The organism is bacterium (assembly GCA_041649255.1).
Classification (GTDB): Bacteria; Hydrothermota; UBA3073; order JACQXS01; family JAQTXJ01; genus JAQTXJ01.
The window spans coordinates 1-115343 of the sequence record JBAZNK010000009.1 but is presented as its reverse complement, the minus strand read 5'-3'; the positions used below and the strand labels follow the sequence as shown (position 1 = coordinate 115343).

General features: G+C 35.6%; 95 protein-coding genes and 2 tRNA genes. 64 read left to right on the top strand and 33 right to left on the bottom strand.

Annotated elements, in window-relative coordinates; translation table 11 throughout:
• Positions 1 to 24: 24 nt before the first annotated feature.
• Positions 25 to 294 (top strand): hypothetical protein, encoded by a 270-nt coding sequence (locus WC614_07660; protein MFA5032879.1) that lies wholly within the window; start codon positions 25 to 27, stop codon positions 292 to 294.
• Positions 295 to 377: 83 nt separating this feature from the next.
• Positions 378 to 800, top strand: coding sequence for a hypothetical protein (locus tag WC614_07655; GenBank protein MFA5032878.1), 423 nt, complete (start codon positions 378 to 380; stop codon positions 798 to 800).
• A 68-nt stretch (positions 801 to 868) separates the two neighbouring features.
• Here WC614_07655 and WC614_07650 read toward each other — a convergent pair whose 3' ends face one another.
• The 15 genes from WC614_07650 to WC614_07580 all read right to left on the bottom strand — a co-directional run bounded on the left by WC614_07650 (position 869) and on the right by WC614_07580 (position 11303).
• Entirely contained in the window at positions 869 to 1090 is a 222-nt protein-coding gene (locus WC614_07650; protein MFA5032877.1) for a hypothetical protein, read from the bottom strand.
• Positions 1091 to 1101: 11 nt separating this feature from the next.
• Entirely contained in the window at positions 1102 to 1608 is a 507-nt protein-coding gene (locus WC614_07645) for a hypothetical protein (GenBank protein MFA5032876.1), read from the bottom strand.
• Entirely contained in the window at positions 1532 to 1741 is a 210-nt protein-coding gene (locus WC614_07640; GenBank protein MFA5032875.1) for a hypothetical protein, read from the bottom strand. The genes WC614_07645 and WC614_07640 overlap by 77 nt, the downstream gene beginning before the upstream one ends.
• Complete coding sequence (locus tag WC614_07635) at positions 1734 to 3089, bottom strand: ATP-binding protein (GenBank protein ID MFA5032874.1); 1356 nt, start codon at positions 3087 to 3089, stop codon at positions 1734 to 1736. Before WC614_07635 ends, WC614_07640 begins: the two co-directional genes overlap by 8 nt.
• A gap of 1 nt (position 3090) precedes the next feature.
• Positions 3091 to 3528: a hypothetical protein gene (locus WC614_07630; protein ID MFA5032873.1), complete on the bottom strand. Its 438-nt coding sequence runs from the start codon at positions 3526 to 3528 to the stop codon at positions 3091 to 3093.
• Positions 3529 to 3532: 4 nt separating this feature from the next.
• A complete protein-coding gene (locus WC614_07625) occupies positions 3533 to 4141 on the bottom strand; it encodes a hypothetical protein (protein ID MFA5032872.1) in 609 nt (202 codons plus the stop codon).
• Positions 4142 to 4149: 8 nt separating this feature from the next.
• Positions 4150 to 4848, bottom strand: coding sequence for a hypothetical protein (locus tag WC614_07620; protein ID MFA5032871.1), 699 nt, complete (start codon positions 4846 to 4848; stop codon positions 4150 to 4152).
• Positions 4849 to 4868: 20 nt separating this feature from the next.
• A complete protein-coding gene (locus WC614_07615; GenBank protein MFA5032870.1) occupies positions 4869 to 5024 on the bottom strand; it encodes a hypothetical protein in 156 nt (51 codons plus the stop codon).
• The gene (locus WC614_07610; protein MFA5032869.1) at positions 5021 to 5374 is read right to left on the bottom strand and encodes a hypothetical protein; all 354 of its coding nucleotides are present in this window, start codon (positions 5372 to 5374) and stop codon (positions 5021 to 5023) included. The genes WC614_07615 and WC614_07610 overlap by 4 nt, the downstream gene beginning before the upstream one ends.
• Positions 5367 to 6296 carry a hypothetical protein gene (locus WC614_07605; GenBank protein ID MFA5032868.1) on the bottom strand — a complete coding sequence of 310 codons (930 nt, stop codon included), beginning with the start codon at positions 6294 to 6296 and terminating at the stop codon, positions 5367 to 5369. The genes WC614_07610 and WC614_07605 overlap by 8 nt, the downstream gene beginning before the upstream one ends.
• 197 nt (positions 6297 to 6493) lie before the next feature.
• Positions 6494 to 6952 (bottom strand): hypothetical protein, encoded by a 459-nt coding sequence (locus WC614_07600; protein ID MFA5032867.1) that lies wholly within the window; start codon positions 6950 to 6952, stop codon positions 6494 to 6496.
• 43 nt (positions 6953 to 6995) lie between these two features.
• Complete coding sequence (locus WC614_07595) at positions 6996 to 8309, bottom strand: fibrobacter succinogenes major paralogous domain-containing protein (protein MFA5032866.1); 1314 nt, start codon at positions 8307 to 8309, stop codon at positions 6996 to 6998.
• Positions 8310 to 8520: 211 nt separating this feature from the next.
• The gene (locus tag WC614_07590; protein ID MFA5032865.1) at positions 8521 to 8685 is read right to left on the bottom strand and encodes a hypothetical protein; all 165 of its coding nucleotides are present in this window, start codon (positions 8683 to 8685) and stop codon (positions 8521 to 8523) included.
• A 79-nt stretch (positions 8686 to 8764) separates the two neighbouring features.
• Positions 8765 to 10147 carry a T9SS type A sorting domain-containing protein gene (locus WC614_07585; GenBank protein ID MFA5032864.1) on the bottom strand — a complete coding sequence of 461 codons (1383 nt, stop codon included), beginning with the start codon at positions 10145 to 10147 and terminating at the stop codon, positions 8765 to 8767.
• Positions 10148 to 10664: 517 nt separating this feature from the next.
• Positions 10665 to 11303, bottom strand: a complete 639-nt coding sequence (locus tag WC614_07580; protein MFA5032863.1) for a hypothetical protein — start codon at positions 11301 to 11303, stop codon at positions 10665 to 10667.
• Positions 11304 to 11477: 174 nt separating this feature from the next.
• Here WC614_07580 and WC614_07575 point away from each other — a divergent pair, with 174 nt between their 5' ends.
• The 18 genes from WC614_07575 (at position 11478) to WC614_07490 (ending at position 27770) form a co-directional block, all read left to right on the top strand.
• Positions 11478 to 11690 (top strand): hypothetical protein, encoded by a 213-nt coding sequence (locus WC614_07575; GenBank protein MFA5032862.1) that lies wholly within the window; start codon positions 11478 to 11480, stop codon positions 11688 to 11690.
• Positions 11687 to 13864 carry a hypothetical protein gene (locus WC614_07570; protein MFA5032861.1) on the top strand — a complete coding sequence of 726 codons (2178 nt, stop codon included), beginning with the start codon at positions 11687 to 11689 and terminating at the stop codon, positions 13862 to 13864. The genes WC614_07575 and WC614_07570 overlap by 4 nt, the downstream gene beginning before the upstream one ends.
• 890 nt (positions 13865 to 14754) lie before the next feature.
• The gene (locus tag WC614_07565) at positions 14755 to 14931 is read left to right on the top strand and encodes a hypothetical protein (protein ID MFA5032860.1); all 177 of its coding nucleotides are present in this window, start codon (positions 14755 to 14757) and stop codon (positions 14929 to 14931) included.
• Positions 14932 to 15316: 385 nt separating this feature from the next.
• The gene (locus WC614_07560) at positions 15317 to 15625 is read left to right on the top strand and encodes a septation protein SpoVG family protein (protein ID MFA5032859.1); all 309 of its coding nucleotides are present in this window, start codon (positions 15317 to 15319) and stop codon (positions 15623 to 15625) included.
• The gene (locus tag WC614_07555; protein ID MFA5032858.1) at positions 15588 to 18167 is read left to right on the top strand and encodes a hypothetical protein; all 2580 of its coding nucleotides are present in this window, start codon (positions 15588 to 15590) and stop codon (positions 18165 to 18167) included. Before WC614_07560 ends, WC614_07555 begins: the two co-directional genes overlap by 38 nt.
• A gap of 526 nt (positions 18168 to 18693) precedes the next feature.
• Complete coding sequence (locus WC614_07550) at positions 18694 to 18846, top strand: hypothetical protein (protein MFA5032857.1); 153 nt, start codon at positions 18694 to 18696, stop codon at positions 18844 to 18846.
• A gap of 76 nt (positions 18847 to 18922) precedes the next feature.
• A complete protein-coding gene (locus WC614_07545) occupies positions 18923 to 19456 on the top strand; it encodes a hypothetical protein (protein MFA5032856.1) in 534 nt (177 codons plus the stop codon).
• Between the two features lie 149 nt (positions 19457 to 19605).
• The gene (locus WC614_07540; GenBank protein ID MFA5032855.1) at positions 19606 to 20895 is read left to right on the top strand and encodes a tyrosine-type recombinase/integrase; all 1290 of its coding nucleotides are present in this window, start codon (positions 19606 to 19608) and stop codon (positions 20893 to 20895) included.
• Positions 20896 to 21108: 213 nt separating this feature from the next.
• Positions 21109 to 21197 (top strand) — tRNA-Ser (locus WC614_07535).
• A gap of 79 nt (positions 21198 to 21276) precedes the next feature.
• Positions 21277 to 21528, top strand: coding sequence for a GIY-YIG nuclease family protein (locus tag WC614_07530; GenBank protein MFA5032854.1), 252 nt, complete (start codon positions 21277 to 21279; stop codon positions 21526 to 21528).
• A 93-nt stretch (positions 21529 to 21621) separates the two neighbouring features.
• A complete protein-coding gene (locus tag WC614_07525; protein MFA5032853.1) occupies positions 21622 to 21969 on the top strand; it encodes a DUF1801 domain-containing protein in 348 nt (115 codons plus the stop codon).
• 18 nt (positions 21970 to 21987) lie between these two features.
• Positions 21988 to 22470, top strand: coding sequence for a hydrolase (locus tag WC614_07520; GenBank protein MFA5032852.1), 483 nt, complete (start codon positions 21988 to 21990; stop codon positions 22468 to 22470).
• Between the two features lie 36 nt (positions 22471 to 22506).
• Entirely contained in the window at positions 22507 to 22971 is a 465-nt protein-coding gene (locus tag WC614_07515; GenBank protein ID MFA5032851.1) for a GIY-YIG nuclease family protein, read from the top strand.
• 64 nt (positions 22972 to 23035) lie between these two features.
• A complete protein-coding gene (locus tag WC614_07510; protein MFA5032850.1) occupies positions 23036 to 23905 on the top strand; it encodes a hypothetical protein in 870 nt (289 codons plus the stop codon).
• Positions 23906 to 23932: 27 nt separating this feature from the next.
• Positions 23933 to 24724 (top strand): class I SAM-dependent methyltransferase, encoded by a 792-nt coding sequence (locus WC614_07505; protein MFA5032849.1) that lies wholly within the window; start codon positions 23933 to 23935, stop codon positions 24722 to 24724.
• Positions 24725 to 25336: 612 nt separating this feature from the next.
• Positions 25337 to 26914 carry a molybdopterin dinucleotide binding domain-containing protein gene (locus tag WC614_07500; GenBank protein MFA5032848.1) on the top strand — a complete coding sequence of 526 codons (1578 nt, stop codon included), beginning with the start codon at positions 25337 to 25339 and terminating at the stop codon, positions 26912 to 26914.
• Positions 26899 to 27366 (top strand): 4Fe-4S dicluster domain-containing protein, encoded by a 468-nt coding sequence (locus WC614_07495; protein ID MFA5032847.1) that lies wholly within the window; start codon positions 26899 to 26901, stop codon positions 27364 to 27366. Before WC614_07500 ends, WC614_07495 begins: the two co-directional genes overlap by 16 nt.
• Positions 27363 to 27770 (top strand): NADH-quinone oxidoreductase subunit B family protein, encoded by a 408-nt coding sequence (locus WC614_07490; protein ID MFA5032846.1) that lies wholly within the window; start codon positions 27363 to 27365, stop codon positions 27768 to 27770. The genes WC614_07495 and WC614_07490 overlap by 4 nt, the downstream gene beginning before the upstream one ends.
• A gap of 374 nt (positions 27771 to 28144) precedes the next feature.
• Here WC614_07490 and WC614_07485 read toward each other — a convergent pair whose 3' ends face one another.
• The 4 genes from WC614_07485 to gatE form a co-directional block, all read right to left on the bottom strand.
• Complete coding sequence (locus tag WC614_07485; GenBank protein MFA5032845.1) at positions 28145 to 29623, bottom strand: glutamine synthetase family protein; 1479 nt, start codon at positions 29621 to 29623, stop codon at positions 28145 to 28147.
• A 169-nt stretch (positions 29624 to 29792) separates the two neighbouring features.
• Positions 29793 to 31331: a T9SS type A sorting domain-containing protein gene (locus WC614_07480; GenBank protein MFA5032844.1), complete on the bottom strand. Its 1539-nt coding sequence runs from the start codon at positions 31329 to 31331 to the stop codon at positions 29793 to 29795.
• Positions 31332 to 31531: 200 nt separating this feature from the next.
• Positions 31532 to 32914: a Glu-tRNA(Gln) amidotransferase subunit GatD gene (gene gatD / locus WC614_07475; protein MFA5032843.1), complete on the bottom strand. Its 1383-nt coding sequence runs from the start codon at positions 32912 to 32914 to the stop codon at positions 31532 to 31534.
• Positions 32915 to 32916: 2 nt separating this feature from the next.
• Positions 32917 to 34860, bottom strand: coding sequence for a Glu-tRNA(Gln) amidotransferase subunit GatE (gene gatE, locus WC614_07470; GenBank protein ID MFA5032842.1), 1944 nt, complete (start codon positions 34858 to 34860; stop codon positions 32917 to 32919).
• A gap of 305 nt (positions 34861 to 35165) precedes the next feature.
• Here gatE and WC614_07465 point away from each other — a divergent pair, with 305 nt between their 5' ends.
• From WC614_07465 to asnB, 14 genes are all read left to right on the top strand, one after another.
• Complete coding sequence (locus WC614_07465; protein MFA5032841.1) at positions 35166 to 36305, top strand: aminotransferase class V-fold PLP-dependent enzyme; 1140 nt, start codon at positions 35166 to 35168, stop codon at positions 36303 to 36305.
• A 102-nt stretch (positions 36306 to 36407) separates the two neighbouring features.
• Positions 36408 to 37190, top strand: a complete 783-nt coding sequence (locus tag WC614_07460) for a M23 family metallopeptidase (protein MFA5032840.1) — start codon at positions 36408 to 36410, stop codon at positions 37188 to 37190.
• Between the two features lie 168 nt (positions 37191 to 37358).
• Entirely contained in the window at positions 37359 to 38114 is a 756-nt protein-coding gene (locus tag WC614_07455; protein MFA5032839.1) for a hypothetical protein, read from the top strand.
• A 298-nt stretch (positions 38115 to 38412) separates the two neighbouring features.
• On the top strand, positions 38413 to 41085 hold the full coding sequence (gene ppdK, locus WC614_07450; GenBank protein ID MFA5032838.1) for a pyruvate, phosphate dikinase: 2673 nt from the start codon (positions 38413 to 38415) through the stop codon (positions 41083 to 41085).
• Complete coding sequence (locus WC614_07445; GenBank protein MFA5032837.1) at positions 41072 to 41887, top strand: hypothetical protein; 816 nt, start codon at positions 41072 to 41074, stop codon at positions 41885 to 41887. The genes ppdK and WC614_07445 overlap by 14 nt, the downstream gene beginning before the upstream one ends.
• Positions 41888 to 41910: 23 nt before the next feature.
• Positions 41911 to 42435 (top strand): SLBB domain-containing protein, encoded by a 525-nt coding sequence (locus tag WC614_07440; GenBank protein ID MFA5032836.1) that lies wholly within the window; start codon positions 41911 to 41913, stop codon positions 42433 to 42435.
• A gap of 40 nt (positions 42436 to 42475) precedes the next feature.
• Positions 42476 to 44608 (top strand): polysaccharide biosynthesis tyrosine autokinase, encoded by a 2133-nt coding sequence (locus tag WC614_07435; GenBank protein MFA5032835.1) that lies wholly within the window; start codon positions 42476 to 42478, stop codon positions 44606 to 44608.
• A 3-nt stretch (positions 44609 to 44611) separates the two neighbouring features.
• Complete coding sequence (locus WC614_07430) at positions 44612 to 45619, top strand: NAD-dependent epimerase/dehydratase family protein (protein MFA5032834.1); 1008 nt, start codon at positions 44612 to 44614, stop codon at positions 45617 to 45619.
• A 266-nt stretch (positions 45620 to 45885) separates the two neighbouring features.
• Positions 45886 to 46716, top strand: coding sequence for a methyltransferase domain-containing protein (locus tag WC614_07425; GenBank protein ID MFA5032833.1), 831 nt, complete (start codon positions 45886 to 45888; stop codon positions 46714 to 46716).
• A gap of 179 nt (positions 46717 to 46895) precedes the next feature.
• A complete protein-coding gene (locus WC614_07420) occupies positions 46896 to 47477 on the top strand; it encodes a class I SAM-dependent methyltransferase (protein ID MFA5032832.1) in 582 nt (193 codons plus the stop codon).
• A gap of 1 nt (position 47478) precedes the next feature.
• Positions 47479 to 48387, top strand: a complete 909-nt coding sequence (locus tag WC614_07415; protein MFA5032831.1) for a glycosyltransferase — start codon at positions 47479 to 47481, stop codon at positions 48385 to 48387.
• A 1-nt stretch (position 48388) separates the two neighbouring features.
• A complete protein-coding gene (locus WC614_07410; GenBank protein ID MFA5032830.1) occupies positions 48389 to 49663 on the top strand; it encodes an oligosaccharide flippase family protein in 1275 nt (424 codons plus the stop codon).
• 333 nt (positions 49664 to 49996) lie between these two features.
• Positions 49997 to 51109: a glycosyltransferase family 4 protein gene (locus WC614_07405; protein ID MFA5032829.1), complete on the top strand. Its 1113-nt coding sequence runs from the start codon at positions 49997 to 49999 to the stop codon at positions 51107 to 51109.
• A 5-nt stretch (positions 51110 to 51114) separates the two neighbouring features.
• Positions 51115 to 52950 carry an asparagine synthase (glutamine-hydrolyzing) gene (asnB, locus tag WC614_07400; protein ID MFA5032828.1) on the top strand — a complete coding sequence of 612 codons (1836 nt, stop codon included), beginning with the start codon at positions 51115 to 51117 and terminating at the stop codon, positions 52948 to 52950.
• Positions 52951 to 52960: 10 nt separating this feature from the next.
• On the opposite strand, the gene WC614_07395 is transcribed toward asnB, so the two are convergent.
• Positions 52961 to 54766 (bottom strand): glycosyltransferase family 39 protein, encoded by a 1806-nt coding sequence (locus WC614_07395; protein ID MFA5032827.1) that lies wholly within the window; start codon positions 54764 to 54766, stop codon positions 52961 to 52963.
• A 372-nt stretch (positions 54767 to 55138) separates the two neighbouring features.
• Here WC614_07395 and WC614_07390 point away from each other — a divergent pair, with 372 nt between their 5' ends.
• From WC614_07390 to WC614_07335, 12 genes are all read left to right on the top strand, one after another.
• Positions 55139 to 56152, top strand: coding sequence for a class I SAM-dependent methyltransferase (locus WC614_07390; protein MFA5032826.1), 1014 nt, complete (start codon positions 55139 to 55141; stop codon positions 56150 to 56152).
• On the top strand, positions 56149 to 57312 hold the full coding sequence (locus WC614_07385; protein ID MFA5032825.1) for a hypothetical protein: 1164 nt from the start codon (positions 56149 to 56151) through the stop codon (positions 57310 to 57312). The genes WC614_07390 and WC614_07385 overlap by 4 nt, the downstream gene beginning before the upstream one ends.
• Complete coding sequence (locus WC614_07380; GenBank protein MFA5032824.1) at positions 57309 to 58610, top strand: glycosyltransferase family 4 protein; 1302 nt, start codon at positions 57309 to 57311, stop codon at positions 58608 to 58610. Before WC614_07385 ends, WC614_07380 begins: the two co-directional genes overlap by 4 nt.
• Before the next feature lie 83 nt (positions 58611 to 58693).
• Entirely contained in the window at positions 58694 to 60277 is a 1584-nt protein-coding gene (locus WC614_07375) for a hypothetical protein (protein ID MFA5032823.1), read from the top strand.
• Positions 60246 to 61181 carry a glycosyltransferase family 2 protein gene (locus tag WC614_07370; GenBank protein MFA5032822.1) on the top strand — a complete coding sequence of 312 codons (936 nt, stop codon included), beginning with the start codon at positions 60246 to 60248 and terminating at the stop codon, positions 61179 to 61181. The genes WC614_07375 and WC614_07370 overlap by 32 nt, the downstream gene beginning before the upstream one ends.
• A gap of 39 nt (positions 61182 to 61220) precedes the next feature.
• On the top strand, positions 61221 to 62414 hold the full coding sequence (locus tag WC614_07365) for a glycosyltransferase (GenBank protein ID MFA5032821.1): 1194 nt from the start codon (positions 61221 to 61223) through the stop codon (positions 62412 to 62414).
• 68 nt (positions 62415 to 62482) lie between these two features.
• On the top strand, positions 62483 to 63577 hold the full coding sequence (hypD, locus tag WC614_07360) for a hydrogenase formation protein HypD (protein MFA5032820.1): 1095 nt from the start codon (positions 62483 to 62485) through the stop codon (positions 63575 to 63577).
• Between the two features lie 44 nt (positions 63578 to 63621).
• A complete protein-coding gene (gene hypE / locus WC614_07355; GenBank protein ID MFA5032819.1) occupies positions 63622 to 64611 on the top strand; it encodes a hydrogenase expression/formation protein HypE in 990 nt (329 codons plus the stop codon).
• A gap of 25 nt (positions 64612 to 64636) precedes the next feature.
• Positions 64637 to 65434, top strand: coding sequence for a class I SAM-dependent methyltransferase (locus tag WC614_07350; GenBank protein MFA5032818.1), 798 nt, complete (start codon positions 64637 to 64639; stop codon positions 65432 to 65434).
• Entirely contained in the window at positions 65431 to 66450 is a 1020-nt protein-coding gene (locus tag WC614_07345; GenBank protein MFA5032817.1) for a glycosyltransferase family 4 protein, read from the top strand. Before WC614_07350 ends, WC614_07345 begins: the two co-directional genes overlap by 4 nt.
• Positions 66441 to 68285 carry an asparagine synthase-related protein gene (locus tag WC614_07340; GenBank protein MFA5032816.1) on the top strand — a complete coding sequence of 615 codons (1845 nt, stop codon included), beginning with the start codon at positions 66441 to 66443 and terminating at the stop codon, positions 68283 to 68285. Before WC614_07345 ends, WC614_07340 begins: the two co-directional genes overlap by 10 nt.
• 28 nt (positions 68286 to 68313) lie before the next feature.
• On the top strand, positions 68314 to 69441 hold the full coding sequence (locus WC614_07335) for a glycosyltransferase (GenBank protein ID MFA5032815.1): 1128 nt from the start codon (positions 68314 to 68316) through the stop codon (positions 69439 to 69441).
• 7 nt (positions 69442 to 69448) lie between these two features.
• On the opposite strand, the gene WC614_07330 is transcribed toward WC614_07335, so the two are convergent.
• Positions 69449 to 71830, bottom strand: coding sequence for a S8 family serine peptidase (locus WC614_07330; GenBank protein ID MFA5032814.1), 2382 nt, complete (start codon positions 71828 to 71830; stop codon positions 69449 to 69451).
• Between the two features lie 86 nt (positions 71831 to 71916).
• Positions 71917 to 75885, bottom strand: coding sequence for a C25 family cysteine peptidase (locus tag WC614_07325; protein MFA5032813.1), 3969 nt, complete (start codon positions 75883 to 75885; stop codon positions 71917 to 71919).
• Positions 75886 to 76015: 130 nt separating this feature from the next.
• Here WC614_07325 and WC614_07320 point away from each other — a divergent pair, with 130 nt between their 5' ends.
• The 11 genes from WC614_07320 to WC614_07270 all read left to right on the top strand — a co-directional run bounded on the left by WC614_07320 (position 76016) and on the right by WC614_07270 (position 87196).
• Positions 76016 to 76639 (top strand): radical SAM protein, encoded by a 624-nt coding sequence (locus tag WC614_07320; protein ID MFA5032812.1) that lies wholly within the window; start codon positions 76016 to 76018, stop codon positions 76637 to 76639.
• On the top strand, positions 76636 to 77307 hold the full coding sequence (gene queC, locus WC614_07315) for a 7-cyano-7-deazaguanine synthase QueC (protein ID MFA5032811.1): 672 nt from the start codon (positions 76636 to 76638) through the stop codon (positions 77305 to 77307). Before WC614_07320 ends, queC begins: the two co-directional genes overlap by 4 nt.
• Positions 77308 to 77331: 24 nt before the next feature.
• Positions 77332 to 78117 carry a GTP cyclohydrolase FolE2 gene (folE2, locus tag WC614_07310; protein ID MFA5032810.1) on the top strand — a complete coding sequence of 262 codons (786 nt, stop codon included), beginning with the start codon at positions 77332 to 77334 and terminating at the stop codon, positions 78115 to 78117.
• 18 nt (positions 78118 to 78135) lie between these two features.
• A complete protein-coding gene (locus tag WC614_07305) occupies positions 78136 to 79266 on the top strand; it encodes an iron-containing alcohol dehydrogenase (GenBank protein MFA5032809.1) in 1131 nt (376 codons plus the stop codon).
• 48 nt (positions 79267 to 79314) lie between these two features.
• A tRNA-Ala gene (locus WC614_07300) sits at positions 79315 to 79386 on the top strand.
• Between the two features lie 19 nt (positions 79387 to 79405).
• Positions 79406 to 80710: a type II secretion system protein GspG gene (locus tag WC614_07295; protein MFA5032808.1), complete on the top strand. Its 1305-nt coding sequence runs from the start codon at positions 79406 to 79408 to the stop codon at positions 80708 to 80710.
• Positions 80711 to 81958 carry a tetratricopeptide repeat protein gene (locus WC614_07290; protein MFA5032807.1) on the top strand — a complete coding sequence of 416 codons (1248 nt, stop codon included), beginning with the start codon at positions 80711 to 80713 and terminating at the stop codon, positions 81956 to 81958. It abuts the gene before it with no gap.
• A gap of 189 nt (positions 81959 to 82147) precedes the next feature.
• On the top strand, positions 82148 to 82387 hold the full coding sequence (locus tag WC614_07285) for an acyl carrier protein (GenBank protein MFA5032806.1): 240 nt from the start codon (positions 82148 to 82150) through the stop codon (positions 82385 to 82387).
• Positions 82388 to 82399: 12 nt separating this feature from the next.
• Positions 82400 to 83626, top strand: a complete 1227-nt coding sequence (gene fabF / locus WC614_07280; protein MFA5032805.1) for a beta-ketoacyl-ACP synthase II — start codon at positions 82400 to 82402, stop codon at positions 83624 to 83626.
• A 108-nt stretch (positions 83627 to 83734) separates the two neighbouring features.
• Positions 83735 to 85162 carry a T9SS type A sorting domain-containing protein gene (locus tag WC614_07275; GenBank protein MFA5032804.1) on the top strand — a complete coding sequence of 476 codons (1428 nt, stop codon included), beginning with the start codon at positions 83735 to 83737 and terminating at the stop codon, positions 85160 to 85162.
• Positions 85163 to 85420: 258 nt separating this feature from the next.
• A complete protein-coding gene (locus WC614_07270; protein ID MFA5032803.1) occupies positions 85421 to 87196 on the top strand; it encodes a lamin tail domain-containing protein in 1776 nt (591 codons plus the stop codon).
• A gap of 125 nt (positions 87197 to 87321) precedes the next feature.
• Here the strand turns inward: WC614_07270 and WC614_07265 are convergent, their stop codons facing one another.
• Together WC614_07265 and WC614_07260 are read right to left on the bottom strand one after the other, a co-directional pair.
• Positions 87322 to 87783, bottom strand: a complete 462-nt coding sequence (locus WC614_07265; protein ID MFA5032802.1) for a hypothetical protein — start codon at positions 87781 to 87783, stop codon at positions 87322 to 87324.
• A 10-nt stretch (positions 87784 to 87793) separates the two neighbouring features.
• Complete coding sequence (locus WC614_07260) at positions 87794 to 88276, bottom strand: hypothetical protein (GenBank protein MFA5032801.1); 483 nt, start codon at positions 88274 to 88276, stop codon at positions 87794 to 87796.
• 345 nt (positions 88277 to 88621) lie between these two features.
• Between WC614_07260 and WC614_07255 the strand changes: the two genes are divergently transcribed.
• The 3 genes from WC614_07255 to WC614_07245 all read left to right on the top strand — a co-directional run bounded on the left by WC614_07255 (position 88622) and on the right by WC614_07245 (position 93630).
• Complete coding sequence (locus WC614_07255; protein MFA5032800.1) at positions 88622 to 89311, top strand: anaerobic ribonucleoside-triphosphate reductase activating protein; 690 nt, start codon at positions 88622 to 88624, stop codon at positions 89309 to 89311.
• 97 nt (positions 89312 to 89408) lie between these two features.
• Positions 89409 to 92759, top strand: a complete 3351-nt coding sequence (locus WC614_07250; protein ID MFA5032799.1) for a T9SS type A sorting domain-containing protein — start codon at positions 89409 to 89411, stop codon at positions 92757 to 92759.
• Between the two features lie 133 nt (positions 92760 to 92892).
• The gene (locus WC614_07245) at positions 92893 to 93630 is read left to right on the top strand and encodes a hypothetical protein (GenBank protein ID MFA5032798.1); all 738 of its coding nucleotides are present in this window, start codon (positions 92893 to 92895) and stop codon (positions 93628 to 93630) included.
• A 65-nt stretch (positions 93631 to 93695) separates the two neighbouring features.
• Here the strand turns inward: WC614_07245 and WC614_07240 are convergent, their stop codons facing one another.
• Entirely contained in the window at positions 93696 to 95009 is a 1314-nt protein-coding gene (locus tag WC614_07240) for a hypothetical protein (GenBank protein ID MFA5032797.1), read from the bottom strand.
• A gap of 496 nt (positions 95010 to 95505) precedes the next feature.
• Positions 95506 to 97023: a hypothetical protein gene (locus WC614_07235; GenBank protein ID MFA5032796.1), complete on the bottom strand. Its 1518-nt coding sequence runs from the start codon at positions 97021 to 97023 to the stop codon at positions 95506 to 95508.
• 362 nt (positions 97024 to 97385) lie between these two features.
• Between WC614_07235 and WC614_07230 the strand changes: the two genes are divergently transcribed.
• Positions 97386 to 98594 (top strand): hypothetical protein, encoded by a 1209-nt coding sequence (locus tag WC614_07230; GenBank protein ID MFA5032795.1) that lies wholly within the window; start codon positions 97386 to 97388, stop codon positions 98592 to 98594.
• Positions 98595 to 98630: 36 nt separating this feature from the next.
• Complete coding sequence (locus tag WC614_07225) at positions 98631 to 99308, top strand: tetratricopeptide repeat protein (protein ID MFA5032794.1); 678 nt, start codon at positions 98631 to 98633, stop codon at positions 99306 to 99308.
• Positions 99309 to 99360: 52 nt separating this feature from the next.
• Here WC614_07225 and WC614_07220 read toward each other — a convergent pair whose 3' ends face one another.
• From WC614_07220 to WC614_07210, 3 genes are all read right to left on the bottom strand, one after another.
• Complete coding sequence (locus tag WC614_07220; GenBank protein MFA5032793.1) at positions 99361 to 100191, bottom strand: hypothetical protein; 831 nt, start codon at positions 100189 to 100191, stop codon at positions 99361 to 99363.
• A 229-nt stretch (positions 100192 to 100420) separates the two neighbouring features.
• On the bottom strand, positions 100421 to 104122 hold the full coding sequence (locus WC614_07215) for a T9SS type A sorting domain-containing protein (GenBank protein MFA5032792.1): 3702 nt from the start codon (positions 104120 to 104122) through the stop codon (positions 100421 to 100423).
• Between the two features lie 269 nt (positions 104123 to 104391).
• Complete coding sequence (locus WC614_07210; protein ID MFA5032791.1) at positions 104392 to 108654, bottom strand: C25 family cysteine peptidase; 4263 nt, start codon at positions 108652 to 108654, stop codon at positions 104392 to 104394.
• Positions 108655 to 108831: 177 nt separating this feature from the next.
• Between WC614_07210 and WC614_07205 the strand changes: the two genes are divergently transcribed.
• Positions 108832 to 110019, top strand: coding sequence for a hypothetical protein (locus WC614_07205; GenBank protein ID MFA5032790.1), 1188 nt, complete (start codon positions 108832 to 108834; stop codon positions 110017 to 110019).
• Between the two features lie 387 nt (positions 110020 to 110406).
• On the opposite strand, the gene WC614_07200 is transcribed toward WC614_07205, so the two are convergent.
• Positions 110407 to 112059 (bottom strand): family 10 glycosylhydrolase, encoded by a 1653-nt coding sequence (locus WC614_07200; GenBank protein ID MFA5032789.1) that lies wholly within the window; start codon positions 112057 to 112059, stop codon positions 110407 to 110409.
• Between the two features lie 262 nt (positions 112060 to 112321).
• On the opposite strand from WC614_07200, the gene WC614_07195 reads away from it, so the two are divergent.
• Positions 112322 to 113593: a neutral/alkaline non-lysosomal ceramidase N-terminal domain-containing protein gene (locus WC614_07195; GenBank protein ID MFA5032788.1), complete on the top strand. Its 1272-nt coding sequence runs from the start codon at positions 112322 to 112324 to the stop codon at positions 113591 to 113593.
• 92 nt (positions 113594 to 113685) lie between these two features.
• On the opposite strand, the gene WC614_07190 is transcribed toward WC614_07195, so the two are convergent.
• The 3 genes from WC614_07190 to WC614_07180 all read right to left on the bottom strand — a co-directional run.
• Positions 113686 to 114078 (bottom strand): HI0074 family nucleotidyltransferase substrate-binding subunit, encoded by a 393-nt coding sequence (locus WC614_07190; GenBank protein MFA5032787.1) that lies wholly within the window; start codon positions 114076 to 114078, stop codon positions 113686 to 113688.
• Complete coding sequence (locus WC614_07185) at positions 114071 to 114376, bottom strand: nucleotidyltransferase domain-containing protein (GenBank protein MFA5032786.1); 306 nt, start codon at positions 114374 to 114376, stop codon at positions 114071 to 114073. Before WC614_07185 ends, WC614_07190 begins: the two co-directional genes overlap by 8 nt.
• Before the next feature lie 344 nt (positions 114377 to 114720).
• On the bottom strand, positions 114721 to 115343 hold a 623-nt coding region (locus WC614_07180; GenBank protein MFA5032785.1), incomplete at its 5' end, for an SDR family oxidoreductase.

The following is a 115343-nucleotide window of genomic DNA, read 5'->3' as shown; positions in this document are numbered from 1 at the left end:
TGTAAGGATGTAGGGGAGGAACCGATGGAAATAGAATTCTCTCAAAATAAGGCTATTTGGGAACTCATTATTAGACATCATAATGGGGCTCAAGAGATAGAACCATTTTTTGTGGATGAAATTATTAGTCTAAGGGGTTTTGCGGAAACAGGGGAGGAAGGATATACAGGTTTGTATAATTGGCTTAGAATACATCACAGTAAGTTTTTTCAAAAATATGTAATAGACAATGCCCAAAACGGGGTGGTAATTAAAATAGTTAAAGCGTTGAAAAAATATTTTGGAATTTTATAAAACAATGTAAACTTACTTGAATTATAAGGGAAAAATTGATTTTTAAAAAGAAATAATAATTTAATACTTATGGAGGATATATTATGGCATGGGTGTTGTGGTGGGATGGAGTAATTGAAACAATTAGCGGAATAACTAATGCTTGGCAACCAGAAAGATGTAAAACTGAGAAAGATTTTGAAAATTCTTTATTAAAAAAGCTACAAGAAGAGTTAAAAGACCAAAGAATTCAATCACAATATGGATCGGGAGCCCAACGTGTTGATATTGTTATTGATAAAAATATAGCTATTGAGATAAAAAAAGACTTAAAAAATACTTCCGTATTACAGCGACTTATTGGACAAATGGAATTATATATTAAAGATTGGGAATATTTATTTATTATCCTTTGTGGGAATATAAAACCTGATTTGTTAAAAGATTTAAAATCTTACATTGAGAATAAAAATTCTGAATTGGGTTGCATCTTTAATGATAGAGTTGTTTTGCTTATTAAAAATTAATTGTTTCCTCTTATTCTCAAATCCATTGCTTTTACTCCCAAAACTATTATTTTTTTATATTGGTTCATTTATCGGACTATTTGCAACCACTGTTTACCCCACTTTTTTATATTTTGGGGTGTTAATGGCAAAGCAAGGACATCACTATCTTTCTCCTTTAAAGTAAAATAACCGTCCCGCTTTTCCTTGACTGTCAATATAGTCCCGGGTAGCCAAATTTGTCTTATTCCTTTTTCTTCGTCTACCGCATGAATTTCCCCGAATGTTCTATATTTTTCTCCGATTTTCATTTTTCTCCTTTTTAAGACTTCCGAACAAAAACAATCTCACTACTCCTCTCTTTTTTGAAATAAACCCCTCTATTGTCAAAAAAAACATCTCTATAAAGAAATTTAAGCAATAGGTATAGTGTTATTTTCACAATCTCATCTTTTTGAGACATTTTTCCCATATCTTCCAATTCGGGTGGTAAAACTATAAACCGTTTTTGTAGCCAATTGTTATATTGCTTTACGTAAGGCATCTGCTGTTGATGTCGAATTGGCAAGTTTTCTTTGCATTCACCCAGCAGTTCTACAAAAAATTTTAACCTTCCCAATGCTCGCCTATATTCAATGTATTTTTCCTTAAACCTTGTTAAATTTCGGTTAAATATATCAAGCTCAAACTTATTAATCAGGAAAGCCATTATCTCTACGAAGAAGCAAAATCCCTCTAAGTATGCTTCAAAACTACTTTTTACTTCCTGTCCCAATGACATACTTGTCTTTCGTGAAGGTAAATTCTCCGAAAAATATTTGTTCTCCATCAACTTTTCCTCCCAATGTTTTTACAATATCCCCAAGGATAGAAAATAGTTTTTTCTTATAACTTTCCTCTATCCCCGCATATTCTTTTAATTGTTTGTCATACCGTTTTTCCCAGCTTGTTGATTTAAGCATAAAATCCTATCCTTTTTGTCGGTTCTTTATGTATTTTAGAATATTCTGCCTCCGAAGCACTCAATAAATCCTTCATATTAATTGTAATATCTTCTTTTGACCGTGATACTGCTTTTATGATTCCGCATAATACTGCATTCTTTATATATCCTCCCGAAAATGGGAATTTAGTCGCAAGAGCCGAGAAATTAACATCTGTAGCTATAGTTATATTTGTAGGAATCAGCATCCTCCATATCTTTTCTCGCTCATTAGCTCCCGGAGTATCAAAATTGATTTTGGAAGTAATCCGCCTATTTAATGCATCATCCAACATTACTTCTCTGTTTGTTGTCATAATTAATATACCTGTAAATTCCTCTATTTTCTGTAAAAAAAGCAATAGTTCCCTGTTATATGAACGGTCAATATGTCTTTCCCCGTCCACCCGCCGGGATAAAAGCGCATCCGCTTCATCTAAGAGCACTACGGGCTCTTCTTTTTCGGCAATCCGAAACATTTCTTCTATATGTTTTTCCGTGTTACCTACCCATTTTGATATCATTTTACTATAATTTACCACATATAATTTTTTATTTAACTCCTTGGCAATTCCTTCCGCAAGCAAGGTCTTCCCTGTGCCGGGAGTGCCACTGAACAATAGAATACAACCATACCCTTTCTCTATAGTTTTAGAAAGCTGTATCTTTTCGTTGATTGCTTTTCTATTTTTGATATAATTAATTAGCTCTTCTACTTGTTGTTTGTTTGATTGAGAGAGAACCACCGATGAAATGTCAGTTCTTGGGTTTCTTATGGTAAAAAGAGTTTGTGTATCTTCTTCGGATTTAGGTTTCTTGCTTTCAGTCGCCTGAATTCCAAGAATATAGTTTAGAATTTTGGGGTTAATTACAATATTCGTCTCTAAATAATTTTTATTTCCAAACATGAATTCACTGGCAAGAAAAATCTTATCTTTCATCAGTTTAGCGGAAGGTGCGAAGAATTTAGTTTTTTCAATAACTTCATTGGAGTTAGAGGCAAAGAATCGGAGAACTTTCCCAATTTCTATAAAATGGTCTCCACTCAAAGTCATAATTAAAGTAAGCATAAAAAATTCCTGCTCTTCTGTACACAGGGAATAATCTCTAATTACACTCAAAACAGGAAAGTCTTTGTTTCTCAGCATTGACAGTTTCATTTTTATCTGCATTCGTTTCCTCAGAGCCGTTGTTTGTTCAATATCAGTTTCCCCTCTCACAAACTGTAGCTTTTTAAGCATAGCAGTAAGTGTCTCCCATTCAGCGAATAACTCCTCTTGTGATTTATACTCCTTTATATCATTTGTAATTATTGTCTTTTCATCCATTTTAGTTTTTCCTGCCTTCCACAAATTGTTTCATTCGCAAATATACACTTTTATCTATTAAATGCTTTGATTTTAATAGAGTTTTCATAGTCAATAATTGTCCCTCCGGGTCAGCAATTAATACTTCTAACCTCGGACAGCCAAGGAGGAATCCGTTTGCTTGTTTCCAAGCATTAGCATTTTTGTTATCCAAATTAAACTGTACCTCAACATATTTGAATTGCTTCTGCGAAGCCGCCCACTGCCCTTTCTTACCCCTTATCCAGCCGGCAAATCGCATTAGTCCATGCCTGTTTCGGTCGATATTTTTTACTTTATATTTATCCAGAATTTCTAAATGGCTGGCGATCCAATCTTGATGCGTATCTGATACAACAAACTCTGTCCCATCAGGAGCTATCCAAAGTCTTGCTACCTTACCAAATTCTATTTTATTCATTTTATTATCTCCCCAACCGCATTGTCCCAACAGAACTTCCATCCGACCTAAATTTTACAAAATGTTTATTTATTATTTCCATTGATGGAACATAATGAATCTCATCTACTTTTCCGTCAGGCTCTATGTATAACCCAAGTAAACCGGGATAATTGATACAGCATCTATGGGAACCTTCAGTTTTCTGTATCAATTCAATGGCGTCCTTCTCGGAAGTACAGTCAGGTAATTCTACGGTTTGGTAGAATGCTGCCATTAGTCTGCGGATATAACAGGCAGGGAATCGAGGTAATTTAATTGCCTTTTGGTAGTTTTCATTGTCTAATTCCACTACATATTTTAATATTTCCATATCTACGCCTATTGCTTCCAAGTAACTGATTGGAATTTGTCTTTTTAGATAATGCCATTGTGCCCGATGAAATTCAAATTTTCTGAGATTAGCGTATCCTGTGGCAAGCATAAGTTCTGTATCATCCTTCCCGCAAGTCTCTAATTTCTGTTTTAAATAAGCTCTGATGTTCCGCCCATACTGATAGTCTTTTATCGTATTAATGGGCGGATTACTTAACCCCTGCACATTAAACGGAAACTTAGTTTTTTGTTGTTCCATTTTCCTCCTTATGCCCCCGCTGGACAAAGCCCGGCAGTTTTGTTTTTTATAAGACTATGCTTGCGTACATATATCCCAAGACTTAGCGAAAATTGATAGCACCCATCGGTTATAAGCATTACCTTATTATGTTTCTCTAATGCCGTATAACATATTTCTTTTATCTCCCGAACACCACCATTAGGAGTATTTTCACAACTTGAAGAACCCGTCAATCTCCCGCCACCATAATCAAACTCTACATTCGAGATGCAATCGATTGCACCCTGCCAATATTTTGATTCCACTGCGATTAAATGTTTGCTTTTTCTGACCTGCTCAAAAGTTAATTTATCAACAGCCTCTTTATTTAACCAATTGTTAGGGTTGTTCACTTCTCTTTCAAAATAGCACTTTAGGCACAATCTGTCCCCATCTACATCTACATAGTAGTTTTCCCATGTGTAATTTTCTGCCATAATTCTCTGACAGTCAGAACAAGTAAAATACCCCTCAGGTGTTTCATCCTGATGCTCCCCGCATAGGAAGATATGTCCTTTTGGAGTCTTGCTAAAAATGTCATAATAGTTTTTAAAGATAGTAGCTTTGTTGCCACATATTTCACATTCCTGTCCTTTTAAGATATCCTTCTTTTGTTTCCTTTTCTCTGCCCTCCACTGCTTTACTGCCTCATCGTTCATTTTATTTATATCTGGCAATGACCACATATTTTAATTACCTCCTTTTATTATTCAACCGTAGCTGTTATTTTATCTCCATGGTATTCACATTCTATTAGTTCTTTGGTAGCATTAATCTCTCCCTGCATATACCCATCGAAACTAATTCTTACCCGTTCTATCCCGCGTTGATTCTTAAAAACAATCCACTTGATATCTTTCATACTGCCCCCGCTTTTTGGTTTTTGTGCATTAGAACTAATTCGTCCGATGCTTCTTTTACTGGGATAAACCATTCAAGTATCCCCAGATTATCACAAGACCAGAATATTTCTTTACCTATATGACCCGTACCATTTACAGTATGGTCTGGGGTTATAACATTTTCGAAAGCCGCCTCTAAGGCTCTTCCCGTTGAGCTATTCTCACAGGGGACAGATTCAATAGTATGCGTCTCGCTGTCTTCTATAATCAGGAAGCCAAGACCGCTACACCAGCTCCCGCCGAAGCCCTGGATTTTGCCCTTATACACCGTGACATGGTAGCCTTTTACAGCCGAGCAATGCTTATTCACTTTTATCTCCTACAGGACTCCGGCGAGAGTGCCCGTTATCTCCTTCGTTCTTTTTATTATCCTGTTTCCCGATTTCTTTACCTATCACCATTTTCATATCTTTTACCTTGGCACCGAATATCTTTTCAATCATCTTTTGAATATTTGCACAGGCTTTGTAGCTTTCAGATTCAGGGTCTTTTTTGCTCAAACCATAATACTCCCCATCAAAACCTGCCATAATTTGGGATGCCCCGTATTCAGGATGATTCTGAAAGTCTTCGGGTTTAATTGTCCGGCAGAATTCGCTGACAGACCACAGGCATCTTGGCGGGTAATACTTGCTCTTATATTTTTGACTTATTTCATAGTACTCTTTGGCGGAAGATTCTACTTTAGCTAACAACTCCGTATCTGTATTATAAGCCGCGTCCCATTTCCGCGTTAACCACCACCCGATATCTTTTATAATCTTATCCTGATTTGGCATTGCATGTCCTTGTTCCATAATAATCGGACAGATTAAATACTCGCCCTCGTCTTTTAAATCGATAGAGCAACTGACTTTTTTGCTAACCTCAGCAAGCGCCCCCGTAATTATAGCCGCATTCAATTCATTCCCGCCCACTTTGCAGAACCCGGATAATTCCTGTTGCCATTCGGGGTTATGTAGAGATACCAATTTTTCTTTAACCAGTTGAAAATTAATATCTACAGGATGCATTCCTTTTTTCTGTAACTCATCATATCGGGCATTCACTTTATCCCAACTACTCTTGGTTTCCCAATTCGGATAAATTCCAACACTTAAATCGAAGCTCTCGCAAGTCCATTCACAAGCCTTATCAGCGGTTTTATCTATCTCGTACATAATCTTCAAATCCTGTATATCAAATAATTGTTTGCCTTTTGGTCGTATGTCCCAATGAAGCGTTCTTCCCATTTTTTTTGACCTCCCTCTAAAGTGTAGATCAAGAAAAAAGTGGGATTGGCCGGGACAAAATGAAAAAATAATGATTTTTATACAAATATGGGTTAATTTAGGGGTTTTTCGACCTATTTAGTAGCAATTTGAGGATAATCCGAGGATAAAAACAGTAAAAAACAATCTTTATCTAACAATTATTACTTTCTTCTTATTTAATTTTTTATTTCCTCAATATTCAATTTCCACTGACCTTTACGCTTAATAAAAAGGAATATTGCTGTTTCTTCTGAAAACCTGTTTTCATAATTAGATATACATTTTAAGGTCAACTCCTTAGCGTTTTCACCTATTTCTTTGTCATAAAGAACAACAAACTGCGTTCCCTTGAATAGATTCATTAATCTTTTTATAATCTCTTGCATTTCTGGAGTAGTCATTATTACTTCTATGAATCTTTTTTCTTCTATTTGCTTATTGCCTAACTTCCCGGAAGAATACATGGCTCTGAAATAATCTAAATCTATACCATTAAGAAATTTCCTCATATTCCCCTCTTGGGATGCTTTAGTTAATACTTCAAGTGTTTTCTGGGGAGTGCTAAACTCATTATATAACTTACAACCAATAAGAAAAATTACTATTGTAAATACATATTTACTTTTTGTCCCCATATCTTGCCTCCTACTTAAAATTATGTTTCAACAAGACAAATAATTAATCCCTGACGCACCGGACACTAAAACCAAAAGTCTCGTAGCAGCCATAAGAGTCAACATAAGCGTTAAAGTAGCGTATGTGAAGTGTCAATGCACCTACCCCGTAACTGTCCTCCGTAGTAGACCACCAGTAACCGCAGATCCCCATATCGCTGAACGCACCACCATCGTAGAACACACCTCTAAAGGTGCCGCGACCACCACCCGGAAGCGCCGAAAAACCACTTTCGTTAGTTGCCTCACCGTTAGGGCTTTTCCAATGTGTTGTGCCTGCTTCTTTCATTTCTCCTCCTGCCACATATCTTCCACGCAAACAGTCGGTAAGAATTGTCCATTCATTATGGGTAGGTATGTGCCAGCCTTCAGGGGCTAAACCACGTGGGTCGTTTACAGCGTACCAATTATATAACTTGCCATAAGTTTTCCCATTTTCCGCATTGTTTTCATAATAACACCATGCGCCAGTGTTTAAGTTTGTCCATTCCTCTGCGTCTTGCACTTGCGGTATGGGGTCACCATTGCGATAATAGCTTACGTTCAGGTTTTCTGCCATCCATTCCTGTTTACCTATCTTTACCGTTTTATAGGTATTTCCGTCTTTATCAGTCATTTGAGTTAAGGAAAAATATTTTACCGGACGACCCTTGACGCAACGAACGCTAAGACCAGACTTCTTGTTGAGATTACCACGGAACACACCATCGTCATCGCAGGACATGTAACGGGTACATCCATCCGTGGTATTGTACTCCATAGTAGACCACCAGTGACCAAGGATTCCCATAACGAGGAACTTACCTAAGCGACAACCATCCGGAAGCGCCGAAAAACCACTTTCGTTGGTTGCGTTGGCGTTAGTACGTAACCAATGACTTCTGCCTGATTCTTTCATTTTACCGCCTGCCACACTTTCTCCACCTAAACGGTCTGTAAGAATTGCCCATTCGCGATCGGTAGGTATATGCCAACCTTCGGGTGCTAACCCACGTGGGTCGTTTACTGCATACCAGTTATATAATTTGCCGTAGGTTTTTCCGCTTTCCGTATTGTTTTCATAATAGCACCACGCACCTGTGCTTAAGTTGCTCCATTCATTTGCGTCTTGTACTTGTGGTATGGGGTCACCATTGCGATAATAGCTTACATTCAGGTTTTCTGCCATCCATTCTTGGTTACCTATTTTTACCGTTTTATAGGTATTACCGTCTTTATCAGTCATTTGTGCCATACTTACTTTACCGGTAAAACCTATAAACAAAAGAGCTATAAAGATTAATTGCCCTTGTTTTGAAATATAGTTACCTATTTTCATATCCACCTCCCTATTTTTTTAATTTTACATACAAACTCATTACTATTGCCCGTATTACCTATCCACAACCGAAACCGTAACTGCCCTTAAATAGACTTAAGAGTAATAGAGTACCCCGAAATTATCGGGGCAATTGCACTTGGCCATTCAAGGGTTTTGCCAAGCAAATGAATTGCTAATCAGATTTCAAAAAATAATACTAATCTACTTTTCACTCTTTTTTCTTAGAAGGTACAAAAAAGTTACATTTTTCTTTGCTACCACATTCATCTGGTTCTTTAAGAACATAGGAACAAATTTGAGGATTAAACACTACACTAGTATTATTACATTTAATCTTACCATCTGCTAATCCCCCATTCGATTCACACTTCATAATATCTCGCCTCCTTTTTGGCTAATGCAAATTTTAGTTTCTCAAACTTTATCTTATTTACATCCTCTTTCTCACTTGTTTAACGGGCAATTACTATTTTTTCTGTTTGGCTAAAATTCTCTGTTGTAAGTTTTATAAAATAAATTCCAGTTGAGAAGCCTTTAGCGGAGAAATTGATATCATAATTTCCTGCCTCTTTCTGCTCATTAACAAGTGTTTGCACCTCTCTGCCAGTAATATCGTGGATTTTAAGAGAAACTATGGTTTTAATAGGGAGTGAATATTTTACGGTTGTGGAGTAATTAAATAGATTAGGAGAAACTTTAAATTCTTCTTTCTTAGCAGTCAATATTTTTTCTTTGATTCCTGCCGGTTCCTTACCAAGTCTTATTAAATATGCATCATCCCCGCCGGCACCAAAAAACCATTCCCATCCTGCAACTATGAAACCATTGTCGGAAGTCTGTTGAACTGAATTAGCATTAAAATACATTCCACCATAGGTTCCCGTCCATAAAACATCCCCAGAAGAATTTGTTTTTATAAGATTCTCAACACCATTTTCTGCGATAATAAATCCCCCATCTGAAGTCTGTCGAACTGAATAAGCCATGTTTTGACTAATTCCACCATAATAAGTTTTTGTCCAAAGAGTATTCCCTAAAGAATTTGTCCTGATGAGATAAACATCCCAATTACCTGCTCCAAAAGAGCGTGTATAACCTGTAATAATAAACCCGCTATCAGAAGTTTGCTGAACGGAAGTACCCATATCCTGATCAGTTCCACCATAAGTTTTTGTCCAGACTGTGTCACCTGAAAAATTCGTTTTTATAAGATAGACATCGGCTCCGCCTGCTCCGAAAGAGCGTGTCCATCCTGCGACAACAAATCCTCCGTCATAGGTTTGTTGAACTGAATAAGCGCCATCATTGCTTGTTCCACCATAAGTTTTTGCCCATATTGTACCACCTGAAGAATTAGTTTTTCTAAGATAGACATTTCCGCTTGACTGTCCTGCAACAATAAATCCAGTATCAGAAGTCTGTTGAACCGAATAAGCATATTCCCCACTCGTTGTCCAAAGTATATTTCCATTAGAATTGGTTTTTATTAACATATCTCCTCCGGCACAGGCAATAATAAATCCGCCGTCAAAAGTCTGCTGAACTGAATTGCCCGACTCATCGCCAGGTCCGCCGAAAGTTCTTGTCCAGACAGTATCACCAGAAGAGTTAACTCGAATAAGATAAACATCCCATCCACCTGCTCCGAAAGAATTTGTTGCACCTGCAACTATAAACCCTCCGTCCGAAGTCTGTTGAACTGACATTCCCTCGTCTCCACCTATACCACCATAAGTTCTTGTCCATAGGGTATCCGGGGCTGATGCGTTTACAATAGCAACAAAGTTAATTAAACATATTCCTATAAAACCCACTCTCGTTGAACGTTTTAACATTATTTCCTCCTATTTGTTTTCCCTAAGAATACTCCGACTTATCAATTAGTTAACTTCCTCCTTGCCCCGTAATAAAAAAAGGGCGCCCGCATTGCTCAGCCACAGCCGAAGCTATGACTACCATGTCACTGACTAAAGAGCAACGAAGCACCCCGAGTTTTCGGGGCAACCCACTTGGCAGTGACATGGTTTTAGACAAGTGAATCGCTAAAAATACTTACTTTTAGATATCAAAGAACATTAACTGTTATCAAATTAAACATAAATTTCAAACTGTCAACTAAAAACAACTCTGAACTTGCGTTCAAAACCTAAATTCCCATTTTATTGAATCTAAAAAGGAATTTTTTTAGGTTATAACACCTTATATGTTATGGTAAGGCTTGTCATGGCTCTAAATTTTACAATCTGGAAGATGAATCAATAATTCTATCTTCCCCAATAGATTATTTTGAGTCTCTATGTGGTATGAATTTGTTTTTCTTATTAACTGGGAATAATAAATTGTAAACTTAAATTATATAGTGGGTATATTCTTTAGATTTTGTCTCTTCTTCTTAAAGAAATCATGCCTTTTTAATACCCCGTAGACTCCTGTATGTCCTACTTTATACCCTAAGCTGATAAAATGTTGTGCTATTTTATTACATCCTTTTTTTCGATGCCTTCTCTTATAGTCTATTATTTGGATTTCTAACTCTTCTGTGATTTTTCTTGCCATGTGATTAGGAATACTACGAAATTCTAACTGTTCCCACCATGGTTCCGGAAGCTGGTCGTCACGGACAGGAAAACGATAATCCTTTGTCTTTGCCATTGAATCTATTAAAAATTTTTTCCTTTCACGCCCATCGGGAGTCTTACAAATAATTTTTTCCCCAAATACTTTGTAAAAGCTTTTTTCATTGAGTCCTTTTTCATAGTTTTTGAACCATTTTGTTTTTTGTAAAAAAGAAAGCATATGCTTTCTATCAAAGTATCCTGAGAAACGATACTGATATTCCCTTCTTCTTTTTTTCCAATAAAGGAATTGTCTCTTGGTTATAGAAAATTTCTTACAAACCTCCTCAACTGATGCAAAGTTTTCTTCCTGCCAATCAAGAATTTCACATTTTTTTCTTGCCTTCGCCTCTTCCCGGTCTGAAATCAAACTCATTTCCTACCCTTTTAAAACAAAAAAGCACGTCTGTCAACGAAAAAACAAGTGTCTCAGGATAAAAGTGAAATAATTGTTTATTTTGGGGGATCAAAAGGGTTGTTGTTCAAGGGAAATAAAAATATTGGGCCAAAAATACGATTTTTTGGATTTTAATATATAGGAGGAGGTGGCATGAAGCAAAAAATCGGCAGTATTATAACAACTGTAGCCGAACAGTTAAACAAAAAAGCACGTCTGTCAACGAAAAAACAAGTGTCTCAGGATAAAAATGAAATAATTGTTTATTTTGGGGAGTCAAAAGGGTTGTTGTTCAAGGGAAATAAAAAATATTGGGCCAAAAATACGATTTTTTGGATTTTAATATGTAGGAGGAGGGGAATATGAAGCAAGAAATCGGCAATATTGTAACAACTGTAGCCGAACAGTTATTAGATAGTTGGACTGATGCTCAAAATGAGTATCAGAATTGCGGGAGGGGAGGAAATATGAATAGCACATCAAATGTGTTAGAAAATGAGGGTGCAAATGTATGCACCCTAAATATGCTACCTGAAGTTCCACATAATGACATCAGGCAGGAGATTTTACAACTTAGAGATACAGTAGAAAGGTCTTACTTGCGGCTGTCTAAATTACTATTTGAAGTCAGACACAAGGGGCTTTACAAGGATTGGGGGTATCCGACATTTAAAGATTATTGCGAAAAGGAAATCGACTTCGGTTTTCGGAAAGCGCGATATCTGACTTTGATTCAGGAAAAGTTACCTGAATTTACTGACAGTTCTACAAGACAAGCGGTTGAAGATCAGTTTGTAGAAATTGGCTGGTATAAAGCAAGTAAAATAGCACGAATTGCAAAAAAAGAAAATGTGCAGGAATTAATAACCGAAGCAAAACAGTTGTCTGCTCGCCAAGTAGATGAAAAAATTAGAGCCTTGATAAATGGCAAACCCGAAAGGAAAACATATCCTAAGAATTTTGTTCTTTGTGAGGATCAAGCCAAAACTGTAGATGAAGCCTTAGAAATGGCTCAAAGACTTGACAAAACATACTCGCCAGGTTGTGCATTATCCCTTATCTGTTTGGAATTCATGAGTAATAGGATAAAAGAATCCAATGAATTGGAAAGTTTACTTATGAAACTAGAAGAAAGATTTCATATTTTCTTGATCGCCCTTGACAAAGAGAGTGGGAACATAACATATTCCCGCGAAAATGCATTTGAAACACAGGGGGAAACAGAACTTCCACTATCTACCAAATCTACTTTGTCTGGCAGGACCACACAGGCCACGGATAACAATAATGAAACTTATGACTTTGTTTATAAAGTTGTAGAAATAGGTGATTTGATAACTTCTGACAATTCAAACTATCCATCAGAATATCAGCCAAGGGACCGAGATAGGATACCTTCACGAGGTCAGATAGAAAAAATTGCAAGGCACCTTAATCCCAACAGATTGCTTGCAGATAATGGCGACTTAACAACAGGAAGTCCGATTATAGGGTCAGACAGTATTGTTGAAAGCGGCAATGGAAGAGTAATGGCTCTTCGCGAATCTACTCTTTACCCCAAGTATAAAATAGCTTTATTCAATAGAGCTTCTGATTTTGGACTTAAGCTGAATAACATTATTAATATGAATAAACCCATATTAGTTAGAGAAAGAACTACTCCTCTGACTCCTGCCGAAAGAATTACATTCACACAAAGAGCAAATGTCTCTAGTGTTGCACAACTGACAAGTCCCGAATTAGCAGGAATAGATGCACAAAGGTTGTCTGATGACATTTATAATAATTTCTATCAACCTGAAGGGAAAACAGCAGAAGAATCTCTGCGTATGGGTAGCAACAGAGCTTTTGTAAGTAAATTTTTTAGTTTAGTGTCTGTAGAGGAAATGTCGAAATATGTTAACTTGCAGGGTGAAATAAATAAAGAGGGAATATATAGGATTGTCAATGCACTGTTAGTAAAAACTTTTGGAGCGGGGCAAGTAATTAGTAATTTTATTGAAAGTAGTGATATTGGTATTAAAAACATAGGCAATGGCATCATGAAAAGTCTTGGCAATCTGAATAAAGCACAACTGCGCATAGAAACCCAAGAATATGATCCAAACCTTTCTATTTCCAATGATATATTGACAGTAGCAAAAGAATTACAGAGAATGAGAGACAATGGAATATCCCTTGACGAACAATATTTGAATCAAGAGCAACTCTTTGAACGTGCTTTAAATCCATTACAAGAAGTTTTATTTATAGAATTACTAAAGAGAAAAAATAGTGCAAAAGCAATTGCATCTCTATTTAATTATTATGCTGAAAGAATAAATAGAATGCCTGTAAAGGATCAAGTATCTGCCTTCCCTTTTCCAAAGGTAAGTAAGGAAGAAATTTTCAATGAAATTAAGAACCTCTCCTCATATCCCTTATTAAAAGCAGTTCAACTTCCTGACCCTCAAAACTCGGATTCTATCAGCAATCTTTGTCAGACTTGTCAAAAGCTGGGGGAGGAATCAAGTTCTGAACAAAAGGTTTATCAGAACTAACAAACCTTTTGTATATGCTCCCTCTGCCTTTGTTGAATTCATCAAAGGCAGAGGGAGCTCAAATCAAAAATGGGGATAAGATTAGGTTTTTAACCCCAAAATCTGACATTAGAAAAGAAGTATCCCTTGCAAGAAAGAGGTTTTTTACCACCAACCCTACTGCTTCGGGCTTGACGAATGGGCAGAAAAGTTTCAACATTTTGGTATCAACACAGAATATAAATTTTTGGATATGACCACAAATAGAGAATATTAATAATAATTCCGGCCGGAATAAAGACTTTTTTGATCTCTAAGTAATATAGAAGAGAAAAATATGAGAATTAATAATGTAGTTATGAATAAGATTAATTTGGTTTGTCTTAAAAAACACCCGACCCGGCCAAAATTGAACTTTTTTTGATCTCGTATTGTAGAAGATAAGAATCAATTTATTGAATAAAATGCATATTTTTGAGAAAAGGTTAGAAGGAATAATAATATATGAAATATTAATACGATTAACATTTATCAAGAATAATAATTCAAGATACGATAATCCCGGTAAAAAAGGAACATTTTTTGATCTCGTATTTTAGAAAGATGCCCATAATAAAAAAATATAAAATAATTAAGGAGGTGAGGTAGTATGATATTGAAAATAAGGAATAAATAGTAGATATTTGTAATTAATGAGACTTAGTTATAAAGTTTTCACTTGGACACATCAGTGTAGCACCGTGCCCAACACAGAAAACTTTCTTTAAGTAACTTTGTTGCGGTTACCCACACAACAAGTTTGATTCAAAGTAAACTTTTTTCTACACCTTAGCCATAGGCTGCTAATTACATGGTAGAAAATTAAACTTTCAGCAGTTTAAAGGATGCCAAATAAAAAAATAGGAGAAAATATGAAAAAGCCAAAGGGAAAAAAAAGGTATATAATCTGCGGGTTCTGTAATAGTAAAATACCGATCCCACTAGTGGAAGTGGAAGAAAAAAGAATTATAAAATGTGATTGCGGAATTAAATTGGTTATTACAAAATTACCAGGCGGAAAGGAAATGGTAGAATATTCGACTTTTTGACGAAGTCGAAAAAATCCTTGCCTTTGAAATTAGTTCAGGTTGGGGTAAAAAAATAGGATGAAAAATGGAAGAGAAACTTTTAATACAATAAGTAAAAAAGAGCAAAAATAGACAAAAAAATCAAAAAAAGTAAGAGTTTATTCAATTTTAAGAACAAAATGGAAGAAAAAAGAATAAAAATAGATAAAAATAGGGTTCCTGCTATTTCGCTATTTTTGAATTTAAGTTTAAATTTCATATCTGTTATAAGGGAGAAAAATATACCTATATATTATATATATATAATATAGCCCCCCAAAAAGCCCTTAATTTGTTATTTTAAACAAAAGTGTGTTACAGGGATATAGTATATGGGAAAATATAATTTGAATGAATTAAAATATCTATGAATGAATTAAAAATAACCGAAGTAAGGCTTTCGCTATATGGTAAGAACGGTATTATAGCCTTTTGCGAAGTAGTTCTTGGGAATCATCTCCGATTAAATGATATTGCTGTAAAACGAACGCAGGAAGGCAAAATACTTCTGTCTTACCCACTAAAAAAGACTCCAGGGGGTGTGGAATACTTTTATTTCAACCCTATTTCTAAGGAATTGGGAGATGAAATAAACAAAGCTGTATCAAACAAGTTGAATGAATTAAGGAGTGAGTTAAATGAACAACATAAAATTCAATCAGGAAGAAATTGTTAAATTTTATAATCTTCTTGGACATAAAGATTTAGGGCTTACTGAAGTCCGAATAATCAACCCGAATGACGATTCTAAACCAAAAATTAAAGGACTTGGTTTTTTTGACAATATAGATGAACTAATAAAAGAATGTGAACAGTGGAATGGTCTGGCTAATATTTATGTTGGTAGAAATCCTCGCCCTTTCAACTTCAAAGACGAATACCCCGGTGCTTATAATAAGATACCCCCCATGCAAACAACAGGTGGAAAATCCATTGATGTAGAATTTATAACCTGTTTTTCCTTGGATATTGATCCAATTAGGGAAAAGAACACAGCATCTACGGAAAAAGAGCATACTACAGCAATTGAAAAAACTATAGAAGTTGCACAAAAATATCCGGGTGCATTTGCAGTTGACAGTGGAAATGGTGGATTAGTTGTTTTACCTATAGAGCCATTCAAACTTGATAGTAATCACAATGAAATAAAAGAAAAAACTCGGCTATGGGAACAAGAAATAAGACCTTTAGTAGAAGAAAACAAACAATTAAAACTTGATGCTACACATGATATTGCAAGGTTGGTAAAACTTCCTGGGACTCTGTCAATTAAAGGAGAAGATACCCCCGATAGACCTCATCGCATTGCAAAAATTGTAACTGAACCCACACAATCTTATTCTACAGTCTTGGAAGAAATATTAAAATTTAACATTACCCCCAATAATCTACTTCAAGGCAATTCGGGGAATATTAAAAATATTCCGACTGAAATTCCAAAACGGTTCGAGAACTTATTAAATGAAAATGGAAAACTGAAAGCTACATGGAATGGCACAAGAGATGACATTAAAGACAAGAGTAGGTCAGGGTTTGATATGGCATTAGCGGACATTCTGGTTACATATGATTTTTCTAATGAGGAAATAGCTGCTATTATGTTAAAAAACCCAAGTGGAAAAGGCAAGGAAGCAACTCCACAATACCTTACTCATACAATAAATAAAGCAAGGAAAGAGAGAATTGGCTACAATGTACCAAGTGAAACAATTCAAGATATAAAACAACAAATTCAGGGATGCAGGATTACTCCAAGACTCAAACAAATTGAAAGGCTTCAAGAAATCTCTGAGTTAGTAAAAACAGATTTGAAAAATATTGGAGTTTTTTATACTACCGAATACGAACGATTTTATTTTGATAAAACTTCCAAAAACTTAATAAATATTGAAAGTCCGGATTTTACAACTTTATTAAATACACAATATGGCATCAATAAAACTGAAAAAGAACATAACTTTGTAATAGAGGATATTAAAGCAGAAATTCAGACAACAGGTCAAAAAACAGAAATTTATAAGTTTTCATATTTTGATAAAAATAATTTTATTTTATACATATTTAATTTTGAGTCTCAAATTTATAAAATAACAGAGAATAGCATAGAGTTAGTAGACAATGGAACTGATGGTATTTTGTTCCTCAAGACATTTGGCTTTGAAAAATTCGAGTTTATCAAAAATACTAAACCGAACGAATTCTCTACAATGTTAATGGAGCACCTTATAGAAAAAATAAATTTTGTAAGCGGTGATGGGGTTAATATAAAACCAGCCAATCAAATTCTTCTCTTTTATTATTATATAATGTCTTTATTTTTTGAATCTCTTTTGCCAACCAAACCAATTTTGCTACTTGTTGGGATAAAAGGTAGCGGAAAGTCATTTACGCTTAGAGCTTTGGGAAAATTACTTTTCGGGAAAAGATTTGATTTGATAAGCCTTTCTAAGGACCAGCGGGACTTTATAAGTGCTATAAGTTCGAATTACTTTGTGGCAATTGATAATGTAGACAGCAAAATAGAATGGTTAAATGATGTCTTAGCGAGCACTGCTACAGGGCAGGCAATATCATATCGCAAACTTTATACCCCTAACGAAGAAATAAAGTTTTATCCAAGGGTTTTTACAGCGATTACTTCCCGGACACCTAAGTTTAAGAGAGACGATGTTGCCGACAGGCTTCTAATACTTAAGGTAGATAAGATTGAGAATTTTATCTCTGAAAATGAGCTATTGACTAATATTTTGCAAAATAGAAATCTGATTTGGACAGAAATTATACAAGAGTTGCAAAAGATTATTAAAAAATTAAAAGAAACATCCGCCACCCAATATACATCTGGCTTTCGGATGGCAGATTGGGCTGTGCTGCTTTTTAGGATGACAGGACAACAAGACTGTATTCAGGAAATTTTGGATAAGATGGAAAAAGAACAGGCGGAATTCACCCTTGATGAAGAACCTATTTTTCAAACTTTGACTATGTGGATAGAACAAGGGAACGAAGGTAGAAGTATTACAACAGGGGATTTATATAAAGAACTTAAAGCAATTGCTGAGCGCGAAAAGATAGACTTTTATTACAAAAGTTCACAGTCCTTTGGAATAAAAACAAAACATATTCGCAGCAATTTAGAGAACTTCTTTAAGATAACAACACACCGGGAACATGGTAACAAAACTACCTACACATTTTTTCCCAAGGAACAAAAATGAAACTTAAATTCACAAAATCAGTTAATAGTCTATCCACTGTAACCAAGTGTAACCACAACTGTAACCATATAAAAAGACCTATTATCAAAGGTTTAGAGGTAATTGGTTACAATGGATAGAGTACATCTACTAAAAGTGTTTTAAAAAAATAATATATATATAATAGAGACATGTAATACAAGGAGATTTATGAGCTTTTACTCTATCCACTTTAACCATAGCCTTTAGATTCAACAATGAATAGGGTTTTGATTGGTTACACTATAAAAACAACTTTAACCCAAGTGTAACCAAGTCTAACCAAAACAGGTTAGAAAAAGGAGGTAAAACATGAACTTAAGCGCGAAGACGGGGCAACAGATTTATAAGGATATAATAAATACCCTTAATAGAATAAAGTTACACATATTAATTTTTGGGATTGATGAGAGAGACCCAATCCTCCAAAAAAAGTTAAAAGAGGTGGTCAAAGGAATGAAAGTTGGGAGAAAGTAAATGATTGTTAAATCGCTTAAAAAGGGGCAAAGTGATAACTAAAAGGTCATCTAAACAGGCTTATACCTATAAAGATACCCCCCTTGGCAAGAAAAAATACCATAAAATCTCTATAAATAAAGGGATTATAGAATTTCCTGTGTTTGTCGCCGGGACACTTCAAGTGCTTAAATGTCTTATATAGAAAGGGGGGTGGGACATATATGAAATTGTTACAAAACTGTTACATATCTTATAAATAACAAAAAAAGGAGGAAAAAGTGGAAAAGATAAAGAAAGTTGAGGAGTTAGAAAAATTTGAATCAGAAATAATACAATTGGTGAGTAAATATGGGAATAACAAGTGGACAAAAATCGCAAGGATTTTATCATCAATGCACCTGCTTGAAATTCGACCATATCAGGTCAAGAGATTTTATACTACACTTGACGTTGCCAAAGTTGGGAATATAAAAAAAGATATACCCGAGATGATTCCCCTGTATACCGACTTGTTATTTACTATGCTTGGTGCCCTTGACCGATTGGAGGCTGTAACACCAGAAACTAAGGCTGCCCCTGGGTATTATATGGCATTTACTACTTTAGTAAAAACCATTATAGACCTAAGAAATGAAATTGCGGAAGCAACGGGGGAAACTGCATGGAACACAAGAGTGATGACGGTCATTCGTGAATGCACCGAATTTTTTACAAAAATCCTGCAAAAACATTTACCAAAGGAGAAGGTGCTGGAAATAATACTTGATTGGAATAATATTATTCCGGCGGTGAATGAAAGGAATCGGATATAATAGGCAAAAATAAAAAAAGTAAAAAATAGTTGGCCAAATAAGACTTTTTTCTGATCTACTATATAGGAGGAGATTTAAAAGTAGATACAGGGCAACCTGAGTAGGGGAGCAGTTACAAACTGCGTGAGTTCGAGCCTCACCTTGCCCGAATGGATAATAGACTTTATGGTATAAAGGAAGTATCGGAACTGTTAGATGTAGAAGAGGCGACAATTTATGCATGGACGCATTACAAAAAAATTCCATTTATAAAAGTTGGTCGCCTCGTAAAGTTCGAGGCTTCTAAAATACAAGAATGGAAGGATAAAATGCCTTCATGTGAAGGTAAAATCCTTTCTAATAGGGGTATGAAAATACTGAGGAAGGAAAAACAAGATTTGAATTCTCAACAATTCAAAACTATAAAACCTTGTAAACTATCTTCAGGCAATAGTAGGAAGGGTTTAACGAAAGGCGTCTATAGATTAGTAAATAAGTCTGGGGTCAAATACGGAATTGATTATTTTGACCCAGTATCATGCAGAAGGATAAAGAAAATCATTTCTTCAGATCCAAAAGAGGCGGAACGTGCTTACAGAAAAGTTCAGGTAGAAATTGAAGATGGAAACTGGGAAGGAAATAATCATAAAGCACCATTATTTGAGACGTTTGTTGCTACTTATCTTGAATGCTGTAGAACTCAAGACAGTAAAACCCATTATATTGCCAAGGTGCAATGCCTTACAAAAGAGGCGGCGAAGGCATTTAATGGGATACGGATTGATCAGATTTCTATTGCCATGATAGAAAAATTTAAAAATCAAAGAGCAAATACCGTCAGTAATGCTACGGTCAACCGAGGTTTGTCTTACTTGAGGCATTTCTTCAATAAAGCTATTGACTACGGTTATCTCAAATCTAATCCATGTTCTAAGGTTAAATTCTTCAAGGAACCGCCGGGTTTGGTCCGTTGGCTTACAAAAGAACAGATTGTTATACTCCTTGATAATTGTCCCGAAGAGATAAAACCTGTGGTAATTATTGCCCTGAATTGCGGTTTAAGAAAAAGCGAAATATTTGCCCTGAAGTGGCAGGATGTGGACATGCAGAACAGGTATATCACCGTCCAACATAGTAAATCCAATAAGAAGAGAATGATTCCAATAAACGATTCTGTTTATAAAGTTTTTGAGAACTTACCCCAAACAGAGGATAAAATATTTAGGATACACAACTTTCGGATATTATTTGAAAGAGCGGTAAAGAGTGCTGGGATTGAGGACTTTACATTCCATTCACTAAGACATTGCTTTGCCTCGCACTTGGCTATGTCAGGAATCAATTTGGCGACTATAAAAGAGCTTATGGGGCATAGCTCGATTCGGATGACATTACGATATGCACATTTGTGCGATGGATGCCTTGAGGACGCAGTAAAGAAACTGCAAATTACGCCATAATATGTAGTATATCCATAAAACAGGGACAGTTATCGCCCCCCTGTTTTTATGACTTTTCTTGACAAGTGAATTATTTAATATAAATTTCATACTAATAAAATTAAAATGTACTATAAAAATGGAAGAGATTTAGAAGAAAAATGTAAGAAATTATGTAAGAAATGGGTTTTATCAATTTTGGAAAAGTATGTAAAGCCTTGTAAATAAACAAATGGAGAGATGGCCGAGCGGCTTAAGGCAAACGATTGCTAATCGTTTGTAGGGGTAATTCCTTACCGAGGGTTCGAATCCCTCTCTCTCCGTTTATCTCGAGTATAATCGAAAGATTTATCTCGAGCGTAGTCGAGAGACTTCAAAATTGGAACTTGAGAAAATTGAATTATGGTATGTGTATGGTGTTCCGATAATAGTTTATATATAGGGATAACCAACAATTTAGACTCAAGAGTAAAAGAGCATAATAAAGGAATCGGAGCACAGTATACAAAAGAGAGATTGCCTGTAAATCTTCTTTGTTATGAAGCAGTTGGAGATAAATTTTTAGCAAGGAAACGTGAAGCACAATTGAAAAAATGGAGTAAAGCAAAAAAGGAGTTGTGGGTTCATGGGTTTCCTTCGATAGGCTCAGGATAAACGAATCCCTCTCTCTCCGCCAAAAATTACTTTGCAATTTTTGGCGAGATCTCAGATAATTTGTCCTGAACAAAATTTAAGAAAACCAAGACTATGGACAAAAAAATTGCCGGGTATATTAATAAACAAAAATCACCTCAGAAAGAGATTTTAGAAAAAGTTAGACAGATCTTTCTAAAAACACTTGTAGATTGTGATGAAAAAATGAATTGGGGCGTCATAACTTTTGCAGAAAATAAGTTCTATATTGTCGCTCTTAAAGAACGAGTACACGTGGGATTTGCAATTAACGGATTAGATAAAGAAGAAATATCCCAGTTTGAGGGAAGCGGTAAAACGATGAAACACATAAAGATTCAAACGCTTAAAGATATTGATGAAAAAAAATTAACGAAACTGATAAAACTGGTGAGTGAAAAGGCTGTATGTAAGCATTGTTAAAGTTAAAAAGGGGGGAATATGAGCAAAGAGAAACCTAATACAGAATGTTGTCCAAAATTTAATCCTGCGCCATGGGATAATAAAATGTTAGAGTGGGATAATAAAAAGTTCATCAAGGACAAGGTTTTTACTATGTTTTTTATGCCGATTAATTTTGGCTCGGTTGTCAAAAGAATGATGGCGAAGATAGAAAAATCCGGAGGGAAAGCACTGGATTGGATGGGACTTTCCGACCATACTTCAAAATGGAATATGGATTTGTATGTGGCAGTTGATAGGGAAATTCCGGATATCGAAAATATTAGTTTAAGTGGAAAATTTTTCAGCAAGGTTTATGAAGGGGATTTTAAAGACACTGGCAGGTGGTGCAAAGATTTTGAAAGCCAAGTAAAAGATAAAAATCTTAAAGTCAAAAAATGGTATATGTGGTACACGACTTGCCCAAAATGTGCCAAGAAGTACGGCAAGAATTATGTAGTAATTGTCGGGGCAGTGGAATGAAAAAAACTTGTTATCAAAACGAAGTGAAGGACTGTATTGAAAACTAAAAAGAGTAAGGTATGGTACGTTTATGGAGTGAGATGTTCGGACAGCACTTTATACGTTGGGATAACAAATAACTTAAAAGCAAGAATAGAAAAACACAACAAAGGAACTGGGGCGAAATACACTCGTTCAAGACGACCCGTGAAACTTCTTCGCTCTGAAAAATGCGGGGATATAGGAACTGCGATGAGACGGGAAAAAGAGCTGAAAAGAATTGGTAAGGTAAAGAAGGAATTGTGGGTGGGAAACAGAAAAAATATTAGCCACGGATTAACACGGATAAAAACACGTACGAAGACAGGGATTAAAGGAGAATACAAAAGACAAAAAATAAAAAGCAAAAGAATATTAGCCACGGATAAAAAACACGGATTGACACGGAAAACAGAGAACAAAAAATTTCTACAGGGACTTGAAGAGACTTTCAAGAGAAAAAAGAAGTTTAACCGCGAATGAAGACGGATAGAAAAAATTCTCACGCAAAGACGCTAAGGCGCAAAGAAAAGTCAAGAAGGGTTTTATGAAAAAATTATTATTTTTAGGGGTAGTTGTTTTATTCTGGGGATGTAATCACTCTACTAAAAATGAAACAACAGAATATATTTCTCCGAATTGGACATCTGATGGGAAAATAGTATTTGTAAAAGATTACAATTTTTGGAAGGATGAAAGTGGACCTTTCGTTGGACATAGAACAGTAAGCGCTAAAGAAGAGCTTACAATTTGCGAAATAAATAATGATGGCAGTGGATTTAAGGCAATACTCGAGGTTGCGGAAGCATCGTCTGACCACTCTTTGGGCATCGGTGCGACATCAAGCGTTGGGGAATGGATAGCATTTTCCAGAGGAGATGTAAATAAGACTCCTTATATATATGTGCTAAAAAGAAATGGTGACTCATTAAAACAGCTTAGTACAGGCAGGTATCCTGATTTTTCGCCAGATGCGAATAAAATAGTATATGAGAAACCAAATCAAGGAATTTGGATTATGAACAAAGATGGAACAAATGACCATCAGATAGTATCAACGGGTAATAGCCCTGCATGGAGTCCTGATGGGGGAAGAATAGCGTATGTGAAAACATCTCAAGAAACTTTATTTATTGCGGATACAAACGGCACATTGATAAATACTTATATCCCTAAAAATGGAGGGGGTTTTGAAGTCCCAGACTGGGGACCCATTGATTCCAACACCGTTATTTGTGATGTAAATGGAAGGGATAGGTCTGAAATTATTTACCTGTCAAGTTCTTCTATTGTTATGTTGGGTTGGCTCAGAACTCCTAAATGGTCTATAAATGGTGGATATTTTATCGGTTATGATGAAAATGGTTATTTTATTATTAAAAGAGATAGCACTAATAAATGGTATCTTAAGCCATAGGGGAAGTTTTTCTTTAAGTTAAAACAAATGAAAGATTTGAAAGTTGAGCAGAAGTTTCATGACTCGAAAGTTCACTTATTCGTGGAAGATGAGGGGGAGAGCTTTTTCAAAACTCCCCCGAAAGAAGCCATAAAAAATGATGTATGGCTTAAACATTTCCCCGAGATATTGGGCGATTTCACCGGTAAATCCGTTTTGGACTGCGGATGCGGAACCGGAGTTATCAGCGCCGCTTTAAGTCAGAACGGTGCTAAGGTGACGGCATTTGATTTGTCCAACGGGATGTTGAGAATTGCCCAAAAAAGGGCATTAAGCTGGAAGCTTGACATACCTTTAGTTGAATCTGCTTTTGAAAACCTGCCTTTTAAGAATAATAGTTTTGATTTTGTAATCGGGGCTATGATTCTTCATCATACCGAACTTGAAGGGGCGGTTAACGAAATAAAAAGAGTATTAAAAAAAGGCGGAAAAATATTGTTTTTGGAGACACAGTTAAGAAATGTGTTTTTACGGGTATTGGTAGAGTCTCCGATTTATAAGATTAGATTTTTACGACACGGGTCGCCTTGTGAAAAACCATTGACTTTGAAGTCCCTAAAGTATATAAAATCGGAATTTACGGGTGTCAGGTTTCATTATTTTTCGTTTATTTTTTTACAGCTTATAGGGAGTATTATTGCGAGGCCGTTGAGGAAAACAATACTGGAAAGAATCGTTCTTTCGTTTTTTATTGCCCCGGATGGGTTTGTTGGAAAGTATTTACCGGGATTGAGGAAATATAGTTACTGGGTGATGATGGAAGGGGAGAAGAGGAAATGAGGAAATGAGGATTTGAGATTTTGGATTGCGGAATTTGGATTTAACAAATTAAAAGAAGAAGATTTGGATTTTCCGGCAGAGAGGGATAACCACCCTTAAACAAGTTAAGGGTGGCGGAATTAAAATATTAACAGAAATAAAAATAGATAACAGAAATTTTCACCGCAGAGTCGCAGAGCTCGCAAAGAAGAAAAAACAACATACACAGAGAAGAAATAAAAACTTGAGTTGAGATAAAAAGACAAAAAGAAGATAAAAGATTTTTACTACAGAGAGCACAGAGTTTAAAACATAGAGAGCACAGAGGAAAGAATACAGACCTTTGCAAGAAAAACAAAAGAAGCAGAAAAAGGGCACAAATTGAATTTGTGCCTACAAACTACTACAAAGAATATTTGGAGTATTTTTAGGAAAAAGGTATAACAACGAACAGGAATTTATACAAAATTTTATATAAAGCATCTTCAATTGTTGATATAAATAAGATAAAAGAGACAGACAAGAATGTCTGTCCTACCACTGAATACAATTTTGCAAAAAATAAAAAAAACGAGTAAACTCTCGTAACAAAAAATAGTTGACAAACTATAGCATTATGGTTTAAGTAGGATAATGCAAAAGGTAACTTGTAATTTTTGTACTCTTGGATGTGAAACCTCTTTGAATGAAAGCGATATAGGCGTCGTAGACATTAAATATTCAAAATCCGGCGCTAATGAGGGCAGACTTTGCAGCCGTGGGAATGCACTTCCTATTTATCTTTCCTCAAGCCAGCGGTTAACTTCTCCTTTGAGAAACGGGCAAGAGATTAATTGGAAAGATGCATTAAATGAAATTATATCGGCATTAAAGAATTATAAAGCTTCGGAAATTGCAATCACTTATGACACAAATCTGACTATTGAAGAGTATTCGCTTGTATGCGAGTTTGCAAAGATAAAAGGGATAACTAAACTGGCATCAAGTTATATTGAACCTGAACATTATTTTAATTATGTTTTACCTGATGTTAAAATTGCGAATTTTGACGATATAAAAGACAGTAAGACTTTCTTTATTATAGGGGATTTGTTCAGCCAGTTTCCGTTAATAGCGAAAGCCATACTTGACGTAAGGTACTGCAGTAAACAAAACAGGATTTTTGTGCTGGATTCGTTTGTTACTCCTACGGCAGGTTTTGCCGATACTTTTATTAAAACAGATGTAGGAAAAGAAGCTCTTGTTTTGCTTGATATGGCGAATCTTGCTAAAGGTAAAACAGGCGAATTAAAAGGTGGAATAGAACAGAGCGTTTTAAGCGGAGTATTAAATTCGTTGAACGAAAGCGAAAAAGCGGTAGTAATAGCGAGCAATTCATTTGGCAGGACTACAGACCCGATGGTATTTTCCGGGATGGCACAGTATTTTGCTTCATCCTTGAAAGGGGATAAGAAATTTTTATGGCTTGGCGAATCGGCAAGCGTCCCCGGGAATGTTGATTTTAGCGAGATATTATCGGGCATTAAAAAGAAAGAAATAAAATGTTTATTAAATTTCGGAGCGATGTCTCCCGTGTATTATCCTCAGATATGGGAATATTTAGATGAACTTGAGTTTATGGCTTCCACGGTTACGATGATGCCGGAACTTGCAAAGAACAGGCTTTCGTATTTATTTATGCCGACGACTTTGCTGACGGAAACCAGCGGTACTATAAAGACGTTTTTCGAGGGAGAAAAGAAAGTAATAAACGGAGTGAAGCCTTTAAGTGGAACGAAATGTGTTGGGGAAATAGTATATGCATTAGCAGAAAACAAGATTAGTGTGGTAAGTCCCGGGAAAACCGTCCTTAAGGAATTGAAATTGGAAGAAGTCTTAAGCAGGGTGAGTAATATGGTTATTCCGCAAGGGGATTTCGTACTTATGGGAGAAAAAACCGCATATCAGTTCAAGGGTTTATTCTCCGAGCCGATAGTTATAATGAATAGTCATAATGCAAAGAAATTAAAAGTAAAAGAAGGTTCCATCGTCGAGATAAAATCTTCAGTAGGCGAAAGCGAATTCAAGGTAAATATTTCCGATAAAGTTCCTGAAAGAGTTTTACTTGTGTCTACGGAATTACCCGAAGCAAGGTCATTATTTGAATTAAATATAAGTTCAGGTATTTGCGAGTTTCCACCGATTGAGGTGAGCGTATGCAAAAGAGATTAGTCGTCGATTTAGATTATTGTATCGGTTGTAAGAGCTGTAGTTCAGCCTGTAAACTGACGTTCAAGGGTGAGAACAGAATTATCGTGTCGGGTGTAGAAACGGTAGCTTATTTGCCGCTTGCTTGCAGACACTGCGAAGACGCGTTATGTTTGAAGGCGTGTCCTAAAGAGGCGATAAGTAAAGACAAGGAAACCGGTATAGTAAGTCGTTCGAGTTTTAAGTGTGTAGGTTGCACGAGTTGCATATACGCATGTCCTTTCGGGGTATTGGATTCTATGCTTTTGAGACACATACCCGATAAATGTAATTTATGCAAAGGCGATGAGGATGGTCCGAATTGCGTATCAAGTTGTCCTACGGGCGCATTAAAATTCTTAACGGATGAAGAGATAACGAAGGTTCAGGTCGGGAAGCAATTTGTGTCGCGGTTAGCATTCTGGAGGCGTAAATGAATAAATGGGCATTAAAGAAATCGATATGGGTATTTCATTTTGCGGCGGCATCGTGTAATAATTGTGACATAGAGATACTTGATACGTTAACTCCAAGATTTGACTTAGAAAGATTCGGCATAAAATTAGTTGGTTCCATCAAGCATGCAGACGTGATGCTTGTAACAGGCTCATTAACTTTAAAAACCAAAGACAGGCTTATGAGAGTGTATGAACAGATGCCGCAGCCGGGGTTAGTTGTGGCAATTGGCGGATGCGCGTGTTCTGGCGGTATGTTTGCGGATGCATATTCCGTAGTAGGGCCGTTCGACAAATGGGTGCCTGTTTCTGCGTATATTCCTGGTTGTCCCCCAAAGCCCGAAGCTATGATAGCAGGAATAGTAAAACTGCTGAATACGCTTTAAGAAAGGGCGAGAAGAAAATTCAGAGAAGAGATTGCAACCACGAGATTTCCACAAGAAAAAACAGAAAGAATACAAAAAATTAGCCCAGCATAGCTGGATAGAAATCTCTCCGGCAAAAGATTCCGGACAACAAGCTCTAACTAACGTAAGAGCTTGCAAGTAATCCGCCTGAGGCGGAAAGAGCTTTCTAATAAGGATTTTCACGGATTAACACAAATACAGAATAAACAATTTAGATAATAAGATACAAGACGAAAAAAGATAGAACAAAGAGATTCTTCGTTACGCTCAGAATGACAAAAAACAACAGGTAAGATGGATTCCTGCTTTCGCAGGAATGACAAAGGAGATGTCTTCCGATAAACAAGCGAAGATTAGCCGCAGTTGATGAATTTTTCTATATATTTTTGAATGTCTTCGGGAGTAGTGCCCAAATCTTTAGTATCAAAAGATTCAAGTCGTTTAATTAATCCGTCGATGATTTTCTGGCTGAAGACATTATGTTCAAGATAAATACTTTCCTGCTCTTTTAGTTTTTTAGCGGATTCTTTGCAGGAGACGGGAAGATGTTTTAGTTCATTTCGTTTTTCGCTGCGGAATATGTTTTTATCAACATAAAGGTCTTGAGTTAGTTGCAATGAAGCGTCATTCATTAAACCGTGTCTTGCGGCGACTGCAATGCCTGCGAGTAAAAGGTGTATGTTAGCAGAACCGTCGGGCGAGCGGAGTTCAAACGTTTGTTTTTCCGGGCAATCCGTTGGCTTTGTGGTATCTTGTTTGTTGACTTGTTTACTCATAGAGTTTTTTAATGCCCAGCCGAGCGGAATTCTGATAAGAGCAGAACGGTTTTTTTCGCCCCAGCAAATGTATGTGGGAGCTTCCTGATGAGGGACCAATCGCATATAAGAAATCGGGTTTGTATTTCCGAAGGCAGTAAGGCTCGGGGCTAATTCCAATAACCCACCAATAATTTTTTTAGCGGTAACGCTTAGTTTTCCGTTATTATCAAGAGTAATATTTTTGTTATTTTTATCGGCTTCAATATGAATATGTAAGCCTGTGCCTGCGTGATTGAAGGCTAATTTAGGGGCAAAGGTAATCCCGACTCCATATTTTGCGGAGATGTTTCGCATAATCCATTTGGCAATAACAATATGGTCTGCCATATCTTCAAGAGGTTCGGGGAGAAATTCGATTTCATACTGTTCAAAGCTTCTTCCATTGAGTGTTATGTTGCCGACTTCAGAATGTGCATATTTTACTTTGGCGCCGATAGATGAAATAGTGTAAAGGATTTCGTCCCGAAGATTTTCGAATTTTACGAAAGGAGAGCTTTCGTGGTAGTTTTTCTGTGGGATTCCGGGGAACCAGTCATTTTCTTTTTTATCGAATATTACATAGTATTCAAGTTCGCCGAGTGTATTGAGGGAGATGCCGGTATGTTTTTTCAGTTGTTCGTGAGCTTTTTTTACGATATATTCGGGAGCGATATCAAGTTCTTTTCCGTTGGAATCAAAATATGAGCATAAGATATTCAGGGTAGGGAGTGGGGCAAAAGGGTTCAAAAATGCCGTTTTGAAGCGAGGAACGACATATACGTCACTGTTAGCGGAATCTATGTATGAGAAAAGGCTTGAGCCGTCGACTCTTTCGCCGTATTCCAATAGTTCGTTAAGGTGGGATTCGTTGTTGATGGCGAAGCTAAGAGTTTTTAGCTTCCCGTCGCCGCCGACGTAGTTAAAATTCAGCATAGGGATATTATTATCTTTTATGAATTTTATGATATCTTTTTTAGTAAATTCCTTGCGTGGTTTTTTAATAGAACAGACTAATTTATCGGCATTTAACTGCATTTTATCCCTCCAATTTTAAGTAGACATTGTTTGGTATAATAAATGTTTTAGGGGAGTTGTCAAATGATTTTTAATTAAATAGAAAATCATTTTCCTGCGACAACAGACTCTAAAATCGCATTGGCAAGATAAGGGGAAAAGAATTGCTTGGCGTACGATTATTATCTATTTATTTCATCAAAATTAACTTCTTTGTTGTTTTGGTGGCCCCAGTGGAAAGGGTTAAGAAGTAGACTCCTGTTTTTAGTCCTTTTGCATTTAGGGTTATATTATAACTACCTGCTTCTTTCTCTCCGTTGACAAGTGTTTTCACGCAACTGCCTGAGATATCGTATATTACGAGTGATGCCTTTGCTTTGGTAGAGATGAAATACGTAATGAGTGTGGATTGAGTGAAGGGGGCAGGTTGGTTTTGAAGCGATAGAGGTTGTGTTTTTTTATTTATTTCTTCTGCGCCTGCGCCATCGCCTAATTTTATAAGATAAACATCATAACCCCCTGCACCATAAGAGGAAGTTTCTCCGACAATGATGTACCCCCCATCAATGGTTTGCTGTGTAGAATGTCCCCAATCGTCTCTGGTCCCGCCATAGATTTTTGTCCATATAGTATCTCCCAAAGGGTCTGTTTTCAGAATCCATAGGTCTTTTTTTGTACCTGAGAAAGTAATTCCTCCTGCACCGACATATCCGCTATCGGAGGTTTGATTAACAGACTCAATAAAATCGAGGTCCGGTTCACCATAAACCTTTGTCCATAAGACATTTCCGATTGAATCTGTTTTGACAAGGTATGCATCACAATAACCTGCACCGTAAGAATAAGTTCCCCCGGCTATTATATATCCTTTATCATTAGTTTGGCGGATGGAAAACCCATAGTCGTCACAATTTACTGCTCCACTATAAACTTTATTCCACGATATGTTACCGGAAGAGTTTAATTTTAGAAACAAGATATTTGCATGACCTAACCCATTTCCATACTCGGTGGCCGTTTCTCCGGTAATAATATAACCATTATCAGAAGTTTGGTGAACAGAATAGCCACAATCAATTCCGGGCATACCATAAATTCTTGTCCATAGGACATTTCCGGATGGATCTGTCTTTATAATATAGGCGTTACCATTTCCTGCACCATAAGAATAAGTTCCTCCGCTAATAATGTAACCGCCATCTTGAGTTTGTTGAACCGATTCGCCCCAATCAGTATAATTTCCACCGTAAGCTTTTGTCCATAGGGTATCCCCTGAGGAATTGGTTTTTATAAGATAGATATCGCTATTTCCTGCGCCGTAAGAATCCGTATATCCCGTGATTATGTAGCCATTGTCATTAGTCTGGCATACCGAATTTCCACAATCATCTTTAATTCCGCCGTAAGTTCTTGTCCATAGAGTATCGCCAATTTGGTTGGTCTTTATGAGATAAGCATCTTTATAACCTGCGCCATAAGAATAAGTCTCTCCTATAATTATATATCCACTATCAGAGGTTTGCTGGACACAATATCCCTTATCATTTTTAGTTCCCCCATAAGTCTGTATCCACTCTGTTGCGGGGGCACTGATTAGTGAAGTTGTTCTTACAAAATAGAAAACCGTTCCTATTAATATTAATGTAGACGGTGGGTGATTATTGAAATTATGAATCCATAGATGGCGGGCTATGAATTTTGATGAACGCAGTATAAATTGTTTTAACATCCAAACCTCCTATAATTCTTTGAATATCCGTAAAGCTTACATGAATTGAATACATTGGATGAGAGTTTTTGTCAAGGAATTTTTAGACGGGCAGTGAGTAGTGGAAAAAAGAGACATGGGGAAGGAGAGACAAGACAGACGCGGGGGAAATTTGGATTTTAGACTTTGGAGTGAAAAACAAAAAGGAATAGGAACTGATATTATCTGTTGTGTTTCTTTAGGAATTCGGTGATTTCGGGGAGACCGCCCTGGTAGATTAGATACCCGTCATACGGCTCTCTGGTTGTTATTTCGCCTGCTATTGAAGTAAGCATTAGTTCTTTTACTTTTTTCAGGTCTTTTGTCTGTCCAAGCACCCACCCGAGTTTCATATAAGCTACTTCAGGGAGCATATTTGCGGCGGGAACAATTCCCATATCCATTAAATCTCTTCCGGTATCATAAACGTACATCTGAACGTATCCCCACAGCGTTTGAACGGTCATATATACGGCGATACCTTTTTTGCAGGCTCTTTTTATGGGTTCATAAAGCGGTTTGTTGACGTGGCCAAGTCCGGTTCCGGCAATGATTATGCCTTTGTAATCGTGGTCAATAAGCGATTCAATGATATCGGGTTTCATATTTGGATAATAATATACTATAGAAACTTTTTCTTCAAAAGCAGTATTGATGGTTACTTTTCTATCTTTTCGTCTGTGATTGTAATCGGTTTTTAACGGAGTGATTTTGTCGTTATCAACGAGCGCAAGAGGAATATCGCCAATAGTCCTGAAAGTTGACCTGTAGGAGGAGTGCATTTTTCTGACTCTTGTCCCGCGGTGAAGTAAGCCATATTCGTCGCTTGTGGGACCGAACATACAAACCATTACTTCTGCGATATCGGATTCGGCGGCAGTTTTTGTCGCGTGCATCAGATTGAGCGCAGCATCTGAAGAAGGTCTGTCGGAGGAGCGCTGAGAACCAACCATTACTATAGGGACGGGGGAATTTTGTACCATAAAAGAAAGAATAGCTGCTGTATGGTGCATAGTATCGGTTCCGTGACCGATAACGATACCGTCAATGCCTTTTTTGATTTCTTTTCCGATGGCTTCGGCCGTGCCTCTCCATTGGTCAGGCCCCATATTTTCACTAAATACGCCGTAGAGTTTTTCCGTGTTGAGGTTGCAAATATCAGCGAGTTCCGGGACGGAGCCATAAAGTTCGCCGGGCGAGAAAGCAGGTATAACGGCTCCTGTCCTGTAATCAAGTCTGCTTGCGATAGTTCCGCCCGTTCCGAGAAGTTTTACGTTAGGTTTTTTAGGGTCATAAGGAAATTCTTTTTCGGGAATTTTGTAAATGGCTTCTTTGTAGGACATTTCTTTGATGTGTTTTATGGTATCAACGGCAAGACCGACATTGTAACCGGTACGAAGTTTTACAACGATATGTTTGTCATCGGCGGTTTCGGACCTCGGGAGGATAATCCCGATGAATTCTCCGCGTGTAGAATCTATTACGACATCGCTCCAGACACGGACTTTATGTTCGATGAGGGTGCCTTTAGCTTTTCCCCGATAACCTTTATAATCGTCTGCCATAGTTATTTTTGTTTGAGAAGCACGAGCAATAATTTTTTCAGTTCGGTATTTATTATTTTCCCGTCAATTGCGCCTACGAATTTATGCATTAATTTTCCCATTAAGAATCTTTCTGTTCTTAGTTTAACGTTTTCTTTTTTCTTTGGTTTATATAAAGTTTTTTTATATTTTGCATAAGAATCTTTTATTTCCGATTGAAGTTGTTTGATGGTCAGGGGTTTGATTTTCAGGTTTTTAAAAGCTTTTTCAAAAGTAGTATCGGGCATTTTTTGTAAAAGGAGGGGGATTAATTCTTTGGCGAATTTTTTATTTTTATAAGCTTCAAACATTTTATATATTTCGGGTTGAGGTATATTATTTATATTTATGCCTTCTCTTTTGAGGTGTTTAAATTTCTGGATGATTGTGGCAGCGGTGAGGACGGGGTCTATTTTAAGGTTTTTTACGATTTTATCAAAAAGGATAGAGTATTTCGAAGTTATGAGAGGAATGATAGTATCTTGAGGGAGGTTCATCTGTCTGTATCGTTTTTCTCTATCCCATGGGAACTCGGGAAGGTCGGACATTATTTTTTTGATTCTTTGCGGGGAGACGGATATGGGCGGAAGGTCAGTATCGGGATACATTCTATTAGGTCCCGGGAGTATTCTTTCGAAACCGGTGGTGTTATTTGTGAGCGCCTGACGGGTTTCGCTTGGAATACCTTCCATCGCTTCTTTTATACGAATTTCTATTTCCTTTATGGCCGTTTCGGAATCCTGTTTATCGCCCCAGACGATTATAATGGCGTCGGTTGGTTGGGCGGATAGTTTAGTAGATATTGTTTTCCATTCTTTTTGAGATAAATTTTTGTTTGCTGTTTCGGAAGATATTATATTTGGAAGAGTATTGAGACAAGCAATAACTCTGACTCTGTCGGAGATTTCGTTTTCAAAAGTCTGCTCGGGTTGAGTGGGGTAGGAGAGGAGATTTTTGAATTTAGGCAAGAGCACGGCATTCACGAGAAGGTCTTTTTTGAGCGCTTTTTGTATGGGGTCGTAGGTTGCATTTTTGAGCAAGTTTGAGACATTAAGAGTTTTTATTTTATAAGATTTTTCGGATAATTTTCTTTTTTTGAGTTCGGCTTTAATTTCGAGAAGTGCTTTTTGGCGCATAGCTTCGTTGTGGACGAGTTCGGGGATAAGAGGAATTCTGGAAACGCCTTTAATTTCTATACGGGTTCCGCCGGTGATGCTAACGTTTACGTCCTGTCTTGTGGCGCCGATGCCCGTGCGGACTTTTCCTGTGACGCGTGTCAGGCGTCTAATAATTTGAGCTACTTCAGCGGCTTCGCGGGGATTTTTCATATCCGGGTAAGTAACGGTTTCAATAAGCGGCATACCGAGTCGGTCTGTTTTGTATATTCGCAGGTGCCCTTTATCGGATATTTCCCTGCAAGCGTCTTCTTCGAGGCCAAGCTGGCGGATTTGAATTTTTCTATTTTTATAGGGTATGGTGCCTTCGATTCCGACGATAGTAGTTCGTTGGAAGCCTGTTGGGATGCTTCCGTCGAGGTATTGTTTTCTTGCTATATGAAGTTCGCTAACGAGATTGCATTTGAGTAGGATTGCGATTTCGAGGGCAATATCAAGGGCTTCGTCATTGAGGGGGAAAGGGGGAGTATCATCGAATTCATAGGTGCAGGCGGTTTCGTGGTTTAGTCTATAGAGAATATTTTTTTTGGTTTTGAATTCCATAAGGGCGGTACCGTCGTAAACGCCGAGTTCCGATAGAGTAGGACGCATATGTCTGAGAATTTCGGCATCGTATTCGTTTGTATAAAGGCCTGCGGGGCAGTGGCAGAAGAGTTTTTCTTTAGTAAATAGCTGCTGGTGGATTTCGAGACCGCATTTAAAGCCGAGTTTTTCGTATTCTTTATCGGTTAGTTCGCCAAATTTTCTTATCATTTATTTTTACAGATGAATAAGATTATATTGCATTTTTTTAGGAGTTGTCAAATGTTTTTTTGGGAAAAACAGAGGAAACCTTTAACCATCCCGCCTGCTAAGGCGGGATAAACTCCGAGCACAGAGAAATATAGAATTAAAGATAAAAGCAGGAAGAAAAAACGGGAAAGAGTTGCTACAGAGTACACAGAGCTTGGCACTACACAAAGAGATATAGGGGACACAGAGAAAGAGAGAAAAGACATAGCTATTCCCTTCATAATTTTTATTTTGACAGAATGAGAAAACGGGTTAATCTATTAATTATGAAAGTTTATCTGGATAATGCTGCGACTTCTTACCCGAAACCTGATTGCGTGATAAAGGCGATGAGAGGGTATTTTAAGAATATCGGGGCTAATTGCGGACGTTCTGCTTACAAATCGGCGCAAGAAACAAGCAGGTTAGTTTTTGAGACAAGAGAAAGTATTGCGAAACTTGTAGGTGTGAAAGATTCTTCGAGAATCGTTTTTACGGCTAATGCCACGGAAGGAATAAATACTGCAATTCTCGGTAGTGTTAAAGAAGGGGACGAAGTCATTACCACAAGTATGGAACATAACTCGGTTATGCGTCCGTTGCGTTTTTTAGAAAAAGAAGGAAAGATAAGGTTAGAAGTCATTAAGTGTTCGGAAAAAGGTGAGTTAGACCCGGATGATATAAAAAATAAAATTACTAAGAAGACGAGGATGGTTGTTTGTACATCAGCGTCGAATGTAGTGGGTACGATAATGCCCATTCGCGAGGTAGGGAAGATTGTAAAGGAGAAAGGCGTGTTGTTTCTTGTGGATGCGGCGCAGACTATCGGGAATTTACCGATAGATGTGAAAAAAGACAATATTGATATGCTTGCTTTTTCCGGGCATAAGGGGCTTATGGGACCACAGGGGACGGGGTGTTTATACATAGGAGAAGGGGGAAATCCTGTACCGTTAAGGTTTGGAGGCACCGGGAGCAAATCCGAATGTGAATTTATTCCGGAGTTTTTGCCTGATAAATATGAGAGTGGGACACCTAATACTATCGGGATAATTGGGTTGGGAGCGGGAGTGGATTTTGTATTGAAAAAAGGAGTGGAGAGTATAAAGGAAAGGAATCAGAAATTAACAAAATTTTTACTTGATGAATTAAAAAAAATAGATAATGTAATTATTTACGGAGTGCAAGATTGTCTGAAACAAACTTCGGTTATTTCTTTTAATGTTAAGGGGAAGAGGCCGTCGGATGTGGGGGAGATGCTGGATAAGAAATATGGCATAGCGGTGAGGTGCGGGTTGCATTGTTCACCGATTGCGCATAAGACTATGGGGACATTTCCGGAGGGGACTATAAGGGTGAGTACGGGGTGGTTTAATACGAAGGAAGAGGTGGAGTATTTTATTAATGCGATAAAGTTAACTAATTGAGGATAATTAATAGTATATCAGAAAATCAGAGTATCAGTGGAAAGAGTATCAGGAGATCGGGGTATCAGATTAAAAAAATAAAAGATCGGTAGATATAAAAAAATGTTTAAGAGAGAGAAAAAGGGCGTTTCAAAGAGGCAGAAAAAGTATTCGATTGTTATAATTCCTGATGACGGGAGCAAGATAAGGAAGTATGCTTTTTCGCAGAGGGGAGTAAATGCGTTGAAAGTAGTATTTGTTTGTATTATTCTTGGTATTTTGGGGCTTGTTCTTGAGTATGGGAACATGATAGAAAAAAACTTAAGAATAAAGGAGCTTGAGGAGCATAATAAGGAGCTTGTCGAAAGGTATGGTAAGCTTCAGACTTTTGAAGAGGAATTTGCCCAATTCAAGGAGCGTGTTTTTAAGTTGGCAAATATGTTGGGAGTAGAGTCAAAAACATTGAGTTCGTCTGCAAATATTTCCGTGAATCAGGAGGAAGATGGGAGTGGATTATCCGAAAATGTTTCTGAAAAACCTGTAGGGTTGCCGTTTTTGAAAGGAACAAAAAATTGGGTAAGCCGTTCTTTTTCGGATTATCATTCGGGGATGGATTTTTCCGCTTCTCTTGGGACGACGGTAATTAGTACTATGGATGGGGTAGTAAAATTTGCGGGATGGAATGATACTCTTGGAAATATAGTCAATATTGACAATGCGGGAACAGGATATGGAACGGTTTACGGACATTTAACGAAATACAGTGTAACTAGCGGAGAAAAGATTTCCAAAGGGAAGGTGATTGGGTATGTAGGTTCGACGGGGAGGAGTACGGCACCGCATCTTCATTATGAGGTCTGGTTGGACGGGGAGTCAAAGGATCCGAGGCTGTATGTGGGGGAGTGAGGGAGGCAGAGAACAATATAAACCAAGAGATTTTACACGATTTCCACGAGAAAAAACAGAAAAAAGAATACAGAAAAATTGGCCACGTCTGCCTGCCGGTAGGCAGGGATTTACACAGATTTACACGGATAAAAGGAATTAAGGAGTTGACAGAAAGCGGAGAAAAAGATGAAAAGATATAACTTGTTATTTTTTGCGGTTTTTGTTTTTAGTGTGATTGCATCTAACTGCTTTGGGCAATATGCGGGGTGGACAAGTTATAACTACGGTGGAAAAAATATCAGAGCTATTGCTGATAGCGGTAATGAATTATGGATTGGCACTGTCGGGGGACTAGTAAAGATGAACAAAACTACCGGGGAAATGATGTTTTATAATATCTCAAATTCTGGGTTGCCTGATAACCGTGTCAGGGCTCTTGCAATAGAAGGGACGACTGGCGATATCTGGATTGGCACTGAAGGTGGTGGTCTTGCAAAATTTGACAGGACTAACTGGACTGTGTTAAATACTTCAAATTCGGGCTTATCTTCTAATAAAGTTGATGCTCTTGTAATGGAAGAAAGTAATATATGGATTTGTACTCTTGATAATGGTGGTCTTGTAAAGTTTGACGGAACGAATTGGACTGTGTATGATACTTCAAATTCAGGTTTACCTTCTGCCCTTGCAGTAGAAGGAAATAACATCTGGATTGGAATACTACAGGGGGTAGAAGAAAAATCAAATATCAAAAATCAAATATTAAATATAAAGACAAGTCAAAATCCATTTGCTCAATCGACAGCGATTAGCTACCAAATACCCGCAAAGAGTAAAGTATCGTTGACGTTATATGACATAGCAGGAAGTTGCGTGAAGACATTGGTTGATGGGGAGAAGGAGGCGGGGAGTTATAGCGTTAAATTGATGGAAAAGAGTTGAAGACGGGGGTGTATTTTGTGAGGTTGAGTAGCTGTGGATTTACAGAGAGCAAGAAAATAATTTTGATGAAATAAAATAAAAAAGATAAGACATTATAAGCCGTATAGGACAGATAGGACAAATAAAGCAGAAATATTCACCGCAGAAACGCTGAGTAAAGATAACACAGAGGAAAAACATAAAATAGTGCAAATTAGAAACCTTTGGTTTTTGAGTTAACAGAAAATAAGAAAAAGATTGACATTTTAGCGGCTATAATTTATGTTAGTTAATTAATTCTGTAAGAGGGGGGAAAATTATGGCAAAAGGTAGCAGTAAAAAAGAAAAAATGGGTAATACGGGTAACGTATACTTTTTTGGTGGCGGTGAAGCAGACGGCGATGCCGGGATGAAGAATTTGTTGGGCGGCAAGGGCGCGAATTTGCACGAGATGACTAAAATAGGTATTTCTGTCCCTGCCGGGTTTACTATTTCTACGGAAGTATGCAATTATTATTATAAGAATAATCAAAAATATCCCGATGGACTTGAGAATGAAGTAAAAGAAAAATTACAAAAAGTTGAAAAAGTAATGAACAAGAAGTTTGGCGACAAGAATAATCCATTATTAGTATCCGTGCGTTCGGGAGCAAGAGCGTCTATGCCGGGGATGATGGATACGGTTCTTAATATAGGATTAAACGACGATGCGCTTGATACTTTAATTTCCGAAACAGGCGACGTTCGTTTTGTTTATGACTGTTACCGCAGATTAATACAGATGTATGGAGACGTGGTGCTTGGCGTTCCCAAGACTGAGTTTGACAAGTTAGATGCAAGCAAATTTTCAAGAGAAGCGCTTATCGTTGAATATAAAAAAATAATAAAAGAACACACTAAGAAGGATTTTCCGCAAGACCCATTTGATCAATTATGGGGAGCTGTCGGGGCGGTGTTTGAATCATGGAATAGTGAGAGAGCAAAAACATACAGGGAACTCAATAAAATACCATCTGAATGGGGAACGGCAGTAAACGTTCAGTCGATGGTATTTGGTAATATGGGAGATACTTCCGGGACCGGGGTTGCGTTTACGCGTCATCCGGCTACGGGAGAGAACGTTTTCTTTGGAGAGTGGTTGCCAAATGCGCAGGGGGAAGACGTTGTAGCAGGTATAAGAACTCCGTTTCCCATAAACATAGCACAGAATTCAAAAGAAAAGGCAAATAGTTTAGAGCAAAAGATGCCTGAAAGTTACAAAGAATTAATGAACATTCGTTCAAATCTTGAAAAGCATTATAAAGATATGCAGGACATAGAATTCACGATAGAAAAAGGCAAATTATGGATGTTACAGACTCGAAACGCGAAGAGAACGCCGGTTGCGGCTGTAAAAGTTGCAGTAGATATGGTAAAAGAAAAGATGATTTCCAAAGAAGAAGCGATAATGCGTTTATCTCCATCGGATATAGATTTAATGTTACATCCGATGCTTGACCATACGGCGAAACTTGAAGTTCTTGCGGTTGGGTTGCCTGCTTCACCGGGCGCCGTATCAGGGGAAGTAGCTTTTACACCTGAAGAAGCGGTAGCATTGAAAGCGAAAGGTCGTCCTTCGATTCTTGTAAGGTTTGAGACTTCACCTGAAGACATAGCAGGTATGGCTTCAGCAGAGGGAGTTTTAACGCAGAGGGGCGGTATGACTTCACATGCAGCGGTAGTTGCGCGTGGAATGGGAAAAGCGTGTATTGTTGGTTGCGAATCGATATCAATTAACTATGATAAAAATGAATTTACTGCGGGAAAGAATACAATTAAGGCAGGGGAAATAATTACAATTGACGGTGGTTCTGGGAAAGTTATCAGGGGAGAGGCTCCGAGAGTTCGCGCATCATTAAAGGGTGAATTCGGAGAATTTCTTGAATATGCGGATGGCATAAGAAGGCTTGGAATTAGAACGAATGCGGATAATCCCGAGAGCGCTAAAGTGGCTCGTGAATTCAAAGCGGAAGGCATTGGTTTATGCAGAACCGAGCATATGTTTTTTGGGAAAGATAGGATTAAAGCCGTGCGCGAGATGATTCTTGCCGATAATGAGCCACAGCGTCGCAAGGCACTGGATAAGTTATTGCCGATGCAAAAAGAAGATTTCGTTGGAATATTTAAAGAAATGGCAGGGTTCCCGGTTATAATCAGAACGTTGGACCCACCATTGCATGAATTCTTACCCCACAAAGCATTGCAAATTAAAGAATTATCGGATGAAATGGGAATAACGGAAGATAAGTTGAGAGACAAGATATCATCGTTGTCGGAGTTAAATCCTATGTTAGGACATAGGGGATGCAGGCTCGGGATTTCGTATCCTGAGATAACGGAAATGCAGGCCCGTGCAGTTTTTGAAGCGGCTTGCGAAGTAAAGCTAAAAGGGATTGAAGTTATCCCCGAAATTATGATACCGGTTGTCTCCGAGGCGCGGGAATTCCTAAATCAGCGCGAAATCGTGGACAGAGTGGCAAAAGAAGTGATGGCGAAGTACGGTATAACTATTAAGTATATGGTAGGAACGATGATAGAGATACCACGTGCGGCTTTGACTGCGGAAAAGATTGCCGATAAAGCGGACTTCTTTTCTTTCGGGACGAATGATTTAACGCAGACCACTTTTGGGTTCTCCAGGGATGATGTAGGAAAAATTTTACCTGATTATATTGCTAAAGGGATATTAAAAAATGACCCATTCCAGCAGTTAGACGTAATTGGAGTCGGGGAGCTTGTTCGTATGGGTGCGGAGCGAGGGAGAATAGCTAACCCCAAATTGGAAGTAGGTATATGTGGGGAACATGGCGGAGACCCTCATTCAATAGAATTTTGTCATAAAGTAGGTCTTAATTATGTGAGTTGTTCGCCGTATAGAGTTCCAATAGCAAGACTTGCGGCGGCACAAGCGGTATTAAAAGAAAAAGGAGGGGAGTCTTATGGGACTGCTTAAAATAGCTGCATTTATGTTGCCATTGACATTGATGGCACAGACACAAGATTGGGTTAAAAAGTATAACGCTTCTGGGGACTATAGAGACTGTGTATATGCGATGGCAACTGATAGTTATGGTAACGTATATATAACCGGTCAGGGCTTTGGTGAAAAGACGCTTTGCGACATTACAACTATAAAATATAGTCCTTCAGGCGAGGAAGCATGGAAACAGATTTATAATGGTCCGGGTAATGGTCCGGATAAACCGTATGATTTAAAACTGGATAGCGAAGGAAATGTGGTTGTGATTGGTATTAGTTGGGGCGGTGATGAGACTTTTGAGGATTTTGTAACATTAAAATATTCTGCAGATGGACAGTTAGTCTGGGAAAAGAGATATGACGGACCTGCACATGATTATGATGGTCCGATGAAAATGGCTATAGATAAACACAGTAATGTATATGTGACGGGTATAAGTTGGGGTGGCGAAGAAACTTGGGAAGATATGGCTACTGTTAAATACTCTCCTAGCGGTGAAGAAATATGGATACAGAGATATAATGGAGAAGATAATGATATGGATATTCCACATACGATTGCAGTTGATGATAATTTTGATGTTTATGTAGGCGGTAGAAGTATCTCTCTTGATACGGATGAGGATTTTGTTACGGTTAAATATTCACAAGCGGATGAGGTACAAAAGGAACAGGAAATACAAAGAGCTAAATTTGTGGCGGATTCTATAGTGGCAGAAAAAGCTAAACCCAAGAGTAAATGGAAAACTTTTTTCAAAAAAAGAAACAAAGAGTAGAGTTACAAGGTGCTTAAAAAAATATGTTGAATAAAAAATGCTTTCTGATGGTTTTATTGGTGAGTATCATTATTCCTGTTTATACATATGCGGAGGAAACTCCTAGTAAGGAATATCGTGAAACGCCTACGATTCCTTATGGAGGTCCGCAATATAATGTATATCTTGATGCAAACAGAGAGTTGCAAATAGATGTTCAAATATGGGGAAAAATTGTTAAACCTGGACGTTATTCTGTTTCTAAGACAACAGATATTATTGGACTGATATCTTTTGCAGGTGGGCCAACAGATGGCGCAGACCTTAAGAAAGTTAAGGTATTAAGGAATAATCCTAAAGTTCAGGTGATTAAAGTGGATTTGGGAAAGTATCTAAATAATGGAGATATATCAAAATTACCCTTACTTAAACCTGGCGATATGATTATTATTCCGGAATCTCCTTCGTATACTTTTTTCCCAAAATTTTTGCAATGTTTTGCACTAGCTGCGCAAACAGCATCTATAGTAACTGCATATGTTACCATGTATTATTTAATTAAAAAGTAATAATATAATATCATTGAGTTAAAGGAATAATAAAAAATAAATGGACGTAAAAGAGTCTACATTGCAAGAGTATATTTATATATTACTTACAAGAAAATGGGTGATAATAAGTATGTTTGCAATAACGGTTCTAACTGCAATTTTTTACCTTATTATTACCCCTAAAGTTTACGAATCTATTGCTACAATAATGATAGAACCGCCACAACTTTCTGGCTCAAATACAATGTATCCGGGGAATTATCTTACGAATAGTAGAAATTATTGTGAGATACTAAAAAGTGAAACTGTAATGCAACATGCTGTTGATAAGTTATTGAATGCAGGATTAAAATTCAAATTTTTAAATTCATCTTTTCCTGCAGATAAATTATCACAAAGAATTTCCATCAGACCTATTGTGGATAGTGATATTATAAAAATCTACGGTAGGGGCAGTACTATTGAAGAAGCAATGGCTCTTACAAATGCAGTTGTGGATGGCTTTATTAAAGAGCAACTTTTAGTTGCAAGAAAAGAATTTTCTGAACAGAGAAAGTTTATAGAACAACAAATTCCTGAAGTAGAAAGGGGATTAATAGAATCTGAAAGAAGTATAAAAGATTTCAAGGAAACTAATAAAATAATTGGGCTTTCGGAAGAAGCAAAAGAATTAGTGCGCAAATTAACGGATATTGATGTGCTTTATGTGCAAAGTGAAGCGTTTTGTAACGCTATAAATACTCAATTAATCTCACTCAAACAACAATTAGATAAACATAAAAGTTCATTTCTTGAAGATGTAACAAGTGTATCAACTCCATATATATTACAACTGAGAAAAGAATTGTTATCACTTGAAACAAGCTTTTCTTTATATGTAGTGCAAGGATTATCGGAAAAAGATCCAAAACTTATGGATATAGAAAATAGTATTGAAAAAACAAAGGAACAATTGATAGAGGAAACGCGAAAAATTATTGATAAAAACGTTTCTTCTAAGGATCCGTTGTCAATTTCGGAAGAATTAATAGATAATGTTCTTAAGTTAGAAGTAGAGTTATCTGTTGAGACTGCAAAGAAAAATTCTTTTTACACTATTTTAACATCCTATGAAAAATATCTTTATTCATTCCCTACAAAAGAATTTCAACTGGCACAACTTGAAAGAAAGAGGAATTTAAATAATAACACTTATGATATTTTAATGAAAAATTTTGAAACAACAAAACTTGCGGAAGCTGGAAGATTATCTGATATAAGAATAGTAGATAGAGCAGACACTCCTAAAATACCCGTAAAACCTAAAATAAAACTTATTTTAATATTAAGCATATTTATTGGATTATCAATGGGAATAGGAAGTGCTTTTTTAATAGAATATGTTGGTAGCACAGTTAAAACATCTAAGGACGTTAGATTACATTTTAATATGTCCGTTATAGGAAATATTCCTAAGGTTAAGCCAATGAAAGCTGGTAATGGAAATGGATTACTTACTCATTATCCAATTAACTCTCCTGTATATGAAGCATATAGGTCGCTAAGAACGAATCTCGGTTTTATAAGTCCGGATTTGCCGATAAAAACAATTCTTTTGACTTCTGCATTACCTGGGGAAGGGAAAACTACAGTAGCTTCTAATTTAGGTATTGTTATGGCACAATTAGAAAAAAAGGTTTTGCTTGTGGACGCGGACTTAAGAAAGATGAGTCTTACAAGGTGTTTTGGAATAAAATCAGAAATTGGAGTAACGGATGTTTTATTGGATGAAAAAATGTTAAAAAAGGCAATAGTAGAGACAGAAATTGAAAATTTAAGTATATTACCGGGTGGAAAAGTCCCTCCTAATCCTGCAGAACTCATTTCTTCTAAACGTATGTGTGAGTTGATTGAAAGATTAAAGGAAGAATTTTCTTGTGTAATATTTGATAGCCCTCCTGTTTTATCTGTAACAGATTCTGCTATTTTAGCTTCTAAATTAGATAGCGTAATGCTTGTAATACAGGCAAGTAAAACGAATAGATTGGCAATTGCACGAGCGAAAGAAATGCTTGAACAGACTAATGTCAAACTTTTGAATATTATACTTAACATGATACCGCTTAATTTCCCTATGTATGGGTATCCTTATTATTACTCATATTATTCTACTTCTCAGGAACCTAAACCCCAGAAAAATAAAACCATTTAATATATGGCAAAAGTTGTAGTTACCGGTGCGGCAGGATTTATTGGTTCATGGCTTGTAGATTCTCTTATAAAGGAAAGACATACAGTTTATGGATTAGACGATCTTTCCGGTGGGTATACAAGAAATATAAATCCCCGGTCAAAGTTTTTTAAAATAGATTTAAGAGATAAAACTGCTACTAAAAAGCTAATAGAAAAAATTTCTCCTGAAATTCTTTATCATTTAGCAGCAGATGCTACTGAAGGAAGAAGTCAATTTACTCCTATCAATTGTACCGAACGTGGTATTATGGCATATCTCAATGTTTTAATCCCAAGTATAAATAAAGGAGTAAAAAGAGTAGTTTTAACTTCTTCAATGAGTGTATATGGCAGTCAAGTTACACCATTTGATGAATCTATGGAGACTAAGCCCGATGATGTTTATGGTGTGAATAAAGCATCTATGGAAGAAATTACAAAAATACTTGCAGATGTATACGGTTTTGAATATGTGATTTTAAGACCTCATAATGTTTATGGAGAGCGTCAAAATCTTGCAGACCCTTATCGTAATGTTATAGGCATTTGGATAAATGCTTTGCTCAGAGATAAACCTATATATATATATGGGGATGGGGAACAGCAGAGAGCGTTTAGTTATATACATGATGCAATATTATGTATTAGTAAATCGGGCTTTGAAAAAAAATGTTACAATGAAATAATAAATATAGGGGGAAAAGAACCAATAACATTAAATGAAATGGCGAAAATTGTAATGAAAGAATTTGATAAAATTGTAAAAGTTGTATATTTAGCCCCGAGGCCGAAAGAAGTGAAATATGCATATTCTACCTATAAAAAATCGGAAAAATTATTAGATTATAAAGAGAAATTTCCTTTAGTAGAAGGCGTAAAAAGAATGATAGTATGGGCTAAAGAGTTAGGTCCTCAAAATCCTTCTTATTTAAAAACCCTTGAATTAGAGACAGAGCAAGTACCTAAAACCTGGAAAGAAAAATTGATTTAATTGTTTACGTAGGGTAGATTAATTTGTATAAACACATCTTAATGCTGGAATAACTTAAGATTAAAGAGATATTACGTGTTTAATCAAGCATAATATTTTTAAGGATGGAATTAATTCTTTAAAAGATTTTTCAAAAATTGATTACAAAACTTTTTAAAATAATCAGTCGGATAATCAGAATATATTATTTTTTTTTGGATTGTTTTTACTTATTAATAATACCCCCAATTAAACTATTTTTATCAAAAAAAAGTAGTTTTGCACTTATGGAATTAATAAATAAATCTTATATCGGATGGGACCGCTTTAATAAGAGTATTATAAACTCTCATCAAGATTTAGAAACATACAGGGCAAGTTACGATATGGGGAGTTTAGATTTTTATGATAGATATATCCCGAGAGAAAGCTGGCTTTATAATAAAAGAATTTTGGATTTGGGATGTTTTGTTGGAGGGAAAACTCAACTTTTTTCCGAAAGTGGGGCAAAAGAAGTAGTTGGTATTGATTTGTCGAAAAGAGGAATAAAAATAGCAAAAAAATACGAAAACGAAAAGCTCAAATACTATAGAACTTCGTCTACAGAATTAAAAAAAGAGTACAAAGGATATTTTGATACGATTATATCTTTTACTGTTTTTGAACATATCCAAAAAGAGCTATTACCGACTGTTATAGATGATTGTTATGAATTATTAAGTAAAAATGGTATATGTATCATAGTATATAATTTCTTTTATGATAAATATGGAGCTCATGTAGAGCATTGCATATATCATCCGTTTCCACAATTCTTATTTCAGAAGCAACATTATTTAGAATACTGTGATAAAAGATTAGAAGAGTTTCATAAAAAAGGATTATATGGATATTTTCCGTTAGGATATTCATATTGTAAAAACACCCACAATGAAGATTGTTATATGGAATTAAATCGGTTAATATCATTTAAGTTCAAAAAATTATTAAGAGAATCAAAGTTTAAAAAAATAGAAGACTTTCAATATAGTAGAAGTGAATTTGTGAAATTATTATTTAATACATTTCCTAAAAGTAGATTATTTGAATCTTCTCATTTTTATATATTGTACAAATAAAATGTAAAAAAATATAAATACAATACATAAATTGATAACTACGAATGAATAAAATGAGGTATTTCTACAGAAAGATAATAGGAAAACTAACATTTATAACAGATAGTATTTTTTTTAAATTGTACAAGAAATGCTTTATTTTCCGTTTTTCATATCCTCAGAAAATATACTGGACTAAAATGGCACTCAATATTGATAAGGAGTGGGGAACGATGAAACATGATTATGCGATATTAGAAAAGATACTTTTATTTATTAAACCTAAATATATACTTGACTTTGGATGTGGAAGCGGAAGGCTTTTCCCATTATATCAAGAAAAAAGAATTGAAGAAGTATTGGGACAGGATATTTCTAAAAAAGCACTTGCAATTGCTAAAATACGTTATCAATTAAATTCTACACCACCTCCTATTTTTACTTTAACTAACAAAGATATTTTTAAATTACCGACGAATCACTTTGATTTAATAATTTCGAATAGAGTACTACAACATATTTTTCCAAATAAAATTGAAAAAGTTATAAATAAACTTACAAAACTGAGTGATAAAATATATATTAATGAAATGTCTGATAGTGATTATTCTAATAAAACATTTTATTTGTTCAAACATAATTATGAGAAATTATTCAATCAATATGGTTTTGACCTAATTCAAAAAGGGAAAATTGAAAATCAAACATGGTGTCTTTTTAGTAGAAAGAGTAAAGATTTTTATAATGGGGTAGAAAACGAGGATAGAAAACCGAAAGAATAGCATGAAAACATCTATTGTAATTTGTACTAAAGCTCGTATTAATGACCTTCTAAAGTGTATGGACAGCATTTTACTTCAAACCCGCCCCCCGGGAGAAATAATAGTTGTTGATGGTAGTGAAAAAGATACTATCTCGAATATTCTCAAGATAAAAATGAAAAATAACTTTAATATAGATTTTTCTTACATTCAGATGTCTGGAGGACTAACTCATCAGCGAAATGCAGGAATTAACGTGGTTAAAAATGATATAGTTTTATTTTTAGATGATGATGTAATTCTTGCACCTGATTATCTCTTTGAAATTATGAAAATTTATGAAAATGATAAAAAAGGAGAAATTAGGGGATTAACAGGTTGTATAGAAAAAATGCCAAAGCCTTCTCATAAACAACTCTTTTTCCAAAGACTATTCTTATTGCCTCAATTCCGAGATGGAAAATTTTTGGATTCTGGCCAACCAACTTGGATATGGAAGCCGACAAGATTAACAGAAATTGAGGTAATGTTGGGATGTAACATGTCTTTCCGTAGAGAAATATTTTATGAATATAGTTTTGATGAGGGATTAAAAGGATATTGCTATATGGAAGACGATGATTTTTCATACAGAGTTTCTCGTAAGCATAAATTATATCAAACACCGTTTGCAAAACTAGAACATTCCGTTTCATCAATTTCCCGAGATAATATAGCAGAATTTCACAGAATGCAAATCTTGAACTATTTTCTTTTTTTTAAAAAGAACATACCTAAAAACATTAAAAGTGTTTTATGTTTTTCTTGGTCAACAATAGGTATTATTATAGTAGAAGGAGTATTTGATAAAAACAGGAAGATTATTTTAAAAGGATTTTTGGGCGGAATATTGGATATAATTAGAACCCTTAATGTTTATTTTATAAAATAATATGAGTATTTATCGTAAATTGTTGAAATCTTCTTCTTCCGTTCTGCTTTCGCAAATTATATCTTTTGCTTCTTCTTTACTTGTTGGCATAATTTTTGCACGTGTGCTTGGTCCTGAAGGTAAAGGGGCACTTAAACTACTAATATTAGTGCCTTCAATGATAGTAGGCTTTGGAACAATGGGAATAGAAATTGCTAATATATATTTTATTGGGCAAAAGAAATATGATATTCAACTGCTAATGGGAAATACAATATTAGTAACTATTGGTATGAGTGTGATAATTATGATATTATATCCAATATTTATTCCCCATTTCTTTTCTGTCTTGAAAGTGGATGTTCCGTATTATTTAAAACTGCTTACTTATTTTATAGTGCCTCTTGGATTATTGGGAACATTCCTTTCTTCTTTTCTTTTAGGATTGCAACGTATTGTAATAAGAAGTATTATAGATATAATAAGATCTGTATCTTTGCTACTTTTTATTATAATATGCATATTTGTATTTCACGCAGGACTTCACTCTATCCTTATTATTAATATTTTTATCTCCTTGCTTCCAGTTGGACTAATGTTCTTAGTTCTTAAGGATGTTGTGAAAATTTTTCCTAGCTATGATAAAGAAGCTTTTAAATCTGTATTTTGCTTTGGTATTAAAGGTTATGTGGGCAATGTAACTCATTATTTTAATATAAGATTGGATCTTTTTCTTGTTGCATTCTTTCTGGGACCTAAAGAAGTAGGAATTTATTCTGTAGCTGTCGGCTTAGGGGAGCTTATATGGTATATCCCGAGTGCTATTTCTACGGTTATGTTTCCTGCAATTGCAAATTCTACAATGGGGGCAAGCAAAGTTCTTGCCATTAATACAGTTCAAAAATTATTTATTCCCTTTATAATAATAGGATTGGGAATAGCAGTATTCGGGAAATTTTTTATTCATTTTCTGTATGGGGAACAATTTATTACCGCTTATCCAGCTCTTGTATTACTTTTACCAGGAATACTTATAATGGGGATTTGTGGTCCTTTTTGGGATTATATTACAGGTATAGGTAAAATAGAATATAATCTTCTAACTGCTCCCTTGTCATTGGGGGTAACTGTTGCTCTTGATATTATCCTTATTCCAAAATTTGGCATTATTGGTGCTGCAATAGCTTCTTCTTGCGCATATATTGTAGCAACCTTAGTTATTATATACCTTTACTTAAAATTCTCGCATAGTTCAATAACTGATTTAGGAAAATCAAATTCTTCTACTGATAATTAAGCGGATATGTGATTTGAAACAATGATTATAAAGAACTTGAGGGAAATTAACAAAAGAGGGGTATATTGTAAACTTTTTCATTAACTATCCAACTTTATTATACTAGTATATATAATTTGTCTCAGGTAAATTCTGAGAATATTGAACAAGAAGAGGGAAACAAAGTGCTTGACATTGAGGCATATTTCTATGAATCTTATCATAGTTGGGGGGATGAATTGCTTAGAATAAAATATGCGTAATATCCTAGGAATAGAGATTAAGATTATAGGAAGATAGAAAAACGACTTAATAGCAAATCAAGAAAATGTTTGAAATACAAAACACCATTAAATGAAAATTTGCTTTATTGGAGATCCTTCAAGTATCCACTTGACACGGTGGATGAATTTTTTTTCTATTTCAGGGCATAAAATATCCCTTATTTGTTTTAACAATACGGTTGTAAAAGAAATAAATGGGGTTCAAATATATAGAATAAGATTGTGTGATTTCAGATTTTTACCAATTACCGTACAAACAGTTTTAAATATGATAATTATTCCATTGACTATACGAATAATTTGCAAGAAAATAAAACCCGATATTTTGCATGCCCACTATATCTTAGATTATGGTTTTTACGCTGCTTTTGCATTGTTTCATCCTCTTGTAATTACTGCATGGGGAGATGATGTTTTGGTTTATCCTAAAATTTCCCAATTTAGTAAATGGAAACTGTGTTTTGCAGTAAAAAAAGCCCAATTGGTTACGATAGATTCAGTGTATATAAAGGAAGAAATACTAAGATTGTATTTTTCCATGTATAAGACATATTTAGTACGTAAAATATATAATATACAATGGGGAGTAGATTTCGAATCTCTTCGCATCGAGCAAAGAGTAACTCCTGATTCCCAATTGATTATTATCTGTCCAAGAGGTTTTCAGAAAATATACAATACAGAAATAATTATAAAAGCTATACCTAAAGTTATTTCTTTGTTTCCAAATGTAAAATTTGTTTTTTTGGGGGCAGGGGATAAAACAAATTTCAAAACACTTGCAGAAAAGTTAAATATATATAAATATACAGATTTTCAAGGCTGGATAGAGCATGGTAAATTATTGGATATTTATCAAAGAGCTAAAGTAATGATATCTATTCCAAGTTCCGATGGAACTTCTGTTGCACTTTTAGAAGCAATGATTTGTGGGTGTATCCCTGTTGTTTCTAATTTACCTGCCAATAGAGAATGGATAAAAGATGGAATTAATGGTGTAATTGTGGATATAAAAAACGTTGAATGTTTAAGTTCAGGTATTATAAAAGCTTTAAATATGACGGAAACACAGGTTAAAGAAATAAAAAAATATAACTATCATTTTATAAAAGAAAAAGGGGATTATAAACAAAACATGTTAAATATGGAAAAATTGTATTTCAGATTGATAAATAAAAGGTGATTTTTATGTGTGGAATAGCGGGAATATATAATTTTGATAAAGTTCCAATTAATGAAATAGATTTGCATAAAATGATAGCTGTTCAACAACACCGTGGGCCGGACGATAATGGCTATTTTGTTGATGATAATATTGGATTAGGTCATTGTAGATTAAGTATAATTGATTTATCAAAAACAGGGCATCAACCAATGAGTGATTCGAATAAAAGAATCTGGTGTATTCATAATGGTGAAATATATAATTATTTGGAATTGAAAGAAGAACTAAAATCAAGAGGATATCATTTTGAGTCAGAAACAGATACGGAAGTGATCATATATTCGTATAAAGAATGGGGAACAGACTGTGTTTCTAAATTTAATGGTATGTGGGCGTTTGCAATATGGGATGGCGACAACAATAGCTTATTTTTGTCGCGTGATAGGCTTGGAGTTAAGCCTATTTATTATTTGAAAAATTATAATAAGTTTATATTTGCTTCTGAAATAAAAGCTATATTAAAAATTGCTCCCAATGAAAGAAGTCCCGATTATTCCGAGTTATATCATTTTTTAAAAACAGGGATTTTTGCTAATTCAGATAATACATTTTTTGAACATATTAAAAGTCTTTATCCCGGACATTCTATAATAATAAAAAACTCTGATGTAAAAATTTGGAATTATTGGGATATTAAAAATAAACGTATTGTAAATAATAATAAATATGAAGAGAATTTTGTTTCTCTCCTGGAAGATTCAATAAAATTAAGGTTGCGAAGTAATGTTGCGGTTGGAACTTGTTTAAGCGGCGGATTAGATTCAAGTAGTATTGTAGCAATTCAAAATAAAATTTTTAAAGATGAAATACAAACTTTTTCTGTCATTTGGGAAGATAAAGAATGTGATGAGAGTAAATATATAAATCTTATCAGAAAGAGCAATAGAATAACTCCCTTTTTTGTTAAACCAGACAGTAATAATTTTTTTGATATATTACAAAAAATAGTATGGCATTCTGATACACCAAGTCAAGGTCCTGGAATTTATGCCCAATGGTATTTGATGAAAATGGCGAAAGATAGAGTAAAAGTCTTGTTAGATGGCCAGGGCGGAGATGAATTGCTTGCAGGATATTTTAATTATTTCTTTTTTTATTTGAAAGATATTTTAAAGAATGATTTTCCTTCTAAATTTATGAAAGAAGGGAAAAAAATATCAAATGTTATAAAATCTAATGCTTTTAAGGGAGTTTTAAGATTTTTATACCCTCAACTCTATAAGATTTTTGACAACAGTAAAAAAGAGAATATTTTTGATACAAAATTCGAGAAAGAATATAGGGGAATTCCAGGTTACATAAAAAAGAATAAAAACTTTAAAGGTGAATTAAATAACGCTTTATATCAAAGCATTAAAAGAGATTCTTTACCAGCACTTCTTCACTATGGAGATAGAAGTTCCATGGCTTTTTCCGTTGAATTTCGTAATCCATTTCTTGATTATCGAATGGTGGAGTTTTGTATGAATTTACCAATTTATGAAAAAATAAATAATTCTACCACGAAATATATTCTTAGAAAAGCCATGAAAGATATATTACCGGAAGAAATTTTATCGCGTAAAGATAAAAAAGGTTATCCTACACCTGTTGGCAAATGGTTTAAAAATACACTCAAAAATCAAGTAGAGGATATAATTTATTCGAACTCTTTTAGAAATAGGGGAATATTTGATTGTAACACTATAAGATTGTTATTTGAAGAGCATTGCTCTGGGAAGAAAGACCATACTTTTAAAATCTGGCAATGGTTGACTACAGAATTATGGTTTAGGCAGTTTATAGACACCCAAGTGTAAAGTATTAGTCTTATCTGGTGGTTTCTGATAAATCAGAGAGTCTATTCATTTCATATAGAATAGCAAATTTATATTGTTTAATAAGTTTTGGGGAACTGTATTTATTAAGGCTTATTTTGGACTCTCGCAAAACGCTTTCCAATGTTTGAGTAGGTTTATTTACTATTATTAATATATGAGTGCTTGAATTTAGATCCAAAGGGGTTAAATAATTAAGAGGTATATTATATAGTTTAAAATAATACATAAGTGGAGCACTTGAGGGGCAGATACCTAAAACCTTATCGTTAACGTTTAACTTTTCTTTCAAAAAAATAGTTATAGCTTTTGCATCTCTCAATGTTCCAGTATCTTCTGAGTAATAGACAGATTTTGTACGTATCACATTTATACTTAGCCCAATGGATAAGGTGAGAGCTGCGATTGAAAATATAATGTGTTTATAGTGATTAGATTTAATTATTTTCAAAATAGGATAACTGAGCCCTGCACTCGCAAACCCCAGATATAGGGGTAATAGAAATATCCATATGCGTTCGTATGGAACTACTCGCTGAAGTAGTAAGATGGGAACACACCATAGAATTATTGCCAAAACTACTGGAATGTGATGTGTAGTTAATTGTCGATGAAAAATTAATGAAATAAAGAAACCTACTACAAGAATGAAACCTAGTATAGTAGGGATATCTCTGTTCCATTGCAACCAAACCGAATGAAAAGAAGGCAATAAGTTTGTAATAAAATATGTCCAAATTTTGGGAGTTACGAATGAGTTGCTTATAAGTGTGTCTACACCAGAAACTATAAAAACCGGGGTATATAAGATAATTGTGAAAATTACTATACCAACTATAGAAAAAAATAGTTTCTTTAAGATAATAGTGCGAGATAATTTTGTATTTTCATATATTATGGATAAAAAAAGCCAGACTATTACTATTCCAACTGAATATAGCATAGTTGGTATTGTATAGAATCCTAATGCAGAAAGAGCAGCAAAAAATAGCCATCCAGAGGCTTGCCTATCCTTTTTGAGATGTGTTCCAAAGGTAAGAATGAGGAGAAAAATTAAAACTATTATAGAATAACCACGAGCATTCGTTGAAAATTCAATAAGTATTGATGAAACAGCAATGATACTAACTGTTAAGAGAGCAGCGTATTTGTTGTAAATAAGCCGTATTGTTATATAAGAAACGGGAATTACTGCTATTCCTGCAAGCAATGCAGGTAAGCGAATAGACCATAATTTGTTGCCAAAGAGTAACCAAGAGATATGCACCCAAAAGGTATGGAATAAGTGATTGTTTGGAAACGAATAATTTGAAAGTCCAATGTATAAGGGTCTTGAGGCATAATTTAAAAAAGTAAAAGCCTCATCATAACGTATTGGCTGAAATAGAAAAATTAACCTAACTGTTATGCCTACAAAGAGTATTATAAAAAGAGTGCATAGATGTATTTTATTTTCAGTTCTTACTACTTGAATAGAATGTTGAATAATGCTCTTACTCCAATAAAACAGTGCAGATAAAACATTGAAAAATAATTTTAAAATTTGTTGTCTCCAGATATAAAAGATTATGCTAACAATAAAAAATAGACTCCCAATCAATCGTAATCCTGTAACTATTTTATCAAAAAACGACAAAGTGAAGTAGTTGATTTGCCCATCTGCAGCAAAAGAATTGATTTTTGTTTTTACTATTTGGAAAGGTAAATAAGATATCCCTATCAGTGTAAATCCCAACAGAATGATAAAAGTTATGAATAATAACCATCCTATCTTAAGAAGTTTATAGTAGGGAGTCATTATATTATATAATCATGTGTCTTAGAATATAAATTAATTGATTCTAGCGATTATTGCTTCAATATTTTTTTTGTCAACCTTATATTTACTGGAGTTTATCTATTTTTTACCTTATATTGGAGATTATCAAATAGCAAGAATTAACATAGATTTTCTAATTTGAGGAAATAAATTTAATTTTATCATTTTTCAGATTATAATTAAGAGATATTTGATATATTGATATAGAAGTATACTTGAGTTTATAAAGTGTAAAATCTTATTTTTTATTAGTCCGTCTATAAATATTTCTTGCAAATGTTTTGTAATTCAGATATTCTAAAATATAAAAGTAAGAATGAATCTAAATATTTTTCTTGATAAATGAATCATATGGAAATTTGTAATATATGCGGAGGAAATGTTTTTTTGTCTCTTTTTAAAGCTAGAGACAGAGTATATCCGATTAATAAAGTTTTTTATGTTGTAAAATGTAAGAAATGCGAGAGTCTATTTTTAATGCCACAACCTTCCCCAAAAGAACTCGAAGAACATTATCCAAATACATATTATGAATCTATGATGCCTGTTAATTTTGAAACGAGAGACTCATTTTCAACATCGGTAAAATATAAATTAAGAGAAAAAGTGTTAGCGTATTATTATAATTATCCTTTTTCAGTGAAAAACAGGTTAAGTTTTATTGAAAAATTGTTGCTTTTTCCACTAAAATTCCATTTTTCTATACTTAGCAATACATTTATTCCTTGGAACGGGGAAGGGAAAGTTTTAGATATTGGCTGTGGAATGGGAGGGAACCTGAATAAACTTAAAAAATTAGGATGGGAGACTTATGGTGTAGAACCGGATGAATATGCGGCGGGATATGCAAAAGAGGCAAACCATAATATTATCTGCGGAACACTTACAGACGCCAATTTTCTTCCAAATTTTTTTGATGCTATTTTATTGAGAGAAGTTTTAGAACATTTGCACAATCCTGTAGAGACCTTAAAGGAGATAAAAAGAATTATTAAGCCAGGGGGGAGAATATATCTTTCTGTTCCTATAAGTAATAATTTATTTTTTAAAATATTTAAAAACAGATGGCATTCTTTAGAAATACCTCGTCATATATGGATACCCTCAACAAAGGCAATAAAAATCTTATGTTATAAAACAGGTATGAAGATTAACAGATTGAAATATAGAAGGGGTGGAGAAATACTGGGTAGTATACAATATGTTATTAATGATCTTGGGCGTCAAAGAATATACCTTGCAGACAACAAAAGAAATAAGATTTATCGGAATAAATTTTTAATGAAAATAATAAGTCCACTTGAGTTGATTCTTCAAGAGTTTCATTTAACCAGTGGGATATTAATAGAAATTATGAAAAAATGAAAATACTTTATTTAGGTGCAATAATGCCTCAAAATTTTCACGAACAAAATACTATTTTTACTTTTTTAAAGCATGGATATGAAGTTTCTGTAATTAACGTAAATAGATGTTATTTTACAGATGAAATAACAGGGGTTGGAAAAGTAGAAATCTGTAATATTTATGAAGAGGGAGATCCATATAAAGGTAAAATTGGTAGAATTTATTGGGAATTAAACAATTTTGGTGTAATAAGAGGCTATAAAGATATTAAAGATAGGATGACCCGCTTTATTAAAAAAGTTAACCCGGATATTATATATTGTTTTTTTGGCTCAGGGATATTTAATGAAATAAACATGATTTTAGAAATGAAATTAGGGATACCGCTAATTCATAATTTATTATGTTATCCAGCATCATTATCATATCAATTGGTAAAAAGAGAAAATAGACAGTATAGTAAAATTATTAATAGTATATCTGGTAGAATTTATCCTACGGAAACTATGTTTAATTATGTTAAAGCGGCTATTAACCCTAATAGAGGAGTTGATATTATTCTCATGGAGTATTTTAGTGAAAAATATTTTCCACATAAAAGGTTGCCATTGCTTTCTTCTGTAGATAATGAACCCCATTTGGTATTTCTTGGTAGAACAGATTTTTCTTCCACCAGATTAATTGATGATATAAGGGAACATATTTTAGAATTTGTAAAAGCAGGCATTCATATCCATTTAAGAGCTCCGGCAATGAATTTGCCCTCCAATAGATATATTCATATTTTTCCTACTTTTGATAGTAGTAGGACTTTTAATGGAGAATTGTCTACTTTTATGACTCAATTTGACGGTTGTTTAGTGCTATATAACTTTGTATCCAGATATTGTAGAGATAGGTTTTATAATACGTTACCGAGTCGTTTCCTTTTTGGAATGACAACAGCTATTCCTATCGTGTTACCAGAGAAAAGTTTAATCTCATGCGAAGAAATAGTTAAGAAATATAATATAGGGTTAATATACAAGGATGTCGATGATTTAAAAGAAAAATTATATGATGAGACAACAATGAAAAAATTAAGTAAAAATGTATTAGCAAATCATAAGAAATTTACATATGAAGATAATTTTTATAAATTAGATAATTGGATTAGAAAAATAATTACTAATCAATGAAAAATGTATTGATAATAGCTTATCATTTCCCTCCGATAGGAGGAGGAGCTGTTTTAAGAACACAAAAATTTGTAAAATACTTGCCTCAATTTGGATTGATGCCAACAGTTGTTACAACGGATATTCCTGTTTCTATAAAAGATGATAGTTTATTAGGAGAACTTGATAAAAGAATAGAGATTTTTAGAACAGTTACATTTGAAAAATTTGGCATAGAGAAAAGCTTGGATGAAAAAATTCATAAACAAAACAAAGAAAAAAGAGTGTTATTTGCAAAATTACTTATTATTTGGAAATTTTTTAAAAACACTATTATAAATAATTTTTTTATACCAGATAGGTATGTAGGCTGGACAATATTTGCATATAAAAAATGTAAAGAAATTATAAAAAGACAAAAAATAGATATGATATATAGTTCATCCCCGCCGGTTTCTGCTCATTTAGTTGCGTATCTATTAAAATGTCATAAAAAAATACCATGGGTAATGGATTATAGAGACTTATGGTTGAATCATAATATATTGGGGCCTAAAACCAAATTTAGTAAATTTATTAGTAACAAGTTAGAAAAAAAATTTATTTCTAGAGCAGACAAAATTATTTCAGCTACTGCTATAATAACAGAAGATTTTATAGATAGATATAAAAAAAATAATAAATTTATTACAATAACAAATGGTTATGATAAAGAAAAATTTGAAAATAACCATACAAGCAAATATAAAACAAAGAATAAATTTACTATTGTTTATAGTGGTAGTTTTTCTAATTATCAAACGCCCGAATACTTTCTCATAGCAATTAAAGAATTATTATTAGAGCACAATGATTTTAAATCGGATATTGAAGTTGTTTTTGCTGGTAGTGTAGAACAAAATCATCTTGTATCAACCATAGTTAATTTTGTAGGATTTATACCTTACCAGGAAGCTGTGGATTTGATATGTTCTGCAGATGTTTTGTTGCTTACAATATATGAATTACAGTGTAGCAAAAGTGTTTTAACTACTAAGTTATTTGATTATATTGGTGCGCAAAATCCCATACTTGCGCTTATTCCACCAGGGATAGCTTCAGAAATGATTAAAAATGAAAAGCTTGGAGTCGTTGTTTCTCCTAAAAATATTCCAGATATAAAAGACGCAATTCTTGAGTTTTATGTAAAATGGAAAGAAAAAAAACTTTATACGGGGGCAAATTATAGTGTGCTTGCTAAAAAGTTTGATAGAAAACAATTGACTTATGAATTAAGTAAGGTATTAAATGAGGCAATAAATCATAAAAAAATAATATGAATAATAGAGATAATATAAATATATTTATAAACAATTTAAAAATTATAAAACCAAAACGTATTTTGATGTTTTTAGGAATTATTATGCTTGCATTTTTTGTACAAAAATTATTTGGTATAATGCCTGCTTTTATATTTATGGTAGTTACTTTCGGTTTTTATTTATTTTTTATTTTTCGTGAACATATCAATTGGAGTTCTTCTCAGGTTTATGAATGGATAACAGTAGTTGTTATGGGAATAATAGCATATTTTATGGGGAGCGCAATTGCAAATGAAGATTTTTGGCCAGTACAAATTATAGTTGTGTATATTTATGTGATTTTTCTCTTCAAAAAACCTGAATATGTCTTTTTAATTTCGGTTATTTTAATTACAAATATGTTTTGTCTTATTAATCCTGATTATTTTAGTATAAAGGGGATATTTAAACTTAGAGATTTGTTATTAATAATTCCTTTTTTACCTCTTATGACAAAAGAACTTATTAATAGAAAAAATATACCCTTTATTTTTGGTTCTATTACTGCGAAAGCAATATTTGGGATATGTTTTATTATCTCTTTCTTTATTATGACTACTGTTGTACGCTATTCATATCCTATTGCCTTAAGTTTTAAAATAGCAAGGGATTATTTTTATTTTCTATTCTTTTTTTCTGTCCTCTATTCTGTAAAAAGCAGAGAACAATTAAATTTCGTTATTAAAACAATGGTTGTTCTTTCTGTTATATTTGCTATATTGTATAGTGTCCAGGCTCTTTCGGGTGGGAAAATAAATCCTTTTCCTTTTTATCGTGGAACTTCAGGGGTAAACTGGGGGGTTCCATTAGCTAGAGGATATGTTTCATTTGGTTTTGAAGGGGTTGTGCTTTTTGCACTAATAGGAGTAGTTGGATTTATAGATCCTAATCAAGTAAAACTAAAATTCTGGCTTATGGTTATTGTGGTGTTCCTTGGCATGGCATACTTTTTAAGTTTAGGTAGGAGCGGATGGTACTGTGCCATACTAGCTATTATTTTGAATTGGGTTTTATTGCCGGTTGAACGTAAACATATGTTTGCAAGGTGGATGATAAAAACAAGTGCAATGTTTCTTTTCCTCCTGTTTTTGATAGGAAGTATAAGATATAAATCTCCTGCTGTATTAATTACTGGTGGAATAGATAGATTCCGTAGTGGTTTCACTGAAATGCAAACACGTTCGGGAACATTTGGAGCAAGAGCAAAAGTGTTTGAGGGATTTTTAGATAAAGGCGTAAAAGAAAATCTTTTATTTGGAATGGGATTTTTATATCCGGATGAAGGGCTAACTAATACTTTGCCTTATAGAACGGTTATTTATGTGGATAGTGGATTAGTGACCCTTTTGAATACTATGGGAATAGTAGGGTGTTTATTTTATATAGGGTTAAATATTCTTTTTATTTGGAGAGCTTTTTATATTTTTCATAGATTACACACACCTGTTTACAAAGGGTTTCTAATAAGCTTTCTCGCAGGGTTGATAGTCGGATGGGTGACTATATTTACATATCCAGGGTTAACTAATTATTCAGATATTGTTCTTACTGCGTTGTATCTTGGATTGAATGAAGTGATGTATAAAGTTGATTTTATAGATACCAAAAATCATAATGGAACTCTCAATAATAATTTTAAATTATAACGGGAAACATTGGCTTAAAGATTGTCTGGACTCTATTTTAAAAAATACTACTAATACTAACTTTGAAATACTTTTAGTAGATAATGCCTCTACAGATGGAAGTATTGAATATGTTGAAAAAGAATTTCCTTCAGTAAAGATTATTAAAAATAAGACAAATGTGGGATTTACACGTGGAAACAATATAGGAATAAAAGAGGCAGTAGGAGAGTATATATGTATATTAAATAACGATACAATTATTCTTTCAGATGCTATTGAGAATCTTTTAGGTTTTGTTAAATTGCATCCTTTAAAAGTCCTTGCTGCAGGTAAGTTATTAGGATTTGATGGAAAATTTCAAACAAATTATACTAAGTATCCAGAGTTTTTGCAAGAATATTTAAATTTTACAATTTTTAAGCTTAAAGCGCCTAATTTTCTTATTAGAAAAAAAGCATGTATTAGTAAGGAAAATGGTAAATATATAGATAAAATTTGCAAAGTTGATGTAGTTACAGGAACGTTTTTTATAATTAAAAGGGAAGATATGTTGAAATTAGGCGGCTTTGATGAGAACATTTTTATATTTTATGAAGATGCGGATTTATGTTTTAGGTTTAGAAAAAATGGCGGACATATTTTTTATTATCCAGATGCTGTTATAAAACATTATATGGGAGGGTATTATAAATCTCACAAATTAGATGCAATAGAAAAAAGTTATCAAAGCATTTTGTATTATTTTAGAAAACATTATGGCAGGGGATATTGTTTCTTGTTTGATTTTGCTGTGAAAAAGACAATTTTTATTATGTTGTTCTATTTGATGGCTATACCGGCACTTATATCTAATGAAAATTCTAATTATAGAAGGAAAATAGAGGAAAAGATAAGAATGTTTCATTATATATTAGGAATATAATTATCCAATATATCACGATATTAAAATAAAAATTTCAATATGAGGGACCTTACAATTTTAAATCTTGCATTATATAGCCCTGATTTTTCAAGTAATTTTGGGGAAAGCTTGTTAAAGCTAGGGAAAGAACTTAAACTTCGTAAGGGGAAACTTATAGTTTGTTTTCCTGAGTTTAAGGATTGGATGAACATTTTTAAGATTAATGATATTCCCGTTGAAATAGTTCCTATAAGAAGAGTTTTTGATTTTAATGCCATTAAATTGGTTGTTAAATTGGTAAAAAAATATAACATTACCATTATTCATACGCATTTTGGAATAGAAACCCAAGTTATAGCCTGTATTTCTAAATGGCTATGTAAAAGAAATACCGGTGAGCCTTTGGCTCAAAAAATTGTCTGGCATTGGCGTAATCCTATTCGCACTGAAATCATATCAGATGATGCAAAAGGGATTAAGAAAATACTTTTAGAGATAAAGAAATTATCCGGAAATTTATTTTATAGGTTCTTAGATAGGCATTTTGTAACTACGAATATAGTTATTTCAAGCTCAATTAAAAGTATGTTATTAAAAAGGAAGCTAATTCCTGAATGCAAGATTGAAATCATTCCTAATGGAATAGATTTAGAGTCCTACAATGTTGATAACGTGGAAGATATAAGGAAGGGTTTTTCTATAAGTCGGGACACAATTTTAATAGGAAATATAAGTAATTTTAGACCCCAAAAAGACCATTTTACATTTCTTGAAGCTATAAGAATAGTATTAGAGAAACACCCCAAAAGTATGTTTATATTGGTAGGAGATGGTCCAAATAGATTAAAGGCAGAGAAATATGCGGATTCTTTAGGAATAAGGCAAAATCTAATATTTACGGGAGTGCAGGGCGATATTAAGCCCTTTATTAAAGCCTGTAATTTTACCGTTCTTTCGTCTTTTTATGAAGGGTTCGGAAATGTCATTTGTGAGTCTATGGCATTAGAGAGACCGGTAATTGCAACAAATGTTGGAGGAATTACGGACATTATAGTGGACAATGAAAATGGCTTTTTAGTCCCGCTTAAAAGTCCTGAAATAATGGCAGAAAAAATGGTAAGGCTTATAATACACCCGGAAGAAGTGGAACATTTTGGAAAAAATGGAAGAAGATTGATAGAAAAAAGATTTACGATTCAGATATGGACACAATCAATTATATCATTGTATCTAAAGATGATAAAGATTAAGTAATAATAACGGTGTATTTTATAAATTTAAGTTGCATAGTGAAAGAATAAGTTTATAATTAGCTTCCTGTGATGCTAAATAATAATATAGAATTTAAGAGTAAGTTCGCAGATATGAAACTTATTGACTCGTTAATTAATGATTTATACAGAATTGCAAAGCAAAATTATATTATTATGGAAGTTTGTGGTACACATACGGTAGCATTTTTAAAGTTTGGTTTAAAATCTTTATTGCCGAAGTCAATTCGTGTTATTGCCGGTCCGGGTTGCCCGGTATGCGTTACGCCTCAAAAACTAATAGACTATTCCATTAGTTTAGCAGATTATGCGATTATTGTAAGTTATGGGGATATATTTAGAGTGCCGGGTTCGTTTTCTTCTTTAGAAAAAGTAAAGTCTAAGGGGAAAGACATAAGGATTGTTTATTCTATTACGGAAGCCTTGGATATTGCGATTGATAATCCTAAAAAGATGGTTGTTTTTTTGGCAGTAGGATTTGAAACTACTGCCCCTGCTACGGCGAACGTACTGATTAGAGCAAAAAAATTAAATGTAAATAATTTTTTTATTCTTCCGGGGCATAAGCTTATCCCGCCGGCTATTGAATATTTGTGTTCTAACGGGGTAAATGCAAATGGTTTTATGCTCCCCGGGCATGTTTCGACAATTATTGGCTGTTCAGCGTATCAATCTATCGTAGATAAATATAAAATTCCTTGTGTTGTTACCGGATTTGAAGCAATAGATATAGTTACAAGTATTTATAAACTTGTTGAGCAGATAAATAACAATGATGCTAAATTGGATAATACATACTCAAGAGGAGTAAAATGGTACGGTAATCCTGTTGCAAAAGAAAATATAGCAACTGTTTTTAGAACTGCAGATTCTGAATGGCGTGGTATTGGTTCTATTCCCGATAGCGGGCTCGAACTCAATCAAAATTTTCATGAATTTGATGCTATGCAAAAATTTGGTATTAAATTATCAGATACCATAATTGAAGACAATGGCTGTAGATGTGGTGATGTATTACTTGGCATTATTGAACCTGAACAATGCGTAAACTTTGGCAACAAATGTACTCCTGAAGAACCAATAGGACCGTGTATGGTTTCTTCTGAAGGCACATGTGCGGCATATTTTAAGTATGGAAAAACTTAAGATTAGTTATATTACGTATATTTTTGGGTGTAATTAAAGATAAAATGAACTCTATATTATTAGCTCATGGAAGCGGCGGTAAATTACAGTCTGATTTATTGGAAAAGGTTATATTAAAATATATAAAAAACCCTATTATTAATTTGCTTGAAGATAGCGCATATTTGTCCGTGAGTAAAAGCAAAATTGCTTTTACAACAGATTCTTATGTAGTGAACCCATTATTTTTCCCCGGAGGAAATATTGGTAAACTTGCCGTATGCGGGACGGTAAATGATTTGTTATGTATAGGCGCAAAACCTTTGTATTTGAGTTTAGGTTTGATTATTGAAGAAGGCTTTGATTATGAAAGGTTTGAAAAAATAATTGCGAGTATAGCTTCGGAAGCAAAAAATGCGGGAGTAAAAATAGTTTGCGGGGATACAAAAGTAGTTGAACATGGGAAAGGGGATGGAATTTATATAAATACTGCCGGGATAGGGGAAATTAAACATTATTTTTCTCCACAAAAAATAGAAGCAGGCGATTTTATTATAGTAACAGGGAATATTGGAGACCATGGGATAGCACTGCTTTCTGAAAGGCAGAAACTGAAGTTTAAGACTCCGATTATAAGTGATGTTGCTAATCTTACAGGCATTGCGGATATATTATTTAAAACTTCCGGCATTCATTGTATGCGAGACCCAACAAGAGGTGGATTAGGCGGAATTTTGAAAGAAATAGCACTAAAATCTAATATAGAAATGGAAATAAATGAAAATAGTATTCCTATTAACCCGGGTGTTAATAGTATATGTGAAATTTTGGGGATAGACCCTTTATATCTTGCTAATGAGGGGAAATTCGTTATTTTCAGCAAAGAAGAAAAAGTAGTGTCTCTCTTAAGACGTACTAAACTTGGAAAAAATACGGCTGTTATCGGGAAAGTTGTTAAAAAGAAACAAAAAGGGGAAGTGATTCTGCTGACAAAAACAGGGGGGAAAAGAATTATTGATATCCCTCGCGGTGAATTACTTCCAAGAATATGTTGAAGGTGTGAATGTTTAACATAGAGTAATGACGAATTCTTGTCCCAAAAATAAGAAAGAAAAGAACGAGAAGTATATTTCCCGTTATCTTCCGCACGATGAGTTACAAGAAAAATTAGATAGACATTTGGATTATAAAAATTTCAATACAAGATTTCTTCATAGGCAAAGAATAAACAGTTTTTTAGAAATAACAAAATCGATATCAAATGTTAATAGGGCATTGGATATTGGGTGTGGAACCGGTATTTATTCTGAGTTATTGTTAGGCGTATCAAAAGAGATTTTTGCAACGGATATAAAAAAAACTGTTTTATTTCCAAAAAATAAAAGCTCTTTTATACAAATGGATTTGCAAATGTTGGGATTTAAGGAAAATACTTTTGATTTCATAGTATGCTCAGAGGTTTTGGAACATATAGAGAATCTTAACTCCGGATTAAAGGAGATTTATAGGATTTTAAAGCCTAATGGTATAGTGTTGATTTCGGTACCAAATAAAACAAGTATTTTTTGGGTTAAAAATTATATAAAATTTTACTTTACTTATTTTTTTAATAAAGCGCCAAGCATTATCAGACAGGAATATAAAAAACATATAGATTTTTCAGCTTTTAAGTTAATAAAATTAATGAAAAGCATGGGATTCAATATACTGAATGTATATGGTGTTTTTCTTATGCTGTGTCCCATTAAAATTATTGAATATTTTGCGAAAGAATTCCCCCAAATAGCATATAATATTTGTAGAATAGATGAATGCTTGTTGAAATTAGATATTAAAAGATATAGTGGTTATTTATTTATTTTAGGATATAAAAAATGAAAGTTCTTGTATTGAGTAATATGTATCCGTATGGACAATCGTATTATGGGGCATTTATAAAAAGGCAGATAGAGTCTTTAGAAAACAGAAATGTTGTAGTTATAAAGTCGATAAAGACAAAGAAAGGTAGTTATTTTATATTTTATTTGAGAAGCATTTATTATATTTTGTTTAAGAAATATGACATTATTCATGCTCATTATGGATTTCATTCGGCTTTTCCTACCCTGATTTTCAAGAGAAAAAAGCTTATAATTACTTATCATGGAAGCGATGCTTTATTGGAGCCATATCGTAATTTTTTATATAATTTTTTGCACAGGGTAACAATTAAAAGAGCTGATTTTATTATTGCTGTTAGCGAAGGGATAAAACAGTCACTTATTCGGAAATTTAATATTAATGAATTAAAAATTTCCGTAATTAGCTGTGGCGTGGATACAAACTTATTTTCCCCAACTCTTCATAAAAAAGAGTTAAGGAAAGAACTAAATCTTCCTGAATCTAAAAAGATAATACTATTTGTTGGAGAAGTTTCTTATAATAAAGGCGTGGATATCATATATGAATGCGCAAAAGTGTTAAAAGATTATTTGTTCATATTGATAGGGGATATAAAACATAGGACAAATCCTTTGCCTAACTATATTCTAACCGGAACTAAGCCTAATTCCGAGTTGTATAAATGGTTTAATGCCTGTGATTTATTTTTCTTGCCAAGCAGGAGCGAAGGAACGCCGGTTTCTATTTTAGAAGCAATGTCTTGTGGATTAACGGTTTTGGCGTCTAATGTTGGAGGTATTCCTGATATTATAGAAGATGGTAAAATAGGGTGGTTGATAGATAATTTAGACGAAAAGGATAAAATAATAAATAAATTAAGGACGATAATCGAGGATACGAAAATGTTAGAGAGTGTCGGTAAGAAAGGGAGAGAAAATATTATAAAAGATTTCAGCGAAGATAAAATTGCAGAAAAAATAAAGGGGATATATACTAAAATACTATGGGAATAGCGGGGATATTAAGCAAGTCGAGTTTGAATAAAGATAGTCTTGCAGCTATGTTAGAGACTATGAACCACGAAAGTTTCTACAAAAAAGAGTTTTATGAGTCCGGCTCTATTTTATTAGGAAGCGTAGGCATTACGCAAGGGAAAAAAATATTATTTAATAATGATAAAACTATTATGCTTTTATCAAATGGAGAAGTCTTTTACAATTTCAATGCGAAATCAAGTACCCGTAACTTGTTATCCCTGTATGAAAAAGAAGGTATAAACTTTGTAAATTATATAAAAGGACAATTTGTTATTGTAATTTTTCATATACAGGATAAAAAGGTATTTATTGTAACTGACCACTATGGGTTTAAGCCTTTATATTACACATATAAAGACGATAAATTTGTTTTTGCATCGGAACTCAAAGCTATTGTAAAATGTCTCGGATTAAGTTCTTCAATTAATATTTCTGCATTGGCTGATTTTGCGATGTTTAATTACCCGCTGGGAGATAAAACATTTATCAAAGATATTGAGCGTATGCCGCCTGCTTCAATATGGGAATTTGATTTAAAAAGATTGTCTGATTTTCAGCAGAGCTGGATAAGAATCCCTAAGGGCTGCGCCCAAGGGCTTCTTAAAAAAAGGGAATACTGGGAATTTAAGAATCTTCTCCATAAGGATCAATTAAGTACGGAAGAAGCTACTAAACAATGCGGCGAAGTATTTAAAAATGTAGTTGGTGAGTTATTAAGTAAAGATAAGAAAATTAGTCTTACCCTGACTGGAGGATATGATTCCCGGGCAATATTATCTACTATAGACTGTAATAGATATAAAGTTAATAGTTTTACATATGAAATACAGGATAAAAAACAATCTATTATTGCTCAAGAAATTGCGAAGGTTGCAGGATGTAGTCATATAATCCAAGAGATTGGTTCCGAATTTAATAAAGACGTTGATGAATTTTTAGAAAAAACCGTTTGGTTTACAGATGGTTTGTGTAATATAGTTCATACGGAATTATTGTATGTATTTAAGAAATTGCAGAATCTTGTAAATCCATGTTTTACAGGAATAGGTGGAAGTGAACTTATCAGAGGGTTACAGAATACGGGGCTTCCGTTTAGTGAAAATTTGAGAGATATAATATTTTCTGATACTCCATTACAGACATTGGATAATATTGGGAAAATGGATAATTCTTATGGTTTGTTTTCTAAAGAATTTATTGAACACAATAAAGATAAGATTGAGATGAAGATTCCATTGGAATTATCAATAAATGAGAGAGCGTTGTATTTTACGTTATATGAAATCTTCCGTAAATATTATGGGGGAGTGACATTGCTTGAAAGTTTTTATGCCCATATTAGGCTTCCGTATATGGATTATGATTTTGTAAATTTTATGGTCAATACGCCATTCTCTATTTTGCAGAACAAACAATTTTCTCAGAATCCTTTGAATAGATTAAAAGGGCAACAAATTTCAAGTAAAATTATTCAATATAATAATTCAAAACTACTACTCGTACCAACAGATAGGGGATATCTTCCTTTATTTAATTTATATCCGATGGCTTTGCCCGTAATTTTGTTTTATAACCTTAAACGAAAATTATCCGGTTCTTCTAATAAAAGTTCAACTGAAAATGTTATGCGTAGTGTAGCTAAAAGGATTATAGAAGAGGATAAAACTCAAAAAAGGGATTACTACAATGCCGGAAAATTAAAAGAATTATCTCGTATTTATCCGAATTGGAGTATTACGGACTGGCAAGAAATAACAAAAGTTGTTACATTTGAAATGTGGCTGAGGCAGTTAGAGAATACAAATAAATGATAAAAAATCCACTAATAATGATCTATTTATGAAAATTCTTCATATAAATTGGTCTGGGGAAATCGGGGGGGCAGAAACATTCGTATATAACCTAGCTTTTGCTCAAAAAGAGAGTCGCAATGACGTGACAATAGCATATATGACTAAAAGTTCCATATTGGGACTTAAAGCTCAAAAAACAGGCATTAAAACCATAGAATTTGATATGTGCTCAGGGTTTGATCTAATCAAGGGGCTTAATTATATAAAGTTCATAAGAAAGGAAAAATTTGATATTATTCATGACCATAACGGTCCTCCAATTGTAAGGTTATCAAAAGTTTTTTCCGGGAAGTCAACTTTTATTCAGCATATTCATGGAACAAAATGGGGTAATATAAAATGGGAAAAGAGAGAAGTCATATTATGGAAAACAATAACGAATAAGTTTGTTGGTTGTTGGATTGCTAACTCCGAGCATACTAAAAAAATTGCATCTTTGAAAGAACGAATTCCTTTGTCTAGTATTAAAGTTGTGTATAATGGCATAAAATTGTCAGAATTTAAGTTATTAAGGGATAAAAGTGAAATTAAGAAAGAGTTCAATATGGGTAAAAATGACTTTATTGTAGGAACGGTTGCCAGGTTGGCTCCACCTAAGGGTATAGATAATTTTATTGAGGTTGCAAGAAGGACAGATGATTCGGATATAAAATTTATCATAGTGGGGGAGGGGGAGTTAGAAAGTAAGCTAAAGTTACTTGTAAAAGAAATGAATTTGCAGGATAAAATAATCTTTACAGGTGCGAGAGAAGATATTCCCGATATTTTATCTATTTTTGATATATTTTTATCAACATCTAAGTGGGAAGCTTTTGGTATAACTATTATAGAAGCTATGGCAGTGGGTTTGCCCGTAGTGGCATTTTCGGTTGACGGGATAAAAGAAATAGTAAAAGAAAATTGTGGAATATTAGTCCCTTATCCGGATGTGGATAAGATAGTAGAAACTATAAGTTTTTTGAAAACTAATCCGGCCAAAAGAAAAGAAATGGGAACAAAAGGTATGGAATATGTCTCTAATTGTTTTGATATTAAAACAATAGAAACAAAAATAAAAGATTTATATGAAGAGGTGTGCTCTACTTCTTCGCAGCGAAACAAACTCCGTAAATAAACTTAGATTATCGTATTATAGCAACTTTTTTAGATGTATAAGTTTCACCTGCTTTTAGCGATACGAAATATACTCCGGAAGCAAGTCCATAGGTAGTAAATTTTAAGTTATAATCCCCAGCGATTTTATTTTCATTTGCAAGAGTTTTTATTACTCTACCTGTTATGTCACATATATTCAAAGTTATATATTGATTTGTTGATATGTTGAAACTTACAGAAAGGTATTGAGTAATAGGATTAGGAGATATTTTTAGATTTAATTTATTGTTAGAGATTTCTTCAATGCCAACATTTCCAACTTTTAAAGTAATTGGTACCAGCCAAGGATTATTGTTACTGAAATTTGACACTATTCTAAGTGTATCGTAGTAATAGCCTTTTGCTAATCTTGCTCTGGCAATAATAGTAATATTTTGGGCTCCTCCTGTTTTAGGAATAGAAAAGTTGGTAGGGTTTACTGAAAAAATCCAATTTGAGTTATAAGTTATATCGGAAACAAATAAATCGGTATTAGATGAGCTTGAATTATAAACAGTTACTATACCAGAATCACAAGGGGCAGATGCAATAAGAACTGCATTACGAAGGTTAGGTTTTCCATAACCATACTTATTGTCCCATCCCGTTGGTCCAAGATCCGTGGCGGTAGAATTTAATATTTTTCGCACCTCACGATTTGTAAGGGATGTATTTGCTGCCCAAACAAGTGCAGCACATCCCGAAACATTTGGACAGGAAAAAGATGTTCCGTCCTGTGGCCCATAAGTTCCCCCGGGACAGGTTGTTTGTATGCCTTCTCCGGGAGCTATAAGTTCCATAGCAGGACCATAACAACTAAAAGAAGACCACTGATTTGTTTGTCCGATAGAACCTACACATATAACTGAGGGATACCCTGCGGGGAAAGTAATTCCCAGGCTCCCTTCATTACCACTTGAAGCAACAAGAATACATCCGGAATCCCATGCTGCCTGGCATTCTGTCATACTGTATTGACCTGCTCCACCGGCATTACTCATAGAAATAACATTTACATGATTATCTATGCACCATTGTATTCCTTGTCCCAGCCATGCATCGGTTGTAGTGGAACCGCTTACTATTCGTACACTATAAAGTCTGGAATTTGATATGCCTGCAACTCCTATGCCATTATTAATAGTTGCGGCAGCAACACCGGAACATTCTGTCCCGTGAGATCCTGCCGGAGCTGGATCATTATTTCCGTCTACAAAATCATACCCTTTTATGGTAGTGAATCGGGCACTTAAATCCGGGTGAGTATAATCTGCTCCCATATCAAGAATTCCTATAGAGATAGAATCACTCCCATATCCAAAATCCCATGCACCAGGTGCGTTTAAGTTTGTTTTATCCCATTGTTGTCCCCAATAGGGATCGTTAGGATTCGCCTGAAGTTTTATTATTCTATTTGGTTCTACAGAGTTTATATTAGGTTTAGTTCTAAGGGACCGGATAAAAGCTTTTTCTTCTTCTATTCCTCCGGATATTTTAACAAGTATGAAATTAGAGCCTAAATTTCTATTTAATAATAACACATTTTTAGTTGTAACATTAAGTTCTTCTAATGTAGCATTTTTTACATTTATATTATTACTATAACCGATTATTATTTCTCCTGGAACTATATCTTGCCAGTATTTTTTATCTGTTTCTTTTAATAAAGGGACTGACGGATTGGGGAAATCCGTTTTAATTGTTTTTACTAATATAGCACTACTATCTATTTCTAGTGTAAGTTGAGAAGGATAAATACTCATTTCAGGCTCTTCATTTTCATACTTTACAATAACGGCTTGGAGATAATCACCAACATCATCTATCCATATCGGGGTTTTACTGGGATCATAGTATTTTGAGGGCGAACTTACTGTCTTATCCATAGCGCTTGTAGGATATAAAGTATCGGATTCAAAATTACCAACCCAGAATGGGAAATATGCATAAACCGGGGTAGGTAGTGTATACATTGTCCAATTAACGCCTCCTGAAGTTGTGTTTATGGTAGTAGAGGTAGAGAATACTCTCTGTCCCGGGTTATTAAATTCATTATTTTCCCATATAAATAGACTACATTGTTTTGATGAAGCTGTCTGACTATATACTCCATATAGAATTGCAATTATAGAGCAAGGTTTCTGTATTGTGAATTTAGTTGCTTCGTATTCGATTCGCCATTTTGCTCCGCAAGGAGAGTAAGGTGATGATACTTGGGGACTTAAAGTATCTAGTGTGCTTTTCCCGATGTTAGATGATGCAAATATAGTTTTATTGGAATATTTATCAGATAATAGGATAACGGGTTTACTTCCCCAGACTAAACTTCCTAAAGCAGTTAAAATTAACATAAATATAGATTTATTCATAGATTTATCCTTTTTTGGTTAAATTAATTTTCTTAAGATATACGATTTTAATAATGTGGCTGAATTAATTATTTGTCAAGGGGGTGTTATTTGATAAGTACCAGTTTTTTAGTAGCTTTGAAATTGTCTGTTTCTAATTTATAGAAGTATATCCCGGAAGCTACTTTCTTGCCATTGTTATTTATTCCTTCCCATCTTATCGTATAATTACCTGGTTTAACGTTACTATTGTCTATTAGAGTCTTTGTCAACCTGCCTGATGCATCGTAAATATTTAATTTAACTTTAGATGTTAATTCTCCTACGCAGTATTGAATAGATGTTTTTTCACGGACCGGGTTAGGTGTATTTTGCAAAAGTTTAAAGCAAAACAGTTGTTGTTTTTCTTCTACTGATATTTCAGATGTATCGAATGGGATAAAGCCATAAGTTCCTGTATGCCATCTGTCATGACAGAAAGTTCCCCATTCTACTTTAGTTCCTGCAACTTCCCATATACGAATTTTATAATCTCTTGTTGCAGATAAGAGTTCATTTTTACCGTCAAAGTCTATATCGCTTACTATTGGCGTTACGTCCGTTCTACCATTTGAATATATTGGGAATCCCGGTGTGATTTTACCGTTTGGTTCAAAGGCATATATAGTTCCATCAAGAAGTGAAATACCAATATAATTAGGTACATTGTCTCCATCAATATCTGCAAGTATAGGAGTTGCAGGGGATACTTGGTTCATAAGGCATAAAGTTACAGGCCAGCCCGTAACTATTGTTCCATCCCCTTTCCACAGATGAAATGAATTTATTCCCGAGAGAGCCACTTCTAATGCTCCATCACCATTGACATCTCCTATAGTTGGCCCTGACATATAAAGGTAACTGTCAGTGGAATTACAATTTTTGGGCCAGTTATTTACAGGAGTGCCATCGGAGTGATAAGCATAAATTAAATTATTAGGGGCACAAGTATGAATAACTACTTCTAATCCTGGGTACGAAGGGTCTATATTCCCTATTGCCGGGGATGAAGGCACACCTTTTATAAAGGCTGGCCATCCCGGAACTATGTGGCCTGTTATTCCATTCCATGCAAAGAGTGAAGATTTAGAAGTATCCCCGTTGAAGTTTGAAAAGCCCACGACAATTTCAAGAGTATCATCATTATTTATGTCTGCGATAGCAGGTGTACAAATACCCAAAGCAGGTGCCTTACTTTGGTCTATTACTATCATTGAAGTGTCACATATAGCAAAGACACCATCAGAGTTTAAATATCCTATTCCGTTTTCTTTAAATACATAAATTCTTCCACTCCTATTGCCAGTATTATCAAATTTCTCTATTGCCAGTATAATTTCTAATTTTCCATCTTTATCCAGATCTTGTACGGATGGGGATGAGAATAATATCCCACAGTCCATAATTTGTATTGGAAAATTTGCACGAACAGTTCCATCTTTTTTAAATGCCCATATTTTGGGAGTAATTGACCATGATTGTGTTCGTATTATTTCAAAACTTCCATCGTTATCTATGTCTGCAACGACTGGCGCCGTCCACGAATTTCCTAAATTTGAAGCGAAGGCTCCATCAGGTGCAAGAATGCCTTCTCCTGAAGCATACCATGCATATAAATTTTGATCATCTCCCATATTTGTAATTATTTCTAAACCAGGTTTTTCAGGTTTAATGTCGGCTACAACAGGAGAATTTACAAAAGAGTTTTTACCTGATTGAGGCCATCCCTGTTTGAAAGAAGGATTGCTTCTCCCTGATACAAGAGGCGAAAAGCTACTTTCATTAAGAGAATTATCAACAGAAGTTACCAAATAAGAGTAGCTTGTGTAGGGTGGTAGAAATTTATCTTCCCATGAGAATATGTTTTTTATTAGTTGAGAATTTAGAAGAGTCGTATCGGATGCCCTGTAAACATTATACCCATAAGCACAAGTTGAATTCCAATTAACTGATATGCCGTTAGGTTTAGCAAATGTAGCAAGAATAGTTGGCGGGCTAATGGAAGAGAGGGTAAATGTATCATTCCATATATGAGAACACGAATCCCTAAGTTCCAATACAAATCGAGGAGAGGCAGAAGTTCCGCTAAATTGAAAACAATCTTTTAATGTTAAAATAGTATCAGCTGAAATATCTCCTATATATTCTAATGAATCAACCAAAAGAACTCCTGGTGTAAGTGAAAATAGTGTAGCATTTACTGATTTGGCTTTACCTGTTCCTTCGTTTTTTATTCTTAGGGATATAAGGTGTGAAGAGTCTGCATAATGTGAGTAATGTTTTAATAATGGTGCCTGTATAGTTAGATTAAAAGTATCTCTGGAAGAATCAAGGCTATTATAAATATTTAGACTAAGATTAATGTCCCCTGGCGGGCAGGTTTTATCTATAAGTATTCTGTATTCTTTAGATTTTGCTTCTTTACTTAATAAGTTACCATAGGATTGAATAGTGTCAAGGAATGTGAGATAAGGCGATGAATTGAGAATTTTTGCAAATACATCAAAAGCTGTTATTGCTCCCGTATTTTCTAAAGAAAGACACAGTTTAATTTCTTCTCCTGATTCCGGAACTCCATCACCATCAATGGTGTAGTTTATATATTTTACATAAGCATAATCTGGTTGAATGAATATATATCCTTCGTAAGGTAAAAAGTCAGGTTTTGATATAACCAACTTTAAATTGCCACGGGTTTCCGGAGTTGTTAGAAAAATAATTTCTCCATGGCTGTTTGTAATTCCCCTTCCATATATTTCGCCTTTTTTATAGATGCATACCGATGCTCCTGAAACCAAGGATTTATCCTTTGTTTTTCTTGCTGTAATCTTTATCTTTTTTTCTCCTGCGGTTATCGTTAATGGATAACTTATGGTTAATGAGTCAGGTTTTTTTGTCCAGAATCTGGTACACGGATCACCATAAAGGTCGTAACTTAAAGCAACATCTCTGTAGTTACCATCAGTTTCTATACCACCAAGATAGATATCAGGGATTATTTTAGTTTTTGCCCATGCCAGAGCTTTTCCTACAGGGAATAGGCTGTCAAAAACTGCTTTATAAAAATAACAATTTAGTCTTGTTTCTTCAGAAAACCAACCTACCCTTGAACTGCCGAGGCAAGATAGGCTTGCATATGGATTTAGCATAAAATGACGGGACATACAATCTACTTCTATCCAGTGAGTATAACAACTTATGGTAACAATAGAGTATAACGGAGCGGTTAGATTGTCTATATCAGCTCTGCTTATGCCACCCCCACCTGCGTTCGACCAATTTTGTGTTGAGGATCCATGAAAGGCTCCATATAAAAAAGCATATCCTTTTGCCATAGAATCAATAATTGCGCCTTTAGAAGCTCCCCATAAAGTGTCTTTAGTAAAATAACTAGGAAAAGAATTTACTACCGGGCGAACATAAGGAGATTCATCCTTAGAGGCAAGAAACATTGCCTTTTCTAAAGAGGCAATATTGGGGGACTTTTCATAAGCGATTACTTTAGATACTAAGATATTTGCTTCTTCAAGAGTTGCTCCCGGCAATCTACTTACCCACATTAAGGGGGTGAAATTTGAACTATCTATAGTTGCTTCTGCCCAAGTCATATCTCCATCAGCATTCCATGTCCCATTTAATGCAGAGTAATATAAATCAGATGCAATAGTATAAAATGGAAAATACTGGTTTTTACTTTGAGCGATTCTTGTTGGAACTATACTAGGATCTCCTCCAAGTAAGGCATATCGTGTATTCCAATTAGTATAAGCTGATTTTAAAAAATTGCGAATTCTATCGGGAGTGTCCGCGCCGGGATAATTCTGGGATATCCAACCTACCGTTTTTATGTCACAATTTATTCCTTCCTCTATTCTCCAAGATTTTAGTGCCTCATAAGCAGGTTTTAATTCATCTGTTGTTATTATAATGAAATCTACAGGTTCACTGGATTTTGATGGGAAAACAGTTACATTATAAGGTCTGAGGCTAACAATATCAGCCTGTTGAATTATCCAAAATAAAAATAGTATTCCCATAATATTTAATTATAATATGCTTATATCTTTAGTATTTGTCAAGAATATTAAGCTTAAAATAAAATATATTAATTTTAGTAACAACTTTTTCCTTGATTTTATTATATAAGTAACCTATTATGATAACTTAATGAAAGTTTTTGAAATATTTAAATCGTTACAGGGAGAGTCAACCTTTCAGGGACTCCCATGTGTTTTTGTGCGACTTGCAGGTTGTAATCTTCGCTGTGTGTGGTGCGACACTAAATACGCTTATAAAGGCGGCAAAGAAATGTCAATTCTTCAAATTATGGAAATTATAAAATCGTATAAAACCCCTCTGGTAGAAATTACAGGTGGAGAACCTTTACTTCAGGAAGAAATTTACAACTTAATCACTAAAATACTGGATAATGGATACAGATTATTAATTGAGACGAATGGTTCTTTCCCCATAAATAGAATATCACGAAAAGCAATAAAGATATTAGATATAAAATGTCCCGGTTCAGGGATGCAGGGCAAAATATGTTGGCAAAACTTGAAAAAACTTAATCATAAAGATGAAATTAAATTTGTTATCTCGGATTACGAAGATTATAAATGGGCAAAATCTATTGTTAAAAAATATGATTTGCTTAAACACATTGTATTATTTTCTCCTGTGTGTAAAAAAGATAAAAAGTTAATATCATCACTTTCCGAATGGCTCTTAAAAGATAACTTAAACGTTAGATTACAAATACAATTACATAAATATATTGGGGTAAAATGAAAATTAAAACCAAAGCAGTTGTTCTTGTATCAGGAGGACTTGATTCCTGTGTTACTGCGGCAATAGCTAATCAAACTTGCGAACTGTCGTTTTTGCACGCAAATTATGGTCAAAGAACGGAGCAAAAAGAATTATCTGCATTTAGTAAAATTGCCGATTATTACAATGTAAAAAATAGACTTGTATCTGACTTAAAATGGTTGAAAAAGATTGGGGGGTCAAGTTTAACGGACGATAAAGTTATTATCCCAAATGGAAACTTAAATAGAAAAGGCATACCTTCAACGTATGTTCCGTTCCGGAATGCTGTTTTGCTTTCAATGGCTGTAAGCTGGGCAGAAACGATATCTGCGGATTTCATATTTATTGGAACTGTGGCTCAGGATATTCCGAATTATCCAGATACAAAACCAGAATTTTTTAGAGTATTCAATAAGCTTATTAAAGTAGGAACAAATACTGCAATTGGGACAAAAATAGTTACTCCGATAAATAATTTGGAAAAATCTGAAGTCATAAAGCTTGGAATCAAACTAAATGCTCCACTGAATTTGACATGGTCGTGTTACAAAAATAATAAAACTCCATGTAATAAGTGTGATGCTTGCATTAGGAGGGAGAATGCATTTAAAATTTTAAAATTTAAAGACCCTATCCTTGACTTTTAATTTTTATGTGTTAAAGTAAAAATTATGAACTTAAAAGCTCGTGATATACACAACGACAACCCTCCCGTAAAAGGCATAGGTATAGATAAAGTAGGAATAAAAAACCTTAAATACCCTATAACCGCTTTTGATAAAAAAGAAAAAAAACAAAGCACCATCGCAACCATAAATATGTATGTCTCCTTACCAAAAGAATTCCGCGGAACTCATATGAGCAGGTTCGTTGAAATACTTAATAAATATAAAGATACTATCGCAATTAAAAATATGAAACCTATGCTTGAATCTATTCGCAAAAAATTCAATGCTGATTCCGCCCATATTGAACTGCAGTTCCCGTATTTTATTGAAAAAACCGCTCCCTGCTCCAAAGCTAAAAGTCTTATGGAATACGAATGCGAAGTTATATGCTCGCTGTCCGAAAAAGAGGGTTTCAATTTTACGCTGGGCGTGAAAATCCCAATCGCTACACTATGCCCTTGCTCTAAAGAACTTGTTAAAAAAGGCGCTCATAACCAGAGAGGTAAAATAATAATATTCATTAAATCTAAAACGTTTTTCTGGCTTGAAGATATAGTAAAAATTGCGGAAAATTGCGCTTCTACCTCTTTATACTCCATACTAAAAAGAGAAGATGAGCAATTCGTTACTAAATGGGCTTATGAACACCCCGTCTTCGTTGAAGATGTAGTCAGAAATGTCGCTCAAAAATTAGATAAATTGTCCAATATAAATTGGTATTCCGTAGAAGTAGAAAGTTATGAAAGTATTCATAACCACGATGCATACGCTTTTATTCAGAAAAAATAATCCCATACTTGAAGTACTATGCAAAGATTTAATCTTTTTACACCCACAAGAATCATATTCGGCGAAGATAAAATCAAAACCCTCTCCGGGATTTTACCCGTAAATTCCAATAAAGTTTTAATAGTTACAGGTAAAAATTCTTCCAAAACTAATGGCATCCTTGATATCACCCAAACTATACTGACGAATGCCAATAAAAAAATATTCATATTTGATGAAATAGAACCAAACCCATTAACAAATACCGTGGATTCAGGAGCTAAAATCGCAAGAGAAAATTCCGTAGACCTTGTCTTAGGTATAGGCGGAGGTAGCCCTTTGGATGCTTCTAAATCTATAGCTATGCTTGTAAATAATGAAGGTCCCATTAAAGATTATATAAATGGTAAAAAAATAATAAATCCCGTCTTGCCCATAATAACTGTACCAACTACCGCAGGAACAGGTTCGGAAGTAGATCAAAGCGTAGTTATATCCGATTCGGAAACAAAAAGCAAAACTGGTTTATCTTCGGAATTTATGTTTCCACATTTTGCTATACTTGACCCGACATTTACACTTTCTATGCCGCATAGTTTAACTGTAGATACCGGTATAGATGCGTTAACTCATGTAATTGAAGGATATCTTTCAACTAAAGCCACAATCTCATCCGATAAATTGGCATTGGAAGCCATTGAAATAATTAAAGAAACTTTGCCGCTAATAGTAAAAACCCCTAAAGACATATCTTTGAGAACCCAAATGCTTTATGCGTCTATGCTGGGAGGGATTGTTATATCCAAAACAGGGACTATAATGCTTCACGCTATGGGTTATCCACTAACTACTTTTTATAATATACCACACGGTAGAGCTAATGGAATTTTATTGCCGACTATGATGGAATTTTTAAAAGGAGATAAAATAGATACTATTAACTATATATTTAGAAATAATTTAAGAAAATTTCTTAATAACTTGGGTATTAGTACTAATTTGAGAGATTATGGTATAATTTCAGAAGATGTAATGAAATTTTTGAATAATGTATGGGGGAGACGAAATTTTGTCGTAACTCCTAAGGTGGTAACCAAGAAGGATATTATAAATCTTTACAAACAAGCTCTTCAAGTAATTCAAGAGAAGAAGAAACCGTATAATACATAAAATCTTGACAATTTTTTTATTATATATACAGTCTAAAATTATCTTAACGGGGGCGTAGTTCAGTGGGAGAACGCCTGGCTGGCAGCCAGGAAGTCAGGGGTTCAAATCCCCTCGCCTCCATAGTATAAAAGGAGACAATATGTTAAAAAAAATATTACCATTTTTTCTTGTTTTTGTAATGGGATGTGAGCAAGGTGGGGGGTTCCGAGATATTGCTCTTGTTAGACAGGCAAAAAGGGAAATAAGAAGGATTCGTAATGCAATTGAGGAATATAAATTAGACCATAGTTATTATCCTTCGGAAAATAGTGACCTTAAAACATTACTTTCTCCTTATTTGTGTAAATTTATTTATTCAGAGGGGAAGGATGTTGCAGAATATACTTCAGTAGTGTTAAGTAGCAGAAGTAATTTAGACCAACTAATTAGTGGGTTGTCGGGGTGTGCAAGAATAAAAGATGCGGAAATTGAAGCTATATATGACAAAATTCAATCTGCATTTAAACTTTATGAACAACTACTTGCAGGAGAAGATGTGAAACCACCTTCAATAAGTCAGGATATTTCTAAATTACAAGAATTAATCTCCAAAATGAAACCTAATGAAAGAAAAAATTCACTTGGAGATTCTTTGATAAAGGCTACTTCTTTAGTTGTGAGTGTGGTAGATAAGTCAATTCAAGGTATTTCAAAAGAAGAAGATATGCATTTGAAAAACATAAGGTCTACTTTTGAATATTATAATTCAGAGTTGTCCGGTAAGAAAGTTTCTGAAAAACCGGAACTTTTTGATCCTGGAAACGAATTAAAAGCTTTAAAAGAAATAAATCCTGATTCCAGTGCTTTTCAATCTGTAAAAGATGCGCTTGCTTATTATAACGGTATTAAAGGTCTGGAAAGTTACTATGATTTTTTAACTACACTTGTAAAAGACATTGAAAGGTCAAAGAAAATTTTTGCAATGTTTGAAGCAAAAGTGTCAGGAGATTTAAAAGCGGCAAAAATTGTTCAAGCGCAGGCTGTTTTGCGTCGTATGGCTGATGCTTTAAGAGATTATAAACGAAAAGAAGGAACTTTCCCAAGTCAGGATGTTAATATTGAGTCGGTTCTTCATCCGTATTTTGTAGAAACAACTGTAAGCGGAGAGCGAATAGACAGATGGGAATCATCTGTAGCGTGGTTGACTGCGATACCTACTTATAAAACTACAGATCCTTCTTCGGAGTTTGTTTTGTTGGCACAAGTTAACAATGAAGCAAAAACTCCAGTATCAATTAAGCTTACTGTTCAAAACGAGTGGGATAATATAGTTAGCGCATTTGCAGTGCCGTTAACATATACGACACCCGATTCTTCACAAACCTATTTTATAAAAACCCGTGCAAAAGATACCGGCAATTCGTTTATAACCGACCGACCACCGGTCATCAAAAAAGGAGCTTAAATGAAACCATATGTTTCAAATGCTTACAAAATATTAAGTTGTTTAGTATTGTTTTGTATATTAACAAGTAATATTTTTTCTAAAGGGAAAACCGATACAACAGAGGAAAAACAACCCAAATTAAGTGAAGCGCAAAAAGTTTATTCATTTGGGTATGAGTATTTAAAAAATAAGATGTATGATGAGGCGATAAAAAATTTCGAGTCTGCGATACAGGAAAGTGCTTCTTACATTGATGCATACTTGAATTTAAGTCTTGCCTATAAGGGGAAATGCAGATTCGATAAAATGCAAGAGACTTATAATAATATGGAGAAGTTTTCTCCTATTAAGGCATATTATGCTCTTGGAAGTCTTTACACTGAGTTGGGCAAGAAAGATTCTGCCATAATAGAATATAAAAAAGCACTGGAAATAGACAGTGGTTATGTGGATGCCCTCTATGGATTAGGATATGTGTATGAAAAAATGAGAAAGGACACTATAATTGAGGTATATAAAGACTCTACTACATCTGAATGGAAATCTATACTTGTGAAAAAAAACAGCCTTGATGTTGCAATAGAATATTATAAAACTGCGTTAAGATATGCTCCTAAAAATGAGAGCGTAAGGTATAGCCTTGCAAATGCTTTTATATCTCAGAAAAAATATGAAGAAGGCATAGAGGAATTAAAAGCACTACGCGATGCTTTCCCTGAGGATTTGGATGTTAGAAAAGCGCTTGGGCGTGCATATTTATCCGCTAAAAAATATAATGAAGCGAAGTCAGAGTTTGAATATATTGCTCAAAAATCGCCCGATAACCGGGAAAATAAAATCAATTTTGGATATACGTATGAAGGTTTGAAAGAATATGGTTCGGCATTGCAATCATATAACGAAGCTATTAGTCTTGATACTTCGGACGTTTACTCGTATTTTCCTGCGATAAATTTGTGCTTGACTCTGAGTAATTTAAGTGAAGCTACAAGATATCTTCAAAAAGCAAGAGTTGTATCTCCGGACAATCAAATTCTACATTGTCTTGCAGGAGATATACAATTCCAATCTGCTATAATTGCATCAAAAAATAAAAACCTTGAAGGCTCTGAAAACGGTTATCAAGGGGCGCTTAATGAATATAGACTTGCCTTAAACGGAGAAGCTCCTGAATGGCAAGCATATGCTAAAAAATACATAAAACAGGTAGAAGATAGGTTAAAAGAGGTTAAGAAAGAAATATGGTGGCATAAAAAATCTCGTTAGGGTATTTTAGCCGGATACCTTAAAACATCTAAGTTAATAAAAAAATTTTTTTGGTTATTTAGTATGAAATTAGATAGAATCCACTTTATATTTGTAGAATAGCAGAAAATTATTGACAAACCCTTTTTTTATATTAGGTTAGCAGTTTAAGTTTAGATAAAAATAAACATAGGAAAATAGGAGGTTGTAATGGATGTAAGAGAAGAAGTAAAAAAGATTGTTATAGAAAAACTTGGAGTAGAAGAAACTCAGGTTGTTGATGCTGCCCGTTTTATAGATGACCTCGGTGCAGACTCTCTTGATACGGTAGAACTCGTTATGGCTTTGGAAGAAAAATTTAATATGGAAATTCCTGATGACGAAGCAGAAAAACTTACTACAGTTGGTAGTGCAATTAAATATATTGAAAGTAAATCAACGCCAAAGTAGTTAATTAACTTAATGGAAAATCGTGTCTTTGTAACGGGAGTAGGTGCAGTTACACCCATCGGTTTATCCGTCAAAGATTACTGGAATTCTTTAATTTCAGGTACATCGGGCGTATCTAACATTACGAAATTTGACACCACCGAATTCTCCGTCAAAATAGGTGCGGAAGTTAAGAATTTCGACCCGCTTACCTGTTTTTCCCCTAAAGAAGTTAAAAGAGCGGATACTTTTGTCCATTATGGCATAGCCGCTGCAATTGAAGCCGTAAAAGACTCGGGATTGCAATTTGACGATCCGTTACGTGCAGGCGTAATCGTTGGTTCGGGAATAGGGGGGATAGAAACGTGGGAAAGAGAATTCAGGAAACTTATAGAATCACCGCGTAGAGTAAGCCCGTTCTTCATACCGATGATGATAATTAATTCAATTTCAGGTGAAATTGGAATAAGATTTGGTATAAAAGGTCCTAATTTTAGCGTGGTATCTGCCTGTGCATCTTCTTCCCATTCAATATGTGATGCGTATAGGCTTATAAAAGAAGGACTTGCCGATGTTGTAATAACGGGCGGGTCCGAAGCTGCTATAAGTCCTATGGCCGTTGCGGGGTTTGCGAATATGCGTGCTTTATCTACAAGAAATGATGCTCCTACGAAAGCATCACGACCTTTTGATAAAGAAAGAGATGGGTTTATTATTGGGGAAGGTGCAGGAATTATTGTCCTCGAAGAAGCAAATCATGCAATTAAAAGAGGAGCTAATCCTTATTGCGAACTTGCAGGTGTCGGAATGAGTTGTGACGCATATCATATTACTGCTCCCGACTCTTCAGGTGAAGGCGCTGCAAATTCGATGAGAACGGCTTTGCAAAGTGCAGGTGTGAAACCGGAAGATGTTAGTTATATCAATCCTCACGGGACATCTACTCCTTTAAACGATGCAATAGAAACGAAAGCTATCAAAATGGTATTTGGTGACCTTGCTAAAAATATTCCTATTTCTTCTACCAAATCAATGACAGGACACTTATTAGGAGCAGCCGGCGCAATAGAAATTATAGCCTGTGCTCTTTCTATTCGTAATTCTATGGTTCATCCTACTATTAATCTTGAAAATCCTGACCCTGAATGCGATTTGGATTATGTTCCCGGGAATGCCCGTTCTGTGAATGTAAATGTGGCAATATCAAATTCTTTTGGTTTCGGCGGACATAACGCAACTTTAGTCGTTAAAAAAATATAATCCTCGCTGGTTTTCCTTTTACTATCTAAACTGTCTATACTATCTACACCCTCTATACTTCTGAAAAATATTGACAAAACACCTTATTATCTGTAATACTTTTAATTAATGCTTAAAAATTATAAATTATTACTCGCTTTCGTTCTTCTTTTTTGCACACAACTATCCGCGGACACATGGACAAAAACTTATGGAGGAACGGGTTATGATGTGGCGCGTTCAGTCCAGCAGACCAAAGATAGTGGGTTTATAGTTGTAGGGTATACAAACTCTTTTGGTGCAGGCAATTATGATATCTATCTAATCAAGACAAATTCTTCAGGCGATACTCTATGGACAAGAACTTTTGGTGGAACAAATGATGATAAGGGCTATTCAGTCCGGCAAACTAAAGATAGTGGATTTATTATTGCAGGAACAACATATTCCTTTGGAGCAGACTCCGGAGATGTATATCTTATAAGAACAAATTCTTTGGGAGATACTTTGTGGACGAAAACTTTCGGCGGAACGGATAAAGATTATGGCTATTTAGTTCAACAAACTCAAGACAGTGGTTTTATCATTGCAGGAACAACATATTCCTTTGGAGCAGGCTCTGCTGATGTTTATTTGATTAAAATAAATTTCTCAGGTGATACTTTGTGGACAAAAACATTTGGCGGAACTAACTGGGATTATGGCTACTCCGTTCAACAGACTTTTGATGGTGGTTTTATTATTGTAGGAGGAACTGGCTCTTTTGGTGTAAGCGATGGGGCTGTATATCTCATCAAAACAGATTCTTTAGGGGATACTCTCTGGTCGAAAACTTTCCCCGGCGAAGGTCGGTGTACTTCGGGAAATTCCGTTCAACAAACTTCCGACTCCGGTTTTATTATTGCAGGAACGATACTCGTTGCCGGTGAAGGACCTGGTGCTTCATTTGTTTATCTAATTAGGACAAATTCCTCAGGTAATACTTTGTGGGCTGGAAATTCGGGGACAAACAACTCTGCAGGAGAGTCCGTTCAACAGACTCAAGACGGTGGTTTTATTATTACAGGACATCTATCCAATATGTATGGGGGAACCTATCTTATCAGGATAGATTCTTTAGGCAACAATTTGTGGAAAAAAGTTTTCAGTGGCAGCGGCGGATATTCAGTTCAAGAACTTCAAGACAACGGATTTATTATCGCAGGTTATACATATTCTGGCGATGTTTGTCTCATAAAAACAGATTCTTTAGGATATGTTGCTGTCGAAGAATCTTCCACTCCGCAATCCGCATTCCAAAATCCGCAATTACAAATTTCCCCTAATCTGTTTACGAATCAAACAGTTTTGATGTATCAAATACCTGCCACAAGTAAAGTCTCCTTATCTTTTTACGACATAACAGGTAGTTGCGTTAAAACCCTTGTTAATGAACTCAAACCTGCCGGAACTTATAGCATACTCCTGAATTCAAACGGACTAAAGACAGGAGTTTATTTCTGTAAGATGCAAGCAGGTGACTTCAAAGCAACAACAAAACTTACTCTCCTTAAATAAAACCCTTGCCTGCTATTTATAATCCTGTTAATCCTGTCTGAATTTTTTGTATTCTATTCTGTTTTTCTTTTATCCGTGGTAGAAAGCCCTTAGCGATTTAGTCTTTAGAAATTTCTATCCTGCTCAGCGGGGCTAATTTTTCTGTATTCTGTTTGTATGTATTTTTCTAAATCCTTTTTTTATCTGCGAAAATCTGCGTCCAAAAATTGGATTTTTCCCCTTGACATTTCCCCGCTTTTTATATAATTTTTTTGACAAATGTTTCATCTTTTCTTTTGCGTATTCACTACCATTCAAGCCTCCATTCTCCCAGCTGTTCCCGACGACAGTATCCCATTCGCTGTCAAGATTACAACTTCAAACCTTAATCCTACCGACACTTCTTACGAATTTTCTGCCTGGATACGTGATACTTCCACGGATAGCAGTATCTCACAAATTTGGACTCCGGACGGATGGAAGTCTAATTCATACCAGCCATTCTACTCTAAAACAGGGCAGACCAGAAGCAATTGGATATTCTTAAAAATTTACAGACACTATAACCCTGCAAGCTATTATTTTTCTTTCAAATATAAAGACGGTGATACTGACCAGATTTATCTCTATTACCCGACTTTCCGGATAATGGATATGCATACTTCAGGCGGTTGGCTTCAGGGAACGCTCTATAAAGATTCCCTCCTTACCACTCCTTATCCCAATGTTATCGTAATTGCGAAAGATTCTTCAAATAACCCGCTCGGTTGTTATATAACGGAGGATAATAAAATCTCCGATAATAACCCCTCAAGAGACGGCTGGCTCTCAATTGCCGTCCCTACCGGAAACATTGCTACCCTTGAATTTGAAGATGTCTCAGGAAATACGCTTAATGCATATCTCGCTACTACCCCTCCTTTCAACATTAAACTCTACGATACTACCTTTACAGACCCTGTAATCCTTAATAAAGTGTCTTTTTCCCCGGAAACGCCAACTCCCGGCGATAGTCTCTTAATTAATGTTGAACTTTATAACCCGGGAAATACTGTTAACAATGTTCAAATAGATGCTATGTCCGATAATGTATTGGTTGGAACAATCACGGTTAATACTCTTGCAGAACACGCTTCCTTCAATGGAACTATAGTATATAAAAATCTGCAATCCGGAAAACATAAAATAGAAATCAAACTCACCGTTAACAACTGTGTTACAACTAAAACGTTCTACATTCAGGTAGGTACGGGAAATATTATAATAAACGAAATTATGTATAAACCCTCGACTTCAGGCGAATGGTTGGAACTTACGAACAAAAGCAATGAAGAAATAAACATCGCAAACTGGACTCTTGATAATCAAAAGATAACCGATACAAACTATTACCTGAAACCTTCTTCTTTTGTAGTAATCGCAGAATCTTCTTCTCAGGTTTTAAATAGTATCTATGGTAATTGCAATGTCATATCGCTCGGAAGCAGTTTCCCGAATCTAAGAGACGGCATAGACACTTTAACAATAAGAGACAATTCGAATCTCGTTCAGGATTTGCTAACGTATGATATTAACTGGGCTTCTAATTCTGACAACGGCATATCGCTTGAAAGAATAAGTTCTGTCTCTTCTACGAATGATGCGGACAACTGGAATTCTTCCACTGCCCCGTTAGGCGCTACTCCCTGTAAAACCAATTCTATATGTTTAGGGGGAAGTTCTATAAGCGCAACTCTTACTGCTCAACCTAGAATCTTTTCTCCGAACAAACACGACTCACCCGCAACTCGTATATTTTATACGTTACCGTTTACGAAAGCAATAGTAAAATTGTATGTATACGACCGCAATGGCAGATGTATCAGGAAGTTATTGGATAATTATTCTTCAGGTTCCCAGTCAAAATATATATGGCAGGAAGGTTGTGTATGGGATGGGAAGAATGACAATGGTAGTTTCTTAACAACCGGGATTTACATAGTTTATCTGGAAGCAAAGGACGAGTTTTCAACTAAATCCGTTTCAAACAAAACTACCGTAGTGCTTAAAAAATAATTCCTTTTATCTTTCTAATTTGTTCTCTGCGAACTCTGCGGTTTACTTGGACTTTGCTCCGCAAGGAAAATTAGTCCAAGTTATCCTGCTCAGCTGGACTTTTTGTAATTGTGAATTCGTAGTATCTATTTTTCATTCTCCAAACTAGTTCCCTTTTTCTCCCGGATTATCTTCAATGTCGCTGCCACTCTTTTATTTCGCTCTATTTCTATTTTATTATTAAATGCTTCTTTTGTCGACTTCAATAATAATATTACAATAATTGCAATATCTAGAATAAGCCACATATCAGTTAATTTGAATCCATGTGTGATAATATTATAGACTCTTCCTGCTAAACCTAATATAAATATTACAACAGTTAGCATTCTTACCCAGTTAATCATTTTTAATATACCAAACCCTAAGAGTAAATATACTATGCCCCCCAACAGCCCTGCTGCTTTTACCATTAGTGCTTCATTTCCCTCCAACTGTATCTTCGTTGAAAAAATTGATACAAGACCCCAAACTGCGAGAGCAAATAATAAAATAGCAACTATAGTTACTTCTTTTGGACGACTTATGTTTGTTGTTTTCTCTTCCATTTTGCTCCTCCTATTTTTCCTCCTCCGAACTAATTCCATCCTTCTCCCGGATTGCCTTTAGTGTTGATGCCTCCATTTTTTTCCAATTGCTTTCTAGTCTTGCTGCCGCTCTTTTATTCCGTTCCGTTTCTATTTTATTAAACGCTTCTCTTGTTGATTTCAATAATAATAGTGTAATAATTCCAACATCTAAAATAAGAATTAAATCAGTTAATTTGAATCCATGGAGGATAATACCAGAGATTCCTACAAGTAAATTTAATATATACAGCGCAATAGTCAATATTCTTATTCCGACAATCATTTTTAACATACCAAATCCTAAGAGTACATATAATATGATTCCCAACAATTGTGCCAGCGCTTCATTCCATTTCAATGGTATCTTTGTTGAAAAAAATGATACAAGACTCAAAACTGCGAGAGCAAATAATAAAATAGCAACTATGGTTACTTCTTTTGGACGTTTTATGTTTGTTGTTTTTTCTTCCATTTTCCCCTCCTATTTTACCTACCCTGATTCGTAGTATTAATAATCTTCTTATATTTGTCAATCAAAAACTAAATCAGAAATTTCCCCATCTTTTCTCCCTTTATTTTTTTCTCCTCTGCGAGCTCAGCGTCTTTTTGTCTCTGTGCTCTCTATATATTTTTCTGTTTTTCGTTGTTTTTCACTCTAAATCCCTTTGTATTCTCTGTGTTCTCTGTGGTTGCATTTTTCTGTATTATTTGTTTTTTCGTGTAAATTCGTGTTCATTCGTGGATATACTCTTTTTTTTCTTTTGACATCTCTCTTTTTTTCTTTTAGTATGATTTTTAGTGTGATATTGGAGGGAATATGAACTTTAAGGGGCATCAACCGTTGTCTTTAATTGATTATCCAAAAAAAATGTGTACTGTTCTGTTTACGGGAGGCTGTAGCTTCCATTGTTATTTCTGTCATAATCCTGAACTGGTGGTTGATTACAAGAAACTACCCGATATTCCCGGCGCTCAAATCCTAAAATTTCTTGACGGAAGACGCGGTTTCCTTGATGGAATTTGCATAACAGGTGGCGAACCGACTTTATGGAAAGAATTACCCGAATTTATGAAACAGGTAAAAGATATGAACTTCCTTATAAAATTGGATACCAACGGCACCAACCCGGAATTTTTAACATCTGTTATTGAGAATAAACTTGTCGATTACATAGCAATGGACATAAAAACAACTCCTGCAAAATATCCCGATGTTGTGGAAATAGAAAATATCGATATCTCAAAGATTGATGAAAGTATCAAAATTCTACTAAACTCGACTATTGAATACGAATTCAGGACTACGGTATTCCCGGAGTTCTTCAGTCAAATTGATGCCCAGGAAATCGGGCACTGGATAAAAGGGGCTAAGTCGTATATCCTCCAAAAACCAAGAACCATAAAGATGCTTTCTAAAGGCAGGTTCAAGGAAAAAGACATCCCTCTTTATACGGACGCCGAACTACTCAAACTCGCCACTTTCCTCCCCAACTGCACCATACGTTAAAAAGGAGGTAAAAAAGATGTTGAGGAAAACGATTACAAACCTTTTCACGATAATTCGTAATAGCTATATAAGGAAATTTATTCACACGAGGTGGAGTATGAATAAATTCTTAATCTCTCTGATTTTAGCTGCCATTTTTTGCGTAGGAACGGGGTGGAGCTACATACCTCATAAACTGGAGTTGAATAAAAAAACATCTTATCGCAAAGGAGCAATTACGAATACTCCGGCAGACTTCTGGAAGTTATACTGGACAGGTGTCGGTAATTTAAGTGACTGGGTTGTCTCTAATACTTTGCAGTGTGGGTTATTTGGCCGTGATTCTCTGGATTCTATAGGGAAATACGATGGATCAGATGCGCAGCAAATCAGAATGCAAAGGTATTATAATATAACTGAAACTCGAGGAAAAACCGCGGAATATCCCGTAGGCTCGAAACAATACTATACCTATGAATGTGGAATATGGATAGGCGCATTATACCCCATGATTGATTCTATAACAAAAGATACAATATGGACTCCTAATCTTAGTAGAGGTGCATATCAATCGGATATGGGGGCAATGAACATTCCTGAACTTCAGAACGCCGGTGAAGCAGGAGATGTTGGGATTAACGGTCTCACTTTTAGCACCCAGAGAATTCGTGCAGGCTTATTGCATCCCGGCAGTTTCCTTTTTAAACAGCGTAATATGCCTCGAGAACCTTATCAGACATTATGGTGCTTTGCAGATACAACCTTAAATTCCCGTCGTCCGGTTGCTGTTCAACTCAATCCTGCAAAAGGAGATATCGTTTCGGACGAAGATACTTATGCAGTATCGGGCGACTGGATCCCAGCTGAAAATGCAACTGTTATCTGGGTAAGCGATGCGGGACCTTATGGTGGATTGGGACTTGGTGTTAGGGTGGAACAGAGAACTTATTCTTTTAATATGTCGGAGAATAAAAATTATATTTATACCAATTATAAAATTAAAAATATGAACTCTTTCCCATTGAAAAATGTTTATTTTGGATATTTTATGGATAATGATATAGGACAGGGATCAGATGACTCTTTAGAGGGGTGTATGGATGATATGGTAGGTTACGATAAAACTTTGAATTTAGGCTATACTTATGATTTTGACAGTTATGAACCGGGATGGACAACACCGGCCGGGTATATCGGTTGCGTATTATGTGAAACTCCGGGGGATATCGGGTTTACAGGCTTTAATTCATGGCTGTATGTAGGACCGGATTCTTTAGTAGATATGAATTTGCAGGATTCATTAAAATATGAAAAACTTAAAAGTACTGCATTTTTTACAAGTACTACTCCGAACGAGGTAAGACAATTATCTTCTTCTGGACCTTATTTATCATTACAACCGGGTGAAGAAGTGAATTTTACTATTGCTGTTGTTTGTGCAGATAATTTAACAGACCTAAAGGAAAATGCGCAAAACGCAATAACACAATTTAATAATGGATATTTGCCACAGTGTCCGCTTGTCAACGGCATAAAAGCTATCCCACCTGTTGCGAACCCGGGAGATTCGGTAGTAATAACTACGCATAGTTATGATAAAGATGGGATACAGACAATTAGTGCGGATATTGAATCACCGGATGAAAGTTTATGCGGGAACATACAACTATATGATGATGGGCTTCATCACGATAGTCTTGCCGGTGACCATATTTATGGGAATATATGGAAAACACCCTCTCAGGGAAATAATTATTTTGTAGATGTTTTTTCAAAAGATAATACGAACGATACGACAGTAGTGAATAATGGGACAACGTTTACTACTTTGGGCCCTCTTGTAATAACTGAGTGGACAATTCAGGGAACGGATACTATCCCATCGCCGGGTGATTCCGTAAATATCCAGATTACGGTAAAGAATAAAGGAATGTCTCTTATCAACGGAGTTTCAGGAGAGTTAACATCACCGCTTTATGTCAAAATATGCGACTCGCTGCATCTACTCAACAATATTGATTCCGGAGCAGTTGTAATCCAGAACTATAAAATAAAAGTTACTGAAAATGCACCGGATACTACAATTTCCTTAATTCTTAAATTGTCTGATTCGATTGTCGGTAAATGGGAAGATACTATTGCTTTGAAAATCACTGATGATAAAGCCCCATTTCTTCATTATCCCTCAACTTTGCCAAGGCTACTTTCAGCAGGTTCTACGGTTAATATAAGAGCTAAACTTATAGACGGTTCGGGAATAGATTCTGTTATTGCTATTATTGAAAACCCTATAGGAACTCCTATAACAAGTGTTGAACTTTATGATGATGGCTCGCATCTTGATAGTCTCGCAGGAGACGGATTTTACGCTAACTCGTGGATAACTCCAACTGTTCAGGAAAAGTTTTATAATATAAATCTTTATGCTAAAGATAAAATGGGAAACAAAAAGCAATATACTAATCTTATGGAATTTACGACAAAACCTCTTACAAAAACGGCTAATATTCTTCTTTTGGATGATGATAATTATAATAGACCGCCATTGGGAAATATAAAACCCTATCAACAGTATTATAGCGAAGCTCTTGATGCCAATGGCTATAATTATGATATATGGGATGTATTTTGTTATGGCACCCCGGATACTGCTACATTAAACCAGTATGCTATTGTTATTTGGCTTACGGGAACAACTTCTGACAGCATTTTGTGGGAGCCGGAATATTATAACCACTCATCAACAAACCCGGATACTGAACAGCAAAACATAAAGACTTATCTTAATGTACATAAAGGACGATTGTTCTTTTCAGGTCAGGCAGTATATAGGGTAGGTAATTTTGGTATTCTTGGAGTTTCTAAGGCGTTTACCAGAATTAACGCGGATACTGTAATAGGAATTGCCGGGAACCCTATTACCAGTGGTCTTATGTTTACGATAGAAGGCGGGACAGGAGCAAATAATCAGTTTATACAATCAGCAGTTAAAAAATACAGCGCATATTCGGATTCTATTTTTAAGTATAAAGACTATACGGGAGAAGGATATGCGGGTATTGCATTCCACGGCCCATGGTTAGCAGTTACTTTACCTTTTGGTTTCGAAGCAATAGCCCTTGCCCAGACAAGAAATACCCTTATGCATAACATTATAGAATGGCTTCTTAACCCTGCAGTTGAAGATGCCGGGCTTGCAATTCCTAAAAAATATGAACTGTTTTCAAGTGTCCCGAATCCTTTTAAATGTGCGACGGAAATTAGATATAATCTGCCCAAAGCATCAATTGTTGACTTGAGTATCTATAATTTAGTAGGACAAAAGCTAATTACTCTGGTAAACGAGTATCAGACTCCGGGATGCAAAAAAATAAAATTAGATAATAAGAATTTGTCTTCAGGTATTTATTTTTATAAGCTTAAAGCCGGAGAATTTACTGCTGTCAAAAAAATCGTGCTTACGAAATAGTAAAAATGCCTACATTTTCTGTTTATGGAGTGCAAACTTGTCCGCCAGTCTTTTTGGAGAAAACGGTGTTTTTTGTGTATGCGTCTTCTGTTTGTAGGGACTTGATTCATCAAGTCCTTTTGGGTTGACACATATGTCACAAGATAAATACATCTCAGGAATATACAATTACTGTGATAAATGGTGTGAAAAATGCACCCTCACAAAGAAATGCTTCCTCTATGCGAAGGAACAAAAACAACTTGCCAAACACAAAGAAAAAGGCGAAAACCCTAATGATTTGAATGTTGTGATGCAAGACATAAAAGAAAGTTTTAGCGAAACATTGAAACTGCTCCGTAAAGACGCTAAAAAGCATGGGATTGACATCGATGCATTACCAAAAGAGGAGTTTGAAGAACACGACCCCTCCGGGCATCCGCTTATGCAAACTGCTAAGACATATCTAAAGTTGGCGCATAGTTTCCTTGAAAAATTAAGAAAGATAATACAGGAAGAGGGAGTTGACCTTATTGAAAGAACTGAAATTATCCCTTCATCCGCGAATGACATAGGAATACTCCGACAAATTGTTTCGAGTTATGATGTTATATTGTGGTATCATGCTCTTATTTCAGTTAAGATTCATAGGGCATTGCAGGGTAAAATGGATGCAGATGAATTTTCCCAAACTGATGCGGATGCAAGTGCAAAAATTGCATATATTGGAGTTATGAAGTCAATGGAAGCGTTAAAAATAATCTATAACTGGAATAAAGACCTTCAGGATGATGCTCTAACGCTTTTGGCTAAAATCGAGAATCTTAAAAAAGGTATTAACGAAGAATTTCCCGGTCACATCACCTTCAAACGTCCCGGATTCGACACCTAATTTCTATCGTGTTGCTGTCATTCTGAGTCGAAGACGAAGAATCTCAATTTAACAAATTAAGCTACTCAAAACCTTTTTATGAGACCAAATTGCCAGTCACTAAGGTTAGTCAGGTTTCCCCTGTTGGATAAATCTATGTTTAGTTTATTAGCAGGAGAAAAACCAATTCCAAAGTAATAGCTGTTCCAGCGTTCAAAGTCGCTGTATTTTCTTTTTGCATACATTGTAACACCCGCTCTAACTATTAATTCTTTAAAAACTTTGTATTCCATACCTAAGGGAAGAAAAAGCCTTTCCCATTCATCATCTTCTGAAGTATTAATAGATAACTTAAGCCCCACAAATACTGATGTTTTATCGTTTAATCTGTTCTCTTGTCCTATCCCCGCAGATATTATTGCTAATTGGCGGTCCGGATAATATAATCCATCAAGACCACCACTTGTTTGGTCAACTTCCAATACTGTATCTTTTATAACAGTTGAGTCTTCCAGAATCCATGTTCGTTTTATGTCACTGGAATCTTGATTAAAGTATCTGTAAGCAAAAGATTTTCCTTCTGTTCCTGCTTTGATAGAAATAAATAGGTTTGTTTTTCTGTTTGGCGAAGGGCGAAGACTACTCAATAAAGTTATTCCCCATGTTGACCAATGTTCTTCCTTTTCATCTTTAATGTTTTCATAATGACTATACCAGTCTTCATAAGTATAACTAAGAGTATCACCATGCCGGGAACTATCAACATAATAATAGTTATGAAAGTACCAACCATAATCGTAACAGATAGAATCAATTTTGCAACTTTGGTATTCTATGTTTATTTTTGCGGGAAATCTGCCAGAGTTTTTAATAATGTTGGCAAAAAATTTCTTGTTGTCATATGTGTATGTCGAAGTGTAGGGTAAATATATGCCAAAGGGAGCATATGTGATATCTCTATCAGTTCCCTTTGTAATATCTCCACCTGCGGATATTGCCATTTTACCTTCATTGAAAGCGTATCCTAATGAGAAGATGCTTCTTATCCATCCTTTGAAAGATGCTTCATTGTATAATACCGGGTCCTGAAAGTTTTTAATCCCGCTCTCAAAATAAACTCCACCGGAAATCTTACGTATTAAGGATGGAGAGAAATATCCGATACTATAAACCGGACTACTATCTGCAGAAAAATCTACGAATAATAAAGATTGAGATAGAAAGGATGCTGACCCGGGAGTATATATAAGGTCAGTAATTGTATCATGTATCAAATTAGCAAAATCTGGACTTAGTCCCTTTAATCTTTGGGAAGCTTCGAAAAAACGAATATTCAAATTACCGGAATAACTATAATTGGAATAGCTTGTATTTATAAAATAAAGAATTATTAATACCATATTTTCCTCCCTGTCCCCCTTTCGTTCTCTGTTATTATCCTGTTAATCCTGTCTTGTTTATCTCTTTTTCTGTTCTCTGCGGTAATCGATATAAAAATCTTTTTTTATCTGTAATATTCTATTTTTTATCTGTTTTTCTTTTAATCTGTTACTTTCTGTTGATCTGCGTTTATCTGCGTCCCCAGAATTTTGTTATTTGTTTCTGATTCTCTGATGTTCTGATATTCTGCCCATAGCAAGCTCTTTGACGATAGTCATTAGAGATTTCTATCCAACTCTGCGGGACTAAAAATTCTCTTATGTTCTCTGTTCATTTTTTATCTATTAACCCTCAAATTTTCTGTTATCTGTTTCTTTTTTCCGTGAAAATCTGTGTTTTTCTGTGGCTAAAAATTCTTTCTGTTTTCCGTTTCCTCAGTAGTTTCTATTTTTTAATCTGTTACAATAAATTACTATCAATTACTATGAATTACAATGAGTTACTATCTTTCGTGTCCTACATCTTCGCCCTTAATACGCTTCCTCTTGGTGTTCCCAGGTAAATATAACCCTTATGCACTGCAAGACAAGACACTCCCACTTCTTTCGGGAATTCCAAAATAGTTTTAAAGTCTTTTAAGTTCGTAGTACTTACTATTGCCCGGTTTTCTTCCTTATTCAGCAAAAGATAAAGAGTCCCGTCAGCTATGAACATATCGTCAATCATCAACTCTTCGCCGTCGAACACTTTTACCGCTTTTCCTTTCCCGTTATACGCATATAATTTTGAAATTCTCTGCGGCGGAATATCGTAAAACCCGACATTCAGTATGAGCTGGTTATTGAAGACATCCGCTCCCGTAAGCATTATCACGCCCGGTTCGGTAATTATGTTTTCTTTTGACCAGTTTTTTCCGTCATACACCATTGCTTCTTTTTCTCCCAAAGCGTCTGGGACAAATACCTGTTCGCCAAACTTAGGAACAAAAAATGAAAACCCGAAAGCGTATACTTTGCCGTTGAATTCTTTCATAGAGCTTGCTCGGACTGTTTTGTCTTTCAGCGGTTCTAAGTTGTACACCGGCTTCCAGCTTGCGCAGTTGTCATTGCTTTCATAGATACATCCTAAATTTTGAGACCAGTCTTCATTTGCTGTTCCTGCGGTGCAGAAGAATTTATCGTTTAATTTTGCAACGTCCTGTACGTTCAAAGTTCTTGGAATGCTGTGATATTTGACAAAACTCCCGTTCTTAAACAACCTGAAAATACTCCCGAAGTCAAAGTTGCGGTTAAAATTTCTGCTTGTAAATCCTTCGTATGGTTTTCCTCCCATAATATATAGTTCGTCTCCGATTTGACGGAAGTTTACTATCGCGTGTTCCTGCGCCATAAAATGATAGTTCCATTCCCCTTTATCCGGGCGGAATGACATAACCGCAACAGGTCCCATATTATTTACTCCATCTCCGTAACCCAAATAAATTTCATCATTGAATACCTGTAGATTAAGCACACGAGCTGCCGTCATCGGAATCGTATCGCCGGGAACACCTACAACTTCAAATTCTTTTCCCCCGATTTTTGTCTTTTCGCCGGGGTTTTTCCAGAAAGCGCGTTTCTTTTCGGAAACTTTTATTTTATTAAGCAGGGTATCCATAAGCGCTTTGAATCCGGGTTCTTCACGGATATTGTTTAAGTCGGTATCTTTGCTGATATGGTCATAATTATCCCATCCTGTTCCGATAACGCTTTTAAATGTTTCGATGGCTTTTTCCTTTTGTCCTGCCAGTGAGTATGAACACATTGCGTCGTATAATTCGCCGGGGTTGTCTTTTATGTATTTAGCTGCATCATCAAAGTATTTAGCGGATGTTACGTAATTTTCCATTGTGTACCAGTCGTGAGCGGCTTTCAGAGTGGAGTATACCTGTTCTTTTGTTAACTCTTTGACTTCTGGTTTAGCAACTACTTTTTCTTTTGCCTGTGCCGAAATTATGGAAAATATTGATAATAATATGGATAAAAATGTTCTCATCTTTCCCTCCCTTTTTCAAAAAAGACAATATATAAGTTAAAACACAAGTGTCAATAAAAAACCTCCCACTTTTCTTTTAATCTTTAACAATCCTGTTAATACTGTCTTGTTTCTCTTTTTTTCTGTTTATGTGTAAATCGCGTGAGAATCTTGTGGTTAATGTTCTTTTTTGTTTTCGTGTTAATTCGCGTTCATTCGCGCTTATTCGCGGATAATCTTAACTTTTGTTTTTGTTTTTTTTATCGTGTGCTAATCTGTGAAATCTCGTGGTTTAATGTTGTTATTGGTTTTTCTCCTAATATTAAATATTGACAATCCCAATTTTTTATTATACATAATTTTTTATATTGATTGAGGGAAAAATGAACCTACTCTTAATTTTAAGTTTTTTTATAAACACTCCCGATAGTTTACACAGGATTGTCGGTCCCCTCGGCTTATGGGGTGTATACGATGACTCCGTTTTCAGCGCCCCGGGTGTTCCCGAAAAAACTCCTTTCCAGGATGCTTTTAAGTTTGGCGAGTATTTGTTTTTGAATGTGCCGACGGAAGGGAAATTACCTTTTAAGGACTGGCTCAACAATGCCTGCGAAAAATGGAACGTAGAAAAAGTTGTAGCAATTATAAGACCTCCGTATATGAGCGGTGTCGTTAATTTGCCTTTGGATACGCATCTTTTGACACCTAATTGGCCCCCAGGCATTATTCAGGGAGCCGCAAGAATGTCAAGATTATCAAAAATTTACGGTCAGATATACGGTATAGACATTGACGACTTCTCCGACAGGGGTGGTTTTGATACGGCGAGTGTTCAGGATATCCGCGACGCCTTAAAAGGAAAATACATAGATTCCGCCGGTGTCGTTCATCACGATACGCCCGAGACTACACCCGAACTCAAGTTTTTTACCGTTTTATATCCGGGCAGATTTGGAATTGCGTCCGAATATGTTCGTTATGTGGATGGGTTTAACTTATGGATATACAATCAGAATGCGTATTATGAATATATAGACAAAGCCATAGACAAATATCGCGCGAAATATCCCGGCAAAGAAATCACCTGCGGAATTTATCTCATAAACAACGACTACGGTTGGCAAAGCCCTCAAAGCGTCAGGTATATGTATACGCATCTTTTCGACAGGTATGACGACGGCGATATTAACGGTATAATCCTTTTTGCAGGGTATTGGATAGGTATGCCGCATACTCCGAGGAATAGATGGGAAAGTAACCATATTATAGCGTTATTAGATACGATATATTATCCTTATCTCGGTGAGGGAGAGGGCAAAGTTTATAACCAATCTCATCAACCTCTGGACAGTGTTTTCATCTCCTGTTTTTCCATAGGAAGAGTCTCAAAGGATACGCTTATAAGAAGCAAGAAACGAACTAACTCCGACGGAGCTTATAAGTTAGGGCTATGGGCAGGAAACAGAAAAACGGATTCTACTTTATATTATATAGTCGCGCGAAAAGAAGGATATCTTCCCGATACCGTCTCCGCATGGGTCCCCAGACAAAAGATATCTACCTTCCCCGATATTATTCTTAAATCCAAATAATCCTTATTGAATGAATATCAGGAGTTAAGTTAAATTATGTCTATCTTTAGCGGTTTTGGAAAGAAAAAATCCGGCAATTCAAATGTTAATCCTTACGAAGAAGAAATTCGTTATTCTGATGAGGCAATTACGGCAAACCCGAAAGATTCCAGGGCTTGGTATAACAAAGGTACTGCTTTAGGAAATCTTGGCCGTCTTGAAGAAGCGATTTCCTGTTTCGATGAGGCAATTAAAATAAACCCGCAATACGCAACTGCCTGGGGGAACAAAGGTGTTTCTTTAGGAAGGCTTGGCCGTAACGAAGAAGAACTTCATTGTTATGAAGAGGTAATCAAAATAAACCCAAAAGATGCTCTGGCTTGGTGTAATAAAGGTACTGTTTTAGCTAAACTTGGCCGCACCAAAGAAGAAATTTTTTGTTACGATGAGGCAATCAGGATAAACCCGGGATATGCAAGTGCATGGTACAATAAAGGCACTGCTTTAGGAAAACTTGGTCGTTATGAAGAAGAAATTCGTTGTTACGATGAGGCAATTAAGATAATCCCGGGATATGCGAACGCTTGGTACAACAAAGGTATTGCCTTAGCAAAACTTTGTCGTTATGAAGAAGCGATTCCTTGTTATGATGAGGCACTTAAAATAAATCCGGAAGATGTGGATGCTTTACATAACAAAAGCTTTGCTTTAAAAAATCTCGGTCGTAATAAATAGATTTTGTACCGCGTTCCCTTCTCTGTATTCGGAGTTTACTACAATCTTAATACTACGGTTTATATGTCAAGCCAACCGAAAGAGCCAATGTTTTCAACCAGTTGTTAGTATAACCTCCTCCCGGCCGATCAGGATTGTTTTCATTCCCTTTAGCTCCGCCGCCTATATACCTGGCATTCAAAAAGGTTTGCAGGTGTTTGTTCAGGTTAACTCCCGATTGTATCGAACAATCAAGAATTGCTCCTTCGAAATCGTTTTTGCTCCCGGTTATATATTTGCCCGACGCATAGAATCCGTCTAACTCAGCGCCTACCCAGTATATATTTTTGAAAGGTATTTTTCCTCTGAATTTTAATATTGGAACGGGCCCTATATTACTATTCCTTTTCAACAAAGACTTGTCTTTTGAAGTGAAACTAATGTCGGCATTTCTTATCTGAAAAGATGCGCCTAAAGAAAATTCTTTGTCTCCATTCTTGAAATCATACAAATAACTTATGCGATAAAAAGTAAAACCATACTTAAAATCTACTATCGTGCCTTTTGGAAATAAGAGGGAATCAATCATAATGTCTCTTCTTAAGATTTCTGTCGTTAGAAGGTCAAAAGGTTGTGCTAAAAATATAAGCGAATGTTTTTCCTTAAAATTGATTTCCGCCGTGTAACGCTCATAAGGCAATAATACATCCTGTCCTGCTTCTTTTACATAATTAATCTCGCTTCCATCTATACCAAACTGAATTATATGGCCTAATACGCCGATAAATCCTTTTTCATATGTAAAACTAATATCGGGATTGTTCGAGGTTTTAAGTTCATCTTCAGCAAAAATATTTGTAAAAAATAACCCCAAAAGAGACAACGTCCCTATCAATCTATTCATAATCTTCCCCCTTTTTTATTTTAATTATAGAATATTAGTCTTTTAAAACAATTTTGCAACTTATTTTTAGAAAAGGGAATAAATCTGATTTCTAATCCTTATGTATTCTATCTTTCTAAATTCGTAGAAATAAACCCTTAGTTCGCTTGAGGCGAACTAAGGGTTGGACTTGCAATTCTTATTTTGTTCTCTGCGTACTTTGCGTCTCTGCGGTGAGATTTTCCGTTCTCTATTTCAGTATCACTGTCTTCCGCGTGAAAGTTTTCTGATTGCTTTGCAATCTTATGAAATATACTCCGCTCGATAGTTTTCTGTCGTAATCATTATCCGCATTCCACTGCACGGTATAATACCCGGGCTTATATTCGCCGTTAACGATTGTTTTTACTAACTTGCCGGATATGTCATATACTTTCAAACTTATTTTTTCGGTTGCCGGAACGGAGAACTTTATAAAAGTCGAATTGTATGCCGGGTTTGGATAATTCTGATTCAAGTAAAGAACAACGGGAGCTAAAGGTTTTTCTTCTACGGATATTACCGTAAAGACTTTTGATGCGATATTGTTTGACGTATTACTTTCGGACGGACTAACACCCGAAACCTTAACCCATATCGTATCATTTCCCATTGTCTGTGGTGTCCACATTGCGCTTAATATTGCAGACTTGTTTGCCTCTATGAACATACTGTCGCTCTTGAGTAAATGCAACGAATCCAATCCATTTAGATATATTGATACGAGACAGTTTGCATCTCTTAAAGTATTTTTCACGGTGCAGTTAATCCAGCAGGTATCATTGATTACGGGAGACTCGCTTGTCGTTATATCGTTGCTTGTCACATAAACATCCGTAAGCGTATCCGCTACTACGAACAACGTAATGGCATCACTACTGACAAGTCCTCCGCTGTCTTTTGCGCTAAAAGATATGGTATGCGTTCCAACGGATAACGTCTTGCTTATTGAATTCCCGAATCCAATTGTGTCATCTATGCTTGAAACCCAAACAAGCGAAGATTCCGGTAAAGTCTTTTCTTCCGGGTCGATTGCGCTTCCCGATAATGCGACTATCTGGCTGTGCGAAAAGTTTAAGCTATCGGAAGGTACGCTTATAAATACAAAAGGCGCTTTATTTTGTACGCTGGACGATGAACCCGAAGAATCCGATGCGCTGTTAATCCCGTCCGTTGCGGTTACTTTGAACTTTGCAGTGCTTCCGAGTAAATGTGCGTCTACCATATACGAAGTATCTTCTATGTTAAATACAATTGGAGCCCAATCATCGTCGCTTCCTTTTGAAAATAATGCATATAACAATTTATCCCCGTCGAGGTCGCTTCCGCTCCACACAACTTTTACGCTGTCTCCTATGGAACCTCCGTTTGGAGAAATAAGGTCTACTGAAGGAGGATTAGTGCTGATGGTTCTTTGAAATATAATGTTGGAGTTGTTTTTTAATGCTATTTTATTTGTCCCTGCAGGATATTCAAGAACAACACAATTGGAAAAGACTTCAACTCCTGCCGTAGTGTCCATTTCCCAGAAAGGAGTAGAGAATTTAACGCCGGATAGCGTAGCATTACTTACATTCAAACACTCAAGGCTATAATTTCCGACTGTGCCCGTATCTGTTGCGCCGTTTCCAATCTCATAAAAAGGCAAAGCGAAGACCGAATCGTTTTTGTATATGGAAAGATTTACAAGTAATCTGTTAGTTGCCGTTTTCTGGCTTTTAATTGCTGAAATTGCAGCGTTCAAAGCATTATAATCGCATCTTGGTACCCAGTGCTTTATCGGAAGAGTGTTTCCCATAAAACTATACACGTTGTTGAACTTACTGGCAGTATCCGCGGGATAAACATTATATATGCAACCATCTTTTTTCTTGTTTACCCACCATCCGTTTGTTGCCATATGCCCGTCAGGTTTTCGGACACAATCCCAGTTTTCGTTGCCATCCGGCGGTGGAGGCGTTTTCTCGTAATATTCATCTAAAAGTCCAAAACTGTGTCCCAACTCGTGTGCAGTCCCCCATGAATCGTCCTGGAAATCATTTCTGTAACCAATAAGCGCAGTATAATGGTAAAGTCCCACGGAAGTATAAGCCATAGTACCAACGCTGCCGCCTAAAAAATCCCTCGGCACGATTCCAATGGCAAAAGCATTGCCTGATGTAAGAGCCAGATAAGTCTTGAGATATGATATTGCTCCTGTTTGTGTAAAGGCAAGCCAGCGAACCGAATACCCGCGGAACGTAGACTCGAATTTTATCGGAAATACACCCTCAAGAAAACTTTCGTTATCTGCCGCAAATGTTTCTATCACCGATGACGCAGGTCCGGAACCATCTGACCACCAATCGCCTACACGTAAAGCGGTATAGTAAATTCTCCATTTGGGTGTGGGTGCTTTAAAACCTACTTTGACAGTGTCCTCGTTGTTTTCCGTGTCGTCCCTTTCTTCGCCCAAACCCGGCGTTATCTTAACCGTTACGTCCGAACTACAGGCTGTGGCGGGTAACCCGTTTATATCACTGATAAAACAATTAACCGAGTTTAAGCCTTTTCTGACTTCTTTTATTTTGTCCCAGCATCCTTTGTATTTTACCGAATCGGGATTAGGGTCGGGTGTACAGGGATATCCTCCCAGCCAGGTTTGTATCCCAAATGATGGAAAATCTGTGCTTTTGCTTCGCCCAGGAGAAACAAATACTCTTACTACCGTTGGTCTGGCTGCAAAAAGGTCGGCGCTGTCGATTATTTGCGTTACTATTACGGTATCTACCCTGAAGTCGGGGAGAGGTAGTGTTAACAAATCGTAAGGACAAGTTTTGAATCCCTGGAAATCAACGTCCCCCGATAATTTATCGCCTTCTCCTTTTGGATTGCTATTGTCTTTCGGCCCGCTTGGATATCCCCACCATGAATCTTTGGCGGATATTTTTAAAGCAGAAGTATTTGCTATTGCGTAGCTTTTATTACCACAAAAATTACTGCCGGTTACCACGGGAGCAGCATCTTCCATAGCAAAGATTCCGCAAGTATTATATGCAAATTCGCTTGAAGATACTTGTGGAGAAAAGCTTCCCATACAATATATTCCATATTCGCAGTCTCCGATAAATCCATTTGAAAAAGTTACCGAATTGGTCCCGCCATATTGACTGTAAATCCCAACGGAATCATTCCAGAACCAGGAATTGTAAACTGTAACCGTATTAGTTTTATTTAAGAATAATCCTTTATTTGCGTCGTTTAGTTGTACCCAGTTGAAATCGATACAAGAAGTATCCGCCGTTATGCCTCCCCAGTCACCCATTTTTCCGTCTCCTTCAAATACAATCATATCACTTTGCGTCCCGTTGGCATAAATTGCACTACCGAACATTCCTATATAATAATCTTTGTCAAAGTGAATCTTAACACCTTCCTCTATTCTTAAGGTGCACCCGGGCTGTATTGCAATCCCAAGAACTCCGGTATATGAACTGTCTCTTACAAAAAAGGGACTATATGCTTTTTTCCATGTCGTGTTTCGCATAATCCAGCCACTTACATTGCCAGGTTGGGCAGTAAGTAAATCGGTCTCTCCATCGAGAGAGTCAGTGCCCGGCCAGTACATTTTTATCTGGTACGTATAAGTGCCGGGAGATACGGTTGAATCTCTATATGACCATCCGGTACCGGAATCCCTAAGAAAATAGTCAATTCTTACCCCGTCACGCAGAATTTCATAATCCATAGGCCATAAATAAACAATTCCGAGAGTTATGTCCACTTCACTGTTTCCCTGATAGATTACATATATTGGAGAATCATCCTTTGGTTTTTCCCCTTTTTTTTCTACAACGTGAACCGGCGGTAACTTACTATGTGTATGAAAACTATTTGTTACCCCTAATAAAAGATATATTATTAAACCCGTCATCTTTCCCTCCCCTTCCCGCTTTGGCGGGAAAATCCAATAAAAGAGAATTGAATTCTACTCTGTGTCCTCTATCTTCTCTATGTTTTTGCTTTAATTTTTTTTATTCTTTTAATCTGTGTATATCCGTTTATTCTTTATTTCTTTTTGTTGTAGGGCAAAGCTTTAGCTTTGCGTATTTTATATTATTTTTTTAACTCTAAAAATTTTTTTGTTCTCTTTATCCGTGTATATCCGTGTCTGTTATCCGTGGCAAAATATCTTTTTGTTACTCACCTCAATAATATTGTTTTTCTTGTTGTAATATCGCCTATACCTTTTACGCGAATAAAGTATATACCGGTGGGAACCTTTTCTCCGTTTTGGTTTTTGCCTGTCCAATTAACTGAATGAACCCCGGGTTTTACTTTTTCATCCAATAAAGTTTTTATGTTCTGCCCGGCAAGATTAAATACGCTTATTTTAACTTCTGTCATTTTGGGAACTGAGAACGAAAGTAAAGTAGTTCCCTTGAATGGATTTGGTAAAGGTTTACCAACCCAAAAAACTAAAGGAGTTTTTGTTTCTTCTACGGCAATGGGTTTCCCAAATTCATAACATCCTGTATGCCTTACATCGTGCTTATATGTAGGCCATTCACTGAGTTGTGGATTGCCTCCCCTCGTATTAAAAGCAAAAGTATAATATTTACTGCACCATACTACATCCATACGCCCATCTTTATTCAGGTCAACAAAAGTTCCCGCGGGACTTTCTACACCATCATAAACTTGAGTTAATATACCGCGGGGATAACTTGGGACAAATGTCCCATCCGCATTATAAGCATAAACTATTCCTGAAACAGTGTTTACCATAATTTCCTGCTCAGCGTCACCATCCATATCTCCGATAATTGGAGACGTTGCAAGATTCATATAAATTGTATCAGGCCATCCCGGAACAAAAGTTCCGTCCTGGTTAAATACGGAAATAATAGAGCCTTCACCACAGAAAGTTGTAATAACAACTTCAAGAAGAGAATCGCTATCTAAGTTTCCTAATGTAGGCGATTGGAATACTCCCGGTTTGAACCCAATTTCTATGGGTATAGGAGTCCAGCCTGTGAAGACGGTCCCATCTTTTTTTAGAATATAAAGTTTTTCTGATGTGGCAACGACTATTTCAAGTTCCCCGTCTTTGTCTATATCACCAAGAGTAGGTGTCAGAACTTTGCCGTCCAAAGTAACAGGCCAACCGGGAAGCGAAGACCCATCACCGTTTACTGCCCATATCTTGCCTGTACTGTCTCCGAATACTATTTCCATCAAAGAATCCGAATCTAAATTTCCAACCGCAGCAGTTAGAATCCCGGGGGTGTACTTTGGCCATCCCGAAAGGATTTGTGTGCTGCCGGATATTGCATAGATACTATCATTTGAAGAACAATGAATTATTTCCAGGCATTCCGTAGTGTCTATTTGTGCAAGTACCGGAGGACTATTTAGTATCCCCGGTATCGGTAAAGGGAAACCTACAACGGGCTTCCATGTACCCAAAACCCCGGATATATAATGTATCGCAAACAGAGAATCGCTGCTTGACATGACAAATTCGTCATACCCCTCATAATAATTAGTAATGTTTCCTATGGAAGGTTCGGTTAAATTGCCTGTGTCAAGAGCTGAGGCCCAATGAGTAGTACCGCCACCACCGGAACCGAAGACATAACATCCGGTAGGGACACTAATAAAAACCTCCAAATCGTTATCCCTGTCAATGTCATATACTACGGGAGAATTGCATCCTGCGTGCCACGCTATAGGCCATCCCGAGAGGAAAAATTGCTGGAACTTTACCTGGATTTGGTCTGCTCCCTCTGACCCTACATATAATCTAAGTGTATAAGTAGAGTCAGGAATCATTCCGGCAGGATTTAACGTCCCAAGCATTCCTCTTCTAACCGGGAGAGTGCCTCCGCTATCTAATGTAATTCCTGCAGTATCCCAGCTTGTAGGTGCTGCGCCTAATCCGTATTTGATATTGTAATATGTGAAATTCGGATGTGCCGCATTACCCATAATATATACGGGTTTATCCATTCTGAGAACGTCTCCATTCTTTGGCATCATCAGGAGACAATTATCAACGAGAAGGTTGCCGGTCTCTGCATAAAAAGTATCTGCTCCGTTTACGGTTAATCTGACGGTATATGTCCCGGTATTAAGTCCATCAAGGTTCCATAATGCAAGAGTATCCCACAGAACTTCACTTGTTCCGCCATTTTTTATGTTCATCATACCTACGGTATCCCACCCTCCCGTGCCTTTTGATTCAACTTTATAACTGGTAAAGTTTTTTCCTGCAGCACAGCCCAATACCAGCACTGTATCTCCTTCAGCGCATGTTTTTACGGAAATTAAAGCTACTTCACAATTTTTAGCCTGGAAATATACTCTTGAGTTTGTTGTCCTGCCCGTTGAATCTTTGACAACAAGCTTTATAGTAACAGTAGAATCTTCGGGTAATACTCTTGTATCAATATAACAAAGAGTATCATTTGTTACGGGCGTATAAAATGTATCCGATATGGAAACCCATACGGAAGGATTTGTTCCAAGCCCGTATTCTATGTGATAATTAAAAAAAGTTGCTCCCGCCATATCTCCTGCTTTGGCAGTTCCTATTATTCCCGCAGTGCCATAGTTATGGGGAATTGAAGATATGTTTGCAACCGGAGCGCTATATTCTGTTATAATAGGTGTCTCCGGGTCGCCTAAAAAGTTAAGCTCAAAATAACACCATCTCATAGTTCCGGTGGCTGATATTGAAGATGATAAATCTTCTTTCGCATCCTGTAATGCGTTTCCTAAGTTAGTTATCTTTTCAGTGAATAAAGCGTCAAAAAATTCCCTGTCAAATTTTTCCCCGGGACCTTCGTAAGAACCTACTCCATACCATCCGTATCTTGAATCCCCTATATAAGCAAATGCGCCGTGTTCCGCAAATATAAAGTTTTCCGAAAATGCCCCTCCGCTCCCGGACGTAGCATTATCAAAGGCATTAGTATAACATCCTTGCGAATATAATAGGAAATATTCCGTATTGGTTAATCCGTGTACATTTGCCCATCCAGCAAACATTATATTCCAGTTGGCATGTCCAAGGTGATTTACGATATAAGGATTTGCATTCAAACGGGATTCAATACTGTCGAGTACTATACCTGCACCCATTTCCGGGTCATATAGTCGTGTTATATTGCATTGCGGCATAAGAGAAACTACCGCATCTTTTTTCATTCCTCCCGTGGTAGATGCATCTAACTGTTCTCCTACAAAAAGAGCCTGGTTGAGATAATTTGCGTCAGGCGCGCTTTCGCAATGAAGCAGTTTGTTTATATAATTATGTGCTTCTTCAGGCGTATCTACGGTAACTCTCCCGACTGCAATTTCGGAAAGCAAATCTGCTTCCTCGCCTGCCGTTCCCGTTCCTCCACCTGATACGTCTCCTTCTCCATAAGCACCGTCGCCGTCTGTATCCCAGTTCCCGTCAAGTCCCGAATAATAAAGGTCACAGGGCATAGTAGAATCTAAGAATGCGATTGTGCCATCCGTAGACCATCCGAAACATCCCCTGATGGGAATAACATCTTCATCCCCGCCAAGAACTACCCATTTTAGCGGATGCGCTGTTGCGCTCCATGTTGTATAGCAGTCTTTTATGAAATTTCTGATTTTCTCCTGGTTGTCTACTCCGGTAAAATTCGCATATATTGAATCCGTTGTGAATACGTGCGCTTCCAATCCTCTTGAAATCTTCCAGTTTACAATCCTTTGAAAACTGTCTCTCAAAGCCGCATTGGTTATAATTATATAATCGTAAGGAGGTGTGGAACTCTTGGAATTGAAAGTTCCAAACCCGGAAGAATATGATGATAAAGTATTTTTGTTTTCTACCATATTTCTTACTCTGGTGAGAGTTTGATTGTTTGAAAGAAGCATTTTTCTCTGCTCGTCTGCGATTGTGAAATTATCTGTCAGAGTTATCTCTATTTTTATGTTTTTATAATAAAATAATTTCCCTTCGCTAGGAATATATTGAACGGGATATAACCTGCAAATTAGTATGTCATATCCTGAAACCCTTTGAACGGTGTAAGATGACGATATCTTCTCAGGATAGGGGAATGACTGGGAATAAATTTTGTAATCTTTTACGGTATTTATTTTTGCATTGCTTGAAAAAGTAGGAGCTATCGGACTACCGGGCTCGACGTTATAATATCCGGTTATTGTTTCTTCTCCCCGGGGGATAAACTTAATACCTATAACCTTCTTGCCATAGGGGATAAGAATATTTACCGACTTGAATGGCAAAACGGGTTTACCCGGCTCTACCCACTCTTTCAGGTCTTGTATTGAAATACGGTCGCTTCCTCCTATGGATTTGCCTTTTTCTACCGTAGGTCTTTGGAAAGCGTAATCAAATGTTATGACCTCTGCTCCTGCGCTTATGCAGAAAAAAAACACTGCTAAAAAAATTATCTTTTTCATATAATATCCTCCTTAAAATAATAGTTACTTTAAAGTCCCAAAAATTAACTTTTTATCCCAAAAGGCAACATATAATTTAAAATACAAGTGTCAATAAAAAAACGGTTTTAAGCAAAACAAATATTGACAATCAAGATTTCATATTATAAACAATCTTCAATAGTGGTTTAAGAAAACATGAATATATTTTTTGTCTTATTTTGCATAAATGCGTTACAAAAACCTGTCGGTCCTCTTGGGGTATGGTGTTCAAGCAATGGTGTCGTTTTTAATGCGCCGGGCATTCCCGAAAGCACTTACGTCCAGGATGCTTTTAAGTTCGGGGATTTTTGGAATGTAAATAGACCGGGTGATTGTGGGTTGACTTTTAAAAACTGGATTGATAGCGCTTGTGAAAGTTGGAATGTAGAAAGATATACCGGAGTTATACTGCCCCCGAGCGAAAATGGTGTGATTAATGTCCCGTCGGACACTAATGTTTTTATGCCTAAATCGCCTCCCGGTATGATTCAGGGAGCTGCAAGATTTTCAAGACTGTCGAAAATATACGGACAGATATACGGAGTAAACATTGATGACTTTGAAGGACTGGATACATCGGTCGTTCACGACATCAGAGATGCCCTTAGAGGAAAATACGTTGATTCCGCAGGTGTCGTTTATCATAACACGCCTGAAACTACGCCTGAACTTAAAATGTTTGTCGTTATATACCCCGGTAGAAAAAAGCTTTCAACTATTTTTGCTCCTTATATAGACGGAATTAACTTGTGGATATATAACCAGAATGCTTATTCAAAATACACTGACCAGGCCATAGATAAATTTCATTCTAAATTCCCGGGCAAAGAGATTAATTTTGGCGTTTATATACTAAACAATGATTATGGATGGACATCCCCGGGGTGTCTGAATTATATGTATAAAACTCTTTTTAATAGATACGACAATGGAGATATTAACGGGATAATTCTTTTTGCGGGCCCCTGGGTAGTTACTTCTAATACACCAAGGGATAAGTGGAATGATAATCATATTACGGCTTTGCTGGATACGATATATTATCCTTATCTTGGCGAATGCGAAGGCAAAGTCTATAACCAAGCGCATCAACCTCTGGACAGCGTTTTTATTTCTTGTTTTACCATAGGAAGAGTCTCAAAGGATACACTTATACGAAGCAAGAAACGAACGAACAAAGAAGGAGTTTATCACTGCGGCTTGTGGGCAGGGAACAGAAATACGGATTCTACTTTGTATTATGTAGTAGCGAAGAAAGAAGGGTACGTCCCCGATACCGTCTCCGCATGGATATCGAGGCAAAAACAAACTACTTTCCCCGATATCATTCTGAAAGTTAAATAATATTTCTCTAATTTGTCATTCCCGCGAAAGCGGGAATCCATTGTTTTCCCTGATTTTCTGATAATCTGATTCCCTGCCTACTGATATTCGGATAACCTGATATACTATTTCTCCCCTTCCCCTAATAACTAATATCCTATTAACGAATTCCTTTCCCCGACATTCTCCTTAAATCCAAATAATATAAGACTTTGTTTATTCTGTCATTCTGAACGTAGTGAAGAATCTCCCTGTAGTATAGGTTCGTCTATTTCGTTGGGGAGGTAGTCCGCCTTAGGTTGGAACTCATACAATTTGTAAGGAACGGGGTATATTTATGAAAACCTTTAAAAAAAGAAGCGCAGGATTTTATCTCCCGCGCTTCTTTTTAAAATTTCAGAATTTGAATTATTTGCTTTTCTGCAGTTTTTCCAATTCCCTTACCGTATTTATGTTCACGCCTTTCACCGGGTTTGCCAGATCCTGGTCTATGCTCGGTTCATTAAATGATTTGGCTAAAGCGTCCCAGAGATTACAGCGGGTAACATCGTATGCGCAGAAGACTACAAGCCCTTTCCCGCCGCCATCACGTACTGCTTTTATCGTGCTTGTCAATATTTCTTCAGGATAAAACCCTTTTGGTGCATTTGTTAATAAAATCGCAACTTTGGCATCCAAACTGTCGATTACCTGATTGAGCTTTATCGTATCTTTTTCAGCTAAATTCTTTATACCTGCGCTTATTTCCTTATCCAATGCCGGTGCTACTTTGACTAAGTTTTTATGGATTTCTTTGAAGTTCTTTTGTATCGCTTCCATTTCATCGGTTTTCTTTTCTTTCATATTCTTTAAGCTTTTTCTCATCTCGTATATGGGTTTGCCTATGTCACCGTAAATATAAGCGATATCAATTCCCATAGATATATTTGTTACGCCTTCACACCATTTGTTGCTGTATCTTGTATATTCCCCTAAAAACTTCTGGAATGTCGGCAAATCTCCTGCAAAATGACTCTTATAAGCCATCGGCATAACGATATCAACGTATGGAGCAAAATCCGTCCATCTTTGTCCTATATTTCTTCCGCTGAGCGCAGGATTCTTGAAAACGGCTGCCGAAAATTGTATGTTCGGTTTTATCTTATGCGCTGCTTCCCATGCTTCGCGGGCAAATTTTGTAATCTGGTCACACCTGTATTCATAATAAAAATAATCCAAATCTGATGGACCACCTTTCATTGAGCTCCCCTTGAAGATAAAATCTACTTTTTCGGCTCTGGTCATTTTATTCCAGTTGGCAGGTTTAATTGTATTATCCTGTGACCAATTTGATATCCAGATAGGTAATTTTTGAACTGCTTCAATCTGTGTATCGGGTTTGCATTCATAATAAAGATGATTATATTTTAAGAAATTCTCAAGACAGTAATCGCAAAAGCAATAACCGTCAGGAGAAACGTCGCCGGGGTATCTTATGTAATCGTGATGGATTCCGTCAACGTCGTAATTAGTTACTATTTCTTCTATCATAGGAATTAACCACTGGTCTGTATATCCTTTCCTTTGTGCCGGGCACATCCATAAAATAAAATATGGTGTATTATTAGTTAGAAATTCCGATGTGGTAGGTTTTCCGTCTTTATTAAGCATTGCCCATTCGGGATGTTCTTTGTACGCAGGCAAGTTTGCCTCATCTGTAAAATCACATAACCATGCGTGAACACGAATACCGTTTTTGTGGGATTCTGCTATTAGTTCTTTTAATGGGTCAAATCCCTGTTCAAATTTCTTTTTGAAATCATCGGGAATGGCTCCTGAAAATTTCTTACTATCCCATAAAACCTTACCGTAAAGCTTCATACAAGGAATTATTAAATTTATATTTGCTTTCTTGCAATTAGCAACGAGACTTTTTACCGATGCCATATCCTGTAAGTCGGCTGTTGGATGTATCCAGATTGCTCTTCCTTCCACCTTTGGTGTTTTAGGTGTTTGTGAAAAAATATTCTTAGGCGATAAAGCAACCGTAAGAAGTAAAAACAAAAATGCCCCTTTCCTCATTTTCTCCTCCTTAGTTGGACTTTCCCGCTTTAGCGGGATTAGACCAACTTATCTGGTCTTTTCTAGGTTAGTTGGTCTTTGCGACGTAGTCGCTTAGAGCAACTTATCCAGCTCAGCTGGATTTCTTTGTTAGTATGGTTATTGTAGGGAGCAAGCGTGCTACCCCCTGCAAGCAATAAAGTGGCATCTTAATTCAAAAAAAAATTAATGTCAATCTTTTTGAATTGACAGAGTTTGTTTTTATGTTAAAGTTTTTTTAATTATGTTTAAAATCGGAGTTTCTAAAATAGATATTACGCCTCCCGTTGGATTAGATTTACAGGGGTTTGTTGCAAGAGAAGGATGTTCGGTCGGAGTGCACAGTAAGCTTTTTACAAAAGCATTGGTAATTGAGTATAAAGGGAAAATAAATCTTATTGTTAATTGCGACCTTTTGGCAGTAAACGAAAAACTGGCATTAGATATTAAGACTAAAATAGAAAAAGAATGTGGCATTAAAAAAGAAAACATTATAATTTTTGCTACACATACTCACTCTGGCCCTGCTACCGTATTCTTAAGGAAATGCGGAGAACCTGATTCCAAATATATAAACTTATTAAAAGAGAAAATCGCAACCTGTGTATCTTCGGCGAATAAAAAGAAAAAAGAAGCTGTTATCGGTATTGGCAAGGGGAAAGTACAGATAGGAATCAACAGACGGGAAAAGAAAGGCAAAGAGATGATTATTGGTGAAAACCCCAACGGTCCGATAGACACGGAATTAAGCGTTATAAAAATTGATACTTCTGCAGGAAAACCGATTGCTTTAATTGTAAATTATTCCTGTCATCCCGTTATTCTTGGTCCTGAAAACCGCCATATATCTGGAGATTATCCTGCATTTGCAACGGATTTCATAGAAAAAAACACCGGCGCGCCTGCATTGTTTATAACGGGAGCTTCCGCGAATATAAACCCAATTTCCGGAGTTACTAATTCGTTTAAGGAAGTCGAGAGATTAGGTAAAAAGATTGCGTTAGAAACATTAAGAATTAAAGATAAAATTAAAACTAAGCCTGTTAATTATTTCAAAACTGCAAACTATGTGCTTCAGCTTTCTGCCGGTTTCTTATCACGTAAAGAAATCGAAAAAGAAAAGAAAGCATTTGCAAAAGAGAAAACCCTTGAAACAAGAGCTAAATCGGAATGGGCGCAACTGGCGCTAAAAGAAATATCCGGCAAAAAGAACCCGCCTAAAATAAATCTTGAACTTAATGCTCTGGCTGTCAATGATATTGTGTTTTCAACGTTTCCTGTTGAGTTATTTGTAGAAGTAGGGCTTAATATCAAGAAGAAATCCAAATTTCCGAATACGATTATAGGTTGTTATGCGAATGGATGTGTCGGGTATGTTCCTACAAAAAAGGAATACCTAAAGAAAGGTTATGAAATAGAAGATTCATATAAGTATTTTGGAATTTACCCCCTTGCCCCGGGGACAGGTGAACTCCTGCAAAAAATCGCCCTCAAACTAATAAATAACCTGAAGTAAATTCCTTATTCACGCAAGTTCAGCGGAGAGTCGGATAATAATCCTTAAATAAAACAGCAGGTTAAGCTCTCATAACAGAATGAAAATTAGTTTTACTTTAATGCTTTCAAAAGTTTTTTAAACAATCCCAAATAGTTAAGCAGACGAGAATATACTTCTTCAGCATATTCCTCTTTATATAAATGGGTAGTTAAATTACGGTCATTTAGCATATTTAACCATATCTCATCGTAATCAATCAAGTTTAATTGGAATGCACTTTTGAAACACTCTTTCGGAGAATAACATTCAATTCCCTGTCCATTAGCATATACCTTAATTGATTTCCACGCCAAATCAAAACATAACTCAAATCTTTTAATAGCAGAATCACGAATAACTCCGGTTCCCGTCATAGCAGGACATTCCGTTTTTTCTAAAGCTAAAACTTCTTCTAACCGATTAATAGCTTTGTCAAAGCTTTCTAAAATATAAATGTCAGACATATTCGGAGTATTTTAAAGCCTCTTTCTCAAATTTTTTAGAAACATCGCTAAAATCAACAAAGTCTATTTTATAAAGAGTAGAAATTTGTTCTAATTCATCTTCAATAAGAATTTTTATTCCTGCAGGAATTGTTTTAGGTCCTTTTATGCCAATGTCAATATCTGCATGAGTGGAATTATTTCCTCTGACTCTTGACCCGAAAAAGAAAATATGATATAAAGATATGTCCAGATACTTACTAATGATTTTTATAATTTCTTCCTTTAACTTTTCAACAGAATAATGCTCAAGATTCATACTGTATTGATATATAACATAACTCTCTAAAGTCAAGAACTAATTCGTATGTCGTTAAGGTAAGTTCTATTTTCAAAGATATACAGGATATATATTTAGGCTTTTTGTAATAAACAAATGGGGGCTGTAAAATAGAAGAAATCCAAATTCCCTAATACGATTATAGGATGTTATGCAAATGGATGTGTCGGGTATGTTCCTACAAAAAAGGAATACCTAAAGAAAGGTTATGAAATAGAAGATTCGTATAAGTATTTTGGAATTTACCCCCTTGCCCCGGGAACAGGGGAACTCCTGCAAAAAATCGCCCTCAAATTAATAAATAATCTGAAGTAAGTGATTCCTTACATATAGGGTAGTACACAACCTGATATATATCTTCCTGATTCCGAGCATAGAAAAGCAATTCCCTCGGCAATGTCCTGCGGGGAGACATTCTGTCGTTCAATCCATTTTTTTTCGCGGTTACACTGGTCAATCGCTTCTTTCAGGGTTTCAATAGCGGAAACAGGCCCGGGACCAATAATATTCAAGGTTACTCCATTCTTCCATGCCTCATCTCGTGCCAGAAACATAGCATTTGTCCTTGCTGCTTTTCCCACATTATAAGAATATGATGGACAGTTATAAGGTGGCATAAGCGATATTGCAATTATTCTTCCCCATTTTTGCTTATACATACCCGGCAATACAAGGGGCATCAAATTGTAAATTGGCGCTAACTCGTTATGTGTATCTTCTAATGCACCGGCAGTGTTAAGCTTTTCTATTGACTCAGGATGCCATCCGGCACCGGGGCCTATTATGCAGATATCAATTTGCCCGAACTGTTTTATGGTTTCCTCAACCAGTTTCTCGCATCCTTCCGTTTCAAAGACATCAGCAGGGACGGCTATCGCACTACCACCATGATTTTTGATGTGACTGACTATTTCATTTGCATTTTCTTTACTTGAGCGATAGATAG

What these genes read in the sequence shown, in the direction of transcription:
- WC614_07335 (MFA5032815.1), top strand. Translation starts at nt 68,314, where the DNA reads ATGAAAATTCTTCATATAAATTGGTCTGGGGAAATCGGGGGGGCAGAA.
- WC614_07460 (MFA5032840.1), top strand. Translation starts at nt 36,408, where the DNA reads ATGTTTAAGAGAGAGAAAAAGGGCGTTTCAAAGAGGCAGAAAAAGTAT.
- WC614_07640 (MFA5032875.1), bottom strand. Translation starts at nt 1,741, where the DNA reads ATGCTTAAATCAACAAGCTGGGAAAAACGGTATGACAAACAATTAAAA.
- WC614_07350 (MFA5032818.1), top strand. Translation starts at nt 64,637, where the DNA reads ATGACGAATTCTTGTCCCAAAAATAAGAAAGAAAAGAACGAGAAGTAT.
- folE2 (MFA5032810.1), top strand. Translation starts at nt 77,332, where the DNA reads ATGAACTTAAAAGCTCGTGATATACACAACGACAACCCTCCCGTAAAA.
- WC614_07520 (MFA5032852.1), top strand. Translation starts at nt 21,988, where the DNA reads ATGAGCAAAGAGAAACCTAATACAGAATGTTGTCCAAAATTTAATCCT.
- gatE (MFA5032842.1), bottom strand. Translation starts at nt 34,860, where the DNA reads ATGATAAGAAAATTTGGCGAACTAACCGATAAAGAATACGAAAAACTC.
- WC614_07385 (MFA5032825.1), top strand. Translation starts at nt 56,149, where the DNA reads ATGAAAATACTTTATTTAGGTGCAATAATGCCTCAAAATTTTCACGAA.
- WC614_07395 (MFA5032827.1), bottom strand. Translation starts at nt 54,766, where the DNA reads ATGACTCCCTACTATAAACTTCTTAAGATAGGATGGTTATTATTCATA.
- WC614_07200 (MFA5032789.1), bottom strand. Translation starts at nt 112,059, where the DNA reads ATGAGGAAAGGGGCATTTTTGTTTTTACTTCTTACGGTTGCTTTATCG.
- WC614_07220 (MFA5032793.1), bottom strand. Translation starts at nt 100,191, where the DNA reads ATGAATAGATTGATAGGGACGTTGTCTCTTTTGGGGTTATTTTTTACA.
- WC614_07425 (MFA5032833.1), top strand. Translation starts at nt 45,886, where the DNA reads ATGGAATTAATAAATAAATCTTATATCGGATGGGACCGCTTTAATAAG.
- WC614_07205 (MFA5032790.1), top strand. Translation starts at nt 108,832, where the DNA reads ATGAATATATTTTTTGTCTTATTTTGCATAAATGCGTTACAAAAACCT.
- WC614_07195 (MFA5032788.1), top strand. Translation starts at nt 112,322, where the DNA reads ATGTTTAAAATCGGAGTTTCTAAAATAGATATTACGCCTCCCGTTGGA.
- WC614_07225 (MFA5032794.1), top strand. Translation starts at nt 98,631, where the DNA reads ATGTCTATCTTTAGCGGTTTTGGAAAGAAAAAATCCGGCAATTCAAAT.
- WC614_07210 (MFA5032791.1), bottom strand. Translation starts at nt 108,654, where the DNA reads ATGAAAAAGATAATTTTTTTAGCAGTGTTTTTTTTCTGCATAAGCGCA.
- WC614_07560 (MFA5032859.1), top strand. Translation starts at nt 15,317, where the DNA reads ATGAATGAATTAAAAATAACCGAAGTAAGGCTTTCGCTATATGGTAAG.
- WC614_07295 (MFA5032808.1), top strand. Translation starts at nt 79,406, where the DNA reads ATGTTAAAAAAAATATTACCATTTTTTCTTGTTTTTGTAATGGGATGT.
- WC614_07270 (MFA5032803.1), top strand. Translation starts at nt 85,421, where the DNA reads ATGTTTCATCTTTTCTTTTGCGTATTCACTACCATTCAAGCCTCCATT.
- WC614_07320 (MFA5032812.1), top strand. Translation starts at nt 76,016, where the DNA reads ATGAAAGTTTTTGAAATATTTAAATCGTTACAGGGAGAGTCAACCTTT.
- WC614_07365 (MFA5032821.1), top strand. Translation starts at nt 61,221, where the DNA reads ATGAGGGACCTTACAATTTTAAATCTTGCATTATATAGCCCTGATTTT.
- WC614_07230 (MFA5032795.1), top strand. Translation starts at nt 97,386, where the DNA reads ATGAACCTACTCTTAATTTTAAGTTTTTTTATAAACACTCCCGATAGT.
- WC614_07455 (MFA5032839.1), top strand. Translation starts at nt 37,359, where the DNA reads ATGAAAAGATATAACTTGTTATTTTTTGCGGTTTTTGTTTTTAGTGTG.
- WC614_07265 (MFA5032802.1), bottom strand. Translation starts at nt 87,783, where the DNA reads ATGGAAGAGAAAACAACAAACATAAGTCGTCCAAAAGAAGTAACTATA.
- WC614_07185 (MFA5032786.1), bottom strand. Translation starts at nt 114,376, where the DNA reads ATGAATCTTGAGCATTATTCTGTTGAAAAGTTAAAGGAAGAAATTATA.
- WC614_07655 (MFA5032878.1), top strand. Translation starts at nt 378, where the DNA reads ATGGCATGGGTGTTGTGGTGGGATGGAGTAATTGAAACAATTAGCGGA.
- WC614_07190 (MFA5032787.1), bottom strand. Translation starts at nt 114,078, where the DNA reads ATGTCTGACATTTATATTTTAGAAAGCTTTGACAAAGCTATTAATCGG.
- WC614_07645 (MFA5032876.1), bottom strand. Translation starts at nt 1,608, where the DNA reads ATGGAGAACAAATATTTTTCGGAGAATTTACCTTCACGAAAGACAAGT.
- WC614_07650 (MFA5032877.1), bottom strand. Translation starts at nt 1,090, where the DNA reads ATGAAAATCGGAGAAAAATATAGAACATTCGGGGAAATTCATGCGGTA.
- hypE (MFA5032819.1), top strand. Translation starts at nt 63,622, where the DNA reads ATGAACTCTATATTATTAGCTCATGGAAGCGGCGGTAAATTACAGTCT.
- WC614_07635 (MFA5032874.1), bottom strand. Translation starts at nt 3,089, where the DNA reads ATGGATGAAAAGACAATAATTACAAATGATATAAAGGAGTATAAATCA.
- WC614_07285 (MFA5032806.1), top strand. Translation starts at nt 82,148, where the DNA reads ATGGATGTAAGAGAAGAAGTAAAAAAGATTGTTATAGAAAAACTTGGA.
- fabF (MFA5032805.1), top strand. Translation starts at nt 82,400, where the DNA reads ATGGAAAATCGTGTCTTTGTAACGGGAGTAGGTGCAGTTACACCCATC.
- WC614_07245 (MFA5032798.1), top strand. Translation starts at nt 92,893, where the DNA reads ATGTCACAAGATAAATACATCTCAGGAATATACAATTACTGTGATAAA.
- queC (MFA5032811.1), top strand. Translation starts at nt 76,636, where the DNA reads ATGAAAATTAAAACCAAAGCAGTTGTTCTTGTATCAGGAGGACTTGAT.
- WC614_07510 (MFA5032850.1), top strand. Translation starts at nt 23,036, where the DNA reads ATGAAAAAATTATTATTTTTAGGGGTAGTTGTTTTATTCTGGGGATGT.
- WC614_07495 (MFA5032847.1), top strand. Translation starts at nt 26,899, where the DNA reads ATGCAAAAGAGATTAGTCGTCGATTTAGATTATTGTATCGGTTGTAAG.
- WC614_07345 (MFA5032817.1), top strand. Translation starts at nt 65,431, where the DNA reads ATGAAAGTTCTTGTATTGAGTAATATGTATCCGTATGGACAATCGTAT.
- asnB (MFA5032828.1), top strand. Translation starts at nt 51,115, where the DNA reads ATGTGTGGAATAGCGGGAATATATAATTTTGATAAAGTTCCAATTAAT.
- WC614_07290 (MFA5032807.1), top strand. Translation starts at nt 80,711, where the DNA reads ATGAAACCATATGTTTCAAATGCTTACAAAATATTAAGTTGTTTAGTA.
- WC614_07530 (MFA5032854.1), top strand. Translation starts at nt 21,277, where the DNA reads ATGGTATGTGTATGGTGTTCCGATAATAGTTTATATATAGGGATAACC.
- WC614_07630 (MFA5032873.1), bottom strand. Translation starts at nt 3,528, where the DNA reads ATGAATAAAATAGAATTTGGTAAGGTAGCAAGACTTTGGATAGCTCCT.
- WC614_07410 (MFA5032830.1), top strand. Translation starts at nt 48,389, where the DNA reads ATGAGTATTTATCGTAAATTGTTGAAATCTTCTTCTTCCGTTCTGCTT.
- WC614_07390 (MFA5032826.1), top strand. Translation starts at nt 55,139, where the DNA reads ATGGAAATTTGTAATATATGCGGAGGAAATGTTTTTTTGTCTCTTTTT.
- WC614_07465 (MFA5032841.1), top strand. Translation starts at nt 35,166, where the DNA reads ATGAAAGTTTATCTGGATAATGCTGCGACTTCTTACCCGAAACCTGAT.
- WC614_07490 (MFA5032846.1), top strand. Translation starts at nt 27,363, where the DNA reads ATGAATAAATGGGCATTAAAGAAATCGATATGGGTATTTCATTTTGCG.
- WC614_07625 (MFA5032872.1), bottom strand. Translation starts at nt 4,141, where the DNA reads ATGGAACAACAAAAAACTAAGTTTCCGTTTAATGTGCAGGGGTTAAGT.
- WC614_07525 (MFA5032853.1), top strand. Translation starts at nt 21,622, where the DNA reads ATGGACAAAAAAATTGCCGGGTATATTAATAAACAAAAATCACCTCAG.
- WC614_07275 (MFA5032804.1), top strand. Translation starts at nt 83,735, where the DNA reads ATGCTTAAAAATTATAAATTATTACTCGCTTTCGTTCTTCTTTTTTGC.
- WC614_07420 (MFA5032832.1), top strand. Translation starts at nt 46,896, where the DNA reads ATGGCACTCAATATTGATAAGGAGTGGGGAACGATGAAACATGATTAT.
- WC614_07600 (MFA5032867.1), bottom strand. Translation starts at nt 6,952, where the DNA reads ATGGGGACAAAAAGTAAATATGTATTTACAATAGTAATTTTTCTTATT.
- WC614_07590 (MFA5032865.1), bottom strand. Translation starts at nt 8,685, where the DNA reads ATGAAGTGTGAATCGAATGGGGGATTAGCAGATGGTAAGATTAAATGT.
- WC614_07380 (MFA5032824.1), top strand. Translation starts at nt 57,309, where the DNA reads ATGAAAAATGTATTGATAATAGCTTATCATTTCCCTCCGATAGGAGGA.
- WC614_07580 (MFA5032863.1), bottom strand. Translation starts at nt 11,303, where the DNA reads ATGAGTTTGATTTCAGACCGGGAAGAGGCGAAGGCAAGAAAAAAATGT.
- WC614_07570 (MFA5032861.1), top strand. Translation starts at nt 11,687, where the DNA reads ATGAAGCAAGAAATCGGCAATATTGTAACAACTGTAGCCGAACAGTTA.
- WC614_07595 (MFA5032866.1), bottom strand. Translation starts at nt 8,309, where the DNA reads ATGAAAATAGGTAACTATATTTCAAAACAAGGGCAATTAATCTTTATA.
- WC614_07540 (MFA5032855.1), top strand. Translation starts at nt 19,606, where the DNA reads ATGGATAATAGACTTTATGGTATAAAGGAAGTATCGGAACTGTTAGAT.
- WC614_07585 (MFA5032864.1), bottom strand. Translation starts at nt 10,147, where the DNA reads ATGTTAAAACGTTCAACGAGAGTGGGTTTTATAGGAATATGTTTAATT.
- WC614_07260 (MFA5032801.1), bottom strand. Translation starts at nt 88,276, where the DNA reads ATGGAAGAAAAAACAACAAACATAAAACGTCCAAAAGAAGTAACCATA.
- WC614_07620 (MFA5032871.1), bottom strand. Translation starts at nt 4,848, where the DNA reads ATGTGGTCATTGCCAGATATAAATAAAATGAACGATGAGGCAGTAAAG.
- WC614_07415 (MFA5032831.1), top strand. Translation starts at nt 47,479, where the DNA reads ATGAAAACATCTATTGTAATTTGTACTAAAGCTCGTATTAATGACCTT.
- WC614_07660 (MFA5032879.1), top strand. Translation starts at nt 25, where the DNA reads ATGGAAATAGAATTCTCTCAAAATAAGGCTATTTGGGAACTCATTATT.
- WC614_07445 (MFA5032837.1), top strand. Translation starts at nt 41,072, where the DNA reads ATGGGACTGCTTAAAATAGCTGCATTTATGTTGCCATTGACATTGATG.
- WC614_07555 (MFA5032858.1), top strand. Translation starts at nt 15,588, where the DNA reads ATGAACAACATAAAATTCAATCAGGAAGAAATTGTTAAATTTTATAAT.
- WC614_07430 (MFA5032834.1), top strand. Translation starts at nt 44,612, where the DNA reads ATGGCAAAAGTTGTAGTTACCGGTGCGGCAGGATTTATTGGTTCATGG.
- WC614_07500 (MFA5032848.1), top strand. Translation starts at nt 25,337, where the DNA reads ATGCAAAAGGTAACTTGTAATTTTTGTACTCTTGGATGTGAAACCTCT.
- WC614_07240 (MFA5032797.1), bottom strand. Translation starts at nt 95,009, where the DNA reads ATGGTATTAATAATTCTTTATTTTATAAATACAAGCTATTCCAATTAT.
- WC614_07330 (MFA5032814.1), bottom strand. Translation starts at nt 71,830, where the DNA reads ATGAATAAATCTATATTTATGTTAATTTTAACTGCTTTAGGAAGTTTA.
- ppdK (MFA5032838.1), top strand. Translation starts at nt 38,413, where the DNA reads ATGGCAAAAGGTAGCAGTAAAAAAGAAAAAATGGGTAATACGGGTAAC.
- hypD (MFA5032820.1), top strand. Translation starts at nt 62,483, where the DNA reads ATGCTAAATAATAATATAGAATTTAAGAGTAAGTTCGCAGATATGAAA.
- WC614_07340 (MFA5032816.1), top strand. Translation starts at nt 66,441, where the DNA reads ATGGGAATAGCGGGGATATTAAGCAAGTCGAGTTTGAATAAAGATAGT.
- WC614_07605 (MFA5032868.1), bottom strand. Translation starts at nt 6,296, where the DNA reads ATGGGAAGAACGCTTCATTGGGACATACGACCAAAAGGCAAACAATTA.
- WC614_07405 (MFA5032829.1), top strand. Translation starts at nt 49,997, where the DNA reads ATGAAAATTTGCTTTATTGGAGATCCTTCAAGTATCCACTTGACACGG.
- WC614_07480 (MFA5032844.1), bottom strand. Translation starts at nt 31,331, where the DNA reads ATGTTAAAACAATTTATACTGCGTTCATCAAAATTCATAGCCCGCCAT.
- WC614_07575 (MFA5032862.1), top strand. Translation starts at nt 11,478, where the DNA reads ATGAAGCAAAAAATCGGCAGTATTATAACAACTGTAGCCGAACAGTTA.
- WC614_07375 (MFA5032823.1), top strand. Translation starts at nt 58,694, where the DNA reads ATGCTTGCATTTTTTGTACAAAAATTATTTGGTATAATGCCTGCTTTT.
- WC614_07305 (MFA5032809.1), top strand. Translation starts at nt 78,136, where the DNA reads ATGCAAAGATTTAATCTTTTTACACCCACAAGAATCATATTCGGCGAA.
- WC614_07235 (MFA5032796.1), bottom strand. Translation starts at nt 97,023, where the DNA reads ATGAGAACATTTTTATCCATATTATTATCAATATTTTCCATAATTTCG.
- gatD (MFA5032843.1), bottom strand. Translation starts at nt 32,914, where the DNA reads ATGGCAGACGATTATAAAGGTTATCGGGGAAAAGCTAAAGGCACCCTC.
- WC614_07250 (MFA5032799.1), top strand. Translation starts at nt 89,409, where the DNA reads ATGAATAAATTCTTAATCTCTCTGATTTTAGCTGCCATTTTTTGCGTA.
- WC614_07325 (MFA5032813.1), bottom strand. Translation starts at nt 75,885, where the DNA reads ATGGGAATACTATTTTTATTTTGGATAATTCAACAGGCTGATATTGTT.
- WC614_07370 (MFA5032822.1), top strand. Translation starts at nt 60,246, where the DNA reads ATGGAACTCTCAATAATAATTTTAAATTATAACGGGAAACATTGGCTT.
- WC614_07435 (MFA5032835.1), top strand. Translation starts at nt 42,476, where the DNA reads ATGGACGTAAAAGAGTCTACATTGCAAGAGTATATTTATATATTACTT.
- WC614_07255 (MFA5032800.1), top strand. Translation starts at nt 88,622, where the DNA reads ATGAACTTTAAGGGGCATCAACCGTTGTCTTTAATTGATTATCCAAAA.
- WC614_07485 (MFA5032845.1), bottom strand. Translation starts at nt 29,623, where the DNA reads ATGCAGTTAAATGCCGATAAATTAGTCTGTTCTATTAAAAAACCACGC.
- WC614_07565 (MFA5032860.1), top strand. Translation starts at nt 14,755, where the DNA reads ATGAAAAAGCCAAAGGGAAAAAAAAGGTATATAATCTGCGGGTTCTGT.
- WC614_07505 (MFA5032849.1), top strand. Translation starts at nt 23,933, where the DNA reads ATGAAAGATTTGAAAGTTGAGCAGAAGTTTCATGACTCGAAAGTTCAC.
- WC614_07615 (MFA5032870.1), bottom strand. Translation starts at nt 5,024, where the DNA reads ATGAAAGATATCAAGTGGATTGTTTTTAAGAATCAACGCGGGATAGAA.
- WC614_07440 (MFA5032836.1), top strand. Translation starts at nt 41,911, where the DNA reads ATGTTGAATAAAAAATGCTTTCTGATGGTTTTATTGGTGAGTATCATT.
- WC614_07215 (MFA5032792.1), bottom strand. Translation starts at nt 104,122, where the DNA reads ATGACGGGTTTAATAATATATCTTTTATTAGGGGTAACAAATAGTTTT.